Here is a 111,379-nt window from a genome sequence, read left to right as displayed (position 1 = left end):
CGGCCCCGGGCTCAGCCGCGACCTTGTCGTGCAGCTGCAGGCCGGCACCTACTACACCACCTGCAAGCCCGGCATGCAGGGCGACGGCGTCGGAACGGCGCCGTTCACGGTGACGCCGTCCACAGCGGCCGCCCCCGACCTGTCCGCCGACACGGCCGCGCAGGTCGAGTCCGCGAACACCGCATACGCCGCGTACGTGACCGAGGAGGTGGAACAGCTCGTCGAGGGCACCGCCCGCTTCGCCGCCGCGTACACCGCCGGCGATGACGAGGCGGCGCGGGATCTCTACGCGCCCACGCGCATCCACTGGGAGCGTATCGAGACCGTCGCCGAGTCGTTCGGCGACCTCGACCCGCGCCTCGACGCCCGCGAGGCCGACCTCGCGGAGGGCGAGGCGTGGACCGGCTGGCATGCCATCGAGAAGGACCTCTGGGCCGGGAACGCCGGGGCGGACTTCGAGCGCTACAGCGCCGACCAGCGCGCGGAGCTCGCCCGGCAGCTCGTCGCGGACACCGCCACGCTGCAGGGCAAGGCCGAGGGGCTGAGCTTCACCCTCGCGCAGCAGGCCAACGGCGCCATCGGCCTGCTCGACGAGGTGGCCGGCTCGAAGATCAGCGGCGAGGAGGAGTTCTGGTCGCACACCGACCTCTCCGACTTCCAGGGCAATATCGACGGCGCCCGGGTGCTCTACCAGGGCCTTCGCGAGATCGTCGTGGCGAAGGAGCCCGCCCTCGCCGAGCAGCTCGACGCGGAGTTCGCGGCCGTGCAGGCGCTCCTCGAAGCGCAGCGTGCCGGTGACGGCTTCACCCCGTACACCGGTCTCACCCCGGCCGAGGTCAAGGCGTTCTCCGACCAGGTCAACGCGCTCGGCGAGCCGCTGAACCGGCTCACCAGCGTCGTCGTGGGCTGAGCGCCTCGTGGCGGAACCCAGCGAGGCAACGGATGCCGCCCAGGCGCCGCGCGGGCTGTCCCGTCGCGGGCTGCTCGGCCTGGCCGGCGCCGGGCTCGCCGGCCTCGGCGTCGGCGTCGCCGGCGACCGGGCGGCCCTCGCCGCGACGGCCGCGGCGACGGGCACCAAGGCCGCGGGCGCCTATGCGTTCTACGGCACGCACCAGGCCGGCATCGTCACGCCCGCCCAGGACCGCCTGCACTTCGCCGCGTTCGACATGTCCCCGGGCAGCAGCCGCGACGACCTCATCGAGCTCCTGAAGGACTGGACCGTCGCCTCCGCCGCCATGACCGCCGGACGCGACATCGGCGACTTCGGAGCCGCGGGAGGGCCATACGACGCGCCGCCCGAAGACACCGGCGAGGCGCTCGGGCTGCCGGCCTCCGGCCTCACCATCACCGTCGGCTTCGGCCCGACGCTGTTCCAGGCAACGGATGGCACGGACCGGTTCGGTCTCGCGCACAACCGGCCGGCCGAACTCACCACCCTTCCCCACTTCCCCGGCGACCTGCTGGAGGAGGCCCGGAGCGGCGGCGACCTCTGCATCCAGGCCTGCGCCAACGACCCCCAAGTGGCCGTGCACGCCATCCGCAATCTCTCCCGGATCGCCTTCGGGCGCGCCGCGATCCGTTGGTCGCAACTGGGCTTCGGGCGCACGTCGTCGACGAGCACGAGCCAGGCGACCGCCCGCAACCTGTTCGGCTTCAAGGACGGCACCGCGAACGTGATGGCGGAGGAGCCGGGCGCGGCGGCCGAGCATGTGTGGGTGCAGCCCGGCGAGGGGCCCGCCTGGCTGGCCGGCGGCTCCTACCTGGTCGCGCGGCGCATCCGCATGACCATCGAGACCTGGGACCGGTCGATCCTCAGCGAGCAGGAGGCCGTCATCGGCCGCACGAAGGGCGAGGGCGCCCCGCTCTCAGGCGGGACGGAGTTCACCGAGCCCGACTTCGCCCTGGCCGGGCGCTCGGGGCCGCTGATCGGGCCGCACGCCCACATGCGGCTCGCGCACCCCGACCAGAACCACGGCATCCGCTTGCTGCGCCGAGGCTACAACTTCGTCGACGGCAATGACGAGCTGGGCCGTCTCGCCGCCGGCCTCTTCTTCATCAGCTTCCAGCGCTCGCCCGAGCAGTTCATCACCGTGCAGCAGAACCTGGCCGGCCACGACGCCCTGAACGAGTACATCCGGCACGTGGGCTCCGCGCTCTTCGCCGTTCCCCCCGGAGTCCGCCCCGGCTCCTTCCTCGGCGCCCCCCTTTTCGCCCCTTAACGCGAAACCGGAGTCGTGGTCGTTATGAGCGAGTCATAACGACCACGACTCCGGTTTCGCGGAGCGTGGCGCCAGGGGTCAGCTGGCGTCCTGCTTCTTCAGGCGACTGACGCTGCGGGCGCGAGCGGATGCGTCCAGCTCGACCTTGCGGATGCGGACCATGCCGGGCGTGACCTCGACGCACTCGTCCTCGCGGGCGAACTCGAGGCACTCCTCGAGGGTCAGCTGCCGTGAGGGCGTCATCGACTCGAACGTGTCGGAGGTCGACTGGCGCATGTTGGTCAGCTTCTTCTCCTTGGTGATGTTCACGTCCATGTCGTCGGCGCGGGAGTTCTCGCCGATGACCATGCCCTCGTAGACCTCCTCCGTGGGGTTCACGAAGAACGTCATGCGCTCCTGGAGGGCGATGATCGCGAACGGCGTGACGACGCCCGCGCGGTCGGCCACGATGGATCCGTTGTTACGCGTGACGATGGTGCCCGCCCACGGCTCGTAGCCGTGCGAGATGGCGTTGGCGATGCCGGTGCCGCGGGTCTCGGTCAGGAACTGCGTGCGGAAGCCGATGAGGCCGCGCGAGGGCACGATGAACTCCATGCGCACCCAGCCGGTACCGTGGTTCGCCATGTTCTCCATGCGGCCCTTACGGGCGGCCATGAGCTGCGTGATTGCGCCGAGGTACTCCTCGGGGGCGTCGATCGTGAGGTGCTCGAACGGCTCGTGCACCTTGCCGTCGACCTTCCGGGTGACCACCTGCGGCTTGCCCACGGTGAGCTCGAAGCCCTCGCGGCGCATCTGCTCCACCAGGATGGCGAGGGCGAGTTCGCCGCGCCCCTGCACCTCCCACGCGTCGGGGCGGCCGACGTCGAGCACGCGCAGCGACACGTTGCCGACGAGTTCGCGGTCGAGGCGGTCCTTGACCATGCGGGCGGTGAGCTTGTGGCCCTTGACCTTGCCGACGAGTGGCGACGTGTTCGTGCCGATGGTCATGGAGATGGCGGGCTCGTCGACGGTGATGACCGGCAGGGGTCGCACGTCGTCGGGGTCGGCGAGGGTCTCGCCGATGGTGATGTCCTCGAAGCCGGCGACGGCGACGATGTCACCGGGGCCGGCGCTCTCGGCCGGGTACCGGTCGAGTGCCTTGGTGATCAGCAGTTCGGTGACGCGCACGTTGTGCACCGATCCGTCGTGCTTGACCCAGGCGACCGTCTGGCCCTTCTTGATGGTGCCGTTGAAGACACGCAGCAACGCGAGGCGGCCGAGGAAGGGGCTGGCGTCGAGGTTGGTGACGTGCGCCTGCAGCGGGTGCTCGTCGTCGTACGTCGGTGCCGGGATGTGCTCGAGAATCGCCTCGAACAGCGGCTCGAGGTCCTCGTTGTCGGGCAGCGACCCGTTCTCGGGCTTGTTCTGGCTCGCGGCGCCGTTTCGACCGGATGCGTAGACCACCGGCACGTCGAGGATGGCGTCCAGGTCGAGGTCGGGGTGCGTGTCGGCCATGTCGCTGGCGAGCCCGAGGAGGAGGTCCTGGCTCTCGGCCACGACCTCGTCGATGCGGGCGTCAGGACGGTCCGTCTTGTTCACGAGCAGGATCACCGGAAGCTTGGCCTCCAGCGCCTTGCGCAGCACGAAGCGGGTCTGCGGCAGCGGGCCCTCGCTCGCGTCGACGAGGAGAACGACGCCGTCGACCATGGAGAGGCCGCGCTCGACCTCGCCGCCGAAGTCGGCGTGGCCGGGGGTGTCGATGACGTTGATGGTGATGGGGCCGTCGTCAGCGTGCTTGCCCTTGTAGGAGATCGCCGTGTTCTTGGCGAGGATCGTGATGCCCTTTTCACGCTCGAGTTCGTTCGAGTCCATGGCGCGTTCGTCCACGTGGGAGTGGTCGGCGAAGGAGTTCGTCTGAACGAGCATGGCGTCGACGAGCGTCGTCTTGCCGTGGTCGACGTGGGCAACGATCGCTACGTTTCGAAGGTTATTGCGCGTGGCAATCGCCATAAAAAGAGTTCCTTACGAAGAATGGATGCCACAGCAAAGGGTGCGGCGAAGAAATGGACGTGCGGGCACGAAGGGGCCCAACGAACGATTCTACCGCACGCGCGCACATGCAGGCGGAGTACGGGGCGGATGCCAAGCATCGCCCCGCACTCCGCCTGCCGGCGGCGTCAGGCGCCCAGACGCAGGTTGGCGCCGGGAATGGCGTCGAGGAGGTCACGCGTGTACTGCTCGCGCGGGTTGTCGAACACCTCGTCGACGCTCGCGGCCTCGACGATCCTGCCCTTCTGCATCACGCACACCTGGTCGGCGATCACCCGCACGACGGCGAGGTCGTGCGTGATGAACACGTACGTGAGCCCGAGCTCCGACTGCAGCTCCGCCAGCAGGGTCAGGATCTGCGCCTGAACCAGCACGTCGAGGGCGGACACCGCCTCGTCGAGGATGACGATCTCGGGCTTCAGCGCGAGGGCGCGGGCGATCGCCACGCGCTGGCGCTGGCCACCGGAGAGCTCGTTCGGGTACCGGGTGGCCAGCGCCGACGGCAGCGCCACCTGCTCGAGCAGCTCGTCCACGCGAGCCCGACGCGACGCGCGGTCGCCGACCTTGTGCACGAGGAGCGGCTCGGCGATGGTGTTGCCGATGTTGCGGAGCGGGTCGAGGGAACCGTACGGGTCCTGGAAGACCGGCTGCATCTTGCGGCGGAGGCCCAGCAGGTCCCGACCGGCGAGCGGCGCGATGTTGGCGCCGTCGATGTCGATGCGCCCACTCGTGGCTTCCTCGAGGCGAAGCAGCAGCTTCGCCACCGTCGACTTTCCGGAGCCGGACTCGCCGACGAGCGCCATCGTGGTTCCGCGCTCGACCGAGAAGGACACGTCGTCGACGGCCTTGAAGTGCTTGCCCTCGCCCTTCTCACCGCGGATCTTGAACACCTTGGTGAGCGAGTCCACGACGATCGCGGATTCGTGGCGGTGCGGGGCGGCCTGCTTCTCGGCGCGGTTCTCGGCGGCCTCGATGAGGTCGACGTGCGCACCGGCGTCGGTCTCCTGGTGCTGCAGGTGGCCAAGTGCCGCGCCGGACGCCTGGATGCGGCGGGAGGCGAGGCTCGGGGCGGCGGCGACGAGTCGCTGCGTGTACGGGTGCTGCGGGTTCTCGAGGATCTCCCGCGACGGCCCGGACTCCACCACCTTTCCCTTGTACATCACCACGAGCTGCTCGGCCCGCTCGGCGGCCAGGCCGAGGTCGTGCGTGATGAACAGCACCGCGGTGCCGATGTCACGGGTGAGCGTCTCAAGGTGGTCGAGGATGACGCGCTGCACGGTGACGTCCAGGGCGGAGGTGGGCTCGTCGGCGATCAGCAGGCGCGGTCGCGAGGACAGCCCCATGCCGATGAGCACGCGCTGGCGCATGCCTCCCGAGAACTGGTGCGGGAACTGGCGCATACGGGTGTCGGCATCCGCAAGGCCCGCCTCCTTCAGCACCTGGATGGCGTGCTTCTTGACGTCCTTGCCGCTGGCGATGCCGTTGGCACGGATGGCCTCCTCGACCTGGAAGCCGATGCTCCAGACCGGGTTGAGGTTCGACATCGGATCCTGCGGCACGAAGCCGATGTTGCGACCACGCACGTCCTGCATCTGGTGCTCGGTCAGCTTGGCGAGGTCCTGCCCGTCGAAGAGCACCTCACCGCCGGTGATCCGGCCGGAACCGGGCAGCAGATTGATGATGGCGTGCGCCGTGGTGGACTTGCCCGAGCCGGACTCCCCCACGATCGCGAGGGTCTGGCCGGGCATGAGGGTGATGTCGATGCCGTTGACGGCGGGGACCAGGCCACGCTGGGTCTGGAAACCGACCTGCAGGTTCTTGATCTCCAGCAGGGGGCGGTCGAGGTCGGTAAGCGTCTGGCTCATCGGAGGGCCCTCGCCTTCGGGTCGAGTGCGTCGCGGGCGACCTCGCCGAGCGAGATGAACGCGAAGACGGTCACGGACAGGGCGATGGACGGCAGAATCAGCGTCTGCGGGGCGATCCGCAGGTCGCTCTGCGCCTGGTTGATGTCATTGCCCCACGACATGATGTCGCCGCCGAGCCCGACGCCGAGGAACGAGAGGCTCGCCTCGGCGACGATCGCGGCCGCCAGGGAGATCGTCGTGATGACGATGACCGGCGCGATGGAGTTGGGGAGCACGTGCTTCAGCAGGATCTTGAAGCGCGAGAGCCCGAGCGCGGTGGATGCCATCACGAAGTCGGCGTTCTTCACCCTGAAGATCTCGGCTCGGAGCACGCGGGCCGTCGATGGCCACGCGAAGATGCCGATGGCCAGCGAGATGCTCCACACGCTTCGATACTCCGCAAGCACGGTCATGATGACGACGGCGGCCAGGATGTAGGGAATCGAGAAGAAGATGTCGCCCACGCGGGAGAGCACCGAGTCGATCCATCCGCCGTAGAAGCCGGAGAACGCTCCGAACAGCAGGCCGAGCACGGTCGTGAGCGCGATCACGATGAACCCAACAGCCAGCGACGTGGACGTGCCGTGGATGATGCGCGAATAGATGTCGCAGCCCTGCTTCGTGAAGCCGAGCGGATGCCCCGGCGCCGGTCCCGCATTGCTGTCGGCCAGGTGGCAGTCGTGGTTCGGCGGCACGCTCGTGAAGAGGTTCGGGAACAGTGCGACGGCGACCACCAGCAGGATGACCGCGGCCGAGATCCAGAACAGGGGCCGACCGCGCAGGTCCCGCCAGGCGTCCAGCCACAGGTTGCTGCGCTCTTCGGACACCTTCACGGTGTCGACGCCGACCAGAGGGGTCTCCTCGAGTGGGGCGACGTAATGGGTGTTACTTGACATAGCGGATCCTTGGGTCGAGCAGACCGTAGAGCAGGTCCACCAGAAGATTGACGACGAGGTAGATCAGCACCATCACGGTGACGAAGGAGACCACCGTTGGTCCCTCCCCACGGATGATGGCCTGGTAGAGCGCGTTTCCCACGCCGGGGACGTTGAAAATGCCCTCGGTGATCGTCGCGCCGACCAGCAGCACGCCGAAGTCGGTGCCGAGGTAGGTGACCACCGGGATGAGCGAGTTGCGCAGGATGTGCACGGGCACGACGCGTCGGGTTCGGAGGCCCTTGCTGTAGGCGGTGCGCACGAAGTCCAGCGTCGTCGTCTCGATCACGGAGGCCCGGGTGAGCCGGACGATCTGGGCGAAGGCCACGCTCGCCAGCACGAGTGCCGGCATGATCAGCTCCGGTATCGGTGCCGTGGAGCTCACCGTGGTGCGTGCCACCCCCAGCCAGACGCCGAAGACGTACTGGGCGACGAAGGCGATAACGAAGATCGGCAGCGAGATGAGGATCAGGCTCACGACGAGGGAGCTGGCGTCGAACAGCTTGCCCTTGCGCAGGCCCGAGATCAGGCCGACCGCGATGCCGAGAATGGTCTCGAAGATGAGCGCCATGATGGCCAGGCGGATCGTCACGGGGAACGTGCGGGCCAAGATCTCGGTGACGGGCTCTCCCGAGAAGGAGATGCCGAAGTCGCCGCGAAGCAGGCCGCCCATGTAGATGAGGTACTGCACGATGAACGGCTGGTCCAGGTGGTACTGGGCTCGCAGCTGTGCGAGGACGGCCGGGTTGGGGGTCCGGTCACCGAACAGGGCGAGAAGCGGGTCGCCCGGCATGGCGAAGACCATGAAGTAGATGAGGAAGGTGGTTCCCAGGAAGACGGGAATCGCCTGAAGGATGCGTCTGAAGATGTAACCGGTCATGGGGCGGCTATGCCTGCCGATCGGGGTTAATAAGCATGCGTTGAAAGAACCTAACTCTTATCGGGCGACCGCCGCCGATGGCGGCAGCCCGCGCGGAGACCATGTTACTGCCTCGGCTGAATGCTGATGCCGGAATGTACGGCTTGGCATGAGGAAGGGGCGATGGCGCTTGTGCCATCGCCCCTTCGTGTCAGAGCGGGAGACTAGCTCTTGGTGATCTCGTAGTAGAGCGGAACGGAGTTCCAGCCGAAGTGCACGTCCTGCACCTTCTCGCCGTAGCCACCGGTCACGTTGGAGTACCACAGCGGGATCGCCGGCAGGTCCTTCAGCAGGATCTCCTGAGCCTTCTGGAAGTCCGCGTTGGCGGCGTCCAGGTCGCTCTCGGAGGAGCCCTTCTTCAGCAGCGCGTCGAACTCGGGGTTCGAGTAGTCACCGTCGTTGGAGCCCGCGTTGGTCGCGTAGAGCGGTCCGAGGAAGTTGAACAGACCCGGGTAGTCGGCCTGCCATCCGGTGCGGAACGCGGTCTCGATCTTGCGGTCGGTGATCAGCGTACGAGCCTCGGCGAACGTCGGGTACGGCTTTCCGGCGGCGTCGATGTTCAGCACGTTCTTGATGCTGTTGCACACTGCGTCGACCCAGCCCTGGTGGCCGCCGTCGGCGTTGTAGGCGATCTTGAAGGAACCCGACCACGGGGAGATCTTGTCGGCCTGGGCCCACAGCTCCTTCGCCTTGTCCGGGTTGAACTTCAGCACGTCGGCGCCTTCGAGACTGTCGCTCCAGCCGTCGATGACGGGAGAGGTGAAGTCGGATGCGGGGGTGCGGGTGTCCTGGAAGATCACCTTGGTGATCTCCGGGCGGTTGATCGCCATGGAGAGGGCCTGGCGACGGAGCTGGCCCTCTTCGCCCACGAAGTGCTTGAACGCGTCGGGGTTCGAGTAGTTCGAGGTGTCCGACGGGATCGTGAAGGACTGGAAGATCGCGGCCGGCTGGTTCACCGCGCGGTCGCCCAGGTCGCTCTTGTAGGTTCCGAAGGCGCTGTCCGGAAGGGCGTCGAGGACGTCGAGGTTGCCACCGAGCAGGTCGGAGTACGCAGCACCCTGGTCGGCGTAGAAGACGAACGTGAGCCCGCCGTTCTTGGCCTTGCGGCCGCCGTCGTAGTCGGGGTTGACCACGAGGTCGATCTTGGCGTTGTGCTTCCACGCACCGTCGCCGGCCAGCTTGTACGGGCCGTTGCCGACCGGGTTCTCGCCGAACGCCTTCATGTCGTCGAACGCCGACGCGGGCAGCGGGTAGAACGCCGAGTAGCCGAGGCGCAGCGGGAAGTCAGCAAGCGCGGACTTGAGCTTGATGGTGAAGGTGTTGTCGTCGACGACCTTCAGGCCGGTCAGCTTGCTGTCCTTGTCGTAGCTGAAGCCCTCGATGTCCTCGAAGAAGTAGCTGCTGAGCTGGGCGTTGCTGAGCAGGGCGCCGTAGTTCCAGGCGTCCACGAAGCTGTTCGCCGTGACGGGCTCACCGTTGGTGAACTTCTGGCCCGGCTTGATCTTGACGGTGTAGGTGATGTTGTCGTCGGTGGTGATCGACTCCGCGACGTCGTTGTGCGGGGCACCCTTCTCGTCGTAGTAGACCAGACCCGCGAAGATCGAGTCCAGGATCTTGCCGCCACCGGTTTCGTTGGTGTTGGTCGGGATCAGCGGGTTCTGCGGCTCGGAGCCGTTCGCAGTGATGATGGCGGTCGAATCCGCCTTCGTCGTGGCGGCCGTGTCGTTGGAGCCTCCGCTGGCGCAGCCGGAAAGCGTCAGGGCGCTTGCCGCTGCGAGAGCAATGGCAGCGACGCCAAGTCTCTTGATTCTCAATGTTCCTCCTGTGCAAAGTGGGCGGGAAGCACGGCTTTTGGCCGGGCAACGCCAGATGCCACGACTCTAAACTGCGCTTCCCCTCACTCCAAACTCGATGGTGGGAATCGTTACAGGTTGTTAATGAAATTCGGTCGATTTCGCGCGTCTGCGCACAAATCCTGCGTCCGAGGCCGGAATATGACGATTTCTCAGCGTGAGATGATGGATCGATGAGCGTAGAAGCGTCCACCCTTCCTAGCGGCATCGGCCGTCGAAGCCGGGCCTGGTGGGAGATCGGCATCGTCCTCGGGCTCTCGCTCGGCGCATCCGCCGTCTATTCGGTCGTTGCGATCATCGCTCGGCTCACCGCCGAGACGCCGCTCGCGAAGCAGTCCGCGACGCTGAACCCGTCGCAGTCGCCCCGCGAGTGGCTCGACCTCACCTACCAGCTTCTCGGCGTCGTCTTCGACCTGGCACCGGTGCTGCTCGTGCTGTACCTGCTCTGGTTGCCGGGCCGCAACGCGTTCCGGCGGCTCGGCTTCGACGCGTCGCGGCCGGGTAAGGACCTTGCCACCGCCGGCGGCCTGCTGCTGCTGATCGGAATCCCCGGCATCGGCCTCTATCTCGCCGGGCGCGCCCTCGGCCTCACCGTTGCCGTGGTGGCCGCTCCCCTGCCCGAATACTGGTGGTCGATCCCGGTCCTCATCCTCTCGGCGCTGCGCGCGGCGCTCACCGAGGAGCTCATCGTCGTCGGCTACCTGTTCACCCGGCTCGCCGAGCTCGGCTGGCCGAAGTGGCGGATCATCGTGGCGTCGGCGGTGCTGCGCGGCAGTTACCACCTCTACCAGGGCATCGGGCCGTTTGTGGGCAATGTGGCGATGGGCGTCGTGTTCGGCTGGTGCTACGCGCGCTGGGGACGCACGGTGCCGCTCGTCGTCACGCACTGGATGCTCGACATCATCTCGTTCGTCGGGTATCCGCTGGCCCTCGCCTGGTGGCCGGCCCTCTTCGCCCCCGCCTCCTGACTCCCGACTGCCTCCCCTCGCCCCAGCACCTCCGCGTGAGGGGCCAAGATGTCCTAGTGTCGACGCCGTTGCACTAGGAAAAGCCGACCCCTCACGCGAGGCGGCGCGCGACGGGTCGCGCGGCGCGCGCGAGGGCGACGAGAGCGCGGGCTAGGCGAAGGCCTCGGGCGGTGGGCAGGCGCAGAACAGGTTGCGGTCGCCCCAGGCCTGGTCGATGCGGCGCACCGGCGGCCAGTATTTGCCGCGAACCAGGCCGGGCACCGGGTACACGGCGAGGGTGCGGTCGTACGGATGCTCCCACGCGCCGTCGATGACGGACTCCGCGGTGTGCGGCGCGTTCCGCAGCGGATTGTCCTCCCGCGGCCACCGGCCGGCGCCGACGGCATCCGCTTCGGCCTTGATCGCCTTCATCGCGGCGATGAACCGGTCGATCTCGGCGAGGTCCTCGCTCTCGGTGGGCTCGACCATCAGCGTGCCGGGCACCGGGAAGCTCATGGTGGGCGCGTGGAAACCGTAGTCGATGAGGCGCTTGGCCACGTCGTCGACGGTGACGCCGGTCTCGGCGGTCAGCGGTCGCAGGTCGAGGATGCACTCGTGCGCGACGAGGCCGTTGTCGCCCGCGTACAGCACCGGGAAGTCGTTCTGCAGCTCGGCGGCCACGTAGTTGGCGGCCAGCACCGCAGCGCCCGTCGCCTCCCGCAGCCCGTCGGCGCCCATGAGGCGCACATACGCCCACGAGATCGGCAGGATGCCGGGGCTGCCGTATGGCGCGGCCGACACCGGCGCGCCGCCATGCACGACGCTGCCTCCCCCGGCCAGCGGATGCCCGTCGTCCTGCGCCATCGCGTGGCCCGGCAGGAACGGCGCCAGGTGCGCCTTCGCCGCGACCGGCCCGACGCCGGGTCCCCCGCCGCCGTGGGGGATGCAGAACGTCTTGTGCAAGTTGAGGTGCGACACGTCGCCGCCGAAGTCGCCGAACCGGGCGAAGCCGAGCAGCGCGTTGAGGTTGGCGCCGTCTATGTAGACCTGTCCGCCGGCGTTGTGCACCGCCTGGCAGATCGCGGTCACCTCGTGCTCGTACACCCCGTGCGTCGAGGGGTAGGTGATCATGAGCGCCGCGAGGCGCTCGGCGTTCTCCGCGACCTTCGCGCGCAGGTCGTCCAGATCGACGTTGCCGAGGTCGTCGCAGGCGACCACGACGACGCGCATGCCGGCCAGCACAGCGGATGCCGCGTTGGTGCCGTGCGCGCTCGACGGGATCAGGCAGACGGTGCGGGCGTCATCGCCCCGGGAGCGGTGGTACCCGGCGATCGCGTTGAGGCCCGCGAGCTCCCCCTGGCTGCCCGCGTTCGGCTGCAGCGACACCGAGTCGTACCCGGTCAGCTGCCCGAGCCAGCTCTCCAGCTGGCCGACGAGCTCGAGGTAGCCCTGCACGTCGGCGCGCGGCGCGAACGGGTGGATGCCTGCGAACTCGGGCCAGGTGATGGCCTCCATCTCGGTGGCGGCGTTGAGCTTCATGGTGCACGACCCGAGCGGGATCATGCCCCGGTCGAGCGCGTAGTCCTCGTCGGCGAGCCGCTTGAGGTAGCGCATCATGCTCGTCTCGGAGCGGTGGGTGTTGAAGACCGGGTGGCCGAGGTAGTCCACAGCGCGGCGCAGCCCCTCCGGCAGCGACGCCGTCGGTTCCGTGCCGGCCGCGGGCGCCGCACCGAATGCGGCCGTGACCGCGGCGACGTCCGCGGCATCCGTGGTCTCGTCGACCGCGATGCCCACGAGGTCGGCGCCCGCGAGTCGCAGGTTGACGCCGCGCTCGCGGGCCTGATGGACAACGGATGCCGCCCGCCCGGGAACGCGTGCGAGGAGCGTGTCGAAGAAGTCGTCGTGCACGAGCTCGATGCCCGACGACCGGAGGCCCGCCGCGATCTGGCGGGCACGCCGGTTCACCTGTTCGGCGATCGCGCGCAGTCCGTCGGGGCCGTGGTAGACGGCGTACATGGCCGCCATGACGGCCAGCAGCACCTGCGCCGTGCAGATGTTCGAGGTGGCCTTGTCGCGACGGATGTGCTGCTCGCGCACCTGGAGTGCCAGCCGGTAGGCGGGGTGGCCGGCCGCGTCCACGCTCACCCCGACGAGGCGGCCGGGGAGCTGCCGCTCGAGCCCCGCCCGCACGGCGAGGTACCCGGCGTGCGGGCCGCCGAAGCCCATGGGCACCCCGAAGCGCTGGCTGGTGCCGACGGCCACGTCGGCACCGAGCACACCCGGTGCGGTGATCATGGTGAGGGCGAGCAGGTCGGCGGCGGCGACCGCGAGCGCCCCCTGCGCGTGCGCGGAGGCGAAGAGCGCCGACGGGTCCCACACCCGCCCTGACGCGCCGGGGTACTGCACCACCAGGCCGAAGTATTCGCCCAGTCCGGCGCCGTCGCCCGCCGCCGCCAGGTCGACGTCGACGAGCTCGATGCCGAGCGCCTCGGCGCGGCCGGCGAGGACCAGTCGGGTCTGCGGCAGCACGTCGGTGTCGACGAGGAAGCGGCGCGACGCGCCCTTGGAGGCGCGGCGGGCCAGGAGCATCGCCTCGGCGACGGCGGTCGCCTCGTCGAGCATCGACGCGTTGGCCGTGGCGAGCCCGGTGAGGTCGGCGACCATGGTCTGGAAGTTCAGCAGCGCCTCGAGCCGGCCCTGGGAGATCTCGGGCTGGTAGGGGGTGTACGCCGTGTACCAGCTCGGGTTCTCGAGCACGTTGCGCTTGATGACGGCCGGCGTGATGGTGTCGTAGTAGCCGAGACCGATCATGGAGCGTGCCACGCGGTTCTTCGCCGCCAGCGCCCGCAGCTCGCGGATGGTCTCCCGTTCGCTCAGCGGGTCGGGAAGCGATCCTGCCGGGTCGAACCGGTTGGCGTGGATCGCCGGCGGAACGGCGGCGTTCACGAGATCGGTGACCGAGGCGTAGCCGACCGCGGCGAGCATGCGGGACTGGGCCGCGGCATCCGTGCCGATGTGGCGGGTGGTGAACGACGGTGACATGTGCGGAGAACCCATCAGTGGCTGTTGTTCCTGCTCTTCGGTGGCGAAAGTCGGCGGTGCTATTCGGCGGTGAGCGCCGCGTACTCGCTGTGGCTGAGCAACGTGGGCAGGCTCGTGAACGACACGCGCACCAGCCAGCCGGCGCCGAACGGGTCGCTGTTGACCAGTTCCGGCGATGCGACGACGCCATCGTTGGTCTCGACGACCCTGCCGTCGACGGGCGCGAAGATCTCTCCGACGGATTTCGTCGACTCGATCTCGCCGATGACGGTGCCGGCCGTCACATCGGTGCCCGCTGCCGGCAGGTCGACGAAGACGACGTCGCCGAGCTTCTCGGCGGCGTAGGCGGTGATGCCGATCGTGGCGGTGTCGCCGTCGACCCGCACCCATTCATGCTCGGCGGTGTACTGGAGTGATTCCTGATCGGTCATGGTGTCCTCTTCTCTGGCTGGCTTGGGGGGTGCTATTTCTGGCGGGTGTAGAACGGGAGCCGGGTGACCTCGGCGGGAATGAGGGTGCCGCGCACGTCGATGGCCACTCGCGTGCCGGGGGCGGCCCGGTGCGGCGCGACGTAGGCCATCATGACCGGGTGCCCCAGGGTCGGCGACAGCGCGCCGCTCGTGACGACGCCCACCGGTTCCGCGGCCGTCCCGCCCGTGCTGGCGGCGTCGTCCCGCACGGCGTAGCCGGCGCGCCCCGCACGCCGGCCCTCGGCCACGAGCCCGACCAGCACCGGTGCGTCGGCGGCCGGTCCCTCCTCGCTGGCGGCGCGGCCGACGAAGTCGGTGGGCTTCGCGAGGTTGACCACGCGGCCGAGTCCCGCCTGGGCAGGGAACGTGGTCGCGGAGAGCTCGTGGCCGTACAGCGGCATGCCGGCTTCGAGTCGCAGGGTGTCGCGGCTGGCCAGGCCCGCGGGCACGAGGCCGGAGGCCTGCCCGGCGGACAGGAGGCTGTCCCACAGGCCGGCGGCGGCATCCGCTGCGATGTAGAGCTCGAAGCCGTCTTCGCCGGTGTACCCGGTGCGGGCGATGAGCACGGGGTCGCCCTGGAAGCGGGCTGTGGTCGACCGGTAGTACCGGAGGTCGCCGAGGTCGGCTCCGGTCAGGCCCGGTGTCGCCTCGAGAACGGCACGCGACGCCGGACCCTGCACGGCCACCAGGGCGATGTCGTCGCTCGTGTCGGTGACGGCGGCGTCGAACCGGGCGGCGCGCTCCTGCAGCGCACTGACCGCCGCGGCGCGATTGCCCGCGTTCGCGACCACGAGGTAGTCATTGTCGTGCAGCCGGTAGACCACCACATCGTCGATGATGCCGCCGGCCTCGTTCAGCAGCAGGCTGTACTTGGCCTGGCCGAGCTGAACGGCCGAGAGCATGCCCGCAAGTGCATAGTCGAGGAAGGCCGGCGCGTCGGGGCCGGAGACCCTGATCTCGGCCATGTGCGACAGATCGAAGAGACCCGCCGCCGTGCGCACGGCGTGGTGTTCGGCGAGGTCGCTGGAGTAGCGCACGGGCATGTTCCAGCCCGCGAAATCCGTGAACAGGGCGCCGGCCGCCTCGTGGCGGTCGTGCAGCGGGGAGAGACGGGGAGCGGGAGTGTCGGCTGCCGAGGTCATGGGTTCTCCGGTGGTCGCCGGCGGATGCCGGGTGAGAGTCTCCGGGCTCGATCGAGCCAGGATGGACTCCCCCTCTGTCATCTCAGCCTGAGAGCTTCGTCACCTCGGTGCGGAGGCGACTTTCACCGTGGGCGAGCTGCGGCGAGCGCAGCTGCTTTTCAGAGCGGCCAGTCCGATGCGGTACGCGTACCTGAGAGATTGTCGGGGAGGATTGCTCCTTCGGTGCCGATCCGCCTGACGGTGACCGGCTCTCCCGCATCGGCCTATGTGGCCCGATATCAAGTTGTGGTGGCGCAGGCCCAGCCTACTGCCTCACGGGCCCGGTGGCGGTAGCGTCGGCGACAGGAGGTGGCAGCGTGAGCGAGAAGCGGCGCAGGGAGCTGGGCGACAACGACGCCCCGATCGAGCAGGAGCTCCAGGAGACCTTCGACGGCACCATTGAGCGGGGCGCGGAACGGCTGCATCGGGCCTTCCGCCACATCGCGCTGACCGGATTCTTCGGCGGGCTCGACATCGGGCTCGGGGTCATGGCCTACCTGGCTGTGCTGCACGAGACCGGCGAGCACCTTCTGGCCGGCCTCGCGTTCAGCGTCGGCCTCGTCGCGCTGCTGCTGGGCCAGAGTGAACTGTTCACCGAGAACTTCCTGATGCCGGTGGCCGCCCTCGTCGCCCGGCAAGGCACCCTGCTGCAGCTCGTCAAGCTCTGGGGCGTCACGCTGGTCGGCAATCTCGCCGGCGGCTGGCTCATCATGTGGATCATCACGACCGCCTTCCCGCAGTGGGCACCGACCCTGGTCGAGGCCGCCCACCAGTATGTCGACGTGCCGATCTCCCTGCCGGCGATCGCGCTCGCGCTGCTCGGTGGCAGCACCATCACGCTCATGACGGGGATGCAGCAGGGCACAACGTCGGATGTGGCGAAGATCGTCGCCACGGTGATCGCCGGCTTCCTACTGGCCGGCCTCGGCTTGTTCCACTCGATCCTCGACTCGCTGCTAATCTTCGGTGCGATCCAGTCCGGCGCCGATATCAGCTACCTGCAATGGCTGGGCTGGTTCGGGTACACCCTCCTGTTCAACATCGTGGGCGGCCTGGCGCTCGTGACGGCGCTGCGGCTCGTTCGCACCAAGGAGCTCGTGGAGGAGCAGCGGGCCTCCCCCAAGAAATAGCCACAGGCAGGGGATGCACGTTCACGCGGATTCGCAAGCCCCATGCGGGATCGGGCACACCGGACAACAATGGGGTGCATGAAGGCCATTCACTACGCCGGGGAGACGGTCCTCACGGGCGACGCCATTGCCGATGCTCTCGTGCTCTATGCGGGCGCGCTTGCCCGCCGCGAAACGGCGGCGACGGTCGACATCCCCGTGCGGTACCCGGACGGCACAGTGGACCTCGCCAGCGTGCTCCTGGGGCCCGCGAGCCAGATGGTGGCGATTCCCGAGCACTCCGACGCCGACGAGCTCGTGGACGACGCGCTCGTGGCGTGGATGCTGCGCCAGACCAAGGCCCTCGAGGACCCACGGCCGCAAGTGGCGTCGGATCGCGAGGGCACCGTCATCGACGATTTCGACCTGCCCTGAGGCGGTCACGCCGGTCACAATCCGACACTTGCTCGACTTCGGTTCGACATCGGGCCGCCGGCGACGTATATTCGGTTTCCACCTGATCGTCAACCGCCTTACCCGGAGCGGGAGCACCTCTTAGCCTCGGGACTGGCGGACCCTGACCGGGTGTCCACCCGAGCATAGGAGCCCGAATGACTGCAATGGCGCAATCACATGGCATCGTCGACGACGACCTCGAGCTGGCGGCGCTGTCGCCCACCGAGTGGCGCGTCACCAACCGGCACGTCGCGCTCGACGACGCCCGCTCGCTCGTCGCCTTCGTCGAGAAGGTCGGCAACGGCTACGAACTGATGCGGTTCGGCGACCCGATCGAGTTCGGGCGGTTCGCCAGCCTGGACGCCGTCCTCGGCCACCTGGCCGGGCACGTCGCATCCGCTGGCTCGGCCGCCGGGCGAACGGTTGCCCGGGTCACCGACCTGGCGTCGGTGCGCCGGTCACACCTGGCTCAGGAGAAATGACAGCGTGAAGCCGAGGGCGGTGAGGAGTCCCACCCTCGGTCCGCCCCGCTCGAAGGCCTCCGGCATCATCGTGTCGGCCAGCATGGTGATGATGGCGCCGGCCGCGAAGGCCTGCACGGCGCCCTGAACGGCCGCGGGCGCGAGGCCCAGCAACAGGTAGCCGAGCAGGGACGACAGCGCGGAGGCGACGGTGACGGCCAGCCACAGCAGCAGGATGTACCGGGTGGAGCGGCCGCTCTTGCGCATGCCGGCCGACGACGACCAGCCCTCGGGGATGTTGGAGAGGAAGACCGCGGTGACCATCGGCAGTCCGACCGAACCGCCGCCGAGCAGGGTGATGCCGATCGCCGCCGACTCCGGGACGCCGTCGAGCATCGCCCCGAGCGCGAGGGCGAGTCCCCCGCTGCCCTCGACATTCTTCTGCGGGCTCCCCTTCGAGCGCAGACGCACCGACGACCGCGTGCGACGCCGGGTTCCGTGCCGGTCGAGGATGGTGTCTCCGGCGAAGAACGCAAGCGCGCCGAGCGCCAGCCCGACAGTCACGGCGAGGACGCCGCCCTTGTCGAAGGCCTCCCGTGTGAGCGAGAAGGCGAGCGCGCTGATGAGCACCCCGGCCCCGAACGCCATCACAGCGCCGATCACTTTCGACGAGACCCGCCAGTAGATGCCGGCGAGGGCGCCGAGGAACACCGCCCCGCCGGCGACCCCTCCCCAGAAGAGAGCCCACCACATCGTCAGGACGACGGATTCTCCACGGGTGTGCCGTCAGGGTCGGTGGCCAGCCCCGGGTCCTCGCCGAGGTCCGGGTCGCTCCGAAGACCCGGGTCTCCGGGCGGCGGCTCGGACGGGTTGTCGGTGTGCGGGTCCCCCGGCACACCCAGTGGTGGCTGTTCGATGCCCGGATCGCTCATGGTCGCGCCCCTCTCCAGTGGTCGGCAACTGCCGCTCTTCACGCTACGCCCGTCACGCCCCTTCGGGAGGGTGCCGCAGGAACTCGATCCGTTCCGCCAGGTACGCCTCGAACGGCCACGCTGTCTCGTGCCCACCCGGAGGTCCCCACCGCACCAGGGCGCCTCCCTCGCTGAGGAAGAGCGGGCCGTCGGCGATCCGCAGGCTCCCGGGGTCGAGGTCGATGACGCGGGCGTGGAAATTGACCGTCTCCCCCGCGGCGAACGGGCCGCGCTGGGCCGCCGCGCGGTAGACACGGCGCTTCTCGGTCGACGCCGCAGTGTGACCGGGGTGCCCGGGCGGCACCGCCCGCGTCGTCGTGCCCGCCTGGTACAGAACGCCCTGGCGGTCGAGGAGGAAGACACCGAGTCGCCAGACCCGGCCGAGCGGCACCATGACCGCCTTCCGCGGCAGCAGGAACACCCGCCGCGGCGGGACGAACGCGGCGAGCGCCTCGTCGGGCACAGCCTCGCCGACCAGCCGGGCCACGGCATCCGCAATGGCCTGACGGATGCGTGCGACGACCAAGTCGTCCCGAGCGTCGGTGGTCATGTGCCCGCCCTACTTGTGGAGCTGCTCGTCGGGGTTGCCGCCGTCGGTGTCGATGTGGTCGCCGCCCTTGCCCCCCGTGCCCGTCTTCGCCGTGTCGGCGCCCTCCTGGGAGGCCGCACTCTTGTTCTCGTGGCCCCGGTCCTCGTTCTCGGAACCCCTGCCGCGGTCATCGCGTTCGCCCTGCTCCGCCATCGCTCCTCCTTCGGTCGTCGTCCGGTCTGTGCTTCTTGAGCGCACCTGCCGGCCGCTCCCTCCCGAGTCTCGACCGGGTCGCTCCCGCGTGCAATGCCCCCGGCAGCACGCCGATGTCAGCGACCGCGCTTTGCACGACGACGTTCACGCCAGCTCATGGCGTCGTACGCCGCCTGCTCCCGCTGCCGCTGCTCGTCCCGCTCACGCTGACGGGCCGCCCGGCGCTCCCGCCACCGGGCGAGTTCCTCCTCCACGTCGCGGGTCGGCGTGATGACGGGTGGGCCGCCCAGCAGCTGTCGCCGGGCTTCGATGACGCGCTGGTTGAAATCCTCGAGGATCCCGCGCACGGCGGTCTCCGAACCGGCCTCGTCGAGACGGGCGTCGAGCGCGGCGTCCTCGGTGCGCAGCGTGAGGGCGGGCGGTCCGAGGCCGGTGATCTTCTCGCGTTCGATCTTCTGCCGGATCCACCAGTCGGGGTCGTAGCTCTGCTGCAGGCCGCTGAGGGGCTTGCCGGCGCCCGGCAGGTCGTCGAACTCCCCGCGCCGGATCGCCTGCTGGATGAGCACCTCGACGTACTGGGCGCGTTCGGTCATGGTCGGCTGCCCCGTGGCGTCATCCTGAGCTGGGGGCTCGTTCGCTGCGTCATCGGCCGGCGACAATCGGTCGACCCGGTAGCGGGCGGCATTGAGCCGGGCGTCGCTGTGCCCCTTCTTGCGGCTCATGCGACCAGCCTAGGTTGGCACCGTCGTCGGGTCGAGGGACCTCTGGCGGCTCTCCCGGCGATCTGCGAGGCTGGGAGCCACCAGCGCAGAAGGGGAACAACCATGAATGACACGGACCCGAACAGCCCTGAGACCGGCGCCCAGACGCCGACAACGGAGACGCCGACGACGGAGACGTCGACGACGCAGACGCCGACAACGGATGCCGCGGCGCCTGCCCCGACGCCTCCCGCGGACGCGGAGGGCGATGTGCTGCGGGACGAGATCGAGAGCATCCACGCGATCGGCGAGGACCAGTAGCGTCGACGGGCATGGCCACCATCTACTACGCGGCGAGCTCGCTCGACGGCTTCATCGCCGACCCCGACAACTCGCTGTCCTGGCTGCTCACCCGCGATGTCGATGCGTCTGGCCCGATGGGATATGACGCCTTCATCGCATCCGTCGGTGCCCTCGCCATGGGCGCAACGACCTACCAGTGGCTCCTCGACCACGACGACGGCCGCTGGCCGTACGCGATGCCGTGCTGGGTTTTCACGCACCGCGACCTGCTTGGCCGTGACGGGGACATCCGCTTCACGTCCGCCGACCCAGCGGCGGTGCACGCCGAGATGGCCGAAGCGGCGGATGAGCAGAACATCTGGCTCGTCGGGGGCGGCGACCTGGTGGGTCAGTTCGCGGATGCCGGCTGTCTCGACGAGGTCTGGGTGCAGTACGCGCCGGTGACACTCGGCTCCGGTGCCCCGCTGCTCCCCCGCCGCATCGAGTTCCGCCTGGAGGAGCTGGCCAAGAACGGCGAGTTCGCCTGCGCGCGCCTCGCTGTCGTCGGCTGACCGGCTCAGGCGCTCACCCGGCAGGGATCAGGGCTTCCTGGACAAGGCGGCGTCGCCCGCGGCCCGGCCCCGGAAGCGGCGATGCACCGCCTGCCTCGACACGCCCAGGGCCGCCGCAATCCCTTCCCAGCTGACTCGGGCGGCACGAGCCTGCATGACGTGGAAATACTCACGCTCGTCCAGCTGTCGCCTCGCGTCGGCGACTCCGCGAAGTGCTTTGAGATGGTCGGCGCCCGTGGGCTCCGGCTCCCTGGCATTCACCGTGCTGATCATGACGTCAACCTACGTTGACGAACGCCAATCTGTCAATACTTGTTGACAGATTGGGGGGTGGAACGACAGCGCTTCAGCCCTTCACGTTGTAACGGAGGTAGGCGACGCCGCTCGTGAAGCGCCGCTCCTCGAGCAGGTCCAGCGCCACGCGGATGCCGCGGGGATAGGCCGGGGTGCCGCCACCGATCAGCCAGGGCACGGCGAAGACCTCCACCTCGTCCACGAGTCCGCTCGCGAGCGCCTGGCCCGCCAGGTCCGGACCGCCCACGCTGATGTCCCTGCTCGACGAATCCTTCATCGCGCGCACCGCGTCCGCATCGAAGTCGTGCTCGATTCTGGTTCTCGGGTCCGGCACGGACTCCAACGTTCTGGAGTAGACGACTTTGTCGGCATCCCGCCAGATGCCGGCGTAGTCCCACATGACGGGTGGCTCACCTTCCAGCGGCACGGTATCCCACCAGGCCATCACCTCGTACAGCTTGCGCCCGCAGAGGAACGTGCCGATGCGGCGCTGCGTGTCGTTGACGAAGGCATGCACCTCCTCGTCGGGTGCTGCCCAGGAGAAGTCGCCGCTTTCATCTGCCACGTAGCCATCGAGCGACGTGATCGTCGAATACACCAACCGCGCCATCGTGCCCTCCGCTCGCCTGAACCGGTCCGGAATGGGCTCGGTCCGTTCATGCCGTCCGTCGTGCGCTCGACAGTAGCAACCCGAGCAGCATCCGCGCCAGAGCCCCAGGCAGGTGCCGGATCAGCCTTCGAGGCGTCGCTGTGCCGAACGCAGGAGCGGACTATGGTGAGGGCGTGAGCCCGACGACGAGCAAGGCCGAGGTGCTGGACATCGGCGGCCGCGAGGTGAGCATCTCGCATCCCGACAAGGTGGTCTTCCCCGAGCCGGGGCTCACGAAGCTTGACCTGGTGCGGTATTACCTGGCCGTCGCTGATGGCGCGCTCCGCGGCGCCGCGGGTCGACCGATGGTGCTGAAGCGTTTCGTCAAGGGCATCGGGCAGGAGGCGTTCTTTCAGAAGCGCGCGCCGGAGAAGCGACCCGACTGGATCGAGACCGTGACGCTGCAGTACGCGTCGGGCAACTCCGCCGAGGAGGTGGTGGTGCGGGATGCGGCGGCGCTGGCGTGGATCGTGAACCTCGGGTGCATCGACCTGAATCCGCACCCGGTCCGCGCCGAGGATCTCGACCACCCGGACGAGCTGCGGGTGGATCTTGATCCCATGCCCGGGGTCGACTGGCGGCAGATCGTCGACGTGGCGATGGTGGCCCGCGACGTGCTCACCGCCCACGGGCTCGTCGGCTGGCCGAAGACGTCGGGATCGCGTGGCATCCACATCTCTGCGCGGATCCAGCCGCGCTGGGACTACCGCCAGGTGCGGCTGGCCGCCGAGACGCTGGCGCGGGAGGTCGAGCGACGTGCGCCGGGCCTCGCCACCGCGAAATGGTGGAAGGAGGAGCGGGGTGAAAGCGTGTTCGTCGACTTCAACCAGAATGCGAAAGACCGGACCGTGGCATCCGCCTACTCGGTGCGATCCCTGCCCGACGCGCGCGTCTCGACCCCGCTGGACTGGGACGAGGTGCCGACGTGCCGGCCCGATCAGTTCACCGTCCTCACGGTTCCGGGCCGGTTCATGGAACGCGGCGACCCGGCTGCCGGAATCGATGCGGCTGCGGGCAGCCTCGACTCGCTGCTCGCCCTGGCAGACGAGCTCGGCCCCGCCGAGAAGCCGCCGAAGTCTGCCGGGGCATCCGGCCGGCGGGCGTCGCTGATACCGCTGATCGAGGTCGCCCGCGCGAAGACCAAGCCCGAGGCGCTTGAAGGCCTGGACCGGTGGAAGTCCAAGCACCCCGACGTGGTGCCGCTCCTTGAACCTGCCGACGTGCTGGTCGACGGGATGCGCGGCTCCAGCTCGCTCTGGTATCGCATCCGGGTGAACCTGCAGCACGTGCCGGAGAACGAGCGGCCTTCGCAGGCGGAGCTCGAGGTCGATTACGACCCGTGGGCGGGCAAGAACGCTACCCGCTGAGTGGCACCGCCAGCGCAGTTCCGTCCTCACCAGGCTTGTTTGCGTCGGACTTGTACACAAACCGAGGCAGGCTGGCTTTCTACAGGAGCGCCAGCGAGCAACCTGATGCCATGGGAATCCGCTACTGCGCATATCCGATCACCCGGGACGAATATCCACGCGCGCTCGCCACCCCCAGTCTGTTCCTCTCGCAGGATCCGCTTATGGATGCATGGGGTCCTCAGGATCTCCGCTCCGAGGTGCTCTACCTGGATAAGTGCTGGTCATATTTGCAGACGCTCTTCAGCCCACTGCCCGGCGAGCTCCCACGGCCCGCGTTCCATCTCGTCGTGGGGCAGGTGACTCATACACGGACAGGGTGGATCTCCTACCAGCGGGCGCTGAGCCCAGACGAAGTCGATCGTGTCGCCACGGACTTGGCCCAATTCGATGACGCCACTATCAGTGCGCGGCTGACGGGCATCGATATGTTCAACGAGCCCTCCGACAGAAAGGTGGCATACGTCGCGCAATATCTCTCGAGCGCACGGGAATACACCGCGCGGCTGGCCGAGGACGGACGTGGCCTGGTCTACATGATCGGGTGAGTGTCCTGTCACGGCAGGCGGAACGCCATGCGACCTGGCGGATCACGCCAACCCAATGCCCCATGGATTTCATCATCCGGTCGGGTGGGGGGGAACCCTCATCCGGCTCGGAATCACGGCACCCAGTACCCGGCCTTCGCGAGCAGTCGTGTCTCGCTATCGGCGCCCTCAGGCGCCTGGACCTCCGGCGGAAAGACCCCCATCGCCCGGAAGTCATCGATCTGCGGCCCGATGTGCTCCCATAATCCGTCGACCAATGCCTCAGGCAGCGAGTAGTCGAGTCCGAGGAAGTGCCCGATCGACCAGGCCTGAAACGCCCGATAGATGCTGGTGTGCACGAGGTAGTCGCCGAGGGGAAAGTCCCCGTAGCTGAGGTGCACGATCTTGTCGTAGTCCAGGTCTCGGTTCACGGCATCCGTCGCGGCGTCGTTGATCGCGTCGTAGCTGGCAATGGGATCGTCGCCGAGCAGGTCACCGTCGTACCGGCTGCCGACCTCCTCGGCCGTGCGGCCGGCGAGAACGTCGGGAACCCAGGCCTCGTCGTAGGCGTGGTAGCCGAGGATGTCACGGAGCGTGGGGTCAGGCTTTCGCGACCACTCGGCCGGCGCCGGAAGCGACAGCTGATCGCGGTCGATCATGTCGATCACATCGCGAAGTGCAGCGTCGGACATGAGAAAGAGGTCTCGTCGATTCATGAGGGAACGGTAGCAGCGGCCACCGACAGCCGTCACTCCCCCGATGGACTTTGGTACTCGCCCTTGATCACGAAGAAGGAACCGCGGATCTCACCGGCGAGCTTCGACTTTTGGCGCGCGAATTTGAAGCGCGACGCCAGTTCCTCGGGCACCTCCATGCCTTCGGCGAGTTTGAACCCGACGGCTCGCTTCTGCCCGTCCTCGATCGTGTACATCACATTGATCGACAGCCCCGACTCGTAGAACACGTAGGCGAATCGGATGCCGCCAGCCGCGAACGTCGTCGCCTCAAGCGGCGGGGATCCGATGACGATGTCGCGCTCGTCCTCGAGAATCCGGCTCACCCACTCGACCACTTCCGGAACCTCGTCGGCCGGGCTCACCGTGAAGACGTGGTCGTACTTGTTCCTGAAGTAGCGTGCCTCGTTCGCGCGCAGACCGGCGAGCGCCGGGGCGACCGGTGACGATTCGAGGCCGACGGACGATACGTTCTCGAAGTCGACGATGTACGACATGCGGCCCCCTGTGATCCGTGGCGATGCGCTCCACGCTAGCGCACTGCCCACGCAGACCCGGTGGCGACGTGCACCGTATCCATTCGCTGCCGCCCACCTGGCCGACACCATCAGGCTCCTAGCGCGACGACCAGGCGTTGCAGGCCGTAATCGAAGGCGTGCTCGACATCCCCGCCGAGACGGAAGGCCCCGGCAAGCTCCATCTGCACGAATCCGGTGGCCCAGGCGGTGAGCAGCCGGGCGGCATCCAGTGCGTGCGCGTCGCCGACCAGAGCGGCGGCGGCGCGGATGACGGGCTCGGCTGAGCGCTGCAACACCTCCTCAGGAGCGGATGTCGTGAAGATCAGCCGGAAGGCCTGCGGCCGGCTGTGAGCGAACCCCCGATAGGCCTCGGCCAGACGTGCCAGGTCAGGTGCGGCCGCGTCGAGGCGCTCGGTGAGCGCTTCGATCGACGCAACGGTGACAGCGGCGAGCAAGGCCTCCCGATCCTGGAACCGCTTGTACAGCGAGGGGGCGCGAACACCGACCCGCGCGGCCACCGCCTGCATGGTGAGCCCCGCCGGTCCCCCGGATTCGAGGATGTCCTGGGCGGCTGTGATGATCTCCTCATTGGTGGTGCGTATCGGTGTCGGCATCCGAATCTCCTCGCTATTGACATTAGCTATGATAGCTACGTATCGTAGCCATGCCAATCGAAAGGAATCGACATGAGGCTCGCGCCGCACCTGCACCGCCTGGGCAATGACATCGTCGCCTCGTATCTCGTCGACCTCCCCGAGGGGATCACGCTGATCGACGCCGGCCTGCCGGGCCACTGGGGCGACTTACGTCGAGAGCTGGATGCGCTCGGGCGGCCGCTCTCCGACATCCGCGGGCTCGTCCTCACCCACGGCGACAGCGACCACATCGGCTTCGCTGAGCGCCTGCGCCACGAGGCGGGCGTGCCCGTCTTCATCCATTCCGCCGACGCCCATCGCGTGCGCACCGGGGAGAAGCCGAAGACGCCGATGGGACCAGCGCGGCTCGCGCCCACGCTCGGCTTCTTCGCCTACGGGCTGCGCAAGAATGCGCTGCGAACTCACCATGTGCAGGACGTCGTCGAGGTCGCTGACGGCGATGTTCTCGATTTGCCGGGCCGCCCGGCCATCATCGGCATGCCGGGGCACTCGCCCGGCAGCATCGCCGTGCACGTCCCGGCGGCGGATGCCGTCTTCGTGGGCGACGCACTCACCACCCGACACGTGCTCACCGGCCACGAAGGCCCGCAACCGGCTCCCTTCACCGACGAGCCGGAGGTGGCACGCGCCTCGCTCAATCGGCTTGCAGAGGTTCCGGCATCCTGGGTTCTCCCCGGACACGGCGCGCCGTGGCACGGGTCGGCCGCCGGCATCGTCGCCGCGATGTCGGCATGCTGACCGCTCGACCGCGGCGGTCGTCTATCGAGACCGGGTCAATCGAGACAGTGAGCTGGGCCGATGACTTCTATGAGCGGCAAGAACCAGCGGGTAGACAAGGCAGAACCAGCCTAGGATCCGCGACGGATCGTGCGGCGCGCGCTCAAATTTGGGCCAATCACCTGTGACCAGGACAAGGCCAAGCACGAACAGTGCGACGCACACCACCCAGACGAACACCAGGGCCGTGCCTCGCCGCTAAGGCGGAGGTTCATGCGGCGTGTAGAACTCTTCGTCATCCACGTTTTCCTGCCTCAGAATGATAATGTTCGGCCCGTGGCCGGAGCGTCGGCGCGGCATAGAACGGCACGAGATTGGTCGATGAGCGACACGAGCGCCGGCCGCGTTCCCATGCGAACGACTCATGCAACCTTTAGCGGCGCGATGGCGGCGATCTGGTCCGCCACGCGATCCTCGGCCAAGTCGAGGTCGTAGCGCGTCTGCAGGTTGAGCCAGAACTGCGCCGACGTGTCGAAATACTTCGCGAGGCGCAGGGCAGTGTCCGCTGTGATGGCCCGCTTGCCATGCACAATCTCGTTGATACGTCGCGGCGGCACACCGATTGACACCGCCAGCTTGTTCTGCGTGATGCCGAAGCCCTCGATGAAGTCCTCCATGAGCACTTCACCGGGGTGGATGGGAGCGAGCTTGTCGCTCGTGTCAGTGATAGTCAACGATCTCCACCTCCTCTGGCCCAGCGTCCGTCCATACGAAACAAATCCGCCCCTGGTCATTGATTCTGATGCCGTATTACCCGGACCGATCGCCTTTCAGCGCTTCGAGCCGGTTCCCTGGTGGCACGCGGAGCTCGTTGAGCGCCTCCGCAGCTCCTACCTGGCGAAGCTTGCGCAGTGCCACCCGATGAACCCGAGGATCGATCGACGGGACGCGTTCACGACGCCACAATCGTTCGGTGTCCTTGTCGCCGAACGACCTGATCACGCAATCATGCTATAACGCGTTGCGTCAATAACGCTAGACGTTAAACCGGAACTCCACCACGTCGCCGTCCTGCATGACGTAGTCCTTGCCCTCCATGCGGGCCTTGCCCTTGGCGCGGGCCTCGGCGACCGATCCGGCGTCGACAAGGTCGTCGAAGGAGATGATCTCCGCCTTGATGAAGCCCTTCTGGAAGTCCGTGTGGATGACCCCGGCCGCCTGCGGAGCCGTCCAGCCCTGGTGGATCGTCCACGCCCGGGATTCCTTGGGGCCGGCGGTCAGGTAGGTCTGCAGTCCCAGGGTGCTGAAGCCCACGCGCGCCAGCTGGTCGAGGCCGCTCTCCTCCTGGCCCGTCGACGCCAACATCTCGGCGGCGTCCTCAGGGTCGAGCTCGATCAGCTCCGACTCGAGCTTCGCGTCGAGGAACACGGCCTTCGCCGGCGCCACGAGTGCGGCCAACTGGTCGAGCTTCGCCTGGTCCTGCAGCACGGCCTCGTCGACGTTGAAGACATAGATGAAGGGCTTGGCGGTGAGCAGTCCGAGCTCGCGGATCGGCTCCAGGTCGATGGTCGCTGACGACAGCGGCCTTCCGGAATCGAGGATCGCCGCAGCAGCCTTCGCGGTCTCCAGCACCGAGGGGTCGAGCTTGCGGCCCTTGACCTCTTTCTCGTAGCGGGCCTCGGCCTTCTCGAGCGTCTGCAGGTCGGCGAGGATGAGCTCCGTGTTGATGGTCTCCATGTCGCTGGCCGGGTTGACCGCGCCGTCGACGTGCACCACGTCGGGGTCGGCGAATCCGCGGATGACCTGGGCGATCGCATCCGCTTCTCGAATGTTGGCCAGGAACTTGTTGCCCAGCCCCTCCCCCTCGCTGGCCCCGCGCACGATGCCGGCGATGTCGACGAACGACACCGGCGCCGGCAGGACGCGCTCACTCGCGAAGATCTCGGCGAGGGTGTCGAGTCGGCTGTCCGGCAGGTTCACCACACCGACGTTCGGTTCGATGGTCGCAAACGGATAGTTCGCGGCCAGGACCTGGTTGCGGGTGAGCGCGTTGAACAGGGTGGACTTGCCGACGTTGGGCAGTCCGACGATTGCGATAGTGAGAGCCACGAGACTCCATCGTACCGGCTGGCCCTGGGACACCCCGCCGAGCCGAATCGGTGATGTCGGTGGCCCATGAGACCATGAGGCAGTGCCCCTGAACTTCACCGCCATCGATTTCGAGACCGCCAATTCCTCAAGCGCGTCCGCCTGCTCAGTGGGCCTGGTCAAGGTTCGGGGCGCTCGCGTGGTCGATCGGGCCAGCTGGTACATCAAGCCGCCGGTGGGCCACGACGCCTTCCTGGAATGGAACATCCGCATCCACGGCATCCGGCCAACGGATGTCGAGACCGCGGCCGGCTGGCACGAGCAACTTCCCGACCTGGTCGCCTTCGCCGACGGCGACCACCTGGTCGCCCACAACGCGGGCTTCGACCTCGGCGTGATCAAGGGTGCCTGCTTGGCCAGCGACGTGCCCATCCCTGACTTCCACTACGTGTGCAGCCTCCAGGTGGCGCGGCGCACCTACCATCTCGACTCCTACCGCCTGCCGGTCGCCGCTATGGCCGCCGGATTCGAGGACTTCGCCCACCATGATGCGCTCGCAGACTCGGAGGCGTGCGCGGCGATCATGATCCACGCCGCCAAACGGCACGAGGTCGAGACCGTCGAGCACCTCGCCCACGTGACCGGGGTGAAGATCGGCGTCATCGGACCGGTGGCGACGAAGGCCCACGCCGCCACGCACGGCCCCATGGCCCTGAGCTGACGACGTCGAGCCGCCCCACCCCGAACTGATGGGCGCCGCACGTGCCGCGTGCCGCGCCGGAGAGTTCTTACCGCGGCAAGATCAGTCGTTGACGGAGACCGGTTCGGCGAGGCGCCCACGCTCCAACTCCGCGACGAACTCGTACGCCACGAGGTCGCGCGGGGTCTCCTCGACGGTGGCCAACGGTGCGAGCACTTTCGACTCGTCGAGGGCGTTGAGCTTGCGCGCCGTCGGCAGCACCTGCCGTTCCAGCGAGCCAACGAATCCGTTGTAGTCCTTGACCGTGCGCTCGATCGACCGACCCAGCTTTTCGATGTGAGCGGCCGTCGTGGCCAGGCGGGAGTACAGGTCGCGGCTGAGGTCGAACAGCACCTTGGCGTCCTGGGTCAGCACGTCTTGCTGCCAACTGAAGGCCACGGTCTTGAGCACCGACCACAGCGTGACCGGTGACGACAGCGCGACCCGCTTCGAGAAGGCGAACTCCATGATCGACGGGTCGGCCTCCAGAGCGGATGACACGAGCGATTCGCTGGGGATGAACGCGATGACGAGTTCCGGGGAGCTGTCGAGGCCCTGCCAGTATGCCTTGCTGCCGAGCGCCGTGATGTGGTCTCGCACGGCCTTCACGTGCGCCTTGAGGTGGGCCTCTCGCCGGGCCCCTTCCGCGCCGGTGGCCGTCGCCGGGATGGTGCTCGCCTCGAGGAACGCCGAGAACGGAACCTTCGCATCGACGGCGATGTGCTTGCCACCCGGGAGGTGCACGACCATGTCTGGCCGCCCGGCACCGGCGTCGGAGACGATGCTCGACTGCACGTCGAAGTCGACGCGTTCGAGGAGCCCCGCCGCCTCGACGACGCTCCGCAGTTGCGTCTCCCCCCACACGCCGCGGGTGTTGTTCGCGCGGAGCGCGGCCGCCAGCGACTCCGCGGTGCTGCGCAATCGCTCCTCGGACTCGGTCGCGGCCCGCAGCTGCTCGCTGAGCTCGCCGTGCTGCACGCTGCGCAGCGACTCCAGCTCGGTGACCTTCTTCTGCATGTCCTGCAGGCTCTCTTTCACCGGCGCCAACGCCTGCAGCACCCGGCTCTCCTGCTGCTCCCGATGGGAGCGGGCCTCCTGGTCGGCGTGGTGCCGCTCGACGAGCTCGCGGTACTGCTGCCGGGCATCCGTCACCTGCGCGCGCAGGCCCTCAGCGGTCGCGTGCAGCGCCGCGAGCTCCTCCCGCAGCAGCGACTGCGTGGCCGCCTCCCGCGCACGCACCTCGGCCAGGGCCGCCTGATGGCGCGCCTCCAGCTCGCTCGTGCTCGCACCCGCGCCATCCGTTGCATGGCCCAGCTTGCCGCGCATGACGAAGCCGAGGACGGCGCCGGCCGCCAAACCGATAAGGAGGCCGAGGATGAGCAGCAGCAGTGGGTCCATGCGACCAGTCTGTCAGCGGCCACCGACAACGCCGCGGCAGCCCGCGCGCCTGTCGCCTTCCCCCGCCTGAGGTGTCGGAGGGTCGACGGCAGGCCGGTCAGGACCTCAGGCGAATCGGGTCAGGAGCGCGGCGTCAGAGCCACTTCTCGGCGAGGTGCTCCGCGATGACGCGGCGCTGGGTGCCCGAACGCGAGCGCAGCACGATGCTCTCGGTGCGGATCATCGGCCCAACGCGGCGCACGCCCTCGACCAGTCCACCGTCGGTCACACCGGTGGCCACGAAGAACGTGTTGTCGCCCTTGACCATGTCCTCGATCTCGAGGAGCGCGTCGACGTCCAGCCCGGCGGCCTGAGCCTTCTCCCGCTCGGCGTCGTCGCGCGGGGCCAGCCGGCCCTGCATGAACCCGCCGAGCGCCTTCAGCGCGCAGGCTGTGGTGATGCCCTCGGGGCTGCCGCCCACGCCGAGGCACATGTCGATGCGCGTCTCGTAGCGGGCGGCGTTGATGCCGCCGGCCACGTCGCCGTCGAGCATCAGGCGCGTTCCGGCGCCGGCACTGCGGATCTCGTCGATCAGGCCGGCGTGGCGGGGCCGGTCGAGCACCGCGATGACCATCTCCCCCACGGGCTTGCCGGTGGCGCGGGAGTATTCGCGGATGTTGTCACCGACCGACTGGTCGAGGCTGACGACCCCGCGACCGGCGCTGCCGGTGACGATCTTGTCCATGTAGAAAACGGATGACGCGTCGAGCATGGTGCCCCGGTCCGAGACCGCGATCACCGACAGGGCGTTCTGCCGCCCGGCGGCCGTGAGGCTCGTGCCGTCGATCGGGTCCACCGCGATGTCGCAGGCGGGGCCGCGGCCGTTGCCGACATGCTCGCCGTTGAAGAGCATCGGGGCGTGGTCCTTCTCGCCCTCACCGATCACGATGACGCCGTCGAAGTTCACCGTGCCGAGGAACTTACGCATCGCGTCGACGGCGGCACCGTCGGCGGCGTTCTTGTCACCGCGCCCGATGAACGGCACGGCGCGGATCGCCGCGGCCTCGGTGGCGCGCACCAGCTCCATCGCCAGGTTGCGATCGGGGTGCGTGTACAGCACGGCGGAGTCGGTCGTACGAGGGTCGCTGGTCACAAGTTGGTCCTTCCCGGACGAAACGTGGCAGTGGCGTGGTCCGTCGTCGGACCGGCCCCGGCTGCGCGCGGGGGTGCCGCCTTCAGACTAGCGGGGTCAATAGACTAAGGGCCAAGGCCCCGCCGTCCGCAGTTCTTCAGAGGAGAAGCCATGCCCATCGCCACCCCCGACCAGTACGCCGAGATGCTGAACAAGGCCAAAGACAAGGGCTTCGCCTACCCGGCGTTCAACGTGTCGTCGTCGCAGACGATCAACGCCGTGCTGCAGGGCCTCACCGAGGCCGGTTCCGACGGCATCATCCAGGTCACCACGGGCGGTGCGGACTATTTCGCCGGGCAGAGCGTTAAGAACCGCGCGGCCGGCGCCCTCGCCTTCGCCCGCTTCGCCCACACCGTGGCCGAGAACTATCCCGTGACGGTGGCCCTGCACACCGACCACTGCCCGAAGAACGCCCTCGACGACTTCGTCCTCCCGCTCATCGCCGCCTCCGAGGACGTCGTCAAGAACGGCGGCAACCCGATCTTCCAGTCGCACATGTGGGACGGCTCCTCCGTTCCGCTCGCGGAGAACCTGGACATCGCGAAGGACATGCTGAAGCGCACCCAGGCGATCAACGCCATCCTCGAGGTGGAGATCGGCGTGGTCGGCGGTGAGGAAGACGGCGTCAGCCACGACATCAACGAGCACCTGTACACGACCCTCGACGACGCACAGCGGATGGTGGAGGCCCTCGGCCTCGGAGACCAGGGCCGCTACATGGCGGCGCTCACCTTCGGGAACGTGCACGGCGTCTACAAGCCCGGTAACGTGCGGCTGCGCCCGGAGCTCCTGAAGGACATCCAGGACGGCCTGGCGAAGGCCTACAACACCGGCGCGAAGCCGCTCGACCTGGTCTTCCACGGCGGATCGGGGTCGTCCGACGCCGAAATCGCCGAGGCGGTGGCCAACGGCGTCGTCAAGATGAACATCGACACCGACACCCAGTACGCGTTCACCCGCTCGATCGCCGACTACATGCTGAAGAACTACGACGGCGTGATCAAGGTGGACGGCGAAGTCGGCAACAAGAAGCTCTACGACCCACGCGCGTGGGGCAAGGTCGCCGAGTCGGCGATGGCCGCGCGCGTCGTGGAGGCGACCCGCCAGCTGGGCTCCGCCGGACACTCGGGCAGCTGAGCGGCGGCGACCGTGAGCACGCCCGACGGAACCCCGCCTCCGGGAACGCCCCCGGAGGACCGTCGGCCGCGCCCGCAATTCGGGGAGCTCGCGCCGGAGGGATGGTCGTGGCGGCCTCCGCAACCGGAAGCGCCAGCGCCTGCCCCTTCGTCGCCTCCCCCGCCGGTCGGCGGCGTTCCCCGCTGGGACCGCCCGGTGACACTCGTGCTGCTGATCTTGGGGCTGCTGGGCGCGACGTTCGCCGCATCGGTGCTGGTCGCCCTGCCTGACGCGGTGCAACTGCTGTACACCCAGCAGAACCTCGGCACCTACGTGCCGGCGGCATCCGTCGAGCCCGTACTGACCATCGGCATGGTGCTGCAGGGCCTCACCTGGCTGGCGACGGCCGGGGTGTCGGTGTGGCTGCTCGTGCGCGGACGGCGGGCGTTCTACGTTCCCGTTATCGGAGCCGCCGTCTCGCTCGTGGCGCTGTTCGTCGTGATGTCGATCGCCCTCTCGTCAGACCCGACGCTGCTCGACTTCTACAGCCGGCCCTGACCGGGGCGCCGGCAGGGCCGCGTCAGCTGGAGCGGCCCACGCGGCCGCCGAGGGCCCGCTCGTCGGTGGCGCCACTGCGCGTCTTGCGGAGCTCCTTGGGGAGCGAGAACACGAGGTCCTCCTCGGCGGTCTTCACCTGCTGCACGTCGCCGTACCCGGCATCCGCAAGGTCGCCCAGCAGCTCCTGTACCAGTTCTTCCGGCACGGATGCGCCGCTCGTGACCCCGACGGTGACGGCGTCGTCGAGCCACTCCTGCTTGACCTCGCTCGCGTAGTCCACACGGTACGCGGCCTTGGCGCCGTACTCGAGGGCCACCTCGACGAGGCGCACCGAGTTCGACGAGTTGGCCGAGCCCACCACGATCACGAGGTCGGACTCCTGCGCGACCTTCTTGATCGCCACCTGCCGGTTCTGGGTGGCGTAGCAGATGTCGTCGCTCGGCGGGTCCTGGAGGTTGGGGAAGCGAGCGCGCAGGCGCCGCACCGTCTCCATCGTCTCGTCCACGCTCAGCGTGGTCTGCGACAGCCAGACGACCTTGTCGGGGTCGGGCACGGTGATGGTGTCGGCCTCGTCCGGGCTGCCCACGAGCGTGGTGTGCTCGGGCGCCTCACCGGCGGTGCCCTCGACCTCCTCGTGGCCCTCGTGGCCGATCAGCAGGATGTGCATGTCGTCACGCGCGAACCGCACCGCCTCACGGTGCACCTTGGTGACCAGCGGGCAGGTGGCGTCGATCGCCTGCAAACCCCGCTCGGCGGCGGCGTTCACGACACTCGGGGCGACGCCGTGCGCACTGAACACGACGTGCGATCCGGGCGGAACCTCGTCGACCTCGTCGACGAAGATGGCGCCCTGTTTCTCGAGCTCGGTGACGACGTGGATGTTGTGCACGATCTGCTTGCGCACGTAGACCGGGGCGCCGTAGTGCTCGAGCGCCTTCTCCACGGCGACGACCGCGCGGTCCACGCCGGCGCAGTAGCCGCGCGGGGCCGCCAGCAGCACACGCTTGTGTCCGTGGACCGGCGTATCCTTGAGCCTGCCCCTGGCACTCGGAATCCGAGGCATGCCGAGGCCGATCACGGGGGAATTCGTACCTGTGGTCACCGCCCCAGTTTACGCCGAACGCCTGAGCAACCCCCGGGAGGACCTGCTGATGACGGATGCCCCGCCCACCCTGGAAACACCGTGGCCGGTCGCGCTGCTCTCCCAGAAGATCCGCGGCTACATCGAGCGCCTCGGCACCGCGTGGGTGGAGGGCGAGGTCACGCAGTGGGGCGTGAGCGGCGGGAACGTCTACGGCAAGCTGAAAGACCTCACCGAAGACGCGACCGTGAGCTTCACGGTCTGGTCGTCGGTGCGCGCCCGCCTCACCGAGAACTTCAAGCAGGGCGACCGCGTCATCGCCCTGGTCAAGCCGAACTACTGGGTCAAGGGCGGCAGCCTCACCATGCAGGTCTTCGAACTGCGCCACGTGGGTCTCGGTGACATGCTCGAACGCCTCGAGCGGCTCCGGGCCGCCCTGGCCGCCGAGGGCCTGTTCGCGCCGGCGCGCAAGAAACCGCTCCCCTTCCTCCCGCACTGCATCGGCCTCGTGACCGGCAAGGACTCCGACGCGGAGAAAGACGTGCTGCGCAACGCCCAGCTGCGCTGGCCCGCCGTGCGCTTCCGCGTCGTGCACGCCGCCGTGCAGGGCGAGCGCGCCGTGAGTGAGGTGACGGCGGCCATCAAGGCGCTCGACGCGGATGCCGAGGTCGACGTCATCATCGTCGCCCGCGGCGGCGGCGACTTCCAGAACCTCCTCGGCTTCAGCGATGAAGCCCTCGTGCGCGCCGCGGCGGCCTGCAGCACTCCCCTCGTGAGCGCGATCGGCCACGAGGCCGACCGGCCGCTGCTCGACGAGGTCGCCGACCTACGCGCCTCCACACCGACGGATGCCGCCAAGCGCGTCGTCCCCGACGTCAGCGAGGAACTCGACCGCGTGCAGCAGTACCGGGGCCGCCTCAGCACCCGGCTCACCGGCATCCTCTCGTCGGAGATCGACCGGCTCGGGCACCTGCGGAGCCGGCCGGTGCTGAGCAGCACCAGCTGGATCGTGGATTCCCGGGCCGAGGAGCTCACCCGCTTCGTCGCCCGCGGCGTGGAGATCAGCACCCGCCTGCTCGAACGCGCCGGTTCCAGCGTCACCGAACTCCGGTCGCAGCTGCGCGCGCTGTCTCCGCAGGGCACGCTCGATCGCGGCTACGCCATCGCCCAGCTCCCCGACGGCCACGTGCTGCGCAACCCCGACCAGGCGCCGGCCGGCACACCGCTGACCCTCACGCTGGCGGAGGGAACGCTCACGGCCGCCGCCCAGGAGGAGGTCATGCCAGTGCCCGCCGACGCAGCCGTGCCCGCCAAATAGAATGGATGCCATGCCTCCCACCACCGACGTCAGCTCGCTCAGCTACGAGCAGGCCCGCGACGAACTCGTGCGGGTGGTGAACGAACTCGAACAGGGCTCGTCCACCCTCGAGCAGTCGCTTGCGCTCTGGGAACGCGGCGAAGCGCTCGCCCGGCGGTGCGAGGAATGGCTCATCGGCGCCAAGGCGCGCCTTGACGCGGCCCGCGCTGGAGCGTCAGCCGCGGACCGAGCCGCCCAGGAGTGAGCATCCACAGCATGGCCAGCCGCAAAACTCCCCGCGTCGTCGCCGAGCTCGGCCGCCCTGAGACGCCTGAGGAGACGGCAGCACGGAAGGCGCGGGACTCACGCAACTACCGGTCCCGCAAGACTGTCAACAACCTGGTCTACTCGCTGCTGGTCACGCTTGTCGTCGTGTTCATTGTGGTGCTCTTCGTGCCGCGCAGCGACACCTCCCTCGTGAAGCCGGTCGACTACCACCAGATCGCCGCGCAGACCCAGGCCGGCCTCGATGTGCCCCTGGCCGACCCGGTCCTGCCCGAGGGCTGGCGCGCGAATGCCGCCACCTGGCACACCGGCAGCAACGACCGGGTGCGCTCCTGGTACATCGGCCTGCTCACGCCCAGCGACGGGTTCATCGGCCTCACCCAGGCTCAGGACGCCAACCCCACCTGGCTCGCCGACCAACTGCAGAACCAACTCGCCTCCGGCACCGTCGTCGTGGACGGCGTCACCTGGGACGTCTACCGGAATGCCAGGCCAGCCGCCGATCGCGGCAATTTCGATTACGCCCTCGTCACCGCCGGCGGGTCCAGCACGTACCTGCTGGTCGGCACCGCGCCGGAGGACGAGTTCGAGGTGCTTGCCCGCGCACTGTCCGGGCAGGTTCAGGAGACGACGGGCGGCTGAACCCTGGAAGGACACCGGCCATCGCCGGTCGGACGAAAGTGAGAGCATGAGCGACAGCACGACGGGAACGACCACCCTCCCCACCCCCGCGGAGGTGTGGGCCGAGATGCAGCGCGGCAACGAGCGATTCGTCTCGGGAGCGCCGCGGCACCCGCGACAGGACGTGGAACTCCGCGCGGAGCTCGGCCGTGGCCAGGCGCCGCACGCCGTGCTCCTCGGCTGCAGCGACTCCCGGCTCGCCGCCGAGATCATCTTCGACGAGGGGCTCGGCGACCTGTTCGTCATCCGCAACGCCGGGCAGGTGGCATCCGAGTCCGCGCTCGGGTCGATCGAATACGCCGTCGGCGTGCTGCACGTCCCGCTCGTCATCGTGCTCGGGCACGACTCCTGCGGCGCCGTCCGGGCGGCCATCGACTCGCAGGCCGACGACGCTGCGCCGCTCCCGCCGCACATCGACGGGTTGATCCAGAGGATCGTGCCGGCCGTGCACGAGGTGACCCGAGCGGATGCCGCGCCTGTCGACCCGGTGTCGGTCGACGCATCCGCTGTGGGCCGCACGCATGTGCGCAACACGATTTCGGAGATGCTCGAGGCCTCGGAGATGATCAGCGCCGCCGTCGCAGACGGTACCTTGGCTATCGTCGGCGCAAACTACCGGCTCGTGGAGGGTCGCGTCGACCCGCACGTCATCGTCGGCATGGCCTGACCGGCCGCGGTCGACCAACCGGCACGAGAACAGCACGACCGGCGCGGGTGCGCCGTTCCATGGAAGGGAATCAGGGTGGAGAACTCAGGCGAATACCGCATCGAACACGACACGATGGGCGAGGTGAGAGTCCCCGTCGATGCGCTGTACAGCGCGCAGACCCAGCGGGCGGTCGAGAACTTCCCGATCTCGGGGTCGGTGCTCGAGTCCGCCCAGATTGCGGCACTGGCGCGCATCAAGAAGGCGGCCGCGCAGGCGAACGCGAAGCTCGGCGTGCTGGACGGCGACGTCGCGCAGGCGATCTCCGACGCCGCCGACGAGGTGATCAGCGGCCGCTTCGACGGCGAGTTCCCCGTGGACGTGTATCAGACCGGCAGCGGCACCTCCTCGAACATGAACATGAACGAGGTGCTGGCGACGCTCGCCAGCCGAAGCCTCGGCCGCCCCGTGCACCCCAATGACCACGTCAACGCGTCGCAGTCCTCGAACGACGTGTTCCCGACATCCGTTCACATCGCCGTCACCAGCGCCCTCATCGACGACCTGGTTCCCGCGCTCGACCACCTCGCCGTGTCGCTCGAGGCCAAGGCCGCCTTGTGGGCCGAGACGGTGAAGTCCGGCCGCACGCACCTGATGGATGCGACGCCGGTGACGCTCGGGCAGGAGTTCGGCGGGTACGCCCGCCAGGTGCGGCTCGGCATCGAGCGGGTGCGGAGCGCCCTCCCCCGCGTGGCCGAGGTTCCGCTCGGTGGCACCGCCGTCGGCACGGGAATCAACACGCCCGCGGGGTTCCCGCAGCTGGTCATCGAACTGCTCACCACCGAGACCGAGCTGCCGATCACCGAGGCGCAGGACCACTTCGAGGCGCAGGCCAACCGCGACGCGCTGGTGGAGGCATCCGGTGCGTTGCGCACCATCGCCGTCGGCCTCACCAAGATCTGCAACGACCTGCGCTGGATGGGCTCCGGCCCGAACACGGGCCTCGGCGAGATCGCCATCCCCGACCTGCAGCCGGGCTCGTCGATCATGCCCGGCAAGGTCAACCCCGTCATCCCGGAGGCCGTGCTCATGGTCTGCTCGCGTGTGGTGGGGAACGACGCGACCATCGCCTGGTCGGGCGCGTCGGGCTCGTTCGAGCTGAACGTCGCCATCCCGGTGATGGGCACGGCGCTCCTCGAGTCGATCCGGCTGCTCTCGAACTCGACCCGGGCGCTCGCGAACAAGACCATCGACGGGCTCGAGGCGAACGTGGACCGCGCGCGGGCGCTGGCCGAGTCGTCGCCGTCGATCGTCACCCCGCTCAACCGGGTGATCGGCTACGAGGCCGCGGCGAAGGTCGCGAAGAACTCGGTGGCCAAGGGCATCACCGTGCGCGAGTCGGTCATCGACCTGGGCTTCGTCGACCGCGGCGAGGTCAGCCTCGAACAGCTCGACAGCGCCCTCGACGTGCTGAGCATGACGCGGCCGCCGCAGGCGTAGCGCCACCGAGACCGACAGTTCCGGTCGAGCCGGCCCCGCGTGCGGGGCGGTCTCGACCGGAACTGGCCGTTTCGGCGGCCGGCGGTCAGCCGAGCTCGTTGCCCTCCAGCATCTCGGTGACGAGGGCGGCGATGGCGCTCCGCTCCGAGCGGGTGAGCGTCATGTGGGCGAACAGCGGATGCCCCTTCAGCGTCTCGATGACCGACGCGACGCCGTCGAAGCGGCCCACCCGCAGGTTGTCGCGTTGCGCCACGTCGTGCGTGAGCACGACCCGGGAGTTCTGGCCGATGCGGCTGAGGACCGTGAGCAGCACGTTCCGTTCCAGCGACTGGGCCTCGTCGACGATCACGAACGCGTCGTGCAGCGAACGGCCGCGGATGTGCGTGAGCGGCAGCACCTCGAGGATGCCGCGGTCCATCACCTCGTCGAGCACGTTCTCCGAGACGAGGGCGCCGAGGGTGTCGAACACCGCCTGGCCCCACGGGTTCATCTTCTCGCCCTGGTCGCCTGGGAGGAAGCCGAGCTCCTGACCGCCCACCGCGTACAGCGGCCGGAACACCATGATCTTCTTGTGCTGCTGGCGCTCCAGCACCGCCTCGAGGCCGGCGCACAGGGCGAGGGCCGACTTGCCGGTGCCCGCACGGCCGCCGAGCGACACGATGCCGATCTCCGGGTCGAGCAGCAGGTCGATCGCGAGGCGCTGCTCGGCCGATCGGCCGTGCAGCCCGAAGACGTCGCGGTCGCCACGCACCAGCTTCAGGCTGCCGGTACCCGTGACCCGGCCGAGCGCGGAGCCGCGTTCGGAGTGGATGACGAGGCCCGTGTTGACCGGCATGTCCTGCACCAGCCGGGTCTGCAGCCGCTCCGACTCGTAGAGGTCGTTGACCTGCTCGGCGCTCAGGGTGATGTCGGCCATGCCTGTCCAGCCCGAGTCCGCCGGGGCGAGTTCGTGCCGGTACTCGTCGGCCGTCAGCCCGATGGAGGCGGCCTTGACGCGCAGCGGGAGGTCCTTGGAGACGACGGTCACGTCGCATCCGTCGTTCGCCAGGTTCATGGCCACGGCGAGGATGCGGGAGTCGTTGTCGCCCAGTTGCAGCCCCGAGGGCAGCACCGACATGTTGGAGTGGTTCAGTTCCACCCGGAGGCTGCCGCCGTCGCCGACGGGGATCGGGAAATCGAGCCGCTCGTGTCGCAGGCGCAGCTCATCGAGGTTGCGCAGCGCCTGGCGGGCGAAATAGCCGATCTCGGGGTCGTCTCGCTTGGACTCCAGCTCGGTGATGACGATGACGGGCAGCACCACGGCGTGCTCCGCGAACCGGAAGATCGCCTTCGGGTCACTCAGCAGCACCGAGGTGTCGAGCACGAAGGTTCGCTCGGCCTGCCGGGCTTTCGCCGGCGCCTGGTTCACGTCCTGGTAGTCGGTCTGTTCGGCCACAACCACTCCCCACGTTCCGCTTGCGCGGATTTCTTTGGCGAGAGGCCACAGGGCGGGTATCGAGCCGTACGACTGTGGCCGACTCGATCAGGTGCCATACCTGATGGAAATGACGCTACGTCCCCGAGGCCCGGTTCACAACGATCGACACGCTGGAGCGCGCCCCCACTCCGGGAGGCATGCGACGAAACCTCAGTACACGGCGGCGGAGGAGAACGACGTGAACGCCGCGCGCAGCATGTCGAGGGTCTCCGTCGACGTGCCGGCGTGCACGCTCAGGCGCACCGTGCCGAGCCGGGTGGTCGCGGTGATGCCGTGGTTGTGCAGGGCGGCGGCGAGCACCGTGAGCTGCTCGGGAAGGGGTTCCAGCACGACGATGCCGGCGCGCTCACGCTCGTCGCGCGGTGAGGCCACCGGAACGGTGAACTCGTCGGCGAGGTCGATGACCTGGGTCACCGTCTCGGCGATGAGCGCCTGAACGGATGCGACGCCCACCGCGTCGAGTTCTTCCAGCGCGGCCGCGAACCGGGCGTACGCGATGTTGTCGCCGTTGGTCACCTGGAACGCCGCCGCGCCGTCCCGCGGCGCCGGTACCTCGTCCCAGGGCAGGTCGACGTCGGTGGCGGTGTACCCCGAGACGACCGGCGTGAGCCGCTCGGCGGCGTGGTCGCTCAGGGCGAGGAAGCCGGTCCCCCAACCTGCCCGCGCCCACTTCTGACCGCCGGAGGCCACGACATCCGCCATCTCGTACGGGGCGTCGACGACGCCGAACCCCTGGATGGCGTCGACGATGAGCAAGCGGTCGCCGATGACCTGGCGGATGCCCTCCAGGTCGGCCACCGACCCGGTGCGCGAGTCGACGAGGCTGACCGCGACCGCGACGACGTCGGGCGCCAGTTGCTCCTTGACCTGCCCCGGCGTCACGCGCCCGTGCTCGGTCTCCAGCCACACCGGCGTCACCACGTTGAGCGCCTGTGCGGCGCGCACGGCGGCGAATGGCACGCTCGGGAAGTCGGCCGGCGAGAGCAGCACGCCGCCGGTGAGCCCGAACATGGCGTGCATGAGGCCCATGCTCGTGTTCGGCTGGGACACGATCTGCTCGGCGCGGAAGCCCGTGACGGCCGCCACCGCCTCGCGGGCGCGCGCATCCTGCGCGAACAACGGCTCGAGGCTGCCGAACCGGGCACGGGAGAGCAGCTCGGACTGGCCGAGGGTCTCCGCGACCACGGTCGCCGAGAGCGGCCCGACCCGCCCGTAGTCCAGGTAGCCCGGCTCCTCCAGGAAACCCTCGAGGAACTGTTCCGTGGCGCTCATCCGTTCACCTTTCAGCCGCCGAATCGTCGCTGCCGGGTGGCGAAGTCGCGCAGGGCCCGCAGGAAGTCGACGGGCCGGAGGTTCGGCCCGAGCGCCTCCACGAAGTAGAACTCGCTGTGCGCGCTCTGCCACAGCATGAAGTCGCTGAGGCGCTGCTCGCCCGAGGTGCGGATCACGAGATCGGGGTCGGGCTGGCCGCCGGTATAGAGGTGCGCGCCGATGAGCTCGGGCGTGAGGGTCTCCGCGAGGTCTTCGAGGCTGCCGCCGTGCGCGTGGTGGTCGGCGACGATGCTGCGCATGGCGTCGGTGATCTCGGTGCGGCCGCCGTAGCCGACCGCGAGGTTCACATGGAGACCGGACTTGCCCGCCGAACGGGCCTCGGCCGCGTCGAGGGCGGCGATGAGCGGTTCGGGCAGGTCTTTCTTCGACCCGACCTGCTGGATGCGCCAGTCGCGATAGCGGGACAGCTCATCGGCGAGCTCGGCGATGATCTCGATCAGGTCGGCCAGCTCGTCGGGCGCCCGCTGCGTGAGGTTGTCGGCGGAGAGCAGGTAGAGCGTGACCACCGAGATGCCGAGATCGTCGCACCATTCCAGGAACTCGCGCATCTTCGCCGCGCCGGCGCGGTGCCCCTCGGCGGGCGAGTCATAGCCGAGTTGCCTGGCCCACCGCCGGTTGCCATCGATGATCATGGCGACGTGGCGCGGCAGCGTCTCGGGGTTCAGGCTGTTGCGCAGGCGGCGCTGGTAGACCCGGTACAGCACACCGCGCCCGAGGGGTTCCTGCCTTTTCTGCACACAGTCACGCTAATGCACGGCCGGGCCGGACACGTACCGCAGTCCGGTGCGCTCGCCTATTCTTGCCTCATGAGCCAACCGCCCGACCTGCCGAACCTGCCGCTCGCGGCGGACGCGCAGGATCACCCGGTCGACCTGAAGCCGACCTGGCGCGGGTGGATCCACGCGGGGACCTTCCCCCTGGCGGTGGTGGCCGGCGTCGTCCTGCTCCTCCTCGCGCGCGGCGCCGCGGCGACGTGGAGCTGCCTGGTGTTCGTGATCAGCTCCCTGCTCCTGTTCGGCATCTCGGCGCTCTACCACCGGGTGGCGTGGAAGCCGCGGGCGAAGCTGCTGCTCAAGCGCTTCGACCACGCGAACATCTTCCTGCTGATCGCCGGCTCATACACGCCGATCACGGTGCTCGCGCTGCCGCCGCGGAAGGCGACGCTGCTGCTGGTGCTGATCTGGACCGGCGCCCTCTGCGGCATCGCCTTCCGGGTGTTCTGGATCGGCGCGCCCCGCTGGCTGTACGTGCCGCTCTACCTCCTGATGGGCTGGGGGGCACTGGCCTTCATCGTCGACTTCTTCCAGGCCAACGCGCTCATGATGACGCTGATCCTCGTCGGCGGTCTCTGCTACAGCGTGGGCGCCGTCGTCTACGGGGTGAAGAAGCCGAACCCCGTGCCCGGCGTCTTCGGCTTCCACGAGGTCTTCCACACGCTGACGGTGGTCGCGTTCCTCTGCCACTGGGTGGCGATCCTGCTGATCGCCACGCATCCGCTCTACCCCTGAGGGCCTCCCCGTTCGCGGGGTGCGTCGGGGCGTGTGGGAGATTCGGGCGCGGCGGGTTCGGCGGGTTCGGCGGGTCCGGTCGTCTCGGCGGCACGCGCCTCTTCGGCGAGCCGCTCCTGGATCTCGGCGCGGTACGTGGTGCGACGGATGCGGCGGACCAGGTCGAACCCGAGCAGCACGACCGCGACGGCCACGAAGGCGATCGCGAGGAACCCGACCGGGCCGGGGGTGACGGTATCGGGGTCGGGCGTGTCGGCCAGCATCCAGCCCAGGGCGGCGATCATGCCCGGAACCCATCGTCGTCGATGCCGCTGAACAGGTCGGACTCGGGCATCTCCGTGTGCACTTTCGATTCGACGAGCTGGAAGTCCTCGTACGGCCACGCCCGGCGAACGAGGTCGTGGGGCCAGAAGAAGAAGCTGCTGTCGGGTGAGACCTGACTCTCGTGCGCCCGGAGCGCCGCATCGCGGGTCTCCAGGAAGTCCCCGACCGGCACGTGCGTGGTGGCGAGTTTCGGGTATCCGGTGAGGCGGTCGCGCGCTCCCTGCAGCGGTTCGAGGCGCGGCGACTCCGGGTCGCTCTCCACGAGGGCGTGGTACAGGGCGTCCATGCGCTCGAGGTTGAAGATGCGGTCGTAGTAGACCTTGGCGATCTGCCAGGGCTCCCCGGCGTCCGGGTACCTGTCCGCGTCCGCAGCCGCCCGGTAGGCCTCCATCGAGACCTCGTGGCAGCGGATGTGGTCCGGGTGCGGGTATCCCCCGTTCTCGTCGTAGGTGACCAGCACCTGCGGGCGCAGCTCCCGGATGACGCGCACGAGCGGTTCCACGGCGATCTCCAGCGGGATGGCCGCGAACGAGTTGGGCGGCACGCTGCCGTCGTCGTTCATGCCGGAGTCGACGAATCCGAGCCAGCGGTGGTCGACGCCGAGGATCCGCTGCGCCGCCGCCATCTCGGCGTGCCGGAGCCCGGCCATGTCACGCTGGGCCATGGCACGATCGGCGAGCGAGTCGTTCAGGATGCTGCCGCGTTCGCCGCCCGTGCAGCTCACGATCGTCACCTGGTCGCCGCGCGCCTGGTAGGAAGCGTAGGTGCCAGCGCCCTTGCTCGACTCGTCGTCGGGATGGGCGTGCACCGCCAGTAGTCGCAGTGTCACGAAACTCCTCAGGGATGCCGGGTAACCTTGTCAGCAAGCCTAATAGTCCCCGGTTGCCAGTGAGCACACGAGCGCGAGAGTCAGTGAGTGGTCAGCAGTGAAGCGGTGTCGGAGATGAGCACCGGGCTGGGCGAGCGCTACGGACGCACCCGCACGCGCACCCGGCGTGACCGCGTCATCCTCTGGAGCGTCGGGGCCGCGTTCGTCGTCGTCTTCGCCGCCTGGGTCGTGTGGGCCGGCCTGGACGGGTCGAAGGCCTCCATCGAGACGCGGGACCTCGGGTACACGGTCGTCGATGACCACGCCGTCAGCGTGGCGTTCGAGGTGTCGGCTCCCACCGGCACGCCGCTCAGTTGTGCGGTGCAGGCGCTCAACACCGATTTCACGATCGTGGGCTGGAAGGTCGTCGACCTGCCGCCTTCCACCGACTACACCCGCACGTTCAGCGAGACGGTGCGCACGAGCGGTCGGAGCGAGTCAGGGTTGATTTACCGCTGCTGGCTGACCTAGAGTGGTGTATTCGCCCTGACGGACTCGTCGGGGCGTCGATCATATCTGAGCCCCCTGTACCCGCAGGAACGCCAGAGAGGAGAGTACCCATGACTACCGACACCACGGTCACCTGGCTGACCCAGGAGGCATACGACCGCCTCGCGGCGGAACTGGAGACTCTGAGCACCACGGGCCGCGAAGAGATCGCCAAGAAGATCGAATCGGCCCGCGAGGAGGGCGACCTCAAGGAGAACAGCGGTTACCACGCGGCCAAGGATGAGCAGGGCAAGCAGGAGGCGCGCATCCGTACGCTGACCCAGCTGCTGCGCACCGCCGAAGTGGGCGACGTTCCCGAGAGCCACGGCGTCGTCGAGCCCGGTCTGGTGATCACCGCGAGCATCGCCGGTGACGAGACCCGCTTCCTGCTCGGCAGCCGGGAGATCGCCGGCAACAGCGATCTCGACGTCTACAGCGAGCAAAGCCCGCTCGGCGAGGCCATCATCGGCCTGAAGGCCGGCGAGAAGACCAGCTACACGGCACCCAACGGCAAGTCCATCGAGGTCGCCATCACGAGCGTCGACACCTTCGCCGGCTGATCGCCCGCCAGGGCCGCGTCAACCGATCTGCGGGTTGTACCCGGCGCCGCGCAGCAGGTCGACGACCTGCTGGCGGTGCTCGGGTCCCCGGGTCTCGACGCTGATGTCCAGCTCGACCTCGGTGAGCTGAAGCCCGGTCCCGTGCCGGGTGTGCAGCACCTCGTTCACGTTGGCGCGTGCTTCGGCCAGCAGTTCGGAGATGCGCGCGAGCTGGCCCGGGCGATCAGGCAGCATGATCTTGAGGGTAAGGTACCGGTCCGACGCCGCCAGTCCGTGGCTGATCACGCGCTGCATGAGCAGCGGGTCGATGTTGCCGCCCGAGAGGATCGCGACGGTGGGCCCGAGCGACGGGATCTTGCCGGCGAGGATCGCGGCAACGGAGACGGCGCCGGCCGGCTCGACCACGAGTTTCGCACGCTCGAGGAGCACCAGCAGTGCGCGGGCGATGTCGTCCTCACTGACCGTGACGACCTCGTCGACGTACTCCCGCACCAGGTCGAAATTGAGCGTGCCGGGCTTGGCCACGGCGATGCCGTCGGCGATGGTGGGTTCGATCGTGATGTCGACGGCCTCGCCGATGGCGAGCGACGGCGGGTACGCGGCGGCCCTGGCCGCCTGCACGCCGACCACGCGGATGTCGCGCCCCTCGGCCGCTGCGCGCTGCTTCACCGCGCTGGCGACACCGGAGATGAGGCCGCCCCCGCCGATCGGCACGACGACCGTGGCCACGTCGGGCGCCTGGTCGAGGATCTCCAGTCCGAGCGTCGCCTGTCCGGTGACGACATCGATGTGGTCGAACGGCGGGATCAGCACCGCCCCGGTCTCCAGCGCGTACTCCGCCGCCGCCAGCAGCGGCTCGGTGACGGTGTGGCCGCGGAGCTTCACGTCGGCGCCGTAGTCCCGGGTGGCCTGCAGCTTCGGCAGGGCGACGCCGAGCGGCATGAAGATGGTGGCCTTGATCCCCAGCTCCCGGGCCGCGAAGGCGACCCCCTGGGCGTGGTTGCCGGCGGATGCGGCGACCACGCCACGCGCACGCTCCTCGGGCGTGAGGCGCGACATGCGGTAGTACGCACCGCGGATCTTGTACGATCCGGTGCGCTGCAGGTTCTCGCACTTGAGCAGCACCGGCGACCCCAGCACCTCGTGCAGGTAACGCGAGCTCTCCATGGGGGTGCTCTGCGCCACCCGTGCCACCACATCCCGGGCCTCCTCGATCTGGGCGAGGGTCGGGCCGGACGCGGGTTCAGTCATCGGTGGTGCTTCCTGAGTCGGGGGCGCGGCGGGCTGGCGTCGCATCCGTTGGGGTGGCTTCTGTCGTCGCCTCGGGGTCGGTTCGCTCCACGCGGCGGGCGTCGCGCCCGGGACTCCGGAAACGCGGGAGCGACTGGGGCACCGTGCGCCAGAGGGGCGCGGGCGGTCCCGCCGGTGGCGGCACTCCGCGCCAGGCGCCGCTGGAGATGTACCCCACCATCACGTTGAGCACCGCGGCGATCGGCACCGCGAACAGGGCGCCGGGGATCCCGGCCAGCAGCGAGCCCGTCGCAACCGCGAGCACGACGGCCAGCGGGTGCACCTTCACGGCGGTTCCCATGATCAGTGGCTGGAGCACGTGGCCCTCCACCTCCTGCACGAAGAGCACCACGGCGAGCATGAAGAGCGCCGGCACCGGTCCGAGGAACAGCAAGGCGATCACGACGGCGACGGCACCGGTCACCACCGCCCCCACGATGGGGATGAAGGATCCGAGCAGAACCAGGATGGCGATGGGGATCGCCATGGGCACGCCGATGATCACGGCGCCCAGGCCGATGCCGATCGCGTCGATCGTGGCCACGAGGATCTGCACGCGGGCGAAGTTGCCGAGCGTCTCCCAGCCGGCGCGGCCGGCCCCGTCGATCGCGGCCCGGGCGTTGCGCGGGAAGATCCGCACGACCCAGGCCCAGATGTTGGCTCCGTCGACGAGGATGAACAGCAGGCAGAACAGGGTGAGCAGCAGACCGGCCACCAGGTGCCCGAGCGACGTCCCCACCGACAGCGCGCCACTCACGAACACGGCGCTCTCGTTCTGCACCGAGTCGAGGCCCTGGGCCACGAAGTCGTTGATCTGCGCCTCGGTGAGGTGCAGCGGGGAGGTGAGCAGGAACTCCTTGAGACCCTCGTAGGCGATCACGAGCCGGGCGCTGAATCCCTGCGACCCCTGCGCGATCTGGGTGGCGGCCAGCGTGATGAGGCCGCCGACGATCGCGAGCGAGCCGAGCAGTACGAGGGCCACGGCCAGGCCCCGCGGCCATCGATGCCGGGTGAGGAATGTGACGACCGGAACCAGGAGGGCGGCAACGAGGACGGCGACGAGGACCGGGATGACGATGAGCCGCAGCTCGATGACGAGAAAGATCAGGACGGCGACGGCGCCGCAGACGATGAGGAAGCGCCACGACCACGCGGCCGCCAGCCGGAGGCCGGGCGGCACGGAGCCGGAGTCGGATGGCACAGTGGGCAGGCCGGGATCCTCCGATGCCCCGGCGTCGATCGCGCGGGCACCGAACAGTCTGCCCCAGCCCGACTTGGAATCCGCCACGATCACAGTCTAGGACGCCGCGGGAACCGCCCAGTGCCGCCGCTGTCGGTGGGGAGCGCTAGTCTCGTTTGCCATGGTGAACTCGGTCTCCCCCGCCCTCGCCCGGCGCATCGCCCTTGCCGCGCAGGGATTCGGTCGATCCCCGGCCGGACCGGTCGGCATCCGTCGTCTCGATGCCCTCATCAGGCGGCTCGGGTTGCTGCAGATCGACTCGGTGAACGTCTTCGAGCGTAGCCACTACCTTCCGGCGTTCAGCCGGCTCGGCGTCTACGACAAGTCGCAGCTCGACCGGCTCACCGACGACCCGGCGCGGTACACCGAGTACTGGGCCCACGAGGCGTCGTTCCTGCCGCTCGCGACGCGGCCGCTCTTCGAATGGCGGATGCGCGACTTCCGTGAGCGGGCGGCAGCCACCGACGACCACTGGTCACATGCCAATCGCGGCATGCTGGACTGGTTGCGCGCGGAGCTGGCGACCAGCGGTCCGCTGCCGGCCAGCGCGATCGAGCACGACGCCAACAAGCGGCGGGGCCCCTGGTGGGGATGGTCCGATGTGAAGACGGGTCTCGAGGTGCTGTTCCGCTGGGGCGAGGTCGTGAGCGCGGGACGGTCCCGGTTCGAGCGCGTCTACGCGCTCGCCGAGGACGTCCTGCCGGCGGAGCTCCTCGGGATGGAGGTCCCCCGCACCGATGCCCACCGCGAGTTGGTGGCGCACGCGGCGCGCGCCCACGGGATCGCCACGGCGAAGGACCTCGCCGACTACTTCCGGTTGAAGACCGCCCCCACGCTCCACGCCATCACCGAGCTCGAGGAGCGCGGCGACCTGGTGCCCGTCGAGGTAGCGGGCTGGGGCCGGAACGGCGCTCCCGGCCGCGCCTGGCTGCACCGCGACGCCCGGCTCCCGCGCCGCATCGAGGCCGCTGCGATCCTCTCGCCGTTCGACCCGGTGGTGTGGGAGCGGGCGCGGGCCGAGCGACTGTTCGGGTTCCGCTACCGCATCGAGATCTACACGCCCGCTCCGCAGCGGGTGTTCGGCTACTACGTGCTGCCCGTCCTCCTCGGCGACCGGCTGGTGGGGCGCGTGGACCTCAAAAGCGACCGGCAGGCGGGCGTGCTGCGCGTGCAGGCGGCGTGGACGGAGCCCGGCGCGCCAGCGCACACGGCCGAAGCGCTCGCATGCGTGCTGCGGGCGACGGCCGACTGGCAGGGCCTCGGCGACGTCGAGGTCGTGCCACGCGGCACGCTGGCCGGCCCGCTCGCGGCAGCCCTCGCGGCGCCGCTCCCCTCGGCGGGCGACGCCCCCGCTCGCCCCGGAGCAGGCTAGAAGGTGCGGCCCATCGTGTGCAGGCGGTCCACCCGGTCGGCGATCGGCGGGTGGGTGCTGAACAGGCGGCTCATCAGGCCCGGCCGCAGCGGGTCGGCGATCCACAGGTGCGACATCGACGTGTTCTGCTTGCGCATCGGGCGACCATAGGCCTCCAGCTTGAGCAGTGCGCTGGCGAGGGCATCCGGATGTCGCGTCGTCATCGCGCTCGTCGCATCCGCCAGGTACTCGCGCTGCCTCGACACCGCGAGCTGCACCATGCTCGCAACCAGCGGTGCGACCACCATCGCCGCGAGGCCGAACACCATGACGACCGGGTTGGTGTTGTTGTTGTTGTTATTGCGGCCGAAGAACGCCATGCGCAGGAACATGTCGGCGATGAACCCGACGGCCACGACGAGGCCGAACACGACCAGCGAGACGCGAATGTCGTAGTTGCGCACGTGCCCGAGCTCGTGCGCCATGACCCCCTCGAGCTCGGAGTCGTCCATGATGTCGAGGAGCCCCGTGGTGGCGGCGACGATCGCGTGTTCGGGGTCGCGACCGGTGGCGAACGCGTTCGGCGCCGGGTCGTTGATCACATAGATCTCGGGCATGGGCGTGCCGGTGGCGATCGAGAGGTTCTCCACCGTGCGCCACAGCCGCGGCAGCTCGTCCTTGCTGGTGATGCGGATGCCGCCGCTCATCGCGACGGCCTGCCGGCCGGCCATGTAGTACTGGAACCAGGCATACAGGGCAGCGATGACGATGGTTGCGACGAAGATGCCGTATCCGCCCGGCCCGTACACGTACTGGGCGAGGGCGCCGAGGGCTCCGATGAAGACCAGGAAGAACAGGATGATGAAGACGGTGTTGCGCTTGTTCTTCGCTATCGCGCTGTACATGGCCTCTCCGGGCTAGAACTGCACGCGCGGCGGCTGCGCGATGGCCGCCGTGTCGGTGACCTCGAAGAAGTTGCGCTCGGTGAAGCCGAGGTTGCGGGCGAAGGCGTTGTTGGGGAACACCTTCATCTTGGTGTTCAGTTCACGCACACCGCCGTTGTAGAACCGGCGCGACGCCTGGATCTTGTCTTCGGTGTCGACGAGCTCACCCTGGAGCTGGAGGTAGTTCTGGCTGGCCTGCAGCTGCGGGTACGCCTCGGCGACGGCGAAGATGCTCTTCAGGGCGGTCTGCATGTGGTTCTCGGCAACGGATGCCTCGGCCGGGCCCTGCGCCGAGAGCGTCTCGGCGCGCGCACGGGTGACGTTCTCGAACACGCCGCGCTCGTGGGTGGCGTAGCCCTTGACCGTCTCGATGAGGTTCGGGATCAGGTCGGCGCGTCGCTTCAGCTGCACGGTGATGTCGCTCCACGCCTCATCCACCCGCACGTTCAACGTGACGAGGGAGTTGTACGTCGCCCAGAGATAGATGCCGATGATGGCGACGATCACGACGACGATGAGGACCGGGATGAGCCATTCCATGGCAGCGACTCCTTGTGATTGAGTGGACCATCGGGGTCCGTACGTGGTGCACGGCAATCTTAGCCGCGCGCCCTGTCGCTCCCATGTGCTTCCCATCACTCTCGAAGCTAAGTCGTAGGCTCGGGAACATGAGTGAGTCGCGAGCGGATGCCGGTGGGCCGGAGCCGGGCTCCGGCCGGCGGGCCCGGGGTCGGCCGCGGGGCTCCGCGGGCGAGACCAGCGCGGACACGAGGGCGCTCATCCTCGCTGCCGCGGCGCACGAGTTCGGCGCCCGCGGCTATGAGGCGGCGTCGCTGCGGGCCATCGCCCGCCGAGCCGGCGTGGACCCAGCGCTGATCCGGCACTACTTCGACGACAAGGCCGATCTCTTCGCCACGACCATCGAGGCGCCGTTCCGGCCCGACCGCATGGTGCCGGTGATCCTGGCCGGCCCGCGGAGCGAGGTGGGCGAGCACCTGGCCCGATACGTCCTGACCGAGCTGACCTCGCCGGCCGCCCAGAACCGGGCGGCGCTTGTGCTGCGCACGGCCGTGGGCCACAACGCGGCGAGCAGGATGCTCAAGGAGTTCCTCGTGCGCGAGGTGCTCCACCGCATCGCCTTGGCCATCCACACCGATGACGCGGAGCTCCGCGCCAGCCTCGCGGCATCCCAGATCGTCGGCCTCATGCTCACCCGGTACGTCCTGAAGCTGGAGCCCATTGCCAGCGCGCCGGTCGACGACCTCGTCGCCCGGCTCGGCCCGGTGCTGCAGTGGCACCTCGTGGACTACGCGGTCGGCGGCGCCGTCGCGGCCCCCTCGCCGCCGGCGACGGAGAGCCTTGACAGCCAGGGCGACCCAGGCGAATAATTCGCCATATGGTGAATAATGCGGAACCGGCGGTGCTCGTCGACGACCTGCATGTTCGGCGTGGAAAGCACGCGGTGCTCCACGGCTTGAGCCTCCGTGTGCCCCGGGGCGGCGTGGTCGGGCTCCTCGGGCCGAGTGGCTGCGGGAAGACGACGCTGATGCGCTCCATCGTGGGGGTGCAGGTGGTGCGCTCGGGATCCGTGACGGTGCTCGGCCGCCCCGCGGGGAGCGCCGCGCTCCGCCACCTGGTCGGGTACGTCACCCAGACGCCCTCCGTTTACGAGGACCTCACGGTGCGGCAGAACCTCCGGTACTTCCAGTCGGTGCTCGGCGCCCCGCGTGACGACGTCGACCGGGTGATCGGGGCGACCGACCTCGAGGCGCAGGCCGGGCAGCTGGTGGGCTCGCTCTCGGGCGGCCAGCTCAGCCGGGTCTCGCTCGCCGGGGCGCTGCTCGGCTCGCCGGAGCTCCTGGTGCTCGACGAGCCGACCGTGGGCTTGGATCCGGTGCTCCGCGTGCAGCTGTGGGAGCTGTTCCATCGCCTCGCGGCCGCGGGCACCAGCATTCTCGTCTCCAGCCACGTGATGGACGAAGCCAACCGCTGCGACCGGCTGCTGCTGATGCGGGACGGCGAGATCCTCGCCGACGACACGCCAGACGGCCTGCTGGCCGCGACCGGCGCGGAGGACACCGAGGATGCCTTCCTGTCGCTCATCGGGCAGCATCCGCCGGCCAATCGGCCGCCGCACCACGGGAGGCACTCATGAACCCGCGGCGCACCCTCGCCACGACGGGGCGCATCCTCACCCAGATCCGCCACGACCCGCGCACGATCGCGCTGCTGCTCATCGTTCCGAGCCTCCTGGTGGGACTCGTCGCGTGGATCTTCGCCGACACCCCGGTGTTCGGTGTGATCGGGCCGGCCATCCTCGCCCTGTTCCCGTTCATCGTCATGTTCCTGATCACGAGCATCACGACACTGCGCGAGCGCCGCACGGGCACGCTGGAGCGATTGCTGTCGATGCCGCTCGGCAAGGGCGACCTGATCCTCGGGTACACCCTCGCGTTCGGGCTGCTCGCCGTCCTGCAGTCGGCCGTCGCCGTCGGGTACGCCGTGTGGGTGTGCGGCCTGGAGATCGAAGGTTCGGTCTGGCTGCTTCTCGCCGTCGCCGTGGCGGATGCCGTGCTCGGCACCGCCCTCGGCCTGCTCGCCAGCGCGTTCGCGCGCAGCGAGTTTCAGGTGGTGCAGTTCATGCCGGCGCTGGTGTTCCCGCAGATCCTGCTGGGCGGAATCTTCCTGCCGCGCGAACAACTGCCCGACGTCCTGCGCGCCATCTCGGACTGGCTGCCTCTCTCGCACGCGATCGACGCGCTGCAGGCGGTCGCCGCGGACTCGGAGGACGCCGCCTACGTCGGCGGCGAGCTGCTGATCATCGTGGCGTGGATCGTGGGCGCCGTCGTGCTCGGCTCGGTGACGCTGCGCCGCCGCACGCCCTGAGCCGCCCCAGGCCCCCCGTGCCCCCACTGGGATTCGAACCCAGACTGCGACGATTTTAAGTCGTCTGCCTCTGCCGGTTGGGCTATGGGGGCGCATCCGTTGCCGCAAGTTTACGGGCCGCCCGAGCCGCAGGTTCGCTGCGCGGGCTGAACGCCGCTGCGCGGGCTGAATTCAGCCCGCGCAGCGGCGTTCAGCCCGCGTAGCGGGTTCGGGGCATGGTTCTACTTACCGGAGGCCTGCTCGCCCACCGGGACCTCGACGGGATTCTCGGCGACCGGGCTCGCGGCGCGCGGGGCCTTGGGCGCCGTGCTCTTCGCCGGGGCACTCTTGGCGGTCGTGCTCTTGGCTGTCGTGCTCTTGGGCGCGGCGGTCTTGGCCGTGGCGCTCGCGGCGGCGGTGCTGCCCTTCTCGGCGGTGGCCTTCGGGCTGGCCTTCGGGGCGGCCTTGGCGCGAGGCGCCTTCGCTGCAGGCTCCTTCACCGTGGCGTCGGCTGCCGCTGGTGCGGCGACCGGCGCGCCGACGGGTGCCGCGGCAACGGATGCCGGAGCTGCCGGCGCCGCAGCCGCTGCGGGGGGCTTCGGGCGCGCCGCGAACTCCATGAACGCCGCACGCGGCTCTTCGAGCGCAGGCAGCGACACGATGTCACGGCCGAGGAAGAAGTTGCCCACCCAGCCGCCGATCACCCGGAGCTTGCGCTCCCAGGTGGGCATGGCCAGGCCGTGGTAACCGCGGTGCGCGAACCAGGCCGGGAGGCCCTTGATGGCGGTCTTGCCGGACTGGAACACGCCGTAGCCGATGCCGAGGCCCGCGACGGCGCCGAGGTTCTTGTGCACGTATTCCGTCGGGCCCTCGCCGCGCAGCACGGCAACGATGTTCTTGGCCATGAGCTTGCCCTGGCGCACCGCGTGCTGGGCGTTGGGCACGCAGTAGCCGCCCACTCCCCCGCCGGTGAGGTCGGGAACGGCGCTCACGTCGCCGGCCGCCCAGGCGTCCTCGACGATGTCGTCCTCGGTTCCCACCCGGAGGTCGGCGCGGGTGCGGATGCGGCCGCGCTCCTCGACGGGGAGATCGGTGTTGCGCACGATGGTCGGGTTCGCCATGACGCCGGCGGTCCAGACGATGAGGTCGGACTCGAAACTCTCGCCGGTCGACAGCTCGATCCTGCCGTCGACGGCGCTCGTGAGCTGGGTCTCCAGGTGGATCTCGGCGCCGCGCTGGGCGAGGTTCTTGATCACCCAGTGGCTCGTGGGCAGTGACACCTCGGGCATGATGCGCCCCATGGCCTCGATGAGGTGGAAGTGCGTGTCTTCGAAGCTGATCTGCGGGTACTTGGGCAGCAGCCCCGACGCGAGGGAGCGGAGCTCAGCGAAGATCTCGATGCCGGCGAAACCGCCGCCGACGACGACGAACGTGAGCAGGCGGTCGCGCTCGGGGCCGGGAGCCAGCTGCGCCGCCTTGTCGAAGTTCGTGAGCAGTCGGTCGCGGATGGCGACGGCCTCCTCGATGGTCTTGAGCCCGATGGCCTGGTCGGCGACGCCCGGGATCGGGAACGTGCGCGACACCGATCCGGCGGTGACCACGACGACGTCGTAGTCGAACTCCCACGGCTCGCCCACGGCGGGCGTGATCGTCGCCTTCTTCTCGGCGTGGTTCACATTGGTGACCTTGGCCGTGATGACCTCGGTCGTGCGCAGGTGACGACGCTGCGAGACGACGGCGTGCCGCGGCTCGATGGAGCCGGCGGCGACCTCGGGCAGGAACGGCTGGTAGGTCATGTACGGCAGCGGGTCCACGATCGTGACCTCGGCTTCACCGGGGCGCAGCCACTTCTCGAGCTTCCATGCGGTGTAAAAGCCGGCGTAGCCACCACCAACGATGAGAATTTTCGGCACGATAAGAAGCTCTCCTCCATGAATACTGATTCTGCGGACCGCGAACACGGATGTTACTGGTTGCGTCGAATCCGTTTGAGATGCCGAGTGGCCCCTATGCCCAACAGCGCTACCAGAATAGCAAACCCCAGTAGCACGGCGAGCGGCAGGCTGATATAGGTCAGCGACAACGGGCTCGGCAGCCAGCTGGACGCCGTGGCACGGCGCGGAACCGGCGGGTCGGCCTGGATCGTCGGCGGCGCCACCTCCACAGGAGTCGGCACCGGCGTCGGCTCGACCTCGGCCCGGCGGTGCAGGTGGATCCACTGGCGGAGCTGCTGCTCCGGCGTCGTGCTGGGCGCGGTCGACACGGTGGCCTTGACCGCCGCCTCGGCGTCGATGAGCCCGTACCCGTAGATGGGGCTGGGAACGGTGTGGCCGTTGGGGTCGGCGGTGGCGATGATGCGGTGGATGACATCCGCCGCGCCCAGCTCGGGGTGCGCCGACCGCACCAGCGCGACGAGGCCCGAGACGATCGGCGCGGCCGCGCTCGTGCCGTTCCACATCAGGTAGCCGCCGTCGGGGGTGACGCCCACCATCTCCTCGCTCGGGGCTGCGACCGAGATGGTGATGCCCTGCGAGGACGCGTCGAAACTCGCGGACTTGTCGCGGTCGACGCCGGCGACGGTGAGCACGCCGGGGATGGTGGCGGGCGCGCCCACCTCGGTGGTGCCGCTCCCCCGGTTGCCCGCCGCGGCCACGACGACCACGTCGTGCTCGAACGCATAGAGGAACGCCTTGTCCCAGCTCTCCGGCCACGCGAGGGTGTTGCGGGTGAGCGACATGTTGATGACGCCCGCGCCGTTGTCGACGGCCCAGCGGATGCCGTCGGCGATCTGCTCGTCGTTGCTGATCTCCGAGTCGCTGTCGCCGAAGGCCACCGACACCGACAGGAGCGAGGCCTCGGGCGCCACGCCCAGGATGCCGTCACCCTGGGCGGTGCCGCGGCCGGCGAGCAGCGAGGCCACCATGGTGGCGTGCTCGCTGCCGCTGCCCACCGGGGTCTGGCCGTCGGGGGAACCCAGCCCCGACACATCCGTGCCGCCGACGACGGCGTTCCCCAGGTCGCGCACGCCGGTGGCCACGCCCGTGTCGATGATGGCGACCTTGACGCCCGCGCCCTTGGTCACGCTCCAGGCCTTGACGAATCCGTAGTCCTGCAGCCAGTACTCCAGGTCGCGCACCTGGTCGGCGTGGGCCGGCGCGGCGTCGGCCACGACCGAGCCCGCGCCGAGCAGGGCGGACACGGCGATCGCCGCGCCGACCCCCAGCCGCCGAAGGAAGCGGGTCACGAGCCTGCCGGGCGGGCCGCGCCGGGAATCGCCTCGGCTGCCTGGGGGTCGGCGGCGGGGACGCATTCGCACACCGACGGGCTCCAGGAGCAGCGCTCGAGGGCGAGGTCGCCGATGGGGTTGAGGCCGGGTCCGGCGGCCAGGGCGTGCGCGGCGAGGGCGTGCAGGCATTTCACCCGCTCGGGCATGCCGCCCGATGAGATCCCGGCGATCTCGGGCACGCTGCCGAGCTTCTCGCGGTCGGCCAGGAAGCTCTCGTGCGCCGACCGGTACTGCTCCCGCAGCTCGGGGTCGTCGGCGAGCATCTGGTTGTACTCGTTCATCACCTGCGTCGCCTCGAGGTGCGAGATGGCGGCAGTGGCGGCGGGATGCGACAGGTAGTACAGGGTGGGGAACGGCGTGCCGTCGCTCAGGCGCGGCGCGGTGGCGACGACGGTCGGCGCACCGCACACGCAGCGCGCCGCGATTCCGGCGACGTCGCGGGCGGGTCGGCCCAGCTGGGCCGACACGGCCGCCACGTCCGCCTCGGTGGGCGGCGTGAACGGGGGGCGCGTCACTTCGCGCCCCCGGAGCCGAGTCCCGCGGTCATGATCGACGCGAACATCGACTGCATCCAATCCACCTGGTCGTCCTCCTGGATGTGCTTGCTCACCGGCGCCGTATCGGTGTTGGTGGCGCTCTCGGGCAGGTCGTTGATCACGAGGAAGCTGATGTCACCGGGCAGCACGTAGGAGAGCCGCTCGCGCGCCTGGGTGATGACATAGGTGCGGTCGTTCCAGCGTTCGCGCTGGGCCCGGGCGTCGTCGACGGTGGCCTTCGCGTCCTGCACGCTCGCCCGCAGGTCGGCGATCTGCTGCCGCTGGGCCGCGTAGCTGTGCAGGCTGGGTGCGAGCACGATCACAGCCAGCACGAGGATTCCCATCATCACGAGCGAGAAGCCCGAGAAGCGGATGCCGCGCAGCCAGCCGCCGGCGGCCGACGGGTCGCCGGGCATCGCCACGGGTTGCCGGTCGTGGTTCTTTGCCACGGCGACTCCTCTCCCCCTGTCGGGCCCGGGCGGGCTCTCGCCCGGCCCGCGCCCGAAATGGTCAGGCCGTGAAGCGCGGGAAGGCGCTGCGGCCGGCGTAGACCGCCGCCTCGCCCAGCTCTTCCTCGATCCTCAGCAACTGATTGTACTTGGCCACGCGCTCACTCCGGGCCGGCGCACCGGTCTTGATCTGACCGGCATCCGTTGCGACGGCGAGGTCGGCGATCGTCGTGTCCTCGGTCTCGCCGGAACGGTGCGACAGGATTGCGGTGTAGCCCGAACGCTGCGCGAGGGCGACGGCGTCGAGGGTCTCGGTGAGGGTGCCGATCTGGTTCACCTTAACGAGGATGGAGTTGGCCGCCCGGAGGGAGAGGCCCTTGGCCAGGCGCTCCGGGTTGGTGACGAAGAGGTCGTCGCCGACGATCTGCACCTTGCCGCCGAGTTCCTGGGTGAGGTGCACGTAGCCGTCCCAGTCCTCCTCTTCCAGCGGGTCCTCGATCGACACCAGCGGGTAGGAGGCGACGAGGTCGGAGTAGTAGGCGACGAGCTCCGTCGCGGAGAGCTGCTTGCCCTCGAAGGTGTACGAGCCGTCGGAGTAGAACTCGGTCGCGGCGACGTCGAGCGCCAGGGCGATGTCGGTGCCCGGCGTGTAGCCGGCGTTCGTGATGGCTTCGACGATGAGGTCGAGGGCGGCACGGTTGCTCGGCAGGTTGGGGGCGAAGCCGCCCTCGTCGCCGAGGCCGGTGGCCAGTCCCTTCGACTTCAGCAGCGCCTTGAGCGCGTGGTAGGTCTCGACTCCCCAGCGGAGCGCCTCGCTGAAGGTCTCGGCGCCGAGAGGGACGATCATGAACTCCTGGATGTCCACGTCGTTGTCGGCGTGGGAGCCGCCGTTGATGATGTTCATGAGCGGCACGGGCAGCGTGTGCGCGTTCGGCCCGCCGAGGTAGCGGAACAGCGGCAGGTCGGCGGAGTGGGCGGCGGCCTTCGCGACGGCGAGGCTCACGCCGAGGATGGCGTTGGCGCCGACGCGCTCCTTGTTGGGCGTGCCGTCGACGGCGATGAGCACCTGGTCGATGATGCGCTGGTCGGTGGCGTCGAGGTCTTCGATGGCCGGGCCGAGTTCGTCGATGACGGCGTCGACGGCCTTCTGCACGCCCTTGCCCAGGTAGCGGCCCTTGTCGTTGTCGCGCAGTTCGTACGCTTCGAACGCCCCGGTGGATGCTCCCGAGGGCACCGCCGCGCGGCTCATGCTTCCGTCGTCGAGCAGGGCTTCGACCTCGACGGTGGGGTTGCCGCGAGAGTCGAGAATTTCGCGTGCGTCTACTGCCTCAATGAGAGCCACAACTGTCTCCTGTGTGATTGGGGTGGGAAGGGTGCCTGCGGAAAACGGCGGTGTCATCCGCTGACAGTCTACTGACGGGCGCGGGGCGACCGGATGTCAGGCGAGCGGCTTGAACTCGAGGCTTGCGGCATCTGTCACGCCGGCGCCCACGAAGGCGAAGCGGGTGTAGCCCGCTGCCGCGGCCCGCTCCAGCACGGGCTTCAGGTTCTTCGCCCGGCGCTCGAGGCGCACTCGATTGCCGCCCGCGGCCAGCTCGGCCTTGAGGGTCACAAGGGCCGCCGGGTCGGCGTCCTTCTCGTGCACGAGCACGACGGCGTCGACGCCGGCACCCGCATCCGCTGGGAGCAGGTCGACGATACGCTCGAAGCCGATGGAGAAGCCGCAGGCCGGCACGTCGGTGCCGAGGAACCGGCCGATCATGCCGTCGTAGCGGCCGCCGCCGCCGAGGGAGTAACCCAGGTCGGGGTGGGCGATCTCGAAGATGGTGCCGGTGTAATAGCCCATGCCGCGCACCAGGGTGGGGTCGAAGACCAGGCGGATGCCGGGCATCGCGCCGCGGAGGGCGAGAAGGTCGTCGTAGGCGGCGACGTCGAGCCATGCGGGAGGGGCGTCGGCGAGGAGGTCCCAGCCGGCGCCCGCGATGGCGTGCAGGGTCGCGGTGATCTCGTCCGCCTCCCCCGCGGCCGCGATGCCGAGGGAGGTGAGCTCGGCGACGACGCCGTCCACGCCGATCTTGTCGAGCTTGTCGATGGTGATGAGTGCCCGATCCGTCAGCTCGGGCGCGATGCCCCAGTGCGCGAGGAGCCCGGCCAGGACGCGGCGGTCGTTGATGCGGATCGAGCAGCCGGTCAGGCCCAGGGCGTCGAGCGCGGCGGCGGTGGCCGTGATGAGTTCGACCTCGGCCAGCGGCCCGGCCTCCCCGATGATGTCGATGTCGCACTGCATGAACTGCCGGAAACGGCCCTTCTGGGGCCGCTCGGCGCGCCAGACCGGTGCGATCTGGATGGCGCGGAACACCGTGGGGAGCTCGGCGCGGTGGGTGGCGTAGAAGCGTGCCAGCGGCACGGTGAGGTCGAAGCGGAGGCCCAGGTCGGCCAGCGAAAGCAGGTCGCCGCTCTCGGCCGCCGCCGCGGCATCCGCGGGGCCCAGCCCTCGCTTCATCACGGCGAATGCGAGTTTCTCGTTGTCGCCGCCGAGGCCGGAGTGGAGCCGTGCGGCGTCCTCCATGACCGGCGTCTCGATCTCGTCGAAACCGTGCGAGGCGAAGCTGTGACGGATGACGCCGAGCGCGTGCTCCCTGCGCGCCTTCTCTGCGGGGAGGAAATCGCGCATCCCGCGCGGCGGTGTCACTGCTGCTGCCATGGTCTCCATCCTGCCAGAGCAAACGTTCTCTCTCGCAAAGGGGCCGGTCATGAGCGAATTATTTTGGTTTCACCCCTTCCGTTAGCCGACGGATCATGATGTAATTTCACCTTGGGGGCTCCGCTGACATTCTCTCAGCATCTCCCACCCACCAGCTCTCACACCCGCAAGGAGAACTAGCCCTATGTTCATGCCCGTTTCTGCTTCCCGACCGGTCGCCGTTGCCGAGGTCGGAACGTCCACATGGGAAGTGCGCGAGGGGTCAACGGTGATGGGCTACATCCACCGGGCCGGGAACGTGTTCGTGTCGCTGTCGGGCGGCAACATCAACCTGGCCGTCGAGGTGGCGCAGTCGCTCACCCTGGCCCGTGCCCTTGAGGCACTCGGCGTGCGCCAGGCGACCGCCGCGCGGGTGCGTCTGGGCTGAGCGGGTCAGCCGGCCGCGGCATCCGCTTCTGCCGAGCGGATCTCGGCCTGCAGGTCGCGAACGGCGCCGCGAAGGGCGCGTTCGGCGTCGAGGCCCTGCGCCTTCGCCGAGGCGACGATCGCCAAGAGCAGCGGGCCGAGCTCGTCCTCGCTCTCAAGCGGCACGCCCGCGCCGGCCTCCTGCTCCAGGAGCCCGATCTTCTGCGCGCGGCCGATGACCTTGTCGGCGAGCGCCAGGGCGGGCATCCCCTGCGGGATGCCGTCGAGCACGCTCGTGCGATGCGGCTTCTCCGCCGCCTTGAACCCGTCCCACGCGGCGATCACCTCGTCGGCGGTCTCCAGGTTCTCGTCGCCGAAGACATGCGGATGCCGCCCGATCATTTTCGCGGTCATGTGCGCCGCGACGTCGTTGATGTCGAACTCCTCGCCGGGGGTGTGCGCGGCGATGTCGGCGTGGAAGAGCACCTGGTAGAGCACGTCGCCGAGTTCCTCGATCATCTCGTCGCGGTCGCCCGCCTCGATGGCCTCGATGAGTTCGTGGGTCTCCTCGACGAGGTACTGCACGAGCGAGGCGTGGGACTGGTCGGCGTCCCACGGGCAGCCGCCGGGCGCCCGCAGCACCGCGACGGTGTCGATGAGCCGGTCCAGCTCGGTTCTGTCGGTCACACGGGCCTCCTCTGTGTGAACTCCATGGTACGTCGCGCCAAGAGCGGTCTCCTTCAGGCGGAACCGGGACGGCAGGCCGGTGCACGGACCGCTCCCTGCGGTTTTTCCTGATTGAGAGACCTGCCCCGCTCCTACTCGGCGCTAGTGTGGGGCGCAAGCCGAAGGGAGTGCCATGACGACGGAATGGGTGAGCTTCACGATCGGCATGCTGGCGGTAGGGATCACGTTGGCTGTCGCGCTCGTGCGCTATATCCTGACGCGGCACGACGATCCGCCTGCTGGCCCCGACCCGGATGACACGCTCCCCAGCGCCAGGGCTCGGGCAGAAGCGGCGAAGGCCGACACCCATAACCGCATCGACCGCACCATCGTCTAGAGGCCCGCTGCCACGGGCCGGAATCGCGACGGCCGAACGCGAGCAGTAAGCTGGGCATCGGTGAGCCGGGAAGTCTGGTCGGCGGGCGACGCATGTCGCTCTCACGATTCGTAACGACCACGGGGCCCGCCCCGGGTGAGGCGCCCATGACCCTCTTCCGCTCCGAGCGCTTCGCCGCCGCACTGCTGCTCACTGCGGCCGTGCTGGGCCTCGTCCTGGCGAACACCGCCATCGGACCGTGGCTCCTCACCGTCATGGACTCCCCCGCACACCTGCCTTTCGGCCTGGAGCTGTCGGCACGGCACTGGATCAGCGATGGCCTGCTCGCCGTCTTCTTCTTCGTCGTCGCCGTGGAACTCAAACGCGAACTGGCCATCGGCGATCTCAGTAGCCCGGCCAAGGCTGCCCTCCCCGCGGTCGCGGCGGTCGGCGGCGTTGTTGTTCCGGCCGGCATCTACCTGGTCGTCACCGCCGGCTCAGGGCTCGCGTCGGGGTGGCCGGTGCCCACGGCCACCGACATCGCCTTCGCACTCGGCGTGCTCGCGGTCTTCGGGCGCCACATCCCCACGCGCGTGCGCGTCTTCCTGCTCGCCCTCGCGGTGCTCGACGACCTGGTCGCCATCCTGATTATCGCGGTCTTCTTCACCCACGACGCACAGCCGGCGTTCATCGCCCTGGCGGCAGTGACCGCCACGCTGTTCGGGCTGACCAGCCGGATGCTGAAGCCGCGGGCCCCCTGGGTGCTCGCCCGCAGGCCACGCTGGCCGCTCATCGTCGCGCTCGTGCTGCTTGGCGCACTCAGCTGGTACTTCACGTTCCGCTCCGGTGTGCACGCCACCATCGCCGGCGTGGCGCTCGGTCTGGTCATGGCCCGGGTGCCCGCGGGCCGCGCTCACCATGTGCTCGAGCCGTATTCGAACGGCATCGTGCTGCCCGTCTTCGCGTTCTCGGCCGCGCTGGTCGCGATTCCGGCCGTGCCGCTGAGCGGGCTCAGCGCCGCCTTCTGGGCGATCGCGATCGCCCTGCCGGTCGGCAAGTTCGTCGGGATCACCCTCGCCGGGTGGGCCGGAAGCCACCTTGCCCGTCGACGCGACCGGCCGGCCCTCCACCTCCCCGACATCATGGTCGTCGCCAGTCTCGGCGGCATCGGCTTCACGGTGTCGCTGCTGATGAGTGAGCTGGCGTTCGCGGGCGATGACCGCATCGCCGACGAAGGCATCCTCGCGGTGCTCGTCGGTTCCGGCATCGCCATGGTCGTGGCCGCGGCAGTGGTCAGTGCCCGGTCCCGCCACTATCGTCGGTTGCACGCGCAGCGATAGGCGGGCACCGCGCATGCCGGTGCGTGAGAACCAGCTGTAGCCTCGCATCCGTATATTGCGGGTGCGCCCGCGCGCAGCTGGTTCTCGTGCACTCGAACGGCTACGGGGCGGGGGCCGGCTGGCTCTCGACCGGCGCCGGGAAGATCGCGGTGAGGAACGAGCCGACCCAGTCGATGAGCTCGGCGTCGCCCGGCGCCTCCCCGTTCACCCGCGGCATCGGCACGGTGAGGGACCCGTTCTGGGTGAAGTAGCGCGCCCCCGGGTACATCCGTTGCAGCCGCACCTGCATGGAGTCGGGCAGCTCGACGGGCGCGACGCGCAGGTTCGAGCCCATGGCGACCACCTCGCCGAGGCCGGCCTGCTGGGCGCGGCGGCGGAGCCGCGAGACCGCCATGAGGTTTGCCACGGCGACGGGCGGTTCCCCGTACCGGTCGGTGAGTTCCTCCAGCACGAGGGCGATCTGGTCGTCCTTGGCCGCCGGCGAACTCGCGGTGGAGAGCTTCTGGTATGCCTCGAGCCGCAGGCGCTCGCTGTCCACGTACTCCTCCGGGATGTGCGCGTCGACCGGCAGCTCGAGCCGCAGCTCCGTCTGCCCCTCGGCCACGTCGCCGCGGAAGGTCGAGACGGCCTCGCCGATCATGCGCAGGTACAGGTCGAAGCCGACACCAGCGATGTGCCCGGCCTGCTCGCCGCCGAGCAGGTTGCCGGCGCCGCGGATCTCCAGGTCTTTCAGCGCCACCTGCATGCCGCTGCCGAGCTCGTTGTTCGCGGCGATCGTCGACAACCGGTCGTGCGCCGTCTCCGACAGCGGCTTGTTCTCGTCGTAGAGGAAGTAGGCGTAGGCGCGCTCCCGCCCGCGCCCGACGCGGCCGCGCAGCTGGTGCAGCTGGCTGAGCCCGTACTTGTCGGCGCGGTCGATGATGATGGTGTTCGCGTTCGCGATGTCGAGGCCGGTCTCGATGATGGTCGTGGTCACCAGCACGTCGAACTTCCGCTCCCAGAAGTCGACGACCACCTGCTCCAGCGCCGCCTCGGGCAACCTGCCGTGCGCGACGGCGATACGCGCCTCGGGCACCAACTCCGCGATCTGGGCGGCGATGCGGTTGATGCTGGAGACCCGGTTGTGCACGAAGAACACCTGACCCTCACGCAGCAGCTCACGCCGGATCGCGGCCGCGACCTGGCGTTCGGAGTAGGGGCCGACGAAGGTGAGAATCGGGTGCCGGTCCTCGGGCGGGGTCGCCAGCGTCGACATCTCACGGATGCCGGTCACCGCCATCTCGAGCGTGCGCGGGATCGGCGTGGCGCTCATGGCGAGGATGTCGACGTTGGTCTTGAGCTTCTTGAGGGCGTCCTTGTGCTCGACGCCGAAGCGCTGCTCTTCGTCGATGATGACGAGCCCGAGGTCCTTGAAGATGATCGAGTCGGAGAGCAGGCGGTGCGTTCCGATGACGAGGTCGACGGTGCCGTCGAGGAGGCCGGCGACCGTCTCGCGGGACTCCTTCTCGGTCTGGAACCGGCTGAGGGCGCGCAGATGAATCGGGAACCCGGCGAAGCGTTCCTGGAATGTCTCCATGTGCTGGCGCACGAGCAGCGTCGTCGGCACCAGCATGGCTACCTGCTTGCCGTCCTGGATGGCCTTGAACGCGGCACGCACCGCGACCTCGGTCTTGCCGAACCCGACATCTCCCGACAGGAGGCGGTCCATGGGAATGGCCCGCTCCATATCCGCTTTGACCTCGTCGATTGTGGTGAGCTGGTCGGGCGTCTCGGCGAACGGGAAGGCCTCCTCGAGCTCCCGCTGCCAAGGCGTGTCGGGGCCGAAGGCGTGCCCCTTGCTCGCCATGCGCGCCGAGTACAGCTTCACGAGCTCCACGGCGATGTCGCGCACGGCGCGGCGGGCCTTGCTCTTGGCCGAGGCCCAGTCGCTGCCGCCCATCTTGCTGAGCGCCGGCGCCTCGCCGCCCACGTAGCGGGTGAGCAGGTCGAGCTGGTCGGTGGGCACGAACAACCGGTCGCCCGCCTGGCCGCGCTTCGACGGGGCGTACTCGAGCACGAGGTATTCGCGCTTGGTCTTCACGGGGTTGCGGCCGCCGCTCGACACCTCACGCTGGGTCATCTCGATGAACCGGCCGATGCCGTGGGTCTGGTGCACGACATGGTCGCCGGTCTTCAGCTGCAGCGGGTCGACGACGTTCTTGCGCCGGCTGGCGAGCTTCTTCACCTGCCGGGAGTCGTAGCCGACGGTGCGCCCGTAGAACTCCGACTCGCTCACCAGCGTGAGCGTGATCTCCGGCATCTCGAAACCATGGTCGACGGATGCCTTCAGCAGGTAGGCGATGCCGGGTTCCGGGTCGACGGGGAACTCATCGACCATCCGCGCGGGCAGTTCGTGCTCGCCGAGGAGGTCGGCGGCGCGCTCGACGAGGCCGGCGCCCTGGGCGGCGATCGCCACCGTCCAGCCGGCCTTGAGGCGCGTGGCCAGGTGGATGACGGCCCCGTCGACGTTGCCCTGGAAACTCGGCACGGCATCCGCGTCGATGCGCACGGTGAGGAGGTCCTCCATGTCCCGGTGCTCGGGCAGCACCTGCTCCTGGCTGGGCGCGGACTGGAAGGAGCTGAGCGTCCACCAGGCGTTTCGGGAGGCCGGCTGCCCGGGAGCGGTGAAGGTGACGGCGTCGCGCAGCTGGTTGAGGGTGAGGAAGTCGCCGGATTCCAGGTCGATCGGCGCCTCGGCCCCGGCGGTGGCGGCGTTCCACGCCGCAGAGAGGAACTCGCGGTTCGTCTCGGCGAGGCTCACCGCGCGGGAGGCGACGCGTTCGGGCGAGACGACGGCGACCGCGGCGCCCTCCGGCAGGTAATGCGTCACCGGCACCAGCCGGTCGACGAGCGCCGGCGCGAGGCTCTCCATGCCGTCGACCGGGATGCCCTCGGCGATGCGGGCGAGCATGCCCGAGAGGCTGGGGAACTCGTGCTGCATCTCCCGGGCGCGCTGCCGCACGGCGGGGCTGAGCAGCAGCTCGCGGCTCGGCGGGAGCGTGATCGACGCGATGGGTTCGGGGAGGGAGCGCTGGTCGGCGACCGAGAAGGCGCGCATCTGCTCGACCTCGTCGCCGAAGAACTCGACCCGGTACGGGTGGGGCGCCGTGGGCGGGAAGACGTCGAGGATGCCGCCGCGCACCGCGAACTCGCCGCGGCGGGTCACCATGTCCACGCGCGAATACGCGACGTCGACGAGGTCCAGGGCGATGCGGGACAGGTCGTGGCCGCGTCCGCCGGCGACCAGCTCGAGGGGCTCGAATTCGGTGAGGTTGTCGGCGACCGGCTGCAGCGCCGCGCGCACGGAGGCCACGACGACCAGCGGCGGACGCTTCGCCGGCTCGGTCTCCTGCCAGGTGCGCATCCGCCGCAGCGCCTGCAGGCGCTTGCCCACGATCTCGGCGCTCGGGCTCAGCCGCTCGTGCGGGAGGGTCTCCCAGGCGGGGAACTCGATGATCTCGGCCGGGTAGGCGGACTCGGAGGCGAAGCATCCGAGGTTCTCACGCAACGCCTCGGACTCCCGGCCGGTCGCGGTGATGACGAAAAGCGCCTGCGGCAGGTCGAGGGTGCGTCGCTGGCGCATGAGGCCCGCCAGCAGCGGTGCGCGCATCCCCTCGGTGAGCGAGAAGTCGGCGTCGCGGCCTGCGTAACCGAGGGCCTTATCGAACGTGGAGGCGCCAGAAAGCGCTGCGATTAAGCCCTGGAGGATCACTCGCCCCAGTTTACCCGCCCGCCAGATCCCGCTGTCCCCATCCGACCCGGCACCGGGGGCCGGGTCAGGCGGGGGCGTGGAACTTCTGCTGGGCGGCGGTGAGGCCGGCGGATGCGACGAGCTCGACCGCGTCGGCGGCGTCGGCCAGCAGAGTGGGCAGCACAGCCCGTTCGGTACTCCCGAAGTCCCGCAGCACGTAGTCCGCGGGGTCCTGCCGGCCCGGCGGGCGGCCGATCCCCACCCGCACGCGCACGAAGTCGTTCGACCCGGTTGCGGCGATGATGTCCCGGAGACCGTTGTGGCCGCCGTGCCCGCCGGTCGCCTTCAACCGCAGGGTGTCGAAGGGGAGGTCGAGTTCGTCGTGCACGACGATGAGCCGGGAGGGCTCCAGGGAGTAGAACCGCAGCAGGTTCGCCACGGGGCCGCCCGACACGTTCATGAACGTGTTCGGGGCGGCGAGGATCAGTTTCGGTCGGCCGGGTGCCAGCCGGCCTTCGGCGACACGCGCGTTGGCCTTGTGCGATGTGAACGAAGCGGACATGCGGCGGGCGAGTTCGGCCAGCACCATCTGGCCCACGTTGTGGCGGTTGCCGGCGTAGCCGGGCCCGGGATTCCCGAGCCCGACCACGAGCCAGCTGTCGTCGCCCATTGCGCGCGCGTTCGACCGCTATTCGGCGGCGGGAGCCTCGGTCGCGCTCTCCTCGTCGGTGCCACGGCCGGCGGCCGGCACCACGATGTTGACGACGAGCAGGTCGGCGTCGTCGGCGAGGACCGAGCCGCGCGGCAGGACGACGTCCTTGGCGTGGATCTGGGTGCCCTCGACGGCGCCCTCGATGTCGATGACGACGAACTCGGGGATGTGAGTGGCCTCGGCCTCGAGCTTCAGCGTGTTGAGCTCGACGAGGGCGACGGTGCCGGAGAAGGGCTCACCGGAGAGGTGCACGGGGATCTCGACCTCGACCTTTTCGCCCTGGCGCACGGCCAGCAGGTCGAGGTGCTCGATGATCTGGCGCACGGGGTCCTTCTGCACGTCCTTCACCAGGGTGAGGTGGCTGCCCCCGTCGACCTCGATCTCGAGGATGGCGTTCGCCTTGCGCAGCAGCAGGGCGACGTGGTGGGCCGGCACGGCCACGTGCAGCGGGTCGCCGCCGTGCCCGTAGATGACGGCCGGGATCTTCCCGGCGGCGCGCAGGCGGCGGGCGTAGCCCTTGCCGAAGTTCTCGCGACGTTCGGCGACAACCTTGTTGGATTCTTCAGCCATGATGTTTCTCCTTGCCGGGCCCATCGCCCAGATAAATGTCTCGCGGGCGGGGCCCACGACTGGTTCAACTCGAACGCATGTCAGCGTGAGGAAAAGCCGCAGGGCCTTTTCGCCGCGTCGATAACGGATGGCGCCAGAGCGCGAATCCCTCGCCGAAGTTCAGTCAGCCAGTTTAGCAGGCGCGCGTCAGTGCCGCGGACCGCTCACCATTCTGCGAGGGAACCATCAGGATGACGCCAGACCGGTGTGCGCCAGCTGTGCCCGCGGGCATCCGCTGCGCGCACGGCCGCCTCGTCGACTTCGATGCCGAGCCCCGGGCCGGTGAGGCGTTCGATGCTGCCGGAGGCGAAGTTCAACGGGGTCTTGTCGACCACGTAGTCCAGCACCTCCGCGCCCTGGTTGTAGTGGATGCCGATGCTCTGTTCCTGGATCAGGTAGTTCGGCGTCGCGAAGCCCACCTGCAGGCACGACGCAAGCGCGATCGGGCCGAGCGGGCAGTGCGGCGCCAGCTGCACGTCGTACGCCTCGGCGAGGGCGGCGATGCGGCGCACCTCGGAGATGCCGCCGGCGTGCGACAGGTCGGGCTGCGCGACCGAGATGCCCGCCTGCAGCACCGGGAGGAACTCCTGCCGGTTGTACAGCCGCTCCCCCGTCGCGATGGGCACCGACGTGCCCTGCACGAGCTGGCCGATGAGGTGGGAGTTCTCGGGCACGACGGGTTCCTCGATGAAGAACGGCCGGAGCGGTTCGAGCATCGGGGCGATGCGCCGTGCGTTCGCGAGCGTGAAGCGCCCGTGGAAGTCGACGGCGACGTCGCGGTGGGGCCCGAGCACCTCGCGGGCGACGGCGACCCGCTCGAGCACGCCGTCGATCTCGGCGACAGAGCCGATGCGCCCCATGACGCCGGAGGCGTTCATCTTCACGGCGGTGAGGCCGGCCTTCAGTTGGGCCTCGATCGCGTCCGCGACACCGCTGGGGTCGTCACCGCCGACCCAGCCGTAGACGCGGATGCGGTCGCGCACGGCGCCGCCGAGCAGCTCGTGCACGGGCACCCCGAGGTGCTTGCCCTTGATGTCCCACAGCGCCTGGTCGATGCCGGAGATGGCGCTGCCGAAGACGGCCCCGCCGCGGTAGAAGCCGCTCTTGGTGAGCACCTGCCAGTGGTCCTCGATGCGCGAGGCGTCGCTGCCGACGAGGTGTTCCGCGAACTGCTCGACCACGGTGCGCACGCCCTCGGAGTGCCCCTCGAGGCTCGCTTCACCCCAGCCGACGACACCCGACTCGGTCTCGATGCGCACGAACAGCCAGCGCGGCGGCACGAGGAACGTCTCGACGCGGGTGATGCGCATTCCGGGGTCGCCGGCGACGGTGGACAGTGCTGATTCTGCCAAGAGGCGATTATCCCTTCGTCGCGCCGGCGGTGAGACCCGACACGATGTACTTCTGGGTGAACAGGGCGATGATCATGATCGGCACGGTGACCACGACGGATGCCGCCATCAGGCTGCCCCAGTCGATGCTGGCGTACGACACGAAGTTGAAGATCGCCACCGGGAGGGTCTTCGTGTGGGCGCCGGAGAGCACGAGCGCGAACATGAAGTTGTTCCACGAGAAGATGAACGACAGGATGCTGGCCGTCGCGATGCCGGGGACCGACAGCGGCAGCGTGGTGCGCAGGAATGCGCCGATCGGGGTCAGCCCGTCGACCTGGGCCTGCTCCTCGAGTTCCAGGGGCAGCGAGTCGAAGAAGCTGATCATGATGTAGACGATCAGCGGCAGCGCCACGAACATGTGCGACAGGATCAGCACGCCGAAGCCGCCGACGAGGCGCAGATTGGCGAAGATGAAGTACCACGGCACCAGCAGGCTCACGCCCGGGATGATGCGTGCGAGCAGCACCACGAGCGCGGACTTGTGCATGGTGAACCGGCTCATCGCGTACGCCGCGGGCACGCCCAGGATCAGCGACAGCACCGTGGAGGCGAACGCCACCCAGAAGCTGTTGAAGATGAAGACGAAGTAGTTGTTGCGGCTGAGCACGTTCGCGTAGTTCTCGAGCGTCGGCGTGAAGATGATCGTCTTGCTCGCGTCGTAGATGTCGACGTTGTTCTTGAGCGAGGCGATGACCATCCACACCAGCGGCAGGATGAACAGCAGCACGATCAGGATCAGCGCGATCACGCGCACGATCGGATACACGCCGCGGCGGCGGCGGCGTTTGGCCGGCAGTCCCTTCCGCTCGGAGAGCGGCGGGTTCGTCACGATGGCAGTCATCAGCGGTTGGCCTTTCTGCGGTAGGTGACCGCCCACATCAGCACGATGATGAGCAGGAAGAACAGGATGAGCACCGTGGAGGCGATGCCGTAGTCGTTGTAGTCGAAGCTGAGGCCGTATGCGTACACGTTCAGGGTCTCGACCTCGTGGAACGAGCCGCCGCCCTTGCCCTTGGTGGCGTAGAGGATGTCGAAGGTCTTCAGGGCGTCGATGCCGCGGAGCACGATCGCGACGACCACGGTGGAGCGCAGCAGCGGGAGGGTGACGTACCAGAACCGCTGCCAGGAGTTCGCGCCGTCGATGCGGGCGGCCTCGTCGGGCTCGTCGGAGAGCGAGGTCAGGCCGGCGAGCAGGATCAGCACGACCATCGGCGTCCACTGCCAGATGTCGACGAAGATCAGCGTGGGCAGCGCGGTGTCCGTACCGGAGAGCCACGGCTGGTCGGGGATGCCGAACCAGCCCAGGAGCTGGTTGGCGAAGCCGATGTTCGGGTCGAAGATGAGGCGCCACATCATGCCGACGGCGACGGGCGTGGCCACGAGCGGCAACAGGATCGCGACGCGCACCCAGCGCTCACCGCGGAACGGGCGCCACAACAGCAGTGCGATGACCATGCCCAGCACGAGCTCCACGGCGAGGGCGCCGCCGGTGAAGATGAAGGTGCGTCCGACAGCCGGCCAGAACCGGTTGAAGTCGCTGAAGACCTCGAGGTAGTTGGACAGCCCGACGAAGTCGGACGGGGCCCGCACGGACCCCTCCGCGTCGGTGAGGCTCAGGTAGATCGTCCACACCAGCGGCACGGCGATCAGCAGGCCGGTGAAGATCATGGCCGGTGCGGCGAACAGCCACTTCCGGTGACGGTTGGCCCAGTTGGAATACGATCTCCAGGCTGTGGGCCGGGCGGTGACCGGAGCGGTCATGGGGCACCTCGCTTAAGCAGGTCGGGGGTTATGCGTGTCGGGGGCGAGCGGATGGCCATCGGCGGCGTGACGCCGTCGATGGCCATCCATCCGTTGTACAGGATTGCTGTACGAAGGGGTGTTACTTCTCGTCGTCGAGCAGCTGCTGGAAGGCCTTGTCAGCCTTGGCAGCGGCAGCGTCGGTGTCGCCACCGGTGATCGCGGTCACGATCGGGGTGCCGACGATCTCGCGGGCCTCGGGGACCTTGATGACGAGCGGGCGGTCGTGACCGACACCGTTCTTGGTGCTGACGGCGATCGCCTTGGCGAGGTCCTCGGGGTACGTCGCCGTGCCCTCGGGGTTCTCCCACACCGACTGGCGTGCGCCGGGAACGCCGGCCTTCTGGATCTCGAGCGTCATGTCGGGGCTCGTCGCCCACTCGATGAACTTCCACGCCGCGTCCTTGTTGTTCGACGCGTCGTTGACGCCCAGGGCCCACGACGGCACGTTGTAGGCCTTCGAGCCGGCGGGGCCGGCGGGGATCGGCGCGAAGCCGACGGTGTCGGAGACCTTCGACTTCGCGGGGTCGGTCGCGTTCGCGTAGAGGCTGTCGGCCTCGGTGTAGAACGCGGACTTGCCCTGCGTGAAGATGGCCATCGCCTCGGGCCAGCTCATGTCGGTGCTGACGTTGGCGGGGCCGTAGTCGTGGATCAGCTTGCCGTAGAAGGCGTAGGCCTTCTTGGCCTCGGGGGTGTTGATGGTGGACTTGCCGTCCTCGCCGATGAAGTCACCGCCGAAGCTGTACAGGAAGCTCGAGAACTGCGTGACCGCAGCGGACTTCTCGGTGCGGGCGACGAATCCGGCGATCCCGGGGTTCGTCTCCTTGATCTTCTTGGCGGCCGCCTCAAGCTCGTCCATGGTCTTCGGAACCTCAAGGCCCGCCTTCTCCAGCAGGTCCTTGCGGTAGTAGAGCACTTCCTGCTCGGTGATGATCGGCACGCCGACCACCTTGTCCTCGAAGGTCGTGGCGCCGACGGGGCCGTCCTGGAAGTCGTCCCAGTTCCAGTCGGAGTTCGACGTGACGCGGTCGGTCAGGTCGGTGAGGTACCCGTTCTTCGCGAACAGCTTGCCCTCCTGGAGGGGGCGGTACATCATGACGTCGATCTCGTCGGTGCCGGCGTTGAGCTTGACGTTGTACTGGTCGGAGAGCTGGTCCTCGCCGTACTGGCTGACGTCGACCTTGATGCCGGTTTCCTTCTCGAACTCCGGCAGCTTGCTCTTGATGGTGTCGGTCCAGACGTGGTTGGCAAGGGTGACGCGAAGGGTCTTCGAGCCGCCGTCCCCACCATTGTCTCCGCCGCCGCCTGCACTGCAGGAAGTCAGGGCTCCCGCGGCGAGGAAAGTGGCTGCCGCTACAGCGGCTACTTTCACAACTGAATGACGCTTCACTGTGTCTCCAATCTTCGGGACCGGCGCTGTGATAACGCAGGACCTGACAGACGCATCCTTACATCTGTTCCAAGCAGAAAGACTACGCATAAAAACATATGTATTCAACCTCGTGATGAAACCGATATGCTTTGTGCCATGCCGGACACGATGGGGACCGCACTGAAGGGCGAGGACACACTCGCTCCGGCGGAGCTGCGTGCCCACGGCGTTCCCCTGCCCCTGCAGGGACTGCACGCACAGGTTCTGGACCTCATCGGCCTCGCGATCTGCTCGGGCACGCTCGCTGCCGGTTCGGTCGTGCGCACCGACGAGCTCGAGGTGCGTTACGGCGTCTCGCGGTCAGTCATCCGCGAAGCGATCCGCGTGCTCGCGTCGATGGGAATGGTCGCCTCGCGCCGTCGCGTGGGCGTGCTCGTGCTCCCCCCGACCGAGTGGAACCTCTACGACCCCCAGGTGATCCGCTGGCGACTCGCCTCGGAGAGCCGCACCGCCCAGCTGCGCTCCCTCACCGAACTGCGCACGGCCGTCGAGCCCGAAGCGGCGAGACTGGCGGCGCTGCGTGCGCCTCTCGACAGCGCCAGCGAGCTGATGGGCATGGCCGGCAAGCTGTGGGCGGCCGGCCGTTCGGGCGACCTCCAGGCCTTCCTCGACGTGGACATCGAATTCCACCGGCTGGTGTTGTCGAGTTCGGGCAATGAGATGTTCAGCCAGCTCAACACCCTTGTCGCCGAGGTGCTCATCGGCCGAACCCATTACGGGCTCATGCCGGAGAACCCCGCGGATGAGGCCCTGCAGTTGCACGTGGACGTCGCCAGCGCCGTGCAGCGCGGCGACGGCGACGCCGCGCACGCGGCCATGCTGCGCATCATGAAGCGCGCCTTCAGCGAGATGAGCTCGATCTGGGTTCAGGCGCCGGACCCGCACGCCTGAACGCTCTCGCTCCGCCCGTGACCACGTTTCGGCGGGCCGCCCCCGCTGGAGCGACAGCGCACCGCCGAAACGTGGTCAGGGTGCGTCAGTAGAACTCGACGGTGTCGACGCGGTTGATCAGCGGTTCGCCGTCCAGCAGCCGGGTCGCGTTCTTCGCGAACAGCTCGGCGATCAGCCGGTCCTCCGCCGCGTTCAGCGCGGCGGTGTGCGGCGAGACGAGCACACGCGGATGCTGCCAGAGCGGGCTCGACGGCGCGAGCGGCTCAGTGGCGAAGACGTCGAGCACGGCAAGGCCGATCCGCTCGTCATCGAGTGCCGCCAGGAGCGCGTCCTCGTCGATGACCGTGCCGCGGCCCACGCTCACCAGGGTGGTGCCCGGCCGCACCGCGGCGAAGAACGACTCGTCAAGCAGGCGCTCGGTGGCGGCCGTTCCCGGCAGGGTCACGACGATGCCGTCGACCCGGGGCAGCACCTCGGCCATGCGGTCGGGGTGGATCACCTCGTCGACCCCGTCCGCCCGGACGTCGTGGCGGCTGGTGCCGATCACCCGGGCGCCGAGGGCCTTCAGCTTGGGTGCGGTGGCGCGGCCGATGCCGCCCAGGCCGATGACGAGGATGGTCTGCTCGGAGATCAGCCCCATGGCCCAGCGGCCCGACCAGTGCGCGCGCGCCTGCTGGTCGAGCAGCCGCGGGAGGCACTTGGCGCCGGCGAGGAGGCCGAAGACGGCGTATTCGGCGAGCGGCTGCCCGTGCACGCCGGCGGATGTCGTGAAGGCGATTCGCTGCAGCTGGTCGTCGCTGAGGGCCGCGGCCTTCACCTGGCCGCCGCCGCCGGCGGGCATCGTCTGCACCCAGCGGAGCCGCGGATTGGCTGCAGCCGTGCGGGCCAGGCCGGCGGGCTTCTCGTCGGGCACGCCGTAGAGCGCCTCGGCCGAGTCGACGAGCTCCTCGAACCGGGCCTGCTGCGCCGCGGTGCGGCGGAAGTCCGGGTCGCCGGCGTGGTCGCCGGGGAACCGTGACGGGGCGAGCAGCTCCTGCTCCCGGATGAAGTCGATCCGGGGCTCCGCGGCGACGATGAGCTCGATGAGGTCTTCGCTGATCGGGGTGGACGCCACGACGCGGAGGCGGGTGGTGGACGATGTCACGGGTGTTCCTTCGGTTGTGTCACGGGGTGGGCAGCGGCGCGCGCGCCGGCCCGGTCCGTACGGGGTTGCGGAGCGCGGCGATGCCGTCGATGCGGATCTCGACGCTGTCGCCGGGATCGACGGGGGCAGCGGTCCCCGGCGCACCGGTCAGGACCACGTCGCCGGGGCCGAGTTCGAGGTGCGAGGTGAGGTACACGAGCTGCTCGTCGACGTTCCAGGCCAGCGCCTCGGATGACGACCGGGCAACCACCACGTCGTTGACGAGAACGGTGATGCCGAGGCTCGCCGGGTCGACGTCGGTCTCGATCCACGGGCCGAGCGGGGTGAAACCCTCGCCGCTCTTGGCCTGCACCAGCCGGTCGTCGAGGGGGATCTGGCCGACGGCCGTCACATCGTTCCCAACGGTGTAGCCGAGCACGAAGGCGGAGGTCTCCCCCGGCGCCAGGTGCCGGGAGCGCCGGCCGATGACGAGCGCGAGCTCGCCCTCGATGCTCACCGGGCCGACACCGTCATCGAGGATGACCGCATCGCCGTCGCCGACGACGGTGTGGGGCGACTTGAAGAACGCCTGCGGCGGCAACGCGCGGTCGGCCCGCCCGCTGTTGTGCGCCATGCCGAGGACCACCCGCGGCTCCACCGGCGGCAGGAACGTGACCTGGCCAACGGGGAAGCTCTCGCCGGTGAACTCCAGTTCGGCGGCGAAGAGGTCGCGCACGACCTCCCACCGATCATCGCGCTGTGCTACCGGCACCGGGCCGGCGTCACTCTGGATCCGAGCCAGCCGCATCCGCTCAGGACACCCGGCTGAGGAACGCCTGCGTGCGGGCTTCCTTCGGGTTGTCGAAGATCTCGGCGGGGTTGCCGTCCTCGACGATGACGCCACCGTCCATGAAGATGACCCGGTCGGCCACCTCGCGGGCGAAGCCCATCTCGTGCGAGACCACGACCATGGTCATGCCCTCCTCGGCGAGGCGCTTCATGACCTGCAGCACGTCACCGACCGTCTCGGGGTCGAGCGCCGAGGTGGGCTCGTCGAACAGCATGACGGTGGGGTCCATCGCGAGGGCGCGGGCGATGGCGACGCGCTGCTGCTGGCCGCCGGAGAGGGCGCTCGGGTAGACATCCGCTTTGCTGGCTAGCCCGACCTTGTCGAGCAGTTCGAGTGCCTTCTCGCGCGTGACGGCCTTCGGCTTCTTGGCGACCTTGACCGGGGCGATCATGATGTTCTCCAGCACCTTCATGTGCGGGAACAGGTTGAACTGCTGGAACACCATGCCGACGTCCTGGCGGACGGCGCTCGTGTTGAGCTTGCGGTCGCCCAGGTCGTGCCCGTTGATGACGACCGTGCCGGAGGTGATCGACTCGAGCAGGTTGAGGCAGCGCAGGAAGGTGCTCTTGCCCGAGCCCGACGGGCCGATCACGCAGACCACCTGGCTGGCGTCGATCTCGCAGCTGATGCCCTTCAGCACCTCGAGCTTTCCGTAGCTCTTGTGCAGGTCCTTGACTGTAATCATTGGTTTCCTCCGACCCGGGGGCCCGGTTCTTCATCGAGTATGTCTGTGGCGGTGGCCTGGTGCGGGACATTGAACCCGGAGGCCTTGAGCCGCTTCTCGTACCAGCGGCCGAAGTGGCCGAGGGGATAGCAGATCACGAAGTAGACGGCGCCGACGAGCACGAACGCGACCAGGGGCTCCATGGTGCTGGTGCCCACGATCTTCCCGGCCTGGGTCAGCTCGACGAGGCCGATCACGGACACGAGCGACGAGTCCTTGATCATGGCGAGGATGATGCCGACCCACGGCGGAACGATCACCCGCATCGCCTGCGGCATGATGACGTACCGGAACTTCTGGGCGAAGTTCATGCCCAGCGCCTCGGCCGCCTCGAATTGCCCCTTGGGCACGGACTCGATGCTGCCGCGCACCACCTCGCCGATGTACGCGCTCACGAACAGGGTGAGGCCGATCGCGCCGCTGACCATCTGCGAGAAGATCGCGCCGGGGATCAGCAGCGGCAGGGCGAAGTAGGTGAACAGGAGGATGATCAGCAGCGGGATGCCGCGGAGGAAGTTGGTGAAGATGGCGCTGATCCAGCGCACCACCGCCCAGCTCGACGAGCGCATCAGGCCGATCACGAGCCCCAGAAGGCTTCCGGCCACGGCCGCGATGATGCACAGGATCGCTGTGGTCCCTGCACCCTTGGCAAGCGCGGGCAGGAATTGAACGAAGTCGCCTACCATCTGAACAACCTCTTCTCCCCCAGCCGGGAACCGATGGCGAGGACGGATGACACCACGTAATAAAGGAGTGCACCGACCGTGAACACCTCGAAGGTGCGGAGAGTCTCGGAATTCACCCTCAGCAGCTGGTTGGTGAGCTCAGGCAGCGCGATCACCGACGCCACCGACGAGAACAGGAACAGCAGGATGAACTGGTTCGTCATCGCCGGGAAGACGTTCCGGATGCCCGGGACGAGGATGGCGTAACGGAAGGTCTGCGCGCTGTTCATCCCGAGCGCGTGGGCGGCCTCGCGGAGACCCTTCGGGACGGCTTCGAAACCGGCCCGGAGGATCTCCGCGACATAGGCACCATTGTTGATCGTCAGCGCGATGAGTGTCGACCACAGCGGGTCGAGGTTGACGCCGAACTGAGTGAGCCCGAAGTAGATCAGGTAGAGAACGACCAGAAGAGGAACGTTCCTGACCACCTCGATATACGCGCCGCTGATGCCGCGGAGCACTCGCCAGCGGCTCGCCTTCGCCAGGTAGGCGAACAGGCCGAGCACGCTGCCGAACACGAAGCTCAACACGCTGATGTAGATACTGATCCACAGACCCTGCAACAACAGGGGCATGTACGGGATCAGGTCTCCCAGGTACCAGGTCATTGCTGACTAGCCCTGGTAGGCGATCACTGCAGGCAGCTCAGCGTCGAACCACTTCTTGTACAGCGCAGCGTTGTCGCCGGAGCTGTTCAGGTTGCGGATGAAGTTGTTGAGGTAGTTGAGCCACACCTGGTCGCCCGTCTTGATGCCCATGGAGATGAGCGCCGGGTTGATCGGCTCGACGTCGAGGACGGCGAGGGACGGGTCCTTCTCCGCTTCGGCGCGAACGGTGGCGAAGCCCTCCATGACGGCGTCGACCTTGCCGGACTTCACGGCCTGGACGGCGTCGGCGATGGTGTCGAAGCGCACGACGGTGGTGTCGGGGAAGCGCTTGGTCATCAGGGTGTCGTTGGTGCTGCCGCGGGCGACGGACACCTTCTTGCCCTTGAGGTCCTCGATGCTCTTGATCGGGTTGTCCTTGCGGAACAGGGGCAGGGCGCCGGAGGCGACGTAGGGGATGCTGAAGTCGACGGCCTTGGCGCGTTCGTTGGTCGCGGTGAAGGCGTCGATGTCGACGTCGACCCGGTTGGAGTCGAGGACCGGCTTGCGGCTGGTTCCATCGGTGTTGACCATCTCGAGCTTGACGCCGAGGGAGTCGGCGAGAGCCTTGGCGATGTCGGGCTCGTAGCCCACGATCTTGCCGCTGGCGTCCTGCGAGCTGTACGGCGGGTAGTCGGGGAGGACGCCGACCTTGAGCGTGCCGCGCTTGACGACTTCCTGCAGCTTGCTGGCAGTGGCGGGGTTGGCGCCGGCGGCACCGGAGTCGCCTCCCGAGGTGCAACCGGTGAGCGCGAGCATCGATGCGAGCGCCACGATCACCACCGAAGACTTGATGTGCGAGCGGATCATTGTGATTTCCAATCTTGGCCTGCGCGGCGATGCACAAACTTCGCACGACGCGTCTTTACATCTGGTTTGAAAGGGAGGAGCGAAAGGAACTTCCGCCGGGTTCGATGCCGGAACATCGCCCCGGCCGTTCGGCGCTGCTGCACCGGCTATGGTTAATGTAACCGGTTTCATTCGTGAAACGCAATCTGGTCCACCTGGGCTCGGCCAACGGTTACCGAACGGTTATCCGCGTCGGCGTGGGCTGTGGTTTCATGATCCCGGTCTTGTTCAACTTCAAAGTCTGGCGGCATAGGTGGCGACGACGATTCGTAGTGTGGCGGCGGCGGCAGGCGTGTCCGTGGCGACGGCGTCCCGTGCGCTCAGCGGCTCCCCCGCGGTCGTCGATTCGACCAGGCGCCGCGTCATCCAGGCCGCGATCGCCCTTGACTACACTCCGAGCCGGCTCGCGCGCAGCCTCGTCACCGGGTCGACCGGCAACGTGGGCGTGATCCTCCCCGACATCACGAACCCGTTCTACACCTCGTTCCTCGCCGGCCTCGAGGCCGCGCTCGGGGCACAGGACATCGGCGTGCTGATCGGCGACTCCGGAGAGAACCCCGACCGCGAGAACCGGCTGGTTCGCCGGATGTCGACGCAGGTGGACGGGCTGGTGCTCGCCTCGAGCCGTTTGAGCGACGAGCAGATCGTCGCCGCGACCAGCCGGCGGCCCGTCGTGCTGGCGAACCGCATGCTGGAGACCTCCGAGGAGCTCCCCAAGCGTCTCGGGCAGGTCGTCATCGACGTGCATCCCGGCTTCACCGCGGCCGTGAACCATCTGAGCAGCCTCGGCCACCGCCAGCTGACCTACGTGGATGGACCGGCGCAGTCCTGGTCGGGGCGGCAGAAACGCATCGCGCTGACCCTCGCCTGCTCCGCGCTCGGGCTGCCCCTTCGCATCCGGAGCACGACGCGCGCCGACTTCGGTGCCGGGCGCACGGCCGGCCGCCAGGTTGCCGCCGAGGCGGCGCAGGACGGCACCACCGCGGTCATCGCATTCAACGACCAGATGGCGCTCGGCGTCCTGGCCGGCCTCCGCGAGGCGGGCAAGGACGTGCCGGGCGACCTCAGCCTCGTCGGCTGCGACGACTCCCTGGAGGACGGCCTGGCCTGGCCGGCCCTGACCACGGTGGGAAGCTCAGCGCGTGCGCTCGGTGAGCTTGCCGCTCACAAGATCCTGAATCCGATGGGCCAGGAGGCCGGGCTGATCCCCACCGCCCTCATCGTGCGGGACTCGACCGAGCGTGCCCGGTCAGACCGAGGCGCGCCCGTCGCCTGACGCGAGGTGCGCGCGCCCGCCCCGAGACATCGTCCCGCTCCCGAATGCGCCCCAACTGTCGCCTCCGCTCGCGTCGGGCGGCAGAAACGCCGCACTCGCAGGAGAGCTACCCCATGACCCGCTCGCGAGTGCGGGCTAACGGCCGCCTCAGACGCCGCCGGGCGGCAGAAAGGCCGCACTCGCGGGCGGTGATGGGGAGAAGAGGGGTGCGGCCGCCAGCCGTCAGACCGAGGCGCGCCCGTCGCCTGACGCGAGGTGCGCGCGCACCCGGCTCACGGCATCCGTCAGGATCTCGGTTACGCCGGGGCTGATGTCGACGATCACGCCCGGCTCGTCGGCGTCGAGCGGCTCGAGGGTCGCGAACTGGGAGTCGAGAAGAGCGGCAGGCATGAAGTGCCCGCTCCGGCCCTCGACACGTGATGAGAGGACCTCCCTGCTGCCGCTCAGGTGCACGAACAGTGCGGCGGGAGCCTCGGCGAGGATCGCGTCGCGGTAACGGCGCCGGAGGGCGGAGCAGGCCACGACAAGGCCGCCGTCGGCGGCGGCGAGCACCTGGCCCACCTTCGCGAGCCACGGCCACCGATCCGTGTCCGTCAGTGGCGTACCGGAGGCCATCTTCTCGACGTTGGCGGTGGGATGCAGCGAGTCGGCGTCGACGAACGGGACGCCGAGTCGGTCGGCGATGAGCTCCCCGATCGTGGACTTGCCGCTACCGGAGACTCCCATGACCACAATCAGGGGGGCGGCGGCCTGCGTGGAGCGTTCTTCGGTCGGCTGGGTCATGGCGCTCACCAGTCGTGCACCGTTCCGTCGGCGAGCCGGTTGTAGGGCAGGTACGCGGTCTCGTACGGGTACTTCCCGGCTTCGTCCGTGTCGAGCTCGACACCGAGGCCGGGCTTGTTGCCGGGGTGGAGGTAGCCGTCGGCGAACGTCATCGCCTGCTCGAAGACGGCGTTGGTCTTGTCGCCGTGCTGCATGTACTCCTGGATGCCGTAGTTGTGGATCGCGAGGCCGACGTGCAGCTGCGCGGCGAAGCCGACCGGCGAGATGTCGGTGGGGCCGTGGAAGCCGGAGCGGATCTGGTACATCGCCGCGTAGTCCATGACCTTCTTGAGCGGGCTGATGCCGCCGAAGTGGGTGGACGCCGCGCGCACGTAGTCGATGAGCTGTTCCTTGATGAGCGACTGGAAGTCCCAGACGGTGTTGAAGATCTCGCCGATGGCGAGGGGCGTCGTGGTGTGCTGGCGCACGAGGCGCAGGCCCTCCTGGTTCTCGGCCGGCGTGCAGTCCTCCAGCCAGAACAGGTCGTACGGCTCCAGCGACTTGCCGAGCTTGGCCGCCTGCAGGGGCGTCATCCGGTGATGGCCGTCATGCAGCAGTGGCATTTCGGGGCCGAACTCGTTGCGGACCGCCTCGAAGACGGTGGGCACGTGACGCAGGTACGAGCGCGTGTCCCAGTCCTCCTGGGCCGGGAGCGCGCCGCGCTGGGCGGGCTCATGGTCGTAGCGCACGCCCTCGTTGCCGGGGAGGCCCTTGTTGGAGGCGATGCCGTAGATCGATTCCAGCCCCGGCACGCCGGTCTGCACGCGGATCGACCGGTAACCCAGCTCCTGGTGGTGACGGATGCTGTCGAACAGTTCCGGGAGCTCCTTTCCGGAGGCGTGCCCGTATGCCATCATCCGGTCGCGGCTGGCGCCGCCCAGCAGCTGGTACACCGGCATGCCGGCCGCCTTGCCCTTGATGTCCCAGAGGGCCATGTCGACCGCGGCGATCGAGGCCATGGTCACGGGGCCGCGGCGCCAGTAGGCGCTGCGGTACAGGAACTGCCAGGTGTCCTCGATCTGTGCGGCGTCCCGGCCGATGAGGAGGGGCACGACATGCTCGCTGAGGTAGGAGGCCACCGCCAGTTCCCGGCCGTTGAGGGTGGCGTCGCCGAGGCCGGTCAGGCCGTCATCCGTTGTCAGCTTCAGCGTGACGAAGTTGCGGTCCGGGCTGGTGACGATGACCTCAGCCTTTTCGATTCTCATTGCGTTCCCTCTTGTGTTGGAGTCTGGATTCACGTTACCCGGTGGGCAGAGCTGTCCCGCCATGCCGGCACGGTGGACCCAGCATCAAGTGAAACACGGAGGAGCCAGAATTGGCAAACGGTTGCCACCATCACCCGTCGACGGATCCGGTGGACCCGCGCACGATGAGTTCGGTCAGCAGCGGTTCCTCCGTGGCGGCCGGCGCGGTCGGGGTGTCGTCGATCAGGTCCAGCGCCCGCCGCACGGCGTCCTCCCCGATCCGTCCGAGCGGCGTGCGAACCGTTGTCAGTTGCGGAGACGTGAAGTCGGAGCCGAAGATGTCGTCGAAGCCGATAATGCTGAGCTGGCCCGGAACGGTGAGGCCACGCTCCTGGGCCGCCCGCATCAGCCCGATCGCCATGAGGTCGTTGTATGCCAGCACCGCCGTCACGCCGGAGGCGACAACGGCATCGATTGCCGCTCGCCCGCCATCGAGCGTCGGCGCCGCAGGGCCGATTTCGGCGACCGCCATCCCACACGAGGGAGCGTTCGCAAGCACGCTCTCCCGGCGGGCACGGTTCATCCACGAATTCGCGGGCCCGGACAGGAACGCGATCGCGGTGTGCCCGAGTTCGGCAAGGTGCGCCAGGGCCTGCTCGATTCCCGGGTCCAATTCCGGGACGACGCTGTTCACGCCCTCGACTTCGCGGTTGATAACGACGAGCGGTCCCCGCTCGGCAAGATCCTGGATCTGGTCGTCAGCGAGTCGGCTGGTCACGAGCACCAGCCCGTCCACCGACGGCAGCACCCGCTCGGCGGCTTCCGCCTCCCGTTCTCCCGACTCCTGCGATTCGGCGAGCACCAGTGTGTAGCCGCGCCGTGTCGCTTCGCGCTCGGCACCACGCACGACGTTGAAGAACATCGGGTTTGTGATGTCGGCGATGAGGAGGCCGAGGGTACGCGTGCGGCCCGTTGGCAGGGCGCGGGCCATCGGATTCAGCCGGTAGTTGAGGTCCCTCGCCGCCGCCTGGATCCGCTCCTCGGTCTTCACATTGATGCGTCCGGGCTTGCTCAGCGCCCGCGAGACGGTGGAGGGATTCACGCCGGCCGCACGAGCGACGTCGTAGATCGTCGCCGCTTTCGCCCGGCGACCCGCCGGGACGGCGGACGGCGGGGCTGCTTCATCGGTCACGGTTCAACTCATCCCTGGCAAGACGGTGGGACACCGACCCACCTGCATCCGAATGTATCGTGCGCGTGCCCGCGACTCTCACGCGACATCCGTGGCCGCTAGCCTAAGAGGGCAAACGGTTGAACGACGAGGGAGTGGCAATGACATCAGAGGCGACAGCAAACATCGGCGTGGTCGGACTGGCGGTGATGGGCTCCAACCTCGCCCGCAACCTCGCCAGCCGCGAGGGGAACACTGTCGCCGTCTACAACCGCTCCCCCGAGCGCACCCGCCTGCTTCTCGAGGAGCACCCCGAAGCCGGGTTCGTCGCGTCGGAGACCATCGAGGACTTCGTGGCGTCGCTGTCGAAGCCGCGCACCGCGATCATCATGGTGCAGGCCGGCAAGGGCACGGACGCCGTGATCAGCCAGCTGACCGAATTGTTCGAGCCCGGCGACATCATCGTCGACGGCGGCAACGCCGACTTCCACGACACCATCCGACGCGAGAAGGCCGTGAGCGAGACGGGCATCAACTTCGTCGGCGCCGGCATCTCCGGCGGCGAAGAGGGGGCGCTCAAGGGCCCGTCGATCATGCCCGGCGGATCGGTCGAGGCCTACAAGACGCTGGGGCCGATCCTCGAGTCGATCGCCGCGGTCGTCGACGGCGTGCCGTGCGTGACGCACGTGGGCACCGACGGCGCCGGGCACTTCGTGAAGATGATCCACAACGGCATCGAGTACGCCGACATGCAGCTCATCGCAGAAGGCTACGACCTGCTCCGCTACGTCGGCGGCCACTCCCCCGCCGAGATCGCCGACATCTTCGTCAAGTGGAACGAGGGCGACCTCGAGAGCTACCTCATCGAGATCACGGCCGAGGTGCTCCGCCAGGTGGACGCCAAGACCGGCAAGCCGTTCGTCGACATCGTGCTCGACGAGGCGGGTTCCAAGGGCACCGGTGTCTGGACCGTGCAGAACGCACTGGACCTCGGCGTTCCCGTCGGCGGCATCGCGGAGGCCGTGTTCGCGCGGGCCGTGTCGAGCCACCCGGAGCAGCGCGAAGCGGTGCAGGAGAGCGTCACCGAGCGCCCCGAGCCGGTGGACGTGGGCGAGGGCTTCCAGGACGACGTGCGCAAAGCGCTGTACGCCTCCAAGGTCGTCGCCTACGCGCAGGGCTTCGACGCCATCATCGCCGGGGCCAAGAAGTACGGCTGGGACATCGACAAGGGCGCCATCGCCACGATCTGGCGCGGCGGCTGCATCATCCGTGCCCAGTTCCTGAACCGCATCGTCGAGGCGTACGAGAACGACCCGTCGATCCCGACCCTGCTCGTCGACCCTTACTTCGCCAAGGCCGTGGCCGACGGTGAGGCGGCCTGGCGCCGCATCGTGTCGACGGCCGCGCTCTCCGGCATCCCGGCGCCCGGTTTCTCGGCGGCCCTCAGCTACTACGACTCGCTCGCGGCGAAGCGCCTGCCGGCCGCCCTTGTGCAGGGGCAGCGCGACTTCTTCGGCGCCCACACCTACAAGCGCGTCGACATGCCGGGCGTCTTCCACACCCTGTGGTCGGGCGACCGCACCGAGGTCGAGACCGAGGGCTCCTCGCACTAGCCCGCTCCCCCGGCGCCCCGAGATCGACAGTTCCGGACGAGACAGACAGGCCCACCTGTCCATCTCGTCCGGAACTGTCCGTTTCGCCCACCCCGCGTGCCTGCAGACCTCGCACGACAACTTCGTCGCGCTGAGATTGCCGGTTCCGGACGCGGCTGAACGGCGCCGCTCCAGCTCGTCCGGAGCACTCACCCTGGCGCACAGGCGACTGGTGCCCGGAAGGCGGGCGGCAGCATCCGTTGTCGACGTCGCCCGCGCGCCGAGACGGCCAGTTTCGGTCGAAACCGACGGGTACACCTGTCCGTTTCGACCGGACGTGTCCGTTTCGACGCCGTGAAGCGCCTGCGAAACGACGCGCCTACGCGGCGCCGTCGAACATGCTCGTGACCGACGTGTCGTCGAACACGGCGCGGATAGCCCGGGCCAGCAGCGGCGCGATCGACAGCACGGTGAGCGTGGGGAAATGCTTCTCCGGCGGGAGCGGCAGCGTGTCGGTGACGACCACGGAGGAGATCGCCTCGTTCTGCAGGAGCTCAACGGCGGGGTCGCTGAACACGGCGTGCGTCGCGGCGACGACGACGCCGATGGCGCCCGCAGCCTTCAGCGCTTCGGCGGCCTTCACGATGGTGCGGCCGGTGTCGATGAGGTCGTCGACCAGCAGGCACACGCGGCCCTCGACCTGGCCGACGATCTCGTGCACGGAGACTTGGTTGGGCACCAGCGGGTCGCGGCGCTTGTGGATGATGGCCAGCGGTGCGCCGAGCTTGTCGCTCCAGATGTCGGCGACGCGCACGCGGCCCATGTCGGGCGAGACGACCGTGAGGGTCGACGGGTCGAGGATCTTCTGCATGTGCTCGAGGAGCACCGGCATGGCGAACAGGTGGTCGACGGGGCCGTCGAAGAAGCCCTGGATCTGGGCCGCGTGCAGGTCGACCGACATGATGCGGTCGGCGCCGGCGACCTTGAACAGGTCGGCGACGAGGCGCGCCGAGATCGGCTCCCGGCCGCGGCCCTTCTTGTCCTGCCGGGCGTAGGGGTAGAACGGGGCGACGACGGTGATGCGCTTGGCGGAGGCCCGCTTGAGGGCGTCGACCATGATCAGCTGTTCCATCAGCCACTCGTTGATCGGCTGGGTGTGCGACTGGATGACGAACGCGTCACTGCCGCGCACGCTCTCGTCGAAGCGGGCGTAGATCTCGCCGTTGGCGAAGGTGCGCGCGTCGGTGGCGACCAGCTCGGAACCAAGCTCAGCAGCGATGTCCTCCGCAAGTTGTGGGTGCGCTCGACCTGAAATTAGGACAAGTCGTTTTTCGCCGCTGGTCTTGATTCCAGACACCTAGTCTCCGCTCGTAGCTGCGGCGTCATCCGCAGTGGTGTTCTCGGTCGCGGCCTTCGCCGCGTCGGTTCCCGGGCGGTTGGCTTCGACCCAGCCGTCCATGTTGCGCTGCGGAGCCACAGTGATCGCCAGCGCTCCGGCCGGCACGTCCTTGCGTACGACCGTTCCGGCTCCGGTATAGGCTCCGTCCCCAATTCTAATCGGCGCCACGAACACGTTGTGCGACCCGGTGCGCACGTGCGACCCGATCTCCGAACGGTGCTTCGTGACGCCGTCGTAGTTGGCGAAGATGGTGCCGGCGCCGATGTTCGCGCCCACGCCCACGCTCGCGTCGCCCACGTAGCTCAGGTGCGGCACCTTGCTCCCGTGCCCGATGAGCGCGTTCTTCGTCTCGACAAAGGTGCCGATCTTGCCGTCGGCGCCGAGCTCGGTGCCCGGGCGCAGGTACGAGAAGGGCCCAACGGATGCGCCGGCGCCGATCACGGCGAGGGTCGCGTCCGTGCGCTTCACGACGGCGTTCTCGCCCACCTCGCAATCGAGCAGCGTGGTGTCGGGGCCCACGACCGCGCCGGTGGCGATGACGGTGGCGCCCTGCACCTGCGTGCCGGGAAGGATCGTGACGTCGGGCTCGATGCGGGCGCGGATGTCGATCCACGTCGTCGCCGGGTCCTGCACGGTGACGCCGGCCAGCTGCCAGCCGCGCACGATGAGCGCGTTGAGCTTCAGGGCGGCCTCTGAGAGCTGGGCCCGGTCGTTGATCCCGGCGACGAGCCAGGAGTCCCGCACGGGAACCGCCCCGACCTCGGAGCCGGTCCCGCGGAGCAGCCCCACCAGGTCGGTCAGGTATTTCTCGCCCTGGGCGTTGTCGGTGGTCAGGCTCGCGAGGTGGTCGCGCAGCTCGGAGAGCCCGAACAGGTAGACACCGGCGTTGATCTCGTCGATCGCCTTCTCGGCATCCGTTGCGTCTTTCTGCTCGACGATGCGGTCGACGGCGCCGGAGCCCGAGCGCACCACCCGGCCGTACCCGGTGGGGTCGTCGAGCGCGGCGGTGAGGATGGTGGCCGACGCGGCGCTGGCACGGTGGGTGTCGATGAAGGCGCGGAGAGTGTCGGCGTCGAGGAGCGGCACGTCGCCGTTCATCACGAGGATGTCGCCGTCGAAGTCGGCGGGCAGCGCCGCGACCGCCTGCTCCACGGCGCGGCCGGTGCCCGGCACCTCGTCCTGGTCGACGATGATGCTCTCGGGCAGGTCCTCGGCGACCACGGCGGCCACGCGGTCGCGTTCGAAGCGCACGACGGTGACCACGTGGGCGGCGTCGAGCGCCCGGGCGGTGGCCAGCACGTGGCCCACGATCGGCACGCCGGCCAGCGGATGCAGCAGCTTCGGCAGGGCGGACTTCATGCGAGTCCCCTGGCCGGCAGCGAGCACGACGATGGCGAGGCGGGAGTCGGTCACGTGGTTTCCCCTTAGCTGTCGGTGGAAGGTGAGGGCTCCGCCGCCAGGATTCGAACCTGGACCTAACAGCTCCAAAGGCTGCCGTGCTGCCGTTACACTACGGCGGACCGGCGCGCGCATGGAACGGACGCCAGCCTCTAGTCTGCCAGATCGTCGAGCGGATGCCGCGTGCGAGGCCGCTGCGCGCAGGCTGGATAATGGTGGGGTGCCTGCCCATGACGAAGTCGACCGGATCGTCGACGCGTGGCGACGCGAGCGGCCCGACCTCGACTTCGCTCCCCTGGAGGTGCTGTCCCGCGTCGGACGCCTCGCCAAGCACCTCGACCGGGCCCGGCGCAGCGCATTCTCCCAGTCTGAGCTCGAGTCATGGGAGTTCGACGTGCTCTCCGCGCTCCGGCGCGCGGGCACGCCTTACGAACTGAGCCCGAAGGCCCTGCTGCAGCAGACCCTGGTCTCCAGCGGCACGATGACGAACCGCATCGACCGGCTCGCCCGGCGCGGCCTCGTCACCCGCCGCACCGCCCCGAACGACGGCCGCGGCGTGCTCGTCGGCATGACCGAGCACGGTCTCACCCGGGTGGATGCCGCCATCACGCGGCTGCTCCGCGCCGAGGCGGAGCTGCTCGCCACCCTGTCGGCCGCGGAGCGGGAGCGGCTGGCCGGCCTGCTGCGCACCCTGTCGCTCGGTTTCGACTAGCGGCGGAACGCCTTGCGGGCGAGCCAGTTGCCGAGGAACTGCACGAGTTGGACCAGCACGATGATGAGCAGCACGGCCGCCCAGGTGACCACGGGGTTGAACTGCCGGTACCCGTAGACGAGGGCGAAGTTGCCGAGCCCGCCGCCACCGATGTACCCGGCGACGGTCGCCATGTCGACGAGCGCCACGAACACGAAGGTGTAGCCGAGGATCAGGGGCCCGAGCGCTTCCGGCAACAACACGGTGACGATGATCCGCCACGGGCCGGCTCCGACCGAGCGCGCGGCCTCGATCACGCCGGGCGTCACCGTCATCAGGTTCTGCTCGACGATGCGCCCGATGCCGAAGGATGCCGCGACGGAGATCGCGAAGATCGCCGCGGGGTTGCCGATGCCGGTTCCGACGACGATCCGGGCCAGCGGCTGGGCGGCCGCGATGAAGATGATGAACGGGATCGGGCGCACGAAGTTCACGAGCACGTTCAGGACGAGGAAGACCGGGCGGTTCTCGAGGATGTGTCCGGGCCGGCTGAGGTAGAGCCCGAGGCCGACCAGCAGGCCGCCGAGTCCACCGAAGACGAGGGCGAGGGCGACGATGTAGAGGGTCTCGACCGTGGCGGTCCAGAACTGCGACTGCAGGCCGATCAGTGCGTCCATCAGCGGGCCTCCGTCACGGTCGTGAGCGTTCGAACGCGGGCCAGCGCGGCGTCGACGGATGTCGCATCCGCTGTGAGCGCCAGCGTCAGGTGACCGAATGGTCGGCCCTGGATCTCGTTGATGCCGCCGTAGATCACCTGGAAGCCCACGCCCTCACGCGTGAACTCGGCGAACACGGCGGCCTGGTCGACCTCGGTGTCGCGGAAGGAGAGGGTGACGATGCGGCCCGGGTGGCGCTCGCGGAGCACCGCGAGTTCGTGCTCGTTCGGGACGCCCTTGACCACCGTGCCCACGAACCGTGCGGCGGCGGCGGTCTGCGGGTTGGAGAACACGTCGAAGACGTCGCCGCGCTCGATGACGCGGCCGCGGTCCATGACGGCGACCTTGGTCGCGATGGTCTGGATGACATCCATCTCGTGGGTGATCACGATGATCGTCACCCCGAACTCGCGGTTCACGCGCTGCAGGAGGGCGAGGACCTCGTGGGTGGTCTCCGGGTCGAGGGCGCTCGTGGCCTCATCGGCCAGCAGGATGTCGGGCGAGGTGGCCAAGGCGCGGGCGATGCCGACCCGCTGCTTCTGGCCGCCGGAGAGCTGGTCGGGATATGCCTTCGCCTTGTCGGCGAGGCCGACGAACTGGAGGAGCTCCTCGACGCGTTCGCGGCGCTCCTCCTTGGAGCGGCCGGCGACCTCGAGGGGGTAGGCGATGTTCCCGGCCACCGTGCGGGAGTTCAGCAGGTTGAACTGCTGGAAGATCATGCCGATACCCAGCCGCATCGAGCGGAGGTTCCGCTCGGGCAGGCCCGCGATCTCCTGGCCGTGCACGACGATCGAGCCGGCGGTGGACCGTTCGAGGGCGTTGATGAGGCGCACGAGGGTGCTCTTGCCGGCGCCGGAGTAGCCGATGATGCCGTAGACGTCGCCCGCCTCGACCTCGAGGTCCACCGAGTCGATCGCCACCACCGGCGACCCGCCCCGCGTGGTGGGCGGGTACACCTTCGAGACGTCCCGCAGTTCGACGACGGTCTCACCCATTCCTACATCCTTCTCTCTCGAACATGGCCGCGAGTGAGCAGTTTCTGCGGTTATGACGAACGCATAACCGCAGTTACTGCTCACTCGCGGACGGCGCGGCGGCCCGGCGCTGCTACTTCTTCTGGGCGGCGGTTTCCTTCTCGACCTTCTCAAGGGATGCCTGCAGGTCGGAGACGGGCGTCTTCACCAGCACGGCCGTTCCGCCGGAGATGTCAAGCACGCCCTGCTGCACCTTCTTGCTGTTCTGGTAGATCTCGACGAGCTTCTTGTACGTGGGGTTGTCCTTGTCCTCGGCGCGGGCGGCGAAGATGTTCACGTACGGAATGGCGTTCGGGTCGGACGGGTCGTCCTTGGCGATGGCGTCCTCGAACTTGAGGCCGGCCTTCTCCACGAAGTCGTTGTTGATCACGGCCGCGGCGACGTCGGGAAGCGACGTCGGGGTGAGCGAGGCCTCCATCGCCTTGACCTTCACCTTCGATGCGCCCTCGTCGATGTCTGCGAGGGTGGAGAAGATGCTGCCGCCGCCCTTGAGTTCGATCAGGCCCGCGGACTGCAGCACCAGGAGCGACCGGGCGAGGTTCGACGGGTCGTTCGGCACCGCGACGGTCTCACCCTTCTTGATGTCATCGACGCTCGTGTACTTCTTGGAGTAGACGGCGAGCGGGTAGATCGCGGTGGCGCCGATCGGCACGAGGTCCTTGCCCGCCGACACGTTGTAGTCGGCGAGGTAGACGATGTGCTGGAACTGGTTGAGGTCGATCTCGCCCTCGGCCAGCGCGGGGTTCGGCTGCGTGTAGTCCGAGAAGTCGATGATGTCGACGTTGATCCCGGCGTCCTTCGCCTCCTGCTTGTAGTCCGCCCAGTACGGGTCGCCGGCGCCGACGACGCCGATCTTCACGACCTCGTCATCGCCGCCCGCACCGCCGGCGCAGGCGGTCATCGCCGCGACGAGCGGTACGACGGCGAGAGCGGCCAGCAGGCGCTTTGAGATGGGCAGAGTCTTCTTCACGGTGATTCCCTTTCGCTGTGTGTGCCGGCCCTTCGGGCAGCGGTCGCTGTCGTGGCGGCACAGGGGAACCACGGAATGTGAGCGTGGGGGTCTGTGCCGCAGCTCCGCGAGGCACCGTTCAACGATAACCGAAGGTCCTGTGCCGCGTGGGCCACCCTGACACAAACCGTCACAGATCCTGCGGACTCAGCCCTCGATCAGCTCAGAAAGTTCGAGCCATCGGGTTTCCATGGCCGCGACGGATGCCTCGAGTTCGGCGATCTCCCGAGTGAAGGTGCCCAACCCGTCGTAATCCGACTGGTCGTGCACGGCGAGCTTCTCGTGCAGTTCGACGACGCGCGCCTGCATCTTCGCGACCTTCCGGTCGATCGACGCACGCTCCTTCTGGGCGTTGCGGAGCTCGGCGCCGCCGATGGCGAGCCTGCGCGAACCGGAACCGCCTGCGCTGCCGCCGGTGCTGCCGCCGGCCGGGGCTTCCGTCGGCGAACCGGTCGAGGCGGCACCGGCCACGGATTCGGCCTTCCTCCGCAGCTCCAGATACTGGTCGACCCCGCCGGGAAGGTGGCGGAAGCCGGCATCCATCACCGCGTACTGGTTGTCGGTGACCCGTTCGATCAGGTACCGGTCGTGCGAGACGACGAGCAGCGTGCCGGGGAAGGAGTCCAGGAGGTCCTCCATGGCGGCGAGCATGTCGGTGTCGAGGTCGTTGGTCGGCTCGTCGAGGATCAGCACGTTCGGCTCGTCGAGCACGATGAGCAGCAGCTGGAGGCGGCGCTTCTGCCCGCCGGAGAGGTCCTTGACCTGGGTGGAGAGCTGGGCGCTCATGAACCCCATGCGCTCGAGCATCTGACCGGGCGTGATCTCCTTGCCGCCGGCCATGTACGACGTCTTCTGCCGGCCGATCACGTCGCTCACGCGGTCGTTCTGGATGTGCTCCAGTTCGAACAGCTGCTGCGTGAGCACGGCGACCTTGATGGTCTTGCCGCGCTTGACCTTGCCGCTCGTGGGCGCCAGGGTGCCCGCGACCAGGCTGAGCAGGGTGGACTTGCCGGCCCCGTTGACGCCCATGATCCCGGTGCGCTCCCCCGGCGCGATGCGCCACGTGATGTCGTGCAGCACGTGTTTCTCGGGGGTGTTCTCCGACGCCGGGAAGGTGACGGAGACGTCGAGCAGGTCGACGACGTCCTTCCCGAGTCGCTGCATCGCCATCGACTGCATCGAAACGGTGTCGCGGGGCGGCGGCTCGTTCTCGATCAGCACGTTGGCCGCGTCGATGCGGAACTTCGGCTTCGCGGTGCGCGCCGGGGCGCCGCGCCGCAGCCAGGCCAGCTCCTTCTTCATGAGGTTCTGCCGCTTGGCCTCGGTGACGGATGCCATCCGGTCGCGTTCGACCCGCTGCAGGATGTAGGCCGCGTAGCCGCCCTCGAAGGGCTCGATCACGCGGTCGTGCACCTCCCAGGTCTGGTTGCAGACCTCGTCGAGGAACCACCGGTCGTGGGTCACGACCACGAGACCGCCCGAGTTCTGTGCCCAGCGGGTCTTCAGGTGCCCGGCCAGCCACGCGATGCCCTCCACGTCGAGGTGGTTGGTGGGCTCGTCGAGAAAGATGACGTCGTGGTCGCCGGTGAGCACGGCGGCGAGGGCCACCCGGCGGCGCTGGCCACCGGAGAGGTCGTCGACGAGGGCATCCCAGGGGATGTCGCGGACAAGGCCGGCGATGACGTCGCGCACCTTCGCGTCGCCGGCCCAGACGTGTTCCTCGATGCCGCCGACGATCGCCTGGCCGACCGTCACGCCCTGCACGAGGTCGTCGGCCTGGTCGAGGATGCCGAGGGTCACGCCCCGGCGCCGGGTCACGCGGCCGGAGTCGGGTTCGATGCGCCCGGCCAGCAGGTTCAGCAGCGTCGACTTGCCGTCGCCGTTGCGGCCGACGATGCCGATCCGGTCCCCCTCGTCGATGCCGGCGGTGACGCTGTCGAAGATGACGCGGGTGGGATATTCGAGGTGCAGGGCTTCAGCCCCGAGCAGATGTGCCATTTCCCCCGAGTTTACCCGCCCCCGCCTGTGCGTCCGGCGCCCGGTATCCGTTGTCGTGAGGGGTCACCTTTACCCAGTGCGAGATCGCACCGACGAGGAAAAGTTGACCCCTCACGGGATGCCAGGCGGGCGGGTCAGTCGTGGATGAGGCGGGCGCCGTGCACGGGGCCCGTGACGCGCACGGCCTTCAGGCGCGCCGCGGACAGGGCCACCTGCAACTCGAGGGCGTCGTCGGAGTCGCCCACGAGGAACGCGACGGTGGGGCCGGAGCCGGACACGATGCCGCCGAGGGCGCCGTTCGCCTCGCCGACCTCGAGCACGTTCGCGAGCCCGGGGGCGAGGTGCAGGGCGGGCGCCTGCAGGTCGTTGTGCATCGCCTCGGCGAGCATCGAGGCGTCACCGGCGCGCAGGGCCTGCAGCACGTTCGCGTCGACCGTGGGCTGCTGGGAGGAGGTGACGATCTCGCGGGAGTGCCGCGCGCGGTGGCGGTCGAGCTCCTGGTAGACGCCGGGGGTGGACATGCCGAACTCGGCGAGGGCGAGCACCCAGTGGAACTGCCCCTTGGCGAGCGCCGGGCTCAGCTGGTCGCCGCGGCCCGTTCCGATGGCGGTGCCGCCGACGAGGGAGAACGGAACGTCGGCGCCGAGCGTCGCCGCCACGCCCACGAGCTCGTCACGGCTGGACTCGAGTCCCCAAAGCGCATCGCAGGCCAGAAGCGTCGCCGCTGCGTCGGCGGACCCGCCGCCCATGCCGCCGGCCACGGGCACGTGCTTGTCGATCTCGAGCCGCACTCCCCCGCGGTACCCTGCCTTCGTGGCGAGGCTCTTCGCGGCCTGGATGGCGAGGTTCCGCTCGTCGGTGACGAGGCCCGACGTATCGATGCTGCCGGCGAAGCTGACCGAGAAGTCGTCGGCCGGATAGGCCCGCACATCCTCGCCCAGCGAGACGGCCTGGTAGGCGGTGGCGACGTCATGGTAGCCGTCCTCCATGACCGCCCCGACCTTCATGAAGACGTTGATCTTCCCCGGCGCTCTCGCGTGGACAACGTGAGAACTGGCCGCTTTGGTCATGGTTCTAACCTATCCCAGCCGCACGCGGCGCTTGTCACGCGAGCGGGGGTCACCCGGCCGTCAGGCGCGGGCGATCGCCAGGAAGTCGTGCACGGTGAGCTGCTCGCCGCGCAGGGTGGGAGCGAGGCCCGCAGCCTCGATGGCAGCGGATGCCGTGGCCGAGTCCCCGAAGACGGCCGACAGCGACTGCCGCAGCATCTTGCGGCGCTGCTGGAAGGCGGCGTCGACGAGCGCGAACGTCGCCCGCCGCAGCTCCTCGCTCGCGAGCTGCTCCTCGCGCCGGTCGAAGCCGACGAGGATGGAGTCGACGTTCGGCACCGGCCAGAACACCTGCCGGCTCACCTTGCCGACGGTGCGGAAATCGCCGTACCAGGCGGCCTTCACGCTGGGGCTGCCGTACACCTTGGATCCCGGCGCGGCCGCGAGGCGCTCCCCGACCTCGGCCTGCACCATGACCAGGCCGGCCCTGATCGAGGGGAAGTGCTCGAGCAGGTGCAGCAGCACGGGCACGGACACGTTGTACGGCAGGTTCGCGACCAGCCGCGACGCCGCTATCGGCAGCTCGGTGAGGCGCAGCGCGTCCTCCCGCATCACGGTGAGCGCGGCGCCCGGCTGCATGAGCTGCACCGTGAGCGGCAGCTGCTCGGCGAGTCGCGGGTCGATCTCGACGGCGACCACGCTCGCCCCGGCTTCGAGGAGGCCCAGCGTGAGGGAGCCGAGGCCTGGCCCTACCTCCACGACGACGTCGCCGGCCGCTACGCGAGCGGATGCGACGATGCGGCGCACCGTGTTGCCGTCGATGACGAAGTTCTGGCCGAGCTTCTTCGTGGGGTTGACGCCCAGCATCTCGGCCAGGTCGCGGATCTCGGCGGGACCCAGGAGGCCGCTCATCGCCGGCTCGTCATGGTGCGCGGGTCACTCATGGCGCGAGGCACCGGGCGCTCACGCGAGGCCGCCGTCCGGGCCGTCCTCGGGCTGGGTGAGCACGTCGGGGGCGGTGACCGTCTCGGCATCCCACCTGCCGTACACCAGCTCCGTGTTGGAGGAGATGAGCGCAGCCAGCATCGAGACATCCGTTTCGAGGTACTCGGCCATCGCGCGCAGGGTGTTGGGCAGCAGGTAGGGCGCGTTCGGCCGGCCGCGGAACGGCGACGGCGTGAGGAACGGCGCATCCGTCTCGATGAGGAGCAGGTTGCGCGGCACCACCTGCAGCGCCTTGCGGAGCTTGTCGGCGTTCTTGAACGTCACGTTGCCCGAGAACGACATGTACCAGCCGTTCTTCGCGCAGATCTCAGCCATCTCCACGTCGCCCGAGAAGCAGTGGAACACGGTGCGCTCCGGCGCCCCGACGCGGTGCAGCGTCGAGATGACCTCCGCGTGCGCGTCGCGGTCGTGGATCTGCATCGCCAGGTTCTGCTCCTTGGCGATCTGGATGTGCGCCTCGAAGGAGCGGCGCTGGGCCGCGATGCCGTCCTCGCCGGTGCGGAAGAAGTCGAGCCCGGTCTCGCCGATGGCCGCCACACGCGGTCGCGCGGCCAGCTCGGCGATCTCGGCGAGCGCGTCGTCGAGGCTGCCGGCGGCCGCGTAGGCGGGCGCCTCATTGGGGTGGATGGCGACGGCGGCGAGCATGCGCGGCTCGTGCGCCGCGGTCTCGGCCGACCAGCGCGAGGTCTCCAGGTCGCCGCCGACCTGCACCACGCCGCGCACGCCGACGCTCGAGGCGCGGTCCAGCTGCTCCGCCGTGGTGAGCGGGGTGTCGCCGTCGGCGATCTCGATGTGCGTGTGATTGTCGTAGACGCCGACCGTCAGCGGCTCCGGCAGCGGCGGATAGGTGAGGTCGCGCCCGCCGCCCTGCTCGCGGCGGCGGATGTAGCCGGACGGGTCGGTGCCCGGCAGGTCGGCCGGCTGCCCGTGGCGGCTCGGCTCCCCCTCGGGGTGGAACGGGTCCGCCGGGATCTGGTTGGTCTCAGGCAACGGGCACCTCGATTCGCGGGAACAGCGCCTCAAGCGGCGAGACGTGGTCGCCGCCGGTCCACTCCCACGCCCGGTCGATGCGCGTGCCGGAGACGGGCCCGTTGCCGCCGAGGGCGGCCCAGAGGGTGGCGGTGGCCACGGGGAGAACCGGCGAGAGCAGCACGGCGAGGGTGCCGAGCCCCCGCACGGCGGTCGCGAGCACGGTCTCCAGGCGCTCCCGGTTGGCCGGGTCCTTGGCGAGCGCCCACGGTTCCTGGCTGGTGATGTAGCCGTTGAGGTCGTCGACGAGTTCCCAGACGGATGCGATGGCCTCGTGGATCGCGAGCCGGTCGATGGCGTCGCCCGCGGCATCCGTCACGCGCCTCTGCGTCTCACGCACCGCCTCGTCGGCCGCCGTGAGCGCCCCCGCCTCGGGGATGCGGCCGTCGAAGTACCGCGTGACCATGGCGATGACCCGGGAGGCGAGGTTGCCGAATCCGTTGGCGAGCTCGGCCTGGTAGCGCGCGGCGAGGTCCTCCCAGGAGAACGAGCCGTCCTGCCCGAAGCTGATGGCGCGCATGAAGTAGTAGCGGAACGCGTCGGAGCCGAACGTGTCGGTGATCTGGCTGGGCGCGATACCGGTGAGCTTGGACTTCGACATCTTCTCTCCGCCGACGAGCAGCCAGCCGTGGCCGAACACCTGGCGGGGCACCTCGATGCCGGCGGCCATGAGCATGGCGGGCCAGATCACGGCGTGGAAGCGGAGGATGTCCTTGCCGACGATGTGCGTGGCCGGCCAGCGGCGCGCGAACTCGGCCTCGTCTTGGCCGTAGCCGATGGCGGTGATGTAGTTCAGGAGCGCGTCGATCCAGACGTAGACGACGTGGGTGTCGTCCCAGGGCACGGTGATGCCCCAGTCGAAGCTGGACCGGGAGATGGAGAGGTCGGCCAGTCCCTGGCGCACGAACGACACCACCTCGTTGCGCGCGGACTCGGGCTGCACGAACGTGGGGTTCTCCTCGTACAGGGCGAGCAGCCGGTCGGTGAAGGCGCTCATGCGGAAGAAGTAGTTCTTCTCCTGCAGGCGCTCCACGGGTTTGGAGTGGATGGCGCAGACGAGCTGCCCGTCGTATTCGCCGGTGCCGTCGACCAGGTCGCTGGGCTGCTTGTACTCCTCGCAGCCCACGCAGTAGTAGCCCTCGTACTCGCCGGTGTAGATGTGGCCGGCGTCGTGGAGGTCCTGCAGGAACCGGGCCGCGTTCTCCTCGTGCCGCGGGTCGGTCGTGCGGATGAAGTCGTCGTTGGCGATGTTCACCGTCTCCAGCAGCGGCTTCCACGCCGTCTCCACGAGGCGGTCGGCCCACTCCTTCGGGGTGGTGCCGTTGGCGGTGGCGGTGCGCAGGATCTTCTGCCCGTGCTCGTCGGTGCCGGTCAGCAGCCAGGTGTCCTCGCCGCGCTGGCGGTGCCAGCGGGCCAGCACGTCGGCGGCGACCTCGGTGTACGCGTGCCCGATGTGCGGCACATCATTCACGTAGAAAATCGGCGTGGTGACGTAAAAGGAGGAGCCATCGGACATGCTGACATCCTACGGGGCGTTCGCGCGGGCGCCCGGAGCGGGCCTCGCGCCTACCGGCGCTTGAGGGCGGCTTCGTACAGGTCGCGCTTGCCGAGGCCGGTGGCGGATGCGACGTCGGCCGCGGCATCCTTCAGCCTCGCCCCGGCGCCCACCAGCGTCAGCACCTCGGTGACACCGGTCTCGAGGTCGACGAGCCGCGGCGGCGCCCCGGCGACGACGATGCAGATCTCCCCCTTGACCCCGGCAGCCGCCCAGTCGGCGAGCTCGGCGGCGCTGCCACGCCTGACCTCCTCGAAGAACTTGGTGAGCTCCCGGCACACCACCACGCGCCGGTCGCCGCCGAAGACCGCGGCGAGGTCGCCCAGCGCGTCGGCGAGCCGGTTGGGCGACTCGAAGAACACCATGGTGCGTGGCTCGTGGGCGAGCTCCCGGAGCGCGCCGCGGCGGTCGCCGGGCTTGCGCGGCAGGAAGCCCTCGAAGGTGAAGCGGTCGGTCGGCAGTCCCGAGACGGCGAGGGCCGTGAGCACGGCGGAGGGCCCGGGAAGCGCCGTCACCCGCACGCCCGCCGCCGCCGCGGCATCCACCAGGTGAAAACCGGGGTCGGACACGGTCGGCATGCCCGCGTCACTCAGCACCAGCAGGTCGGACTCCCGCGCCAGCTCGACGAGCTCGGCCGCCTTGCCGCGCTCGTTGTGGTCGTGCAGGCTGATGAGCTTCGGGCGGTTCTCGATGCCGAGCGCCTTGAGCAGGTGCACCGTGACGCGGGTGTCCTCGGCGGCGATCACGGGCGCGGTGCGGAGCGCCTCGACCAGGCGCTCGGTCACATCGCCGAGGTTGCCGATGGGTGTCGCGGCCAAGATGATCATGCCCCCAGTCTCGCAGGTCGCGAGTGGGCAGTTTCTGCGGGAATGCGGCGCGCTCATAACCGCAACGAGTGCTCACTCGCGGCTGGGGAGGGCGCCGCTCACTACGATGGTGAGGTGCTGCTGACCCTCCGCCATCACGCCCGCTGGGCGGGGCCGGTCGCCGTCACGCTGCTCGCCGCGGTGCTGAGGCTCTGGAACCTCGGTTCCCCGCACCACCTGGTCTTCGACGAGACCTATTACGTCAAGGACGCCTGGTCGCTGTGGGGCAACGGATACGAGTCCGCCTGGCCCGAGAACGCCAACCCGTTGTTCGAGGCGGGACAGACCGCCATCTTCGGCACCGATCCGTCGTTCGTGGTGCACCCGCCCCTCGGCAAGTGGCTGATCGCCCTCGGCATGGCGGCCCTCGGCGCCGACAGCAGCTGGGGCTGGCGGATCTCGACCGCGGTCATCGGCATTCTCGCGGTGGTGCTGCTCATGCTGATCGCCAGGAAGCTGTTCGGATCGGTCGCCCTCGCCACACTCGCCGGGTTCCTGCTGGCCATCGACGGCAACGCGATCGTCATGTCGCGCGTGGCGCTCCTCGACAACTCGGTAATGTTCTTCGGGCTCCTCGGTTTCGGGGCCGTGCTCCTCGACCGGCAGTGGCACGCGACCCGGCTGGCTGTGCGGCTGGCCGAGCAGCGTGCCGCCGGGAAGCAACCGGGCTGGGGACCGGCACTCTGGTGGCGCCCCTGGCTCCTCGGCGCGGGCCTCGCCTTCGGGCTGTGCAGCTCGGTGAAGTGGTCGGGGTTCTACTTTCTTGCGGCGTTCGGCGTGTACGTCGTCGTGGTCGACGCCCTGGCCCGGCGTCGGGAGGGACTGCCGTTCTGGCTGAGCGCGGCGCTGCTCAAGCAGGCGCCCGCGACCTTCCTCACCATGGTGCCGATCGCCGCCGCCACCCTGATCGTCTCATGGACGGGCTGGTTCATCACGAGCAACGGCTTCTACCGCCACTGGGCCGACCAGCCCGGCACGGCGTGGACCGGAGCGCTGGCCTGGGTTCCGCACACCGTGCAGAGCTTCTGGCACTACCAGGTGGCCATCTACCAGTACCACGTGGGGCTGTCGACGCCGCATCCGTACCAGGCCAACCCGCTCACCTGGCTGTTCATGATCCGCCCGACCAGCATGTACTACGTCGGCACCACCGCCGGCCAGGGTGGATGCACGTTCGACAGCTGCTCCGAGGCCATCACCGGGCTCGGCAACCCGCTCATCTGGTGGGCGGCCGACATCGCCCTGTTCTACCTCGTCTACCGGCTGGTGCGCTACCGCGAGTGGCGCGTGGGGCTCATCCTGATGGGGATCGTCGCCGCGTACCTGCCGTGGCTGATGTACCTGCACCGCACGGTGTTCGAGTTCTATTCCATCGCGTTCGAGCCGTACCTCATCCTGGCCCTGACACTCGCGCTCGCCCGGGTGATGGGCACCCCCACGGATGCCCGGTGGCCGGTCGGCATCCGCCTGGTCTTCGTCTTCGTCGTCATGGCCACGCTCATCACCGCCTTCTTCTACCCGCTGTGGACCGGCCTGCAAACGCCGTTCTGGTACTGGCAGCTGCACATCTGGCTGCCGAGCTGGCGCTGAGATACATGCCCTGACCGGCATATGACCGGCTGTGAAAGTGGTGGGAGGCCCTGCCGTTCCGTCAGGTTTCGCCCGTAAGATGACCACATCTGCACGACGAGTAATCGCTCACTTCACGGCTGGGAAGTCACCGCAAGACCGGAGGCCCCATGTCGGATGTCATTTCCGCAGCCCCCACTGTTCGCATTGTGAAAACCCGCCGGGGCGGTGACGGCAAGAACCCCACCACCGAGTACTCGGCCCTCCTGCACACCGTGCGGAACCTCGGGCTGCTCCGCCGCCGCACCGGCTTCTACTGGACGCTGTTCGGGATCCTGGTTCTCGCCACCGCCGGCGCCGTCACCGGGTTCGCCCTGCTGGGCGACAGCTGGTATCAGCTGCTCATCGCCGGCGCTCTCGGCATCCTCTTCACCCAGTTCGCCTTCCTCGCCCACGAGGCCTCGCACCGGCAGGTGTTCGAGTCCGGCCCCGCCAACGACCGCGCCGGCCGCGTGCTCGCGAACCTCGTCGTCGGCATCAGCTACTCCTGGTGGATGACCAAGCACAGCCGGCACCACGCCAACCCCAACGTCGTCGGCAAGGACCCCGACATCGACCCCGACGTCATCCGTTTCAATGAAGCGGATGCCGCCGAGGTCGGCTGGTTCACGTCGTTCATCACCCGTCGACAGGGCTACCTGTTCTTCCCGCTCCTCACGCTGGAGGGCCTGAACCTGCACATGCACGGCTTCCGCACCGTGTTCGGCAAGGGCAAGGTCGACAAGCGCTGGCTCGAGATCAGCATGCTCACCACGCGCGTCGTGCTCTACGTCGCGGCCATCTTCTACTTCCTCCCGGTGGGCATGGCGTTCGCGTTCATCGGCGTTCAGCTGGCCGTCTTCGGTGTGTACATGGGTGCGTCGTTCGCGCCCAACCACAAGGGGATGCCGCAGCTGCCGCACGAGAGCAAGGTCGACTTCCTGCGCCGCCAGGTGCTGACGTCGCGCAACATCCGCGGCGGAGGCGTCATGGACACGTTCATGGGCGGCCTCAACTACCAGGTCGAGCACCACCTGTTCCCGAACATGCCGCGGCCGGCGCTCCGGAAGGCGCAGGAGCTGACCCGCGAGTACTGCGAGCAGCACAACATCCTCTACACCGAGACGTCGCTGATGGAGTCGTACCGCATCGTGGTCGCATACCTGAACAAGGTGGGCCTCGCCGCGCGCGACCCCTTCGACTGCCCCATGACGGCCCGGTTCCGGGTGCACTGAGCCTCGTTGCTTCCGCGGGTGCGGGCAATCGGCCGCCTCGCCCAGCCGAGGGCGGCAGTTCGCCCGCACTCGCGGACGAAGAGTGGTGACTCACTCCGCGGAACCTGGCCCGAGTCACAGTTCGCGGGGCTCTAGGCTGGAACGCATGTGGTTGCCGGGGGTGCTCGTCGCGGGGGCGGCGGCGCTCGTCGCCTGGGGGATCCAAGCACTGGTCCCGGCGATCCCGCTCCTCACCGCGGCCGTGGTGCTCGGCATCATCGTCGCCCAGCTCCCCGCCGCCCGGCGGCCCCTCACCGGCGTGCTCGCGCCCGGCCTCTCCGTCGCCTCGAAGCGCTTCATGCGCATCGGCGTCGTGCTGCTCGGCCTGAAACTCAGCCTTATCGACATCGCCGGCCTCGGCTGGGTGACGATCGCGACGACCGTCGCCATCGTCGCCATCACCTTCGCCGGAACCTACGCGCTCGGGCGCTGGTTCGCGCTGCCGGGCCACCAGCCGCTCCTCATCGCAACGGGCTTCTCCATCTGCGGCGCCTCGGCCATCGGGGCCATGAGCGGCGTCGTCAAGGCGAAGGACGAGGAGACCGCCACCCCCGTGGCGCTCGTCACCCTCTGCGGAACGCTCGCCATCGGCGTGCTGCCGGCGCTCTGGCATCCGCTGGGCCTCGACACGCTGCAGTTCGGGCATTGGGTGGGCGCGGGCGTGCACGACGTGGGGCAGGTCGTCGCGACGGCGCAGATCGCCGGGTCGGCCGCCCTCGCCGTGGCGATCGTCGTCAAGCTCACCCGGGTGCTCATGCTCGCCCCCGTGGTGGCGATCGCTTCCGTCGTCGAGCACCGGCGCACGCTGGCCGTCAGCCTCACCGGCGCGACGGATGCCGGCCGCAAGCGCCTGCCTATCGTGCCGCTGTTCGTGGCCGGGTTCATCGTGGCGGTGCTCGTGCGCACCCTGGTGCCGCTCTCCGAGCCGGTGCTGCAGGCAGCGGATGTCGTGCAGACCGCCCTGCTGGCGATGGCCCTGTTCGGGCTGGGCTCGGCCGTGCGCCTCGCCACCCTGGTGCGCACCGGGTGGCGAGCCCTGGTCGTGGGCCTGCTCTCCTGGGCGCTGATCGCGATGCTCGCGCTCGGCGCCGTGCAGCTCTCCTAGCCGCCGCCCACCAGTCACCCCCGCGCGCGGGCCTACCGCCCCGGGTACGGCCCGGCCCAGTGCACAACTCCTTCAATGTGCCCGGCACGTCCGCCGTCTCCCCCGGAAACACACGGAAGTGCCACCCGACGCGGGCGAAATTGAAGGAGTTATGCACACGAGGGCGGGCAGGGGCTGCGGGACGGAGCGGACGGCGGCTGCGGGAAGGGCTAGTGGCGGACGAGCCAGCCGCCGGCGGGCGGGTTGGGCGTGCTGCGCAGGGCGAACCGCGCCGGGGCGGGGCCGGCATCCGTCGCCAGGTCGGCGAGGATCCGCCCCACCGACGGCACGAACTTGAAGCCGTGCCCGCTGAACCCGGCGCCGACGGCGACCGGGCCCACGCGGTCGAGCACGAAGTCCTCGTCCTCGGTGCTGGTGTACGTGCAGCTCACGGGCTCGACGGCGTCGGGGTCGGCGCCGGGCAGCCAGTCGCGCACGTAGCGCTGCAGCGCCGCAAGCTGCGCCGGCTCCGGCGTGAAGCTGCGCGCGTCGGGGTCGGTGACCGGGCCGGACCCGTGCCAGCCGGCCTTCACGCCCTCACCGGGCGTGTACATGCCGTAGACCGGCGCGTACCAGTAGCCGTACGCCGAGTCGGCGGGGTCGAAGGCGTGGTTGAAGCCGGGCCAGTCCGTGGCGGCGCGGGCGGCGGCCTCGGCGCTGCCGTCGCGGAGCGCGAAGTGCGCCGGCTGCTCCTGGGTGACCACGAGCCGGGGCAGCGTGACGAGCCCGTGCAGCAGCTTCGCGGTCCAGGCGCCCACGGTCACCACCACCCGGCGCGCGTGGATGGCGCCGCCCTCGGTCGCCACCCGCACGTGGTCGTCGCCGAGCACGTCGAGTCGGAGAGCGGCGATGCCGTGGCGGATGTCCGCACCCGCGGCTGCCGCGGCGGTCTGCAGGGCCGTCACCGAGGCATCCGCGTTCAGCCGACCGGCGTCGGGCGTGTGCAACACGCGCCCGTCGAAGCGGATGCCGGGCCAGCGTTCGCCCGCCGCCTCCGCACCGAGGAACGCGGCCTGGAGCCCGGCGCCGGTGAGCGCCGCGGCGACGGCGTCGAAGTCGGGGTTCGGACCGTGGTTGACGATACCGACCTGGTCGAGCAGGCGCGTCCGGGACTCCGCCTCGAGCTCCCGCCAGAGCGGCAGCGACTCCGCCAGCATCGCGACATACGTGGGGTCGGAGTACGCGGTGTTGAAGTTGCGGGAGGCCCCGTGCGACGCACCCTGCACATGCCCGGCCCCGAACCGTTCCAGCAGCACGACCTCCCGGCCGCGCCGGGCGAGCTGCCACGCCGTCGCCGAGCCCATCGCCCCGCCCCCGATGACGAGCGTGTCGACCGTCTCCGTGTGCTGCCCCATACGCTCCATCCTGCCGCACCCGCACCCGCGGGCCGCGCTCACCCCGCCGCGCTCACGCCCGCCGGCCCTGTGAGGGGACAGCTTTACCCAGTTCGCGGCGTCTAAGACTAGGAAAAGCTGTCCCCTCACGGAAAGGTGGGGCGCGCGAGTCGACGTTGCGCCGTGTTACGCCGGTGTACGCCCCGCCCGCCCGGCGCCGCTAGCGTTGCCGCATGGCAGATCGGGAATACGGCTTCACCACGCGCGCGATCCATGCGGGGAACATCCCGGACCCCGTCAGCGGCGCCCGGGCGCTGCCGATCTACCAGACCAGCGGGTTCGTCTTCGACGACACAGCGGATGCCGCCGCCCGCTTCGCCCTGCAGAAATACGGCAACGTCTACTCCCGCCTGGCCAACCCCACCGTCGCAGCGTTCGAAGAGCGCATCGCGAGCCTCGAGGGCGGCCTGGGCGCCGTCGCGACCGCCAGCGGACTCGCGGCGCAGTACATCACCTTCGCGAGCCTCGCCGGCGCGGGCGACCACATCGTGGCGTCGGCGAACCTCTACGGCGGCTCGATCACGCAGCTCGACGTAACACTGCGCCGCTTCGGCGTGGAGACCACGTTCGTGCAGAGCGCCGAGCCGGCCGACTACGCGGCCGCCGTCACCGACAAGACCAAGTTCATCTTCGCCGAGAGCGTCGCCAACCCCTCCGGGGAAGTGGCCGACATCGAGGGCCTCGCCGACGTCGCCCACGCGGCCGGCGTTCCGCTCATCATCGACGCGACCCTCGCCACGCCGTACCTCAGCCGCCCGTTCGAGTGGGGCGCCGACATCGTCATCCACTCCGCCACCAAGTTCCTCGGCGGCCACGGCACCACCCTCGGCGGCGTCGTCGTCGAGAGCGGCCGGTTCGACTGGGACACCGACCGCTTCCCGCTGTTCACCGAGCCGGTGCCCAGCTACGGCGGCCTGCAGTGGTCGGGCAACTTCGGCGAGTACGCGTTCCTCACGCGGCTCCGCGCCGAGCAGCTGCGCGACATGGGCCCCGCGCTCGCGCCGCACTCCGCCTTCCTCCTCGCCCAGGGCGTCGAGACCCTGCCGTACCGCATGCAGGCGCACATCGACAACGCCCGCGTGGTCGCCGAGTGGCTGGACGCGGACCCGCGCGTCCAGTTCGTCAACTGGGCCGGGCTGCCCAGCCACCCCCACTTCGAACGCGCCGGGAAGTACCTGCCCAAGGGTCCCGGCTCCGTGTTCAGCTTCGGCGTGAGGGGCGGCCGGGATGCCGGACGCACCTTCATCGAGTCCGTCGACCTCGCCAGCCACCTGGCCAACATCGGCGACGCGAAGACCCTCGTCATCCACCCCGCCTCCACCACGCACGCGCAGCTGAGCGAGCAGCAGCTCGCCGACGCTGGCGTGCTGCCCGGGCTGGTGCGCCTGAGCGTCGGCATCGAAGACGTCGACGACATCATCTACGACCTCGACCAGGCGCTCGCGCAGGCGGTGCCCACGACTGCGGAGCTGATTTCCCGATGACCGTCACCGACTCCGCGACGGATGCCGCCGCATCCGCTGACACCGCCGGCACGGCCAGCGTCCAGCTGGCCAACGGCCTGAACTGCAGCATCCCGGCGTCGTCGCCGCTCGCCCGGCTGCTGAAGTCGCAACGCACCTGGACCGGCCCCGACGCCAAGGAGCGGCTGAAACTCCTGCGCGGCGCGAAGTCCATCGCCATCGTCGGCGCCTCCCCGAACCCGGCCCGCTCGAGCTACTTCGTCGGCACCTACCTGCAACAGTCCACCGACTTCCGCGTGTACTTCGTGAACCCCAACGCCGACACGATCCTGGGCGAGAAGGCCTACCCCGACCTCGCGTCGCTGCCCGAGGTGCCCGACATCGTCGACGTCTTCCGCAAGCCGGCCGACATCCCGGCCGTGATCGACGAGGTCGTCGCCGTCGGCGCGCCGACGATCTGGGTGCAGCTCGGCATCTGGAACCAGGACGCCGCCGAATACGGCGAGTCGAAGGGACTCACCGTGGTCATGGACCGCTGCATCAAGATCGAGCACGCCCGCTTCCACGGCGGCCTGCACCTGCTCGGCTTCGACACCGGGCAGATCACGGCGCGGAAGACCATCCGCTAGCCAGATCGGGCAGGAAAACCGCCCGTAGCGCAACAAAGCTGCGTGAGCGCACCCGTAGCATGTCAGGGTGACAGCGTACGTCTCGGCCCTCGACCTCTTCTCGATCGGGATCGGTCCGTCCAGTTCCCACACGGTCGGCCCGATGCGGGCGGCCCGCGCCTTCGCCGAGCACCTCGCCGCGGCCGGCCTGCTCGACCATGTCAGCCGGGTGACCTGCTCGCTCTACGGCTCCCTCGGCTCAACGGGCCTCGGCCACGGCACCCCGGATGCGGTGCTGGCCGGCCTCGCCGGGCATGAGCCGGAAACGTGCGACCCCGCCGACGTGCGCTCCGCGTGGTCGGGCCTGACGGAGGGCGCCACGCTCCTCCTCGCGGGCCGGCATCCCATCCCGGTGGCCCCGGGCGACGTGAGCTTCGAACCCCGCACGCGCCTCCCCGGTCACCCGAACGCACTCACCCTCACCGCGTGGGGGGCAACGGATGCGCTGCCGCTTTTCGAGGAGACCTGGTACTCGGTGGGCGGCGGCTTCATCCGCCGCGACGGGGACCCGGTGGGCGAGGCCGCTCCCCCGGTCCCGATCCCGTTCCCCTACGCCTCGAGCCGGGAGCTGCTCGCCGCGTGCGACAGCGCGGGCGCCGGGATCAGCGACATCGCCCGCGCCAACGAGGAGGCCATCCACGGGCCCGACGCGCTGGACGCGGGCCTCGACGCGATCTGGGCCGCCATGCACGCGTGCGTCACGTCCGGTCTCGCCGGCGGCGGGGTGCTCCCCGGCGGGCTGCACGTGAAGCGCCGCGCCGCCGGCATCCGCCAGCAACTGGAGGAGTACGACGGCCTCGCGCAGCGCGAACGCGACACCTCCACCGAATGGCTGCACGCGTTCGCCCTCGCCGTCAACGAGGAGAACGCGGCGGGCGGCCGTGTGGTGACCGCGCCGACGAACGGCGCCGCCGGGATCATTCCCGCCGTGGGGCACTATTACCTGCGCTTCGCCCAGGGGGCCGACGCCGACGGCATCCGTCGGTACCTGCTCACGGCGGCCGCGATCGGGGCGCTCGTGAAGGCGAAGGCGTCGATCTCGGGCGCCGAGGGCGGATGCCAGGCCGAGGTGGGCACGGCCTGCGCGATGGCGGCCGGCGGGCTCTGCGCCGTGCTCGGCGGCACGCCCCGGCAGGTGGAGAACGCCGCCGAGATCGCGATGGAGCACCACCTCGGACTCACCTGCGACCCCGTGGGCGGGCTCGTGCAGGTGCCCTGCATCGAACGGAACGCGATCGCGTCGTCGACTGCCGTGTCGGCGGCCCGGCTGGCGCTGCACGGCGACGGCACGCACCTGGTCTCGCTCGACCAGGTGATCGAGACGATGCGGCAGACCGGCGTCGACATGATGACGAAGTACAAGGAGACCAGCGAGGGGGGCCTCGCCGTCAACGTCGTCGAGTGCTGACGGGCCGCGCACCCCGCCGAGTTTGACAGTTGCGGTCGAGACAGACAGGCGCACCTGGCGGTCTCGACCGGAACTGTCTATGTCGGCGGTGGGAACTCGGGCGCGGCGAACAAACGCGGCCGCTACAGGCGGTTGACGGCGGTGACGCGCGCGACGGCCTCCCCGGCCTCGTCGGAGGCGGCCAGGTCGACCTCGGCACTGATGCCCCAGTCGTGGTCGCCGGCCGGGTCGTCGAAGATCTGCCGCGCCGTCCACACCCCGTCGGTCCCGGCCCCGGCCGGCCCCTCGTCGAGGATGAGCAGCGCCGAGCTGCGGGCATCCGGCCCGGTCAGCAGCTCGTCGTGTTCGGCGTAGTAGCCGTCCATCGCCTCCGCCCACACGTTCTCGGTGAAGCCGCTCGCCCCGTCGAGGGCGCCGAGTTCGTCGTAGTGCTCGAGCGCCGCGAGCTGCACCCGGCGGAACAGCTCGTTGCGCACCAACACCCGGAATGCCCGCACGTTGGTCGTCAGCCGCGGCGGCGCGGGCGGCAGCACGGCGGTGGCCTCCGCCTCGTGGGCGGCGAGGTCCGGATGGGCGAGCTCCTCCCACTCGTCGAGCAGGCTGGAGTCCACCTGCCGCACCAGCGCGCCGAGCCACTCGATCAGGTCGAGCAGGTCCTCGCTCTTCGCGTCGTCGGGGATCGTCTGCCGGGCCGCCCGGTACGCGTCGGAGAGGTAGCGCAGCACCACGCCCTCGCTCCGGGCAAGCTTGTAGAACGCGATATATTCCCCGAAAGACATGGCCCGCTCATACATGTCGCGCACGACCGCCTTCGGCCGCAACTCGAAGTCCCCGATCCACGGCTGGCCCTGCTTGTAGCTCTCGAACGCGTACTCGAGCAGCTCCTGCAGCGGCTTCGGATAGGTCACGTCGTCCAGCAGCGCCATGCGCTCCTCGTACTCGACGCCGTCGCTCTTCATCGCCGCGACCGCCTCGCCGCGCGCCGTGAACTCCTGCGCGCGCAGCACCGGCCGCGGGTCGTCGAGCGTCGCCTCCACGATCGAGACCATGTCGAGCGCGTAGGTGGGCGCCTCCGCGTCGAGCAGCTCGAACGCGGCGAGCGCGAACGGCGACAACGGCTGATTGAGCGCGAAGTTCGGCTGCAGGTCGACGGTCAAGCGGATGTCCCCTCCCGCGCCCTGCTGCACCACACCCGACGCCCGCAGCGTCTTGTAGATCCCGAGCGCACGCCGCGCGAGCGCCAGTTGCCGCTTCCACGGCTCGTGGTTGTCGAACACGAGCGCGCGCACGTTGCCGAAGACGTCGCCGCCGCGGGCGATGACGTTGATGAGCATGGCGCTCGTCATCTGCATGCTCGAGGTGAGGGTCTCGGGTTCGGCCTCGATCAGGCGCTGGAACGACGGCTCACCCCATGACACGAATCCGTCGGGTGCCTTCTTGCGGATGATCTTGCGCTTCCTCTTCGGGTCGTCGCCCGCCTTCTGGATGGCCTTGAGGTTCTCGGTCTCGTGCTCGGGCGCCTGCGCGACGACGGTGCCCGCCGTGTCGTAACCGGCCCGCCCGGCCCGTCCGGCGATCTGGTGGAACTCGCGGGCGTTCAGCTGCCGCATCTTGGTTCCGTCGAACTTGGTGAGCGCCGTGAGCAGCACCGTGCGGATGGGCACGTTGATGCCGACACCGAGCGTGTCCGTGCCCGCGATCACCCGGAGCAGGCCGCGCTGCGCGAGCTGCTCGACGAGGCGCCGATACTTCGGCAGCATGCCGGCGTGGTGCACGCCGATGCCCATGCGGATCAGCCGGGCGAGCGACTTGCCGAAGCTCGTCGTGAACCGGAACTCGCCGATCAGCTCGGCGATCGCATCCCGTTGCTCGCGCGTGGCGACCTTGGCGCTGGCCAGCGCCTGCGCCCGCTCGACGGCCGCGAGCTGGGAGAAGTGCACGACGTACACGGGCGCCTGGCCGGTCTCCAGCAGCTCCTCGATCGTGTCGTGGATCGGGCTGGTCTCGTAGTAGTAGTGCAGCGGCACCGGCCGTTCCACACCCGTGACGACGGCGGTCTCCCGGCCGGTGCGCCGGCTGAGGTCGTCGGCGAGTGCGGTGACGTCGCCGAGCGTGGCCGACATGAGGATGAACTGCACGTGCGGCAGCCCGAGCAGCGGCACCTGCCACGCCCAGCCCCGGTCGGGGTCGGAGTAGAAGTGGAACTCGTCCATGACGACCTGGTGCACGGGCGTGTCGGGGCCGTTCCTCAGCACCAGGTTCGCGAGGATCTCGGCCGTGCAGCAGATGATCGGCGCGTCGGAGTTCACGGAGGAGTCGCCGGTCATCATTCCGACGTTCTCAGCTCCGAACGTCTCGACGAGGGAGAAGAACTTCTCGCTCACCAGCGCCTTGATCGGCGCCGTGTAGAAGCTGCGTCGGCCGGCCGAAAGGGCGGCGAAGTGTGCGCCGACGGCGACGAGCGACTTCCCGGTGCCCGTGGGGGTGCTGAGGATCAGGTTCGCGCCCGACACAACCTCGATGAGCGCCTCCTCCTGCGCCGGGTACAGGCTCAGCTGCTGCCGAGCCGCCCACAGTTCGAACGCCTCGAACAGCACGTCGGGGTCGGTGACGTGCGGGAGCGCTTCAAGAAATGGCATGGTCCTTCGATCCTGCCCTATCCCCTGACAGCCGGACGACCCGGGCGTACTGTCGAAGAGTCGTGAACGAGCAACGGATGCCGCAGCCGGCACCCGCGTCAGGCGAGAGGACGCAGATGGGAACCGAGCAATACCACGAGCCCCCCGAGGAGTTGTCGGAGGAGACCCGCACCTTCGCGCGCATGTGTGCGAACCTCACCGAGGAGGCGGAGGCCATCGGCTGGTACGAGCAGCGCATCTCCCTGGAGAAGGACGAGGTCTCCAAGGCCATCATGATCGACTCGCTCGGCGAGGAGTTCAAGCACTTCAGCATGGAGCTCGAGTACCTGATGCGTCACCGGCCGGTGTGGCGCCAGACGGCGCGCGGCATCCTGTTCCAGGACGGCGACATCGTCGAGAACGGTGAGCGCTCCGAGGCGGCGGCCGGCTCCGGCGGCCAGGGCGCCTCTGCGGCAGGCGGCTCCGCGACCACCGCCGGCCTCGGCATCGGCAGCCTGAAAGGAAAGGGACTCTGATGGACCACCTGCTTCGCGCCCACGCCCCGATCTCCGACGCCGGCTGGGCCCTGCTCGATTCCGAGGCCCGGGAACGCCTCGTCGTCGCGCTCGGCGCCCGCAAGCTCGTCGACTTCGCCGGCCCGCTCGGCTGGGCCCACTCCGCCACGAACCTCGGGCACACCGAGCCGGTCGTCTCGACGCCCGCCGACGCGGTGACCGCGAGGCGCCGCCAGGTGCTGCCGCTCATCGAGCTGCGCGCCGACTTCAGTGTCTCCCGCAGGGAACTCCTCGACCACGACCGCGGCGCGGTCGACACGAACCTCGACGCGCTCGATGACGCCGCCATGGCGATGGCTCGCGCCGAGAACATCGCGGTGTTCCACGGCTGGCCGGCGGCCGGCATCACCGGCATCGCCGAGGCATCCGTTCACCAGACCGTGCCACGGGTCGAGGACTTCAACGACTATCCCCGTCGCGTCGCCAAGGCCGTCGAGGTGCTGCTCGGCAGCGGCGTGAGCGGCCCCTACGGCCTCGCGGTGGGACCGGCGGACTACACGGCCATCATCGAGACGGCTGAGCACGGCGGGTATCCGCTGTTCGACCACCTGCGGCAGATTCTCGGCGGCCCGATCGTGTGGGCCCCTGGCGTGCGCGGCGGCGTCGTGCTGAGCCTGCGCGGCGGCGACTTCCTCTTCGAGTCGGGCGAAGACCTCGCCCTCGGCTACGACTTCCACGACAGCGAAGATGTGCATCTCTACCTGGAGCAGTCGTTCAGCTTCCGGGTCGCAACACCCGAGGCCGCCATCGCCCTCGCCGCCGAGTAGCCGGGCGCAGCGGGAGGCCGCGACTGTAGCGATGGGCGCATCAGTGAAGACGTGAACGGCCACCGGTGCGGCGGAGAAGAACAGTCGCCGGTAGCCGGTCACTGCATTGCCGGTCACTGCCTTGCCGGTCACTGCCTTGCCGGTCACTGCCTTGCCGGTCGCTGCATTGCCGGTGACCGTGGTGCCGGTCACCGTCTGGTCGGTGGTCTGAGTCGGCCGCCGCGGCGTGGTGTTTGGTGGATGTCGACGGTGACCGGGGGGATGAACCAGGGGACGTTGTCGATGACCTGGATCTTCCAGCCGTGGCGGTGGAGCAGGTG

Annotated in this window: 110 protein-coding genes, 2 tRNA genes and 2 riboswitches (1 of these 114 cut by a window edge); of the genes, 41 read left to right on the top strand and 71 right to left on the bottom strand. The window is 69.1% G+C overall.

Translation table 11 applies throughout. From position 1 onward, the window contains the following. On the top strand, positions 1-910 hold the 3' portion of the coding sequence (gene efeO, locus EEJ31_RS06280; protein WP_123045439.1) for an iron uptake system protein EfeO. Its footprint begins 257 nt before the window's first position; 910 of the gene's 1,167 nt are visible here — the last part of the coding sequence; the start codon falls outside the window, past its left edge; the stop codon is at positions 908-910. A gap of 7 nt (positions 911-917) precedes the next feature. Continuing rightward, positions 918-2,219, top strand: a complete 1,302-nt coding sequence (gene efeB, locus EEJ31_RS06275; protein ID WP_123045438.1) for an iron uptake transporter deferrochelatase/peroxidase subunit — start codon at positions 918-920, stop codon at positions 2,217-2,219. Between the two features lie 78 nt (positions 2,220-2,297). Here efeB and typA read toward each other — a convergent pair whose 3' ends face one another. The 5 genes from typA to EEJ31_RS06250 all read right to left on the bottom strand — a co-directional run bounded on the left by typA (position 2,298) and on the right by EEJ31_RS06250 (position 9,819). After that, a complete protein-coding gene (gene typA / locus EEJ31_RS06270) occupies positions 2,298-4,208 on the bottom strand; it encodes a translational GTPase TypA (RefSeq protein WP_123045437.1) in 1,911 nt (636 codons plus the stop codon). A 167-nt stretch (positions 4,209-4,375) separates the two neighbouring features. Beyond that, a complete protein-coding gene (locus EEJ31_RS06265) occupies positions 4,376-6,112 on the bottom strand; it encodes a dipeptide ABC transporter ATP-binding protein (RefSeq protein WP_123045436.1) in 1,737 nt (578 codons plus the stop codon). Then, the gene (locus EEJ31_RS06260) at positions 6,109-7,047 is read right to left on the bottom strand and encodes an ABC transporter permease (protein WP_123045435.1); all 939 of its coding nucleotides are present in this window, start codon (positions 7,045-7,047) and stop codon (positions 6,109-6,111) included. The genes EEJ31_RS06265 and EEJ31_RS06260 overlap by 4 nt, the downstream gene beginning before the upstream one ends. Then, complete coding sequence (locus EEJ31_RS06255; RefSeq protein WP_123045434.1) at positions 7,037-7,966, bottom strand: ABC transporter permease; 930 nt, start codon at positions 7,964-7,966, stop codon at positions 7,037-7,039. Before EEJ31_RS06255 ends, EEJ31_RS06260 begins: the two co-directional genes overlap by 11 nt. A gap of 203 nt (positions 7,967-8,169) precedes the next feature. Continuing rightward, the gene (locus EEJ31_RS06250; RefSeq protein ID WP_123045433.1) at positions 8,170-9,819 is read right to left on the bottom strand and encodes a peptide ABC transporter substrate-binding protein; all 1,650 of its coding nucleotides are present in this window, start codon (positions 9,817-9,819) and stop codon (positions 8,170-8,172) included. Between the two features lie 212 nt (positions 9,820-10,031). Here EEJ31_RS06250 and EEJ31_RS06245 point away from each other — a divergent pair, with 212 nt between their 5' ends. Continuing rightward, on the top strand, positions 10,032-10,826 hold the full coding sequence (locus EEJ31_RS06245) for a CPBP family intramembrane glutamic endopeptidase (protein ID WP_123045432.1): 795 nt from the start codon (positions 10,032-10,034) through the stop codon (positions 10,824-10,826). A gap of 150 nt (positions 10,827-10,976) precedes the next feature. Here the strand turns inward: EEJ31_RS06245 and gcvP are convergent, their stop codons facing one another. From gcvP to gcvT, 3 genes are read right to left on the bottom strand one after another with little or no spacing between them, the layout of a single operon-like run. Beyond that, positions 10,977-13,847, bottom strand: coding sequence for an aminomethyl-transferring glycine dehydrogenase (gene gcvP / locus EEJ31_RS06240; RefSeq protein WP_123045431.1), 2,871 nt, complete (start codon positions 13,845-13,847; stop codon positions 10,977-10,979). Positions 13,848-13,906: 59 nt separating this feature from the next. Beyond that, positions 13,907-14,278, bottom strand: coding sequence for a glycine cleavage system protein GcvH (gene gcvH / locus EEJ31_RS06235; RefSeq protein ID WP_123045430.1), 372 nt, complete (start codon positions 14,276-14,278; stop codon positions 13,907-13,909). Positions 14,279-14,310: 32 nt separating this feature from the next. Then, a complete protein-coding gene (gcvT, locus tag EEJ31_RS06230) occupies positions 14,311-15,459 on the bottom strand; it encodes a glycine cleavage system aminomethyltransferase GcvT (RefSeq protein ID WP_123045429.1) in 1,149 nt (382 codons plus the stop codon). A gap of 67 nt (positions 15,460-15,526) precedes the next feature. Then, positions 15,527-15,626: riboswitch (glycine riboswitch) on the bottom strand. Between the two features lies 1 nt (position 15,627). Continuing rightward, positions 15,628-15,725: riboswitch (glycine riboswitch) on the bottom strand. Positions 15,726-15,815: 90 nt separating this feature from the next. Here gcvT and EEJ31_RS06225 point away from each other — a divergent pair. The 3 genes from EEJ31_RS06225 (at position 15,816) to EEJ31_RS06215 (ending at position 17,545) form a co-directional block, all read left to right on the top strand. Continuing rightward, positions 15,816-16,628: a formate/nitrite transporter family protein gene (locus tag EEJ31_RS06225; protein WP_123045428.1), complete on the top strand. Its 813-nt coding sequence runs from the start codon at positions 15,816-15,818 to the stop codon at positions 16,626-16,628. 78 nt (positions 16,629-16,706) lie between these two features. After that, the gene (locus EEJ31_RS06220; protein WP_123045427.1) at positions 16,707-17,042 is read left to right on the top strand and encodes a hypothetical protein; all 336 of its coding nucleotides are present in this window, start codon (positions 16,707-16,709) and stop codon (positions 17,040-17,042) included. Between the two features lie 176 nt (positions 17,043-17,218). Continuing rightward, positions 17,219-17,545, top strand: coding sequence for a hypothetical protein (locus EEJ31_RS06215; RefSeq protein WP_148040137.1), 327 nt, complete (start codon positions 17,219-17,221; stop codon positions 17,543-17,545). Here the strand turns inward: EEJ31_RS06215 and EEJ31_RS06210 are convergent. The 5 genes from EEJ31_RS06210 to EEJ31_RS06195 form a co-directional block, all read right to left on the bottom strand. Next, positions 17,522-18,277: a ZIP family metal transporter gene (locus tag EEJ31_RS06210; RefSeq protein WP_123045425.1), complete on the bottom strand. Its 756-nt coding sequence runs from the start codon at positions 18,275-18,277 to the stop codon at positions 17,522-17,524. The genes EEJ31_RS06215 and EEJ31_RS06210 overlap by 24 nt on opposite strands. 2 nt (positions 18,278-18,279) lie before the next feature. Further along, positions 18,280-18,456, bottom strand: coding sequence for a hypothetical protein (locus EEJ31_RS13855; protein WP_158603913.1), 177 nt, complete (start codon positions 18,454-18,456; stop codon positions 18,280-18,282). Between the two features lie 52 nt (positions 18,457-18,508). Beyond that, positions 18,509-19,045 carry a hypothetical protein gene (locus EEJ31_RS06205; RefSeq protein WP_123045424.1) on the bottom strand — a complete coding sequence of 179 codons (537 nt, stop codon included), beginning with the start codon at positions 19,043-19,045 and terminating at the stop codon, positions 18,509-18,511. Positions 19,046-19,054: 9 nt separating this feature from the next. Beyond that, entirely contained in the window at positions 19,055-19,237 is a 183-nt protein-coding gene (locus EEJ31_RS06200; protein ID WP_123045423.1) for a hypothetical protein, read from the bottom strand. Positions 19,238-19,353: 116 nt separating this feature from the next. After that, on the bottom strand, positions 19,354-19,959 hold the full coding sequence (locus tag EEJ31_RS06195) for a DnaJ family domain-containing protein (protein WP_123045422.1): 606 nt from the start codon (positions 19,957-19,959) through the stop codon (positions 19,354-19,356). A gap of 102 nt (positions 19,960-20,061) precedes the next feature. Between EEJ31_RS06195 and EEJ31_RS06190 the strand changes: the two genes are divergently transcribed. Together EEJ31_RS06190 and EEJ31_RS06185 are read left to right on the top strand one after the other, a co-directional pair. Next, positions 20,062-20,259 (top strand): hypothetical protein, encoded by a 198-nt coding sequence (locus EEJ31_RS06190; protein ID WP_123045421.1) that lies wholly within the window; start codon positions 20,062-20,064, stop codon positions 20,257-20,259. Between the two features lie 11 nt (positions 20,260-20,270). Next, positions 20,271-20,792, top strand: a complete 522-nt coding sequence (locus EEJ31_RS06185; RefSeq protein ID WP_123045420.1) for a dihydrofolate reductase family protein — start codon at positions 20,271-20,273, stop codon at positions 20,790-20,792. 27 nt (positions 20,793-20,819) lie between these two features. On the opposite strand, the gene EEJ31_RS06180 is transcribed toward EEJ31_RS06185, so the two are convergent. Then, complete coding sequence (locus EEJ31_RS06180; protein ID WP_123045419.1) at positions 20,820-21,065, bottom strand: helix-turn-helix domain-containing protein; 246 nt, start codon at positions 21,063-21,065, stop codon at positions 20,820-20,822. 73 nt (positions 21,066-21,138) lie between these two features. Then, positions 21,139-21,696 (bottom strand): dihydrofolate reductase family protein, encoded by a 558-nt coding sequence (locus EEJ31_RS06175; RefSeq protein ID WP_123045418.1) that lies wholly within the window; start codon positions 21,694-21,696, stop codon positions 21,139-21,141. A gap of 173 nt (positions 21,697-21,869) precedes the next feature. On the opposite strand from EEJ31_RS06175, the gene ligD reads away from it, so the two are divergent. Together ligD and EEJ31_RS06165 are read left to right on the top strand one after the other, a co-directional pair. Next, complete coding sequence (gene ligD / locus EEJ31_RS06170) at positions 21,870-23,102, top strand: non-homologous end-joining DNA ligase (RefSeq protein ID WP_123045417.1); 1,233 nt, start codon at positions 21,870-21,872, stop codon at positions 23,100-23,102. A 110-nt stretch (positions 23,103-23,212) separates the two neighbouring features. Next, complete coding sequence (locus EEJ31_RS06165) at positions 23,213-23,689, top strand: DUF1877 family protein (RefSeq protein ID WP_123045416.1); 477 nt, start codon at positions 23,213-23,215, stop codon at positions 23,687-23,689. Positions 23,690-23,802: 113 nt separating this feature from the next. Here the strand turns inward: EEJ31_RS06165 and EEJ31_RS06160 are convergent, their stop codons facing one another. From EEJ31_RS06160 to EEJ31_RS06150, 3 genes are all read right to left on the bottom strand, one after another. Beyond that, positions 23,803-24,384 carry a hypothetical protein gene (locus EEJ31_RS06160; RefSeq protein WP_123045415.1) on the bottom strand — a complete coding sequence of 194 codons (582 nt, stop codon included), beginning with the start codon at positions 24,382-24,384 and terminating at the stop codon, positions 23,803-23,805. Positions 24,385-24,416: 32 nt separating this feature from the next. Beyond that, complete coding sequence (locus EEJ31_RS06155) at positions 24,417-24,899, bottom strand: phage tail protein (protein WP_123045414.1); 483 nt, start codon at positions 24,897-24,899, stop codon at positions 24,417-24,419. A 110-nt stretch (positions 24,900-25,009) separates the two neighbouring features. Then, positions 25,010-25,534 (bottom strand): TetR/AcrR family transcriptional regulator, encoded by a 525-nt coding sequence (locus EEJ31_RS06150; protein WP_123045413.1) that lies wholly within the window; start codon positions 25,532-25,534, stop codon positions 25,010-25,012. Between the two features lie 72 nt (positions 25,535-25,606). On the opposite strand from EEJ31_RS06150, the gene EEJ31_RS06145 reads away from it, so the two are divergent. Beyond that, positions 25,607-26,314, top strand: a complete 708-nt coding sequence (locus EEJ31_RS06145; protein WP_123045412.1) for an MBL fold metallo-hydrolase — start codon at positions 25,607-25,609, stop codon at positions 26,312-26,314. Positions 26,315-26,715: 401 nt separating this feature from the next. Here EEJ31_RS06145 and EEJ31_RS06140 read toward each other — a convergent pair whose 3' ends face one another. The 3 genes from EEJ31_RS06140 to ychF form a co-directional block, all read right to left on the bottom strand. Beyond that, positions 26,716-27,027 carry a HigA family addiction module antitoxin gene (locus EEJ31_RS06140; protein WP_267897607.1) on the bottom strand — a complete coding sequence of 104 codons (312 nt, stop codon included), beginning with the start codon at positions 27,025-27,027 and terminating at the stop codon, positions 26,716-26,718. Between the two features lie 76 nt (positions 27,028-27,103). Next, on the bottom strand, positions 27,104-27,295 hold the full coding sequence (locus tag EEJ31_RS06135; protein ID WP_456064311.1) for a type II toxin-antitoxin system RelE/ParE family toxin: 192 nt from the start codon (positions 27,293-27,295) through the stop codon (positions 27,104-27,106). A 33-nt stretch (positions 27,296-27,328) separates the two neighbouring features. Next, entirely contained in the window at positions 27,329-28,402 is a 1,074-nt protein-coding gene (gene ychF / locus EEJ31_RS06130) for a redox-regulated ATPase YchF (protein ID WP_123045410.1), read from the bottom strand. A gap of 82 nt (positions 28,403-28,484) precedes the next feature. Here ychF and EEJ31_RS06125 point away from each other — a divergent pair, with 82 nt between their 5' ends. Further along, entirely contained in the window at positions 28,485-29,102 is a 618-nt protein-coding gene (locus EEJ31_RS06125) for an exonuclease domain-containing protein (protein ID WP_123045409.1), read from the top strand. 81 nt (positions 29,103-29,183) lie between these two features. Here the strand turns inward: EEJ31_RS06125 and rmuC are convergent, their stop codons facing one another. Together rmuC and glpX are read right to left on the bottom strand one after the other, a co-directional pair. Beyond that, positions 29,184-30,518, bottom strand: a complete 1,335-nt coding sequence (gene rmuC, locus EEJ31_RS06120) for a DNA recombination protein RmuC (protein ID WP_123045408.1) — start codon at positions 30,516-30,518, stop codon at positions 29,184-29,186. A 133-nt stretch (positions 30,519-30,651) separates the two neighbouring features. Then, positions 30,652-31,584, bottom strand: coding sequence for a class II fructose-bisphosphatase (gene glpX / locus EEJ31_RS06115; RefSeq protein WP_123045469.1), 933 nt, complete (start codon positions 31,582-31,584; stop codon positions 30,652-30,654). A 216-nt stretch (positions 31,585-31,800) separates the two neighbouring features. Between glpX and fbaA the strand changes: the two genes are divergently transcribed. Then, a complete protein-coding gene (gene fbaA, locus EEJ31_RS06110; protein ID WP_123045407.1) occupies positions 31,801-32,826 on the top strand; it encodes a class II fructose-bisphosphate aldolase in 1,026 nt (341 codons plus the stop codon). Positions 32,827-32,838: 12 nt separating this feature from the next. Then, positions 32,839-33,363, top strand: a complete 525-nt coding sequence (locus tag EEJ31_RS06105; RefSeq protein WP_233563761.1) for a DUF6264 family protein — start codon at positions 32,839-32,841, stop codon at positions 33,361-33,363. A 22-nt stretch (positions 33,364-33,385) separates the two neighbouring features. Here EEJ31_RS06105 and EEJ31_RS06100 read toward each other — a convergent pair whose 3' ends face one another. Then, positions 33,386-34,426 (bottom strand): 4-hydroxy-3-methylbut-2-enyl diphosphate reductase, encoded by a 1,041-nt coding sequence (locus EEJ31_RS06100; protein WP_123045468.1) that lies wholly within the window; start codon positions 34,424-34,426, stop codon positions 33,386-33,388. 61 nt (positions 34,427-34,487) lie between these two features. Here EEJ31_RS06100 and xseA point away from each other — a divergent pair, with 61 nt between their 5' ends. The 5 genes from xseA (at position 34,488) to EEJ31_RS06075 (ending at position 38,853) form a co-directional block, all read left to right on the top strand. Continuing rightward, complete coding sequence (gene xseA, locus EEJ31_RS06095) at positions 34,488-35,762, top strand: exodeoxyribonuclease VII large subunit (RefSeq protein WP_407643209.1); 1,275 nt, start codon at positions 34,488-34,490, stop codon at positions 35,760-35,762. Between the two features lies 1 nt (position 35,763). Continuing rightward, on the top strand, positions 35,764-36,006 hold the full coding sequence (locus tag EEJ31_RS06090; protein WP_123045405.1) for an exodeoxyribonuclease VII small subunit: 243 nt from the start codon (positions 35,764-35,766) through the stop codon (positions 36,004-36,006). A gap of 11 nt (positions 36,007-36,017) precedes the next feature. Beyond that, positions 36,018-36,668: a DUF4245 domain-containing protein gene (locus EEJ31_RS06085; protein WP_148040136.1), complete on the top strand. Its 651-nt coding sequence runs from the start codon at positions 36,018-36,020 to the stop codon at positions 36,666-36,668. A 46-nt stretch (positions 36,669-36,714) separates the two neighbouring features. Further along, a complete protein-coding gene (locus tag EEJ31_RS06080; RefSeq protein ID WP_199727287.1) occupies positions 36,715-37,374 on the top strand; it encodes a carbonic anhydrase in 660 nt (219 codons plus the stop codon). A gap of 75 nt (positions 37,375-37,449) precedes the next feature. Then, positions 37,450-38,853 carry a class II fumarate hydratase gene (locus tag EEJ31_RS06075; protein WP_123045403.1) on the top strand — a complete coding sequence of 468 codons (1,404 nt, stop codon included), beginning with the start codon at positions 37,450-37,452 and terminating at the stop codon, positions 38,851-38,853. 85 nt (positions 38,854-38,938) lie between these two features. Here the strand turns inward: EEJ31_RS06075 and EEJ31_RS06070 are convergent, their stop codons facing one another. The 3 genes from EEJ31_RS06070 to EEJ31_RS06060 form a co-directional block, all read right to left on the bottom strand. Next, complete coding sequence (locus EEJ31_RS06070; protein ID WP_233563765.1) at positions 38,939-40,261, bottom strand: PhoH family protein; 1,323 nt, start codon at positions 40,259-40,261, stop codon at positions 38,939-38,941. A gap of 219 nt (positions 40,262-40,480) precedes the next feature. Continuing rightward, positions 40,481-41,602, bottom strand: a complete 1,122-nt coding sequence (locus tag EEJ31_RS06065) for an aminotransferase class V-fold PLP-dependent enzyme (protein WP_123045402.1) — start codon at positions 41,600-41,602, stop codon at positions 40,481-40,483. An 11-nt stretch (positions 41,603-41,613) separates the two neighbouring features. Then, positions 41,614-42,399, bottom strand: a complete 786-nt coding sequence (locus EEJ31_RS06060) for an isoprenyl transferase (RefSeq protein WP_123045401.1) — start codon at positions 42,397-42,399, stop codon at positions 41,614-41,616. 69 nt (positions 42,400-42,468) lie between these two features. On the opposite strand from EEJ31_RS06060, the gene trhA reads away from it, so the two are divergent. Then, positions 42,469-43,170 (top strand): PAQR family membrane homeostasis protein TrhA, encoded by a 702-nt coding sequence (gene trhA / locus EEJ31_RS06055; protein ID WP_123045400.1) that lies wholly within the window; start codon positions 42,469-42,471, stop codon positions 43,168-43,170. Here trhA and EEJ31_RS06050 read toward each other — a convergent pair. Then, a complete protein-coding gene (locus tag EEJ31_RS06050; RefSeq protein WP_123045399.1) occupies positions 43,161-43,454 on the bottom strand; it encodes a hypothetical protein in 294 nt (97 codons plus the stop codon). The two genes, trhA and EEJ31_RS06050, sit on opposite strands and share 10 nt — an antisense overlap. Next, complete coding sequence (mca, locus tag EEJ31_RS06045; RefSeq protein WP_199727286.1) at positions 43,451-44,323, bottom strand: mycothiol conjugate amidase Mca; 873 nt, start codon at positions 44,321-44,323, stop codon at positions 43,451-43,453. Before mca ends, EEJ31_RS06050 begins: the two co-directional genes overlap by 4 nt. A gap of 87 nt (positions 44,324-44,410) precedes the next feature. On the opposite strand from mca, the gene EEJ31_RS06040 reads away from it, so the two are divergent. Continuing rightward, on the top strand, positions 44,411-44,833 hold the full coding sequence (locus tag EEJ31_RS06040) for a DUF4307 domain-containing protein (RefSeq protein WP_233563760.1): 423 nt from the start codon (positions 44,411-44,413) through the stop codon (positions 44,831-44,833). A gap of 89 nt (positions 44,834-44,922) precedes the next feature. Further along, complete coding sequence (gene greA, locus EEJ31_RS06035) at positions 44,923-45,411, top strand: transcription elongation factor GreA (protein ID WP_123045397.1); 489 nt, start codon at positions 44,923-44,925, stop codon at positions 45,409-45,411. Positions 45,412-45,429: 18 nt separating this feature from the next. Here greA and ilvA read toward each other — a convergent pair whose 3' ends face one another. Both ilvA and EEJ31_RS06025 read right to left on the bottom strand, forming a co-directional pair. Further along, the gene (gene ilvA / locus EEJ31_RS06030; RefSeq protein ID WP_123045396.1) at positions 45,430-46,662 is read right to left on the bottom strand and encodes a threonine ammonia-lyase; all 1,233 of its coding nucleotides are present in this window, start codon (positions 46,660-46,662) and stop codon (positions 45,430-45,432) included. Beyond that, positions 46,655-47,989, bottom strand: coding sequence for an AI-2E family transporter (locus EEJ31_RS06025; RefSeq protein ID WP_233563759.1), 1,335 nt, complete (start codon positions 47,987-47,989; stop codon positions 46,655-46,657). The genes ilvA and EEJ31_RS06025 overlap by 8 nt, the downstream gene beginning before the upstream one ends. Positions 47,990-48,062: 73 nt before the next feature. Here EEJ31_RS06025 and EEJ31_RS06020 point away from each other — a divergent pair, with 73 nt between their 5' ends. Continuing rightward, on the top strand, positions 48,063-49,313 hold the full coding sequence (locus EEJ31_RS06020) for a winged helix-turn-helix domain-containing protein (protein WP_123045395.1): 1,251 nt from the start codon (positions 48,063-48,065) through the stop codon (positions 49,311-49,313). Here the strand turns inward: EEJ31_RS06020 and EEJ31_RS06015 are convergent. Further along, complete coding sequence (locus EEJ31_RS06015) at positions 49,310-50,197, bottom strand: M48 family metalloprotease (protein ID WP_123045394.1); 888 nt, start codon at positions 50,195-50,197, stop codon at positions 49,310-49,312. The two genes, EEJ31_RS06020 and EEJ31_RS06015, sit on opposite strands and share 4 nt — an antisense overlap. Before the next feature lie 12 nt (positions 50,198-50,209). Beyond that, complete coding sequence (locus EEJ31_RS06010; protein ID WP_123045393.1) at positions 50,210-50,776, bottom strand: LemA family protein; 567 nt, start codon at positions 50,774-50,776, stop codon at positions 50,210-50,212. Between the two features lie 128 nt (positions 50,777-50,904). Here EEJ31_RS06010 and EEJ31_RS06005 point away from each other — a divergent pair, with 128 nt between their 5' ends. Genes EEJ31_RS06005 through EEJ31_RS05995 form a run of 3 tightly spaced genes read left to right on the top strand, consistent with a single transcriptional unit; the run spans position 50,905 to position 53,122 of the window. Next, a complete protein-coding gene (locus tag EEJ31_RS06005) occupies positions 50,905-51,624 on the top strand; it encodes a TetR/AcrR family transcriptional regulator (protein ID WP_123045392.1) in 720 nt (239 codons plus the stop codon). An 8-nt stretch (positions 51,625-51,632) separates the two neighbouring features. After that, on the top strand, positions 51,633-52,391 hold the full coding sequence (locus tag EEJ31_RS06000; RefSeq protein ID WP_123045391.1) for an ABC transporter ATP-binding protein: 759 nt from the start codon (positions 51,633-51,635) through the stop codon (positions 52,389-52,391). Further along, complete coding sequence (locus tag EEJ31_RS05995) at positions 52,388-53,122, top strand: ABC transporter permease (protein WP_123045390.1); 735 nt, start codon at positions 52,388-52,390, stop codon at positions 53,120-53,122. Before EEJ31_RS06000 ends, EEJ31_RS05995 begins: the two co-directional genes overlap by 4 nt. A gap of 18 nt (positions 53,123-53,140) precedes the next feature. On the opposite strand, the gene EEJ31_RS05990 is transcribed toward EEJ31_RS05995, so the two are convergent. The 7 genes from EEJ31_RS05990 to hisS form a co-directional block, all read right to left on the bottom strand. Further along, positions 53,141-53,214, bottom strand: a tRNA-Leu gene (locus EEJ31_RS05990). Between the two features lie 129 nt (positions 53,215-53,343). After that, positions 53,344-55,014, bottom strand: a complete 1,671-nt coding sequence (locus EEJ31_RS05985) for an NAD(P)/FAD-dependent oxidoreductase (RefSeq protein WP_233563758.1) — start codon at positions 55,012-55,014, stop codon at positions 53,344-53,346. A gap of 53 nt (positions 55,015-55,067) precedes the next feature. After that, a complete protein-coding gene (locus EEJ31_RS05980; RefSeq protein WP_233563757.1) occupies positions 55,068-56,345 on the bottom strand; it encodes a S8 family peptidase in 1,278 nt (425 codons plus the stop codon). Continuing rightward, positions 56,342-56,902: a DUF501 domain-containing protein gene (locus EEJ31_RS05975; protein WP_123045388.1), complete on the bottom strand. Its 561-nt coding sequence runs from the start codon at positions 56,900-56,902 to the stop codon at positions 56,342-56,344. Before EEJ31_RS05975 ends, EEJ31_RS05980 begins: the two co-directional genes overlap by 4 nt. Next, positions 56,899-57,372, bottom strand: a complete 474-nt coding sequence (locus EEJ31_RS05970) for an FtsB family cell division protein (protein ID WP_123045387.1) — start codon at positions 57,370-57,372, stop codon at positions 56,899-56,901. The genes EEJ31_RS05975 and EEJ31_RS05970 overlap by 4 nt, the downstream gene beginning before the upstream one ends. 61 nt (positions 57,373-57,433) lie before the next feature. Continuing rightward, complete coding sequence (gene eno / locus EEJ31_RS05965) at positions 57,434-58,714, bottom strand: phosphopyruvate hydratase (protein WP_123045386.1); 1,281 nt, start codon at positions 58,712-58,714, stop codon at positions 57,434-57,436. 96 nt (positions 58,715-58,810) lie between these two features. Continuing rightward, positions 58,811-60,076: a histidine--tRNA ligase gene (gene hisS / locus EEJ31_RS05960; protein WP_123045385.1), complete on the bottom strand. Its 1,266-nt coding sequence runs from the start codon at positions 60,074-60,076 to the stop codon at positions 58,811-58,813. Between the two features lie 184 nt (positions 60,077-60,260). Here hisS and EEJ31_RS05955 point away from each other — a divergent pair, with 184 nt between their 5' ends. Next, entirely contained in the window at positions 60,261-60,503 is a 243-nt protein-coding gene (locus EEJ31_RS05955; RefSeq protein WP_123045384.1) for a hypothetical protein, read from the top strand. A 5-nt stretch (positions 60,504-60,508) separates the two neighbouring features. On the opposite strand, the gene EEJ31_RS05950 is transcribed toward EEJ31_RS05955, so the two are convergent. Further along, entirely contained in the window at positions 60,509-61,168 is a 660-nt protein-coding gene (locus EEJ31_RS05950; RefSeq protein ID WP_123045383.1) for a MazG family protein, read from the bottom strand. Between the two features lie 172 nt (positions 61,169-61,340). On the opposite strand from EEJ31_RS05950, the gene EEJ31_RS05945 reads away from it, so the two are divergent. Continuing rightward, positions 61,341-61,544 carry a hypothetical protein gene (locus EEJ31_RS05945; RefSeq protein WP_123045382.1) on the top strand — a complete coding sequence of 68 codons (204 nt, stop codon included), beginning with the start codon at positions 61,341-61,343 and terminating at the stop codon, positions 61,542-61,544. A 146-nt stretch (positions 61,545-61,690) separates the two neighbouring features. Continuing rightward, entirely contained in the window at positions 61,691-62,863 is a 1,173-nt protein-coding gene (locus EEJ31_RS05940; RefSeq protein WP_123045381.1) for a Na+/H+ antiporter NhaA, read from the top strand. 100 nt (positions 62,864-62,963) lie between these two features. On the opposite strand, the gene mfd is transcribed toward EEJ31_RS05940, so the two are convergent. The 7 genes from mfd to EEJ31_RS05905 all read right to left on the bottom strand — a co-directional run bounded on the left by mfd (position 62,964) and on the right by EEJ31_RS05905 (position 72,480). Further along, entirely contained in the window at positions 62,964-66,614 is a 3,651-nt protein-coding gene (gene mfd / locus EEJ31_RS05935) for a transcription-repair coupling factor (RefSeq protein WP_123045380.1), read from the bottom strand. A 64-nt stretch (positions 66,615-66,678) separates the two neighbouring features. Further along, a complete protein-coding gene (pth, locus tag EEJ31_RS05930) occupies positions 66,679-67,263 on the bottom strand; it encodes an aminoacyl-tRNA hydrolase (protein WP_123045379.1) in 585 nt (194 codons plus the stop codon). Between the two features lie 18 nt (positions 67,264-67,281). Then, positions 67,282-67,875: a 50S ribosomal protein L25/general stress protein Ctc gene (locus tag EEJ31_RS05925; protein ID WP_123045378.1), complete on the bottom strand. Its 594-nt coding sequence runs from the start codon at positions 67,873-67,875 to the stop codon at positions 67,282-67,284. A 203-nt stretch (positions 67,876-68,078) separates the two neighbouring features. Continuing rightward, a complete protein-coding gene (gene dgoD, locus EEJ31_RS05920; protein ID WP_123045377.1) occupies positions 68,079-69,224 on the bottom strand; it encodes a galactonate dehydratase in 1,146 nt (381 codons plus the stop codon). Between the two features lie 49 nt (positions 69,225-69,273). After that, positions 69,274-70,149 carry a carbohydrate ABC transporter permease gene (locus tag EEJ31_RS05915; RefSeq protein WP_123045376.1) on the bottom strand — a complete coding sequence of 292 codons (876 nt, stop codon included), beginning with the start codon at positions 70,147-70,149 and terminating at the stop codon, positions 69,274-69,276. Further along, on the bottom strand, positions 70,149-71,069 hold the full coding sequence (locus tag EEJ31_RS05910) for a carbohydrate ABC transporter permease (protein WP_233563756.1): 921 nt from the start codon (positions 71,067-71,069) through the stop codon (positions 70,149-70,151). Before EEJ31_RS05910 ends, EEJ31_RS05915 begins: the two co-directional genes overlap by 1 nt. A 121-nt stretch (positions 71,070-71,190) precedes the next feature. Beyond that, complete coding sequence (locus tag EEJ31_RS05905) at positions 71,191-72,480, bottom strand: ABC transporter substrate-binding protein (protein ID WP_233563755.1); 1,290 nt, start codon at positions 72,478-72,480, stop codon at positions 71,191-71,193. Between the two features lie 156 nt (positions 72,481-72,636). Here EEJ31_RS05905 and EEJ31_RS05900 point away from each other — a divergent pair, with 156 nt between their 5' ends. After that, positions 72,637-73,431, top strand: a complete 795-nt coding sequence (locus EEJ31_RS05900; protein ID WP_233563754.1) for a FadR/GntR family transcriptional regulator — start codon at positions 72,637-72,639, stop codon at positions 73,429-73,431. 85 nt (positions 73,432-73,516) lie between these two features. On the opposite strand, the gene EEJ31_RS05895 is transcribed toward EEJ31_RS05900, so the two are convergent. The 6 genes from EEJ31_RS05895 to EEJ31_RS05870 are packed head-to-tail and all read right to left on the bottom strand — an operon-like array spanning position 73,517 to position 78,307. Further along, a complete protein-coding gene (locus EEJ31_RS05895) occupies positions 73,517-74,575 on the bottom strand; it encodes a D-2-hydroxyacid dehydrogenase (protein WP_199727284.1) in 1,059 nt (352 codons plus the stop codon). Positions 74,576-74,594: 19 nt separating this feature from the next. After that, positions 74,595-75,362, bottom strand: a complete 768-nt coding sequence (locus tag EEJ31_RS05890) for a fumarylacetoacetate hydrolase family protein (protein WP_123045373.1) — start codon at positions 75,360-75,362, stop codon at positions 74,595-74,597. Positions 75,363-75,366: 4 nt separating this feature from the next. Next, positions 75,367-76,089 (bottom strand): amino acid ABC transporter ATP-binding protein, encoded by a 723-nt coding sequence (locus tag EEJ31_RS05885; RefSeq protein WP_123045372.1) that lies wholly within the window; start codon positions 76,087-76,089, stop codon positions 75,367-75,369. After that, a complete protein-coding gene (locus tag EEJ31_RS05880; RefSeq protein ID WP_123045371.1) occupies positions 76,086-76,814 on the bottom strand; it encodes an amino acid ABC transporter permease in 729 nt (242 codons plus the stop codon). Before EEJ31_RS05880 ends, EEJ31_RS05885 begins: the two co-directional genes overlap by 4 nt. After that, positions 76,808-77,461, bottom strand: coding sequence for an amino acid ABC transporter permease (locus tag EEJ31_RS05875; RefSeq protein WP_123045370.1), 654 nt, complete (start codon positions 77,459-77,461; stop codon positions 76,808-76,810). The genes EEJ31_RS05880 and EEJ31_RS05875 overlap by 7 nt, the downstream gene beginning before the upstream one ends. A gap of 6 nt (positions 77,462-77,467) precedes the next feature. Beyond that, on the bottom strand, positions 77,468-78,307 hold the full coding sequence (locus EEJ31_RS05870; RefSeq protein ID WP_158603912.1) for a transporter substrate-binding domain-containing protein: 840 nt from the start codon (positions 78,305-78,307) through the stop codon (positions 77,468-77,470). A 292-nt stretch (positions 78,308-78,599) separates the two neighbouring features. On the opposite strand from EEJ31_RS05870, the gene EEJ31_RS05865 reads away from it, so the two are divergent. Continuing rightward, complete coding sequence (locus EEJ31_RS05865) at positions 78,600-79,622, top strand: LacI family DNA-binding transcriptional regulator (protein ID WP_123045368.1); 1,023 nt, start codon at positions 78,600-78,602, stop codon at positions 79,620-79,622. A 222-nt stretch (positions 79,623-79,844) separates the two neighbouring features. Here EEJ31_RS05865 and EEJ31_RS05860 read toward each other — a convergent pair whose 3' ends face one another. From EEJ31_RS05860 to EEJ31_RS05850, 3 genes are all read right to left on the bottom strand, one after another. After that, the gene (locus EEJ31_RS05860) at positions 79,845-80,405 is read right to left on the bottom strand and encodes a gluconokinase (protein ID WP_123045367.1); all 561 of its coding nucleotides are present in this window, start codon (positions 80,403-80,405) and stop codon (positions 79,845-79,847) included. Between the two features lie 5 nt (positions 80,406-80,410). Next, positions 80,411-81,649 (bottom strand): D-mannonate dehydratase ManD, encoded by a 1,239-nt coding sequence (gene manD, locus EEJ31_RS05855; RefSeq protein ID WP_123045366.1) that lies wholly within the window; start codon positions 81,647-81,649, stop codon positions 80,411-80,413. A gap of 130 nt (positions 81,650-81,779) precedes the next feature. Continuing rightward, positions 81,780-82,820, bottom strand: coding sequence for a LacI family DNA-binding transcriptional regulator (locus tag EEJ31_RS05850; RefSeq protein ID WP_123045365.1), 1,041 nt, complete (start codon positions 82,818-82,820; stop codon positions 81,780-81,782). A 140-nt stretch (positions 82,821-82,960) separates the two neighbouring features. On the opposite strand from EEJ31_RS05850, the gene gndA reads away from it, so the two are divergent. Beyond that, positions 82,961-84,412, top strand: a complete 1,452-nt coding sequence (gndA, locus tag EEJ31_RS05845; protein WP_123045364.1) for an NADP-dependent phosphogluconate dehydrogenase — start codon at positions 82,961-82,963, stop codon at positions 84,410-84,412. 358 nt (positions 84,413-84,770) lie between these two features. Here the strand turns inward: gndA and EEJ31_RS05840 are convergent, their stop codons facing one another. The 3 genes from EEJ31_RS05840 to EEJ31_RS05830 all read right to left on the bottom strand — a co-directional run bounded on the left by EEJ31_RS05840 (position 84,771) and on the right by EEJ31_RS05830 (position 87,310). After that, positions 84,771-85,748 carry a ribose-phosphate diphosphokinase gene (locus tag EEJ31_RS05840; RefSeq protein ID WP_123045363.1) on the bottom strand — a complete coding sequence of 326 codons (978 nt, stop codon included), beginning with the start codon at positions 85,746-85,748 and terminating at the stop codon, positions 84,771-84,773. Further along, the gene (gene glmU, locus EEJ31_RS05835) at positions 85,749-87,203 is read right to left on the bottom strand and encodes a bifunctional UDP-N-acetylglucosamine diphosphorylase/glucosamine-1-phosphate N-acetyltransferase GlmU (protein WP_123045362.1); all 1,455 of its coding nucleotides are present in this window, start codon (positions 87,201-87,203) and stop codon (positions 85,749-85,751) included. 35 nt (positions 87,204-87,238) lie between these two features. Continuing rightward, a tRNA-Gln gene (locus EEJ31_RS05830) sits at positions 87,239-87,310 on the bottom strand. A 98-nt stretch (positions 87,311-87,408) separates the two neighbouring features. Here EEJ31_RS05830 and EEJ31_RS05825 point away from each other — a divergent pair. Then, complete coding sequence (locus tag EEJ31_RS05825) at positions 87,409-87,900, top strand: MarR family winged helix-turn-helix transcriptional regulator (protein ID WP_233563753.1); 492 nt, start codon at positions 87,409-87,411, stop codon at positions 87,898-87,900. Here EEJ31_RS05825 and EEJ31_RS05820 read toward each other — a convergent pair. The 9 genes from EEJ31_RS05820 to rsmI all read right to left on the bottom strand — a co-directional run bounded on the left by EEJ31_RS05820 (position 87,897) and on the right by rsmI (position 98,101). After that, entirely contained in the window at positions 87,897-88,556 is a 660-nt protein-coding gene (locus tag EEJ31_RS05820; protein ID WP_123045360.1) for a methionine ABC transporter permease, read from the bottom strand. The two genes, EEJ31_RS05825 and EEJ31_RS05820, sit on opposite strands and share 4 nt — an antisense overlap. Then, positions 88,556-89,590: a methionine ABC transporter ATP-binding protein gene (locus EEJ31_RS05815; RefSeq protein WP_123045359.1), complete on the bottom strand. Its 1,035-nt coding sequence runs from the start codon at positions 89,588-89,590 to the stop codon at positions 88,556-88,558. The genes EEJ31_RS05820 and EEJ31_RS05815 overlap by 1 nt, the downstream gene beginning before the upstream one ends. A gap of 112 nt (positions 89,591-89,702) precedes the next feature. Next, positions 89,703-90,581, bottom strand: coding sequence for a MetQ/NlpA family ABC transporter substrate-binding protein (locus EEJ31_RS05810; protein ID WP_123045460.1), 879 nt, complete (start codon positions 90,579-90,581; stop codon positions 89,703-89,705). Between the two features lie 204 nt (positions 90,582-90,785). Continuing rightward, positions 90,786-92,636: an ABC-F family ATP-binding cassette domain-containing protein gene (locus EEJ31_RS05805; protein ID WP_123045358.1), complete on the bottom strand. Its 1,851-nt coding sequence runs from the start codon at positions 92,634-92,636 to the stop codon at positions 90,786-90,788. A 134-nt stretch (positions 92,637-92,770) separates the two neighbouring features. Further along, positions 92,771-93,706 (bottom strand): 4-(cytidine 5'-diphospho)-2-C-methyl-D-erythritol kinase, encoded by a 936-nt coding sequence (locus EEJ31_RS05800; protein ID WP_123045357.1) that lies wholly within the window; start codon positions 93,704-93,706, stop codon positions 92,771-92,773. Between the two features lie 60 nt (positions 93,707-93,766). After that, positions 93,767-94,597, bottom strand: a complete 831-nt coding sequence (gene rsmA, locus EEJ31_RS05795; RefSeq protein ID WP_123045356.1) for a 16S rRNA (adenine(1518)-N(6)/adenine(1519)-N(6))-dimethyltransferase RsmA — start codon at positions 94,595-94,597, stop codon at positions 93,767-93,769. Positions 94,598-94,648: 51 nt separating this feature from the next. Continuing rightward, a complete protein-coding gene (locus EEJ31_RS05790; protein ID WP_123045459.1) occupies positions 94,649-95,602 on the bottom strand; it encodes a TatD family hydrolase in 954 nt (317 codons plus the stop codon). Between the two features lie 70 nt (positions 95,603-95,672). Further along, a complete protein-coding gene (gene metG, locus EEJ31_RS05785; RefSeq protein WP_123045355.1) occupies positions 95,673-97,235 on the bottom strand; it encodes a methionine--tRNA ligase in 1,563 nt (520 codons plus the stop codon). Positions 97,236-97,285: 50 nt separating this feature from the next. Continuing rightward, complete coding sequence (gene rsmI, locus EEJ31_RS05780; protein WP_123045354.1) at positions 97,286-98,101, bottom strand: 16S rRNA (cytidine(1402)-2'-O)-methyltransferase; 816 nt, start codon at positions 98,099-98,101, stop codon at positions 97,286-97,288. A 114-nt stretch (positions 98,102-98,215) separates the two neighbouring features. On the opposite strand from rsmI, the gene EEJ31_RS05775 reads away from it, so the two are divergent. The 3 genes from EEJ31_RS05775 (at position 98,216) to EEJ31_RS05765 (ending at position 102,127) form a co-directional block, all read left to right on the top strand. Then, the gene (locus tag EEJ31_RS05775) at positions 98,216-99,730 is read left to right on the top strand and encodes a dolichyl-phosphate-mannose--protein mannosyltransferase (RefSeq protein ID WP_233563752.1); all 1,515 of its coding nucleotides are present in this window, start codon (positions 98,216-98,218) and stop codon (positions 99,728-99,730) included. Between the two features lie 149 nt (positions 99,731-99,879). Continuing rightward, positions 99,880-100,983 carry a fatty acid desaturase family protein gene (locus EEJ31_RS05770; RefSeq protein ID WP_123045352.1) on the top strand — a complete coding sequence of 368 codons (1,104 nt, stop codon included), beginning with the start codon at positions 99,880-99,882 and terminating at the stop codon, positions 100,981-100,983. A 145-nt stretch (positions 100,984-101,128) separates the two neighbouring features. Then, a complete protein-coding gene (locus EEJ31_RS05765) occupies positions 101,129-102,127 on the top strand; it encodes a YeiH family protein (protein ID WP_123045351.1) in 999 nt (332 codons plus the stop codon). 209 nt (positions 102,128-102,336) lie between these two features. Here EEJ31_RS05765 and EEJ31_RS05760 read toward each other — a convergent pair whose 3' ends face one another. After that, a complete protein-coding gene (locus tag EEJ31_RS05760) occupies positions 102,337-103,521 on the bottom strand; it encodes an FAD-dependent oxidoreductase (RefSeq protein WP_123045350.1) in 1,185 nt (394 codons plus the stop codon). A gap of 212 nt (positions 103,522-103,733) precedes the next feature. Here EEJ31_RS05760 and EEJ31_RS05755 point away from each other — a divergent pair, with 212 nt between their 5' ends. The 3 genes from EEJ31_RS05755 to EEJ31_RS05745 all read left to right on the top strand — a co-directional run bounded on the left by EEJ31_RS05755 (position 103,734) and on the right by EEJ31_RS05745 (position 107,099). Continuing rightward, on the top strand, positions 103,734-105,044 hold the full coding sequence (locus EEJ31_RS05755) for an O-acetylhomoserine aminocarboxypropyltransferase/cysteine synthase family protein (RefSeq protein WP_123045349.1): 1,311 nt from the start codon (positions 103,734-103,736) through the stop codon (positions 105,042-105,044). Beyond that, positions 105,041-105,652 (top strand): CoA-binding protein, encoded by a 612-nt coding sequence (locus EEJ31_RS05750; RefSeq protein WP_123045348.1) that lies wholly within the window; start codon positions 105,041-105,043, stop codon positions 105,650-105,652. Before EEJ31_RS05755 ends, EEJ31_RS05750 begins: the two co-directional genes overlap by 4 nt. A gap of 67 nt (positions 105,653-105,719) precedes the next feature. Then, positions 105,720-107,099 (top strand): L-serine ammonia-lyase, encoded by a 1,380-nt coding sequence (locus tag EEJ31_RS05745; protein ID WP_123045347.1) that lies wholly within the window; start codon positions 105,720-105,722, stop codon positions 107,097-107,099. Between the two features lie 122 nt (positions 107,100-107,221). On the opposite strand, the gene EEJ31_RS05740 is transcribed toward EEJ31_RS05745, so the two are convergent. Further along, positions 107,222-109,738 carry a DEAD/DEAH box helicase gene (locus EEJ31_RS05740; RefSeq protein WP_123045346.1) on the bottom strand — a complete coding sequence of 839 codons (2,517 nt, stop codon included), beginning with the start codon at positions 109,736-109,738 and terminating at the stop codon, positions 107,222-107,224. Between the two features lie 116 nt (positions 109,739-109,854). Between EEJ31_RS05740 and EEJ31_RS05735 the strand changes: the two genes are divergently transcribed. Together EEJ31_RS05735 and EEJ31_RS05730 are read left to right on the top strand one after the other, a co-directional pair. Continuing rightward, complete coding sequence (locus EEJ31_RS05735; RefSeq protein ID WP_233563751.1) at positions 109,855-110,253, top strand: ferritin family protein; 399 nt, start codon at positions 109,855-109,857, stop codon at positions 110,251-110,253. After that, the gene (locus EEJ31_RS05730) at positions 110,253-111,059 is read left to right on the top strand and encodes a family 1 encapsulin nanocompartment shell protein (RefSeq protein ID WP_123045345.1); all 807 of its coding nucleotides are present in this window, start codon (positions 110,253-110,255) and stop codon (positions 111,057-111,059) included. The genes EEJ31_RS05735 and EEJ31_RS05730 overlap by 1 nt, the downstream gene beginning before the upstream one ends. Positions 111,060-111,379 lie beyond the last annotated feature (320 nt).

The sequence above is a fragment of the Cryobacterium tepidiphilum genome (assembly GCF_003716325.1).
In the GTDB taxonomy this organism is placed as follows: domain Bacteria; phylum Actinomycetota; class Actinomycetes; order Actinomycetales; family Microbacteriaceae; genus Cryobacterium; species Cryobacterium tepidiphilum.
The sequence above is the reverse complement of the archived record's forward strand: the minus strand, read 5'-3'. Positions and strand labels throughout refer to the sequence as shown.

What these genes read in the sequence shown, in the direction of transcription:
- typA (WP_123045437.1), bottom strand. Translation starts at nt 4,208, where the DNA reads ATGGCGATTGCCACGCGCAATAACCTTCGAAACGTAGCGATCGTTGCC.
- EEJ31_RS06265 (WP_123045436.1), bottom strand. Translation starts at nt 6,112, where the DNA reads ATGAGCCAGACGCTTACCGACCTCGACCGCCCCCTGCTGGAGATCAAG.
- EEJ31_RS06260 (WP_123045435.1), bottom strand. Translation starts at nt 7,047, where the DNA reads ATGTCAAGTAACACCCATTACGTCGCCCCACTCGAGGAGACCCCTCTG.
- EEJ31_RS06255 (WP_123045434.1), bottom strand. Translation starts at nt 7,966, where the DNA reads ATGACCGGTTACATCTTCAGACGCATCCTTCAGGCGATTCCCGTCTTC.
- EEJ31_RS06245 (WP_123045432.1), top strand. Translation starts at nt 10,032, where the DNA reads ATGAGCGTAGAAGCGTCCACCCTTCCTAGCGGCATCGGCCGTCGAAGC.
- gcvP (WP_123045431.1), bottom strand. Translation starts at nt 13,847, where the DNA reads ATGTCACCGTCGTTCACCACCCGCCACATCGGCACGGATGCCGCGGCC.
- gcvH (WP_123045430.1), bottom strand. Translation starts at nt 14,278, where the DNA reads ATGACCGATCAGGAATCACTCCAGTACACCGCCGAGCATGAATGGGTG.
- gcvT (WP_123045429.1), bottom strand. Translation starts at nt 15,459, where the DNA reads ATGACCTCGGCAGCCGACACTCCCGCTCCCCGTCTCTCCCCGCTGCAC.
- EEJ31_RS06220 (WP_123045427.1), top strand. Translation starts at nt 16,707, where the DNA reads ATGAAGGCCATTCACTACGCCGGGGAGACGGTCCTCACGGGCGACGCC.
- EEJ31_RS06215 (WP_148040137.1), top strand. Translation starts at nt 17,219, where the DNA reads ATGACTGCAATGGCGCAATCACATGGCATCGTCGACGACGACCTCGAG.
- EEJ31_RS06210 (WP_123045425.1), bottom strand. Translation starts at nt 18,277, where the DNA reads ATGTGGTGGGCTCTCTTCTGGGGAGGGGTCGCCGGCGGGGCGGTGTTC.
- EEJ31_RS13855 (WP_158603913.1), bottom strand. Translation starts at nt 18,456, where the DNA reads ATGAGCGATCCGGGCATCGAACAGCCACCACTGGGTGTGCCGGGGGAC.
- EEJ31_RS06205 (WP_123045424.1), bottom strand. Translation starts at nt 19,045, where the DNA reads ATGACCACCGACGCTCGGGACGACTTGGTCGTCGCACGCATCCGTCAG.
- EEJ31_RS06200 (WP_123045423.1), bottom strand. Translation starts at nt 19,237, where the DNA reads ATGGCGGAGCAGGGCGAACGCGATGACCGCGGCAGGGGTTCCGAGAAC.
- EEJ31_RS06195 (WP_123045422.1), bottom strand. Translation starts at nt 19,959, where the DNA reads ATGAGCCGCAAGAAGGGGCACAGCGACGCCCGGCTCAATGCCGCCCGC.
- EEJ31_RS06190 (WP_123045421.1), top strand. Translation starts at nt 20,062, where the DNA reads ATGAATGACACGGACCCGAACAGCCCTGAGACCGGCGCCCAGACGCCG.
- EEJ31_RS06185 (WP_123045420.1), top strand. Translation starts at nt 20,271, where the DNA reads ATGGCCACCATCTACTACGCGGCGAGCTCGCTCGACGGCTTCATCGCC.
- EEJ31_RS06180 (WP_123045419.1), bottom strand. Translation starts at nt 21,065, where the DNA reads ATGATCAGCACGGTGAATGCCAGGGAGCCGGAGCCCACGGGCGCCGAC.
- EEJ31_RS06175 (WP_123045418.1), bottom strand. Translation starts at nt 21,696, where the DNA reads ATGGCGCGGTTGGTGTATTCGACGATCACGTCGCTCGATGGCTACGTG.
- EEJ31_RS06165 (WP_123045416.1), top strand. Translation starts at nt 23,213, where the DNA reads ATGGGAATCCGCTACTGCGCATATCCGATCACCCGGGACGAATATCCA.
- EEJ31_RS06160 (WP_123045415.1), bottom strand. Translation starts at nt 24,384, where the DNA reads ATGAATCGACGAGACCTCTTTCTCATGTCCGACGCTGCACTTCGCGAT.
- EEJ31_RS06155 (WP_123045414.1), bottom strand. Translation starts at nt 24,899, where the DNA reads ATGTCGTACATCGTCGACTTCGAGAACGTATCGTCCGTCGGCCTCGAA.
- EEJ31_RS06150 (WP_123045413.1), bottom strand. Translation starts at nt 25,534, where the DNA reads ATGCCGACACCGATACGCACCACCAATGAGGAGATCATCACAGCCGCC.
- EEJ31_RS06145 (WP_123045412.1), top strand. Translation starts at nt 25,607, where the DNA reads ATGAGGCTCGCGCCGCACCTGCACCGCCTGGGCAATGACATCGTCGCC.
- rmuC (WP_123045408.1), bottom strand. Translation starts at nt 30,518, where the DNA reads ATGGACCCACTGCTGCTGCTCATCCTCGGCCTCCTTATCGGTTTGGCG.
- glpX (WP_123045469.1), bottom strand. Translation starts at nt 31,584, where the DNA reads ATGGAGCTGGTGCGCGCCACCGAGGCCGCGGCGATCCGCGCCGTGCCG.
- fbaA (WP_123045407.1), top strand. Translation starts at nt 31,801, where the DNA reads ATGCCCATCGCCACCCCCGACCAGTACGCCGAGATGCTGAACAAGGCC.
- EEJ31_RS06100 (WP_123045468.1), bottom strand. Translation starts at nt 34,426, where the DNA reads ATGCCTCGGATTCCGAGTGCCAGGGGCAGGCTCAAGGATACGCCGGTC.
- EEJ31_RS06090 (WP_123045405.1), top strand. Translation starts at nt 35,764, where the DNA reads ATGGATGCCATGCCTCCCACCACCGACGTCAGCTCGCTCAGCTACGAG.
- EEJ31_RS06085 (WP_148040136.1), top strand. Translation starts at nt 36,018, where the DNA reads ATGGCCAGCCGCAAAACTCCCCGCGTCGTCGCCGAGCTCGGCCGCCCT.
- EEJ31_RS06080 (WP_199727287.1), top strand. Translation starts at nt 36,715, where the DNA reads ATGAGCGACAGCACGACGGGAACGACCACCCTCCCCACCCCCGCGGAG.
- EEJ31_RS06065 (WP_123045402.1), bottom strand. Translation starts at nt 41,602, where the DNA reads ATGAGCGCCACGGAACAGTTCCTCGAGGGTTTCCTGGAGGAGCCGGGC.
- trhA (WP_123045400.1), top strand. Translation starts at nt 42,469, where the DNA reads ATGAGCCAACCGCCCGACCTGCCGAACCTGCCGCTCGCGGCGGACGCG.
- EEJ31_RS06050 (WP_123045399.1), bottom strand. Translation starts at nt 43,454, where the DNA reads ATGATCGCCGCCCTGGGCTGGATGCTGGCCGACACGCCCGACCCCGAT.
- greA (WP_123045397.1), top strand. Translation starts at nt 44,923, where the DNA reads ATGACTACCGACACCACGGTCACCTGGCTGACCCAGGAGGCATACGAC.
- ilvA (WP_123045396.1), bottom strand. Translation starts at nt 46,662, where the DNA reads ATGACTGAACCCGCGTCCGGCCCGACCCTCGCCCAGATCGAGGAGGCC.
- EEJ31_RS06020 (WP_123045395.1), top strand. Translation starts at nt 48,063, where the DNA reads ATGGTGAACTCGGTCTCCCCCGCCCTCGCCCGGCGCATCGCCCTTGCC.
- EEJ31_RS06015 (WP_123045394.1), bottom strand. Translation starts at nt 50,197, where the DNA reads ATGTACAGCGCGATAGCGAAGAACAAGCGCAACACCGTCTTCATCATC.
- EEJ31_RS06010 (WP_123045393.1), bottom strand. Translation starts at nt 50,776, where the DNA reads ATGGAATGGCTCATCCCGGTCCTCATCGTCGTCGTGATCGTCGCCATC.
- EEJ31_RS06005 (WP_123045392.1), top strand. Translation starts at nt 50,905, where the DNA reads ATGAGTGAGTCGCGAGCGGATGCCGGTGGGCCGGAGCCGGGCTCCGGC.
- EEJ31_RS06000 (WP_123045391.1), top strand. Translation starts at nt 51,633, where the DNA reads ATGGTGAATAATGCGGAACCGGCGGTGCTCGTCGACGACCTGCATGTT.
- EEJ31_RS05995 (WP_123045390.1), top strand. Translation starts at nt 52,388, where the DNA reads ATGAACCCGCGGCGCACCCTCGCCACGACGGGGCGCATCCTCACCCAG.
- hisS (WP_123045385.1), bottom strand. Translation starts at nt 60,076, where the DNA reads ATGGCAGCAGCAGTGACACCGCCGCGCGGGATGCGCGATTTCCTCCCC.
- EEJ31_RS05955 (WP_123045384.1), top strand. Translation starts at nt 60,261, where the DNA reads ATGTTCATGCCCGTTTCTGCTTCCCGACCGGTCGCCGTTGCCGAGGTC.
- EEJ31_RS05945 (WP_123045382.1), top strand. Translation starts at nt 61,341, where the DNA reads ATGACGACGGAATGGGTGAGCTTCACGATCGGCATGCTGGCGGTAGGG.
- EEJ31_RS05940 (WP_123045381.1), top strand. Translation starts at nt 61,691, where the DNA reads ATGACCCTCTTCCGCTCCGAGCGCTTCGCCGCCGCACTGCTGCTCACT.
- pth (WP_123045379.1), bottom strand. Translation starts at nt 67,263, where the DNA reads ATGGGCGACGACAGCTGGCTCGTGGTCGGGCTCGGGAATCCCGGGCCC.
- EEJ31_RS05925 (WP_123045378.1), bottom strand. Translation starts at nt 67,875, where the DNA reads ATGGCTGAAGAATCCAACAAGGTTGTCGCCGAACGTCGCGAGAACTTC.
- dgoD (WP_123045377.1), bottom strand. Translation starts at nt 69,224, where the DNA reads ATGCGCATCACCCGCGTCGAGACGTTCCTCGTGCCGCCGCGCTGGCTG.
- EEJ31_RS05915 (WP_123045376.1), bottom strand. Translation starts at nt 70,149, where the DNA reads ATGACTGCCATCGTGACGAACCCGCCGCTCTCCGAGCGGAAGGGACTG.
- EEJ31_RS05910 (WP_233563756.1), bottom strand. Translation starts at nt 71,069, where the DNA reads ATGACCGCTCCGGTCACCGCCCGGCCCACAGCCTGGAGATCGTATTCC.
- EEJ31_RS05900 (WP_233563754.1), top strand. Translation starts at nt 72,637, where the DNA reads ATGCCGGACACGATGGGGACCGCACTGAAGGGCGAGGACACACTCGCT.
- EEJ31_RS05890 (WP_123045373.1), bottom strand. Translation starts at nt 75,362, where the DNA reads ATGCGGCTGGCTCGGATCCAGAGTGACGCCGGCCCGGTGCCGGTAGCA.
- EEJ31_RS05885 (WP_123045372.1), bottom strand. Translation starts at nt 76,089, where the DNA reads ATGATTACAGTCAAGGACCTGCACAAGAGCTACGGAAAGCTCGAGGTG.
- EEJ31_RS05880 (WP_123045371.1), bottom strand. Translation starts at nt 76,814, where the DNA reads ATGGTAGGCGACTTCGTTCAATTCCTGCCCGCGCTTGCCAAGGGTGCA.
- EEJ31_RS05875 (WP_123045370.1), bottom strand. Translation starts at nt 77,461, where the DNA reads ATGACCTGGTACCTGGGAGACCTGATCCCGTACATGCCCCTGTTGTTG.
- EEJ31_RS05870 (WP_158603912.1), bottom strand. Translation starts at nt 78,307, where the DNA reads ATGATCCGCTCGCACATCAAGTCTTCGGTGGTGATCGTGGCGCTCGCA.
- EEJ31_RS05860 (WP_123045367.1), bottom strand. Translation starts at nt 80,405, where the DNA reads ATGACCCAGCCGACCGAAGAACGCTCCACGCAGGCCGCCGCCCCCCTG.
- manD (WP_123045366.1), bottom strand. Translation starts at nt 81,649, where the DNA reads ATGAGAATCGAAAAGGCTGAGGTCATCGTCACCAGCCCGGACCGCAAC.
- gndA (WP_123045364.1), top strand. Translation starts at nt 82,961, where the DNA reads ATGACATCAGAGGCGACAGCAAACATCGGCGTGGTCGGACTGGCGGTG.
- EEJ31_RS05820 (WP_123045360.1), bottom strand. Translation starts at nt 88,556, where the DNA reads ATGGACGCACTGATCGGCCTGCAGTCGCAGTTCTGGACCGCCACGGTC.
- EEJ31_RS05815 (WP_123045359.1), bottom strand. Translation starts at nt 89,590, where the DNA reads ATGGGTGAGACCGTCGTCGAACTGCGGGACGTCTCGAAGGTGTACCCG.
- EEJ31_RS05805 (WP_123045358.1), bottom strand. Translation starts at nt 92,636, where the DNA reads ATGGCACATCTGCTCGGGGCTGAAGCCCTGCACCTCGAATATCCCACC.
- EEJ31_RS05800 (WP_123045357.1), bottom strand. Translation starts at nt 93,706, where the DNA reads ATGACCAAAGCGGCCAGTTCTCACGTTGTCCACGCGAGAGCGCCGGGG.
- rsmA (WP_123045356.1), bottom strand. Translation starts at nt 94,597, where the DNA reads ATGAGCGGCCTCCTGGGTCCCGCCGAGATCCGCGACCTGGCCGAGATG.
- metG (WP_123045355.1), bottom strand. Translation starts at nt 97,235, where the DNA reads ATGTCCGATGGCTCCTCCTTTTACGTCACCACGCCGATTTTCTACGTG.
- rsmI (WP_123045354.1), bottom strand. Translation starts at nt 98,101, where the DNA reads ATGATCATCTTGGCCGCGACACCCATCGGCAACCTCGGCGATGTGACC.
- EEJ31_RS05770 (WP_123045352.1), top strand. Translation starts at nt 99,880, where the DNA reads ATGTCGGATGTCATTTCCGCAGCCCCCACTGTTCGCATTGTGAAAACC.
- EEJ31_RS05765 (WP_123045351.1), top strand. Translation starts at nt 101,129, where the DNA reads ATGTGGTTGCCGGGGGTGCTCGTCGCGGGGGCGGCGGCGCTCGTCGCC.
- EEJ31_RS05760 (WP_123045350.1), bottom strand. Translation starts at nt 103,521, where the DNA reads ATGGGGCAGCACACGGAGACGGTCGACACGCTCGTCATCGGGGGCGGG.
- EEJ31_RS05755 (WP_123045349.1), top strand. Translation starts at nt 103,734, where the DNA reads ATGGCAGATCGGGAATACGGCTTCACCACGCGCGCGATCCATGCGGGG.
- EEJ31_RS05750 (WP_123045348.1), top strand. Translation starts at nt 105,041, where the DNA reads ATGACCGTCACCGACTCCGCGACGGATGCCGCCGCATCCGCTGACACC.
- EEJ31_RS05740 (WP_123045346.1), bottom strand. Translation starts at nt 109,738, where the DNA reads ATGCCATTTCTTGAAGCGCTCCCGCACGTCACCGACCCCGACGTGCTG.
- EEJ31_RS05735 (WP_233563751.1), top strand. Translation starts at nt 109,855, where the DNA reads ATGGGAACCGAGCAATACCACGAGCCCCCCGAGGAGTTGTCGGAGGAG.
- EEJ31_RS05730 (WP_123045345.1), top strand. Translation starts at nt 110,253, where the DNA reads ATGGACCACCTGCTTCGCGCCCACGCCCCGATCTCCGACGCCGGCTGG.